This is a genomic window from Streptomyces sp. NPDC001822, from assembly GCF_042892135.1.
GTDB lineage: Bacteria > Actinomycetota > Actinomycetes > Streptomycetales > Streptomycetaceae > Streptomyces.
Map to the genome: position 1 here is coordinate 345010 of NZ_JBIATW010000005.1, position 111962 is coordinate 456971.

Annotated in this window: 102 protein-coding genes and 2 pseudogenes (1 of these 104 running past the window's edge); 53 read left to right on the plus strand and 51 right to left on the minus strand. The window is 71.9% G+C overall.

What is annotated here, in order from left to right; all coding sequences use genetic code 11:
* Together ACFYY2_RS14840 and ACFYY2_RS14845 are read right to left on the minus strand one after the other, a co-directional pair.
* A protein-coding gene (locus ACFYY2_RS14840; protein WP_388742078.1) for a beta-ketoacyl-[acyl-carrier-protein] synthase family protein crosses the window boundary here: on the minus strand, positions 1 to 577 show its 5' portion. 698 nt of this gene lie to the left of the window's left edge; 577 of the gene's 1275 nt are visible here — the first part of the coding sequence; it begins with the start codon at positions 575 to 577; the stop codon falls past the left edge of the window.
* Positions 574 to 807, minus strand: a complete 234-nt coding sequence (locus ACFYY2_RS14845; protein ID WP_388742080.1) for an acyl carrier protein — start codon at positions 805 to 807, stop codon at positions 574 to 576. The genes ACFYY2_RS14840 and ACFYY2_RS14845 overlap by 4 nt, the downstream gene beginning before the upstream one ends.
* Positions 808 to 1050: 243 nt before the next feature.
* Here ACFYY2_RS14845 and ACFYY2_RS14850 point away from each other — a divergent pair.
* From ACFYY2_RS14850 to ACFYY2_RS14865, 4 genes and pseudogenes are all read left to right on the plus strand, one after another.
* A pseudogene (locus ACFYY2_RS14850) lies at positions 1051 to 1293 on the plus strand (nitroreductase/quinone reductase family protein); the annotation flags it as partial.
* An 87-nt stretch (positions 1294 to 1380) separates the two neighbouring features.
* A complete protein-coding gene (locus ACFYY2_RS14855; protein ID WP_388742427.1) occupies positions 1381 to 2112 on the plus strand; it encodes a nitroreductase family protein in 732 nt (243 codons plus the stop codon).
* A gap of 239 nt (positions 2113 to 2351) precedes the next feature.
* A complete protein-coding gene (locus ACFYY2_RS14860; protein WP_388742083.1) occupies positions 2352 to 3899 on the plus strand; it encodes a peptidoglycan-binding protein in 1548 nt (515 codons plus the stop codon).
* Positions 3900 to 4263: 364 nt separating this feature from the next.
* Positions 4264 to 5097, plus strand: coding sequence for a DUF3626 domain-containing protein (locus tag ACFYY2_RS14865; RefSeq protein WP_388742085.1), 834 nt, complete (start codon positions 4264 to 4266; stop codon positions 5095 to 5097).
* Positions 5098 to 5169: 72 nt separating this feature from the next.
* Here ACFYY2_RS14865 and ACFYY2_RS14870 read toward each other — a convergent pair whose 3' ends face one another.
* The 6 genes from ACFYY2_RS14870 to ACFYY2_RS14895 form a co-directional block, all read right to left on the minus strand.
* Positions 5170 to 8922, minus strand: coding sequence for a S8 family serine peptidase (locus tag ACFYY2_RS14870; RefSeq protein ID WP_388742088.1), 3753 nt, complete (start codon positions 8920 to 8922; stop codon positions 5170 to 5172).
* Between the two features lie 106 nt (positions 8923 to 9028).
* Complete coding sequence (locus tag ACFYY2_RS14875) at positions 9029 to 10165, minus strand: XdhC family protein (protein WP_388742091.1); 1137 nt, start codon at positions 10163 to 10165, stop codon at positions 9029 to 9031.
* A 44-nt stretch (positions 10166 to 10209) separates the two neighbouring features.
* The gene (locus ACFYY2_RS14880) at positions 10210 to 11667 is read right to left on the minus strand and encodes an NCS2 family permease (protein ID WP_388742094.1); all 1458 of its coding nucleotides are present in this window, start codon (positions 11665 to 11667) and stop codon (positions 10210 to 10212) included.
* Positions 11668 to 11882: 215 nt separating this feature from the next.
* Entirely contained in the window at positions 11883 to 14300 is a 2418-nt protein-coding gene (locus ACFYY2_RS14885) for a xanthine dehydrogenase family protein molybdopterin-binding subunit (protein ID WP_388742096.1), read from the minus strand.
* A gap of 2 nt (positions 14301 to 14302) precedes the next feature.
* A complete protein-coding gene (locus tag ACFYY2_RS14890; RefSeq protein WP_388742099.1) occupies positions 14303 to 14899 on the minus strand; it encodes a (2Fe-2S)-binding protein in 597 nt (198 codons plus the stop codon).
* Positions 14900 to 14901: 2 nt separating this feature from the next.
* Positions 14902 to 15792 (minus strand): FAD binding domain-containing protein, encoded by an 891-nt coding sequence (locus ACFYY2_RS14895; protein ID WP_388742101.1) that lies wholly within the window; start codon positions 15790 to 15792, stop codon positions 14902 to 14904.
* A 272-nt stretch (positions 15793 to 16064) separates the two neighbouring features.
* Here ACFYY2_RS14895 and ACFYY2_RS14900 point away from each other — a divergent pair, with 272 nt between their 5' ends.
* Both ACFYY2_RS14900 and ACFYY2_RS14905 read left to right on the plus strand, forming a co-directional pair.
* Positions 16065 to 17786, plus strand: a complete 1722-nt coding sequence (locus ACFYY2_RS14900; protein ID WP_388742104.1) for a PucR family transcriptional regulator — start codon at positions 16065 to 16067, stop codon at positions 17784 to 17786.
* A 192-nt stretch (positions 17787 to 17978) separates the two neighbouring features.
* Complete coding sequence (locus tag ACFYY2_RS14905) at positions 17979 to 18764, plus strand: hypothetical protein (protein WP_388742107.1); 786 nt, start codon at positions 17979 to 17981, stop codon at positions 18762 to 18764.
* A gap of 50 nt (positions 18765 to 18814) precedes the next feature.
* Here the strand turns inward: ACFYY2_RS14905 and ACFYY2_RS14910 are convergent, their stop codons facing one another.
* Positions 18815 to 19549: a GntR family transcriptional regulator gene (locus tag ACFYY2_RS14910; protein ID WP_388742110.1), complete on the minus strand. Its 735-nt coding sequence runs from the start codon at positions 19547 to 19549 to the stop codon at positions 18815 to 18817.
* Positions 19550 to 19691: 142 nt separating this feature from the next.
* Between ACFYY2_RS14910 and ACFYY2_RS14915 the strand changes: the two genes are divergently transcribed.
* Both ACFYY2_RS14915 and ACFYY2_RS14920 read left to right on the plus strand, forming a co-directional pair.
* Positions 19692 to 20540, plus strand: a complete 849-nt coding sequence (locus ACFYY2_RS14915) for a (2Fe-2S)-binding protein (protein WP_388742429.1) — start codon at positions 19692 to 19694, stop codon at positions 20538 to 20540.
* A gap of 204 nt (positions 20541 to 20744) precedes the next feature.
* The gene (locus ACFYY2_RS14920) at positions 20745 to 21830 is read left to right on the plus strand and encodes a DUF2637 domain-containing protein (RefSeq protein ID WP_388742114.1); all 1086 of its coding nucleotides are present in this window, start codon (positions 20745 to 20747) and stop codon (positions 21828 to 21830) included.
* Positions 21831 to 21833: 3 nt separating this feature from the next.
* Here ACFYY2_RS14920 and ACFYY2_RS14925 read toward each other — a convergent pair whose 3' ends face one another.
* Positions 21834 to 22244, minus strand: coding sequence for an ATP-binding protein (locus tag ACFYY2_RS14925; protein ID WP_388742116.1), 411 nt, complete (start codon positions 22242 to 22244; stop codon positions 21834 to 21836).
* A 252-nt stretch (positions 22245 to 22496) separates the two neighbouring features.
* Between ACFYY2_RS14925 and ACFYY2_RS14930 the strand changes: the two genes are divergently transcribed.
* Together ACFYY2_RS14930 and ACFYY2_RS14935 are read left to right on the plus strand one after the other, a co-directional pair.
* The gene (locus ACFYY2_RS14930) at positions 22497 to 22895 is read left to right on the plus strand and encodes a ribonuclease domain-containing protein (RefSeq protein WP_329041557.1); all 399 of its coding nucleotides are present in this window, start codon (positions 22497 to 22499) and stop codon (positions 22893 to 22895) included.
* 102 nt (positions 22896 to 22997) lie between these two features.
* Positions 22998 to 23387 (plus strand): barstar family protein, encoded by a 390-nt coding sequence (locus ACFYY2_RS14935; RefSeq protein WP_388742119.1) that lies wholly within the window; start codon positions 22998 to 23000, stop codon positions 23385 to 23387.
* A 45-nt stretch (positions 23388 to 23432) separates the two neighbouring features.
* Here the strand turns inward: ACFYY2_RS14935 and ACFYY2_RS14940 are convergent, their stop codons facing one another.
* From ACFYY2_RS14940 to ACFYY2_RS14950, 3 genes are all read right to left on the minus strand, one after another.
* Positions 23433 to 24005 carry a dihydrofolate reductase family protein gene (locus ACFYY2_RS14940; RefSeq protein WP_388742122.1) on the minus strand — a complete coding sequence of 191 codons (573 nt, stop codon included), beginning with the start codon at positions 24003 to 24005 and terminating at the stop codon, positions 23433 to 23435.
* A 176-nt stretch (positions 24006 to 24181) separates the two neighbouring features.
* Positions 24182 to 25924: a pyruvate dehydrogenase gene (locus ACFYY2_RS14945; RefSeq protein WP_388742124.1), complete on the minus strand. Its 1743-nt coding sequence runs from the start codon at positions 25922 to 25924 to the stop codon at positions 24182 to 24184.
* 60 nt (positions 25925 to 25984) lie between these two features.
* Complete coding sequence (locus ACFYY2_RS14950; RefSeq protein WP_388742127.1) at positions 25985 to 27415, minus strand: protein phosphatase 2C domain-containing protein; 1431 nt, start codon at positions 27413 to 27415, stop codon at positions 25985 to 25987.
* A gap of 309 nt (positions 27416 to 27724) precedes the next feature.
* On the opposite strand from ACFYY2_RS14950, the gene ACFYY2_RS14955 reads away from it, so the two are divergent.
* Positions 27725 to 28714, plus strand: a complete 990-nt coding sequence (locus ACFYY2_RS14955; protein ID WP_388742130.1) for a helix-turn-helix domain-containing protein — start codon at positions 27725 to 27727, stop codon at positions 28712 to 28714.
* Positions 28715 to 28834: 120 nt separating this feature from the next.
* Positions 28835 to 29317, plus strand: coding sequence for a DUF456 domain-containing protein (locus tag ACFYY2_RS14960; RefSeq protein ID WP_388742133.1), 483 nt, complete (start codon positions 28835 to 28837; stop codon positions 29315 to 29317).
* 69 nt (positions 29318 to 29386) lie between these two features.
* On the opposite strand, the gene rsgA is transcribed toward ACFYY2_RS14960, so the two are convergent.
* Entirely contained in the window at positions 29387 to 30541 is a 1155-nt protein-coding gene (rsgA, locus tag ACFYY2_RS14965) for a ribosome small subunit-dependent GTPase A (protein WP_388742138.1), read from the minus strand.
* A gap of 318 nt (positions 30542 to 30859) precedes the next feature.
* On the opposite strand from rsgA, the gene ACFYY2_RS14970 reads away from it, so the two are divergent.
* Positions 30860 to 31360 carry a DUF5949 family protein gene (locus ACFYY2_RS14970; RefSeq protein ID WP_388742140.1) on the plus strand — a complete coding sequence of 167 codons (501 nt, stop codon included), beginning with the start codon at positions 30860 to 30862 and terminating at the stop codon, positions 31358 to 31360.
* Positions 31361 to 31504: 144 nt separating this feature from the next.
* Here the strand turns inward: ACFYY2_RS14970 and ACFYY2_RS14975 are convergent, their stop codons facing one another.
* The 6 genes from ACFYY2_RS14975 to ACFYY2_RS15000 form a co-directional block, all read right to left on the minus strand.
* Positions 31505 to 31912: a rodlin gene (locus tag ACFYY2_RS14975; RefSeq protein ID WP_388742143.1), complete on the minus strand. Its 408-nt coding sequence runs from the start codon at positions 31910 to 31912 to the stop codon at positions 31505 to 31507.
* Positions 31913 to 32027: 115 nt separating this feature from the next.
* Positions 32028 to 32264, minus strand: a complete 237-nt coding sequence (locus ACFYY2_RS14980; RefSeq protein ID WP_388742146.1) for a hypothetical protein — start codon at positions 32262 to 32264, stop codon at positions 32028 to 32030.
* 265 nt (positions 32265 to 32529) lie between these two features.
* Positions 32530 to 32940: a rodlin gene (locus ACFYY2_RS14985; RefSeq protein ID WP_388742148.1), complete on the minus strand. Its 411-nt coding sequence runs from the start codon at positions 32938 to 32940 to the stop codon at positions 32530 to 32532.
* Positions 32941 to 33114: 174 nt separating this feature from the next.
* The gene (locus tag ACFYY2_RS14990) at positions 33115 to 33411 is read right to left on the minus strand and encodes a hypothetical protein (protein ID WP_388742150.1); all 297 of its coding nucleotides are present in this window, start codon (positions 33409 to 33411) and stop codon (positions 33115 to 33117) included.
* 174 nt (positions 33412 to 33585) lie between these two features.
* Positions 33586 to 33819 (minus strand): chaplin, encoded by a 234-nt coding sequence (locus ACFYY2_RS14995; protein WP_388742152.1) that lies wholly within the window; start codon positions 33817 to 33819, stop codon positions 33586 to 33588.
* Positions 33820 to 34041: 222 nt separating this feature from the next.
* Complete coding sequence (locus ACFYY2_RS15000; protein WP_388742154.1) at positions 34042 to 34446, minus strand: rodlin; 405 nt, start codon at positions 34444 to 34446, stop codon at positions 34042 to 34044.
* 276 nt (positions 34447 to 34722) lie between these two features.
* Here ACFYY2_RS15000 and ACFYY2_RS15005 point away from each other — a divergent pair, with 276 nt between their 5' ends.
* On the plus strand, positions 34723 to 35493 hold the full coding sequence (locus tag ACFYY2_RS15005; protein ID WP_388742156.1) for a chaplin: 771 nt from the start codon (positions 34723 to 34725) through the stop codon (positions 35491 to 35493).
* A 321-nt stretch (positions 35494 to 35814) separates the two neighbouring features.
* On the opposite strand, the gene ACFYY2_RS15010 is transcribed toward ACFYY2_RS15005, so the two are convergent.
* Together ACFYY2_RS15010 and ACFYY2_RS15015 are read right to left on the minus strand one after the other, a co-directional pair.
* Complete coding sequence (locus tag ACFYY2_RS15010) at positions 35815 to 37041, minus strand: acetyl-CoA C-acetyltransferase (RefSeq protein WP_388742159.1); 1227 nt, start codon at positions 37039 to 37041, stop codon at positions 35815 to 35817.
* 104 nt (positions 37042 to 37145) lie between these two features.
* Positions 37146 to 38045 carry a LysR family transcriptional regulator gene (locus tag ACFYY2_RS15015; RefSeq protein ID WP_388742431.1) on the minus strand — a complete coding sequence of 300 codons (900 nt, stop codon included), beginning with the start codon at positions 38043 to 38045 and terminating at the stop codon, positions 37146 to 37148.
* Positions 38046 to 38199: 154 nt separating this feature from the next.
* Between ACFYY2_RS15015 and ACFYY2_RS15020 the strand changes: the two genes are divergently transcribed.
* The 4 genes from ACFYY2_RS15020 (at position 38200) to ACFYY2_RS15035 (ending at position 42074) form a co-directional block, all read left to right on the plus strand.
* Positions 38200 to 39117: a CoA transferase subunit A gene (locus ACFYY2_RS15020; RefSeq protein WP_388742433.1), complete on the plus strand. Its 918-nt coding sequence runs from the start codon at positions 38200 to 38202 to the stop codon at positions 39115 to 39117.
* A 26-nt stretch (positions 39118 to 39143) separates the two neighbouring features.
* Positions 39144 to 39920: a CoA-transferase subunit beta gene (locus tag ACFYY2_RS15025; RefSeq protein WP_388742162.1), complete on the plus strand. Its 777-nt coding sequence runs from the start codon at positions 39144 to 39146 to the stop codon at positions 39918 to 39920.
* A 93-nt stretch (positions 39921 to 40013) separates the two neighbouring features.
* On the plus strand, positions 40014 to 41546 hold the full coding sequence (locus ACFYY2_RS15030) for a 3-hydroxyacyl-CoA dehydrogenase (RefSeq protein WP_388742164.1): 1533 nt from the start codon (positions 40014 to 40016) through the stop codon (positions 41544 to 41546).
* 132 nt (positions 41547 to 41678) lie between these two features.
* On the plus strand, positions 41679 to 42074 hold the full coding sequence (locus ACFYY2_RS15035; protein ID WP_388742166.1) for a VOC family protein: 396 nt from the start codon (positions 41679 to 41681) through the stop codon (positions 42072 to 42074).
* On the opposite strand, the gene ACFYY2_RS15040 is transcribed toward ACFYY2_RS15035, so the two are convergent.
* Positions 42011 to 42772: a helix-turn-helix domain-containing protein gene (locus tag ACFYY2_RS15040; protein WP_388742168.1), complete on the minus strand. Its 762-nt coding sequence runs from the start codon at positions 42770 to 42772 to the stop codon at positions 42011 to 42013. The two genes, ACFYY2_RS15035 and ACFYY2_RS15040, sit on opposite strands and share 64 nt — an antisense overlap.
* A 184-nt stretch (positions 42773 to 42956) precedes the next feature.
* Positions 42957 to 43562, minus strand: coding sequence for a hypothetical protein (locus tag ACFYY2_RS15045; protein WP_388742171.1), 606 nt, complete (start codon positions 43560 to 43562; stop codon positions 42957 to 42959).
* A 167-nt stretch (positions 43563 to 43729) separates the two neighbouring features.
* Between ACFYY2_RS15045 and ACFYY2_RS15050 the strand changes: the two genes are divergently transcribed.
* A complete protein-coding gene (locus ACFYY2_RS15050; RefSeq protein ID WP_388742174.1) occupies positions 43730 to 44959 on the plus strand; it encodes a helix-turn-helix domain-containing protein in 1230 nt (409 codons plus the stop codon).
* A gap of 143 nt (positions 44960 to 45102) precedes the next feature.
* On the opposite strand, the gene ACFYY2_RS15055 is transcribed toward ACFYY2_RS15050, so the two are convergent.
* Positions 45103 to 46233, minus strand: a complete 1131-nt coding sequence (locus ACFYY2_RS15055; RefSeq protein ID WP_388742177.1) for a YihY/virulence factor BrkB family protein — start codon at positions 46231 to 46233, stop codon at positions 45103 to 45105.
* A 17-nt stretch (positions 46234 to 46250) separates the two neighbouring features.
* Here ACFYY2_RS15055 and ACFYY2_RS15060 point away from each other — a divergent pair, with 17 nt between their 5' ends.
* The 14 genes from ACFYY2_RS15060 to ACFYY2_RS15125 all read left to right on the plus strand — a co-directional run bounded on the left by ACFYY2_RS15060 (position 46251) and on the right by ACFYY2_RS15125 (position 59642).
* Positions 46251 to 47888, plus strand: coding sequence for an acyl-CoA dehydrogenase family protein (locus ACFYY2_RS15060; RefSeq protein ID WP_388742180.1), 1638 nt, complete (start codon positions 46251 to 46253; stop codon positions 47886 to 47888).
* A 250-nt stretch (positions 47889 to 48138) separates the two neighbouring features.
* A complete protein-coding gene (locus ACFYY2_RS15065; protein WP_388742183.1) occupies positions 48139 to 49473 on the plus strand; it encodes a GAF domain-containing protein in 1335 nt (444 codons plus the stop codon).
* Between the two features lie 5 nt (positions 49474 to 49478).
* Positions 49479 to 50063, plus strand: a complete 585-nt coding sequence (locus tag ACFYY2_RS15070; RefSeq protein ID WP_388742186.1) for a GNAT family N-acetyltransferase — start codon at positions 49479 to 49481, stop codon at positions 50061 to 50063.
* 133 nt (positions 50064 to 50196) lie between these two features.
* The gene (locus ACFYY2_RS15075) at positions 50197 to 50280 is read left to right on the plus strand and encodes a putative leader peptide (RefSeq protein WP_349817346.1); all 84 of its coding nucleotides are present in this window, start codon (positions 50197 to 50199) and stop codon (positions 50278 to 50280) included.
* Positions 50281 to 50392: 112 nt separating this feature from the next.
* Positions 50393 to 52090 (plus strand): nitrite/sulfite reductase, encoded by a 1698-nt coding sequence (locus tag ACFYY2_RS15080; RefSeq protein ID WP_388742189.1) that lies wholly within the window; start codon positions 50393 to 50395, stop codon positions 52088 to 52090.
* Positions 52087 to 52266: a hypothetical protein gene (locus tag ACFYY2_RS15085; RefSeq protein ID WP_329041521.1), complete on the plus strand. Its 180-nt coding sequence runs from the start codon at positions 52087 to 52089 to the stop codon at positions 52264 to 52266. Before ACFYY2_RS15080 ends, ACFYY2_RS15085 begins: the two co-directional genes overlap by 4 nt.
* A complete protein-coding gene (locus ACFYY2_RS15090) occupies positions 52263 to 52979 on the plus strand; it encodes a phosphoadenylyl-sulfate reductase (RefSeq protein ID WP_388742191.1) in 717 nt (238 codons plus the stop codon). Before ACFYY2_RS15085 ends, ACFYY2_RS15090 begins: the two co-directional genes overlap by 4 nt.
* Positions 52979 to 53548, plus strand: a complete 570-nt coding sequence (gene cysC, locus ACFYY2_RS15095) for an adenylyl-sulfate kinase (RefSeq protein ID WP_388742194.1) — start codon at positions 52979 to 52981, stop codon at positions 53546 to 53548. The genes ACFYY2_RS15090 and cysC overlap by 1 nt, the downstream gene beginning before the upstream one ends.
* Positions 53545 to 54480, plus strand: coding sequence for a sulfate adenylyltransferase subunit CysD (cysD, locus tag ACFYY2_RS15100; protein ID WP_388742196.1), 936 nt, complete (start codon positions 53545 to 53547; stop codon positions 54478 to 54480). The genes cysC and cysD overlap by 4 nt, the downstream gene beginning before the upstream one ends.
* A gap of 2 nt (positions 54481 to 54482) precedes the next feature.
* On the plus strand, positions 54483 to 55823 hold the full coding sequence (locus tag ACFYY2_RS15105) for a sulfate adenylyltransferase subunit 1 (protein ID WP_388742199.1): 1341 nt from the start codon (positions 54483 to 54485) through the stop codon (positions 55821 to 55823).
* Between the two features lie 234 nt (positions 55824 to 56057).
* Positions 56058 to 57173, plus strand: a complete 1116-nt coding sequence (locus ACFYY2_RS15110) for an aliphatic sulfonate ABC transporter substrate-binding protein (protein WP_388742203.1) — start codon at positions 56058 to 56060, stop codon at positions 57171 to 57173.
* Between the two features lie 42 nt (positions 57174 to 57215).
* Entirely contained in the window at positions 57216 to 58007 is a 792-nt protein-coding gene (locus ACFYY2_RS15115; RefSeq protein ID WP_388742206.1) for an ABC transporter ATP-binding protein, read from the plus strand.
* Positions 57994 to 58872, plus strand: coding sequence for an ABC transporter permease (locus ACFYY2_RS15120; protein WP_388742209.1), 879 nt, complete (start codon positions 57994 to 57996; stop codon positions 58870 to 58872). Before ACFYY2_RS15115 ends, ACFYY2_RS15120 begins: the two co-directional genes overlap by 14 nt.
* 5 nt (positions 58873 to 58877) lie before the next feature.
* The gene (locus ACFYY2_RS15125) at positions 58878 to 59642 is read left to right on the plus strand and encodes a sirohydrochlorin chelatase (protein ID WP_388742211.1); all 765 of its coding nucleotides are present in this window, start codon (positions 58878 to 58880) and stop codon (positions 59640 to 59642) included.
* A gap of 115 nt (positions 59643 to 59757) precedes the next feature.
* Here the strand turns inward: ACFYY2_RS15125 and ACFYY2_RS15130 are convergent, their stop codons facing one another.
* The 5 genes from ACFYY2_RS15130 to ACFYY2_RS15150 all read right to left on the minus strand — a co-directional run bounded on the left by ACFYY2_RS15130 (position 59758) and on the right by ACFYY2_RS15150 (position 64544).
* Entirely contained in the window at positions 59758 to 60759 is a 1002-nt protein-coding gene (locus ACFYY2_RS15130) for a ketopantoate reductase family protein (RefSeq protein ID WP_388742214.1), read from the minus strand.
* 95 nt (positions 60760 to 60854) lie between these two features.
* A complete protein-coding gene (locus ACFYY2_RS15135; protein ID WP_388742217.1) occupies positions 60855 to 61769 on the minus strand; it encodes a S1 family peptidase in 915 nt (304 codons plus the stop codon).
* 549 nt (positions 61770 to 62318) lie between these two features.
* Entirely contained in the window at positions 62319 to 62702 is a 384-nt protein-coding gene (locus ACFYY2_RS15140; RefSeq protein WP_388742219.1) for a DUF4440 domain-containing protein, read from the minus strand.
* On the minus strand, positions 62695 to 63243 hold the full coding sequence (locus tag ACFYY2_RS15145; RefSeq protein WP_388742222.1) for a DUF1697 domain-containing protein: 549 nt from the start codon (positions 63241 to 63243) through the stop codon (positions 62695 to 62697). Before ACFYY2_RS15145 ends, ACFYY2_RS15140 begins: the two co-directional genes overlap by 8 nt.
* 98 nt (positions 63244 to 63341) lie before the next feature.
* Complete coding sequence (locus ACFYY2_RS15150; RefSeq protein WP_388742224.1) at positions 63342 to 64544, minus strand: S8 family peptidase; 1203 nt, start codon at positions 64542 to 64544, stop codon at positions 63342 to 63344.
* Positions 64545 to 65051: 507 nt separating this feature from the next.
* On the opposite strand from ACFYY2_RS15150, the gene ACFYY2_RS15155 reads away from it, so the two are divergent.
* A complete protein-coding gene (locus ACFYY2_RS15155; protein WP_388742227.1) occupies positions 65052 to 65453 on the plus strand; it encodes a hypothetical protein in 402 nt (133 codons plus the stop codon).
* A gap of 339 nt (positions 65454 to 65792) precedes the next feature.
* On the opposite strand, the pseudogene mgt reads toward ACFYY2_RS15155, so the two are convergent.
* From mgt to ACFYY2_RS15175, 4 genes and pseudogenes are all read right to left on the minus strand, one after another.
* Positions 65793 to 67074 (minus strand): annotated as a pseudogene (mgt, locus tag ACFYY2_RS15160) (macrolide-inactivating glycosyltransferase).
* Positions 67075 to 67182: 108 nt separating this feature from the next.
* Positions 67183 to 68478, minus strand: coding sequence for an ABC transporter substrate-binding protein (locus tag ACFYY2_RS15165; RefSeq protein ID WP_388742230.1), 1296 nt, complete (start codon positions 68476 to 68478; stop codon positions 67183 to 67185).
* On the minus strand, positions 68478 to 69317 hold the full coding sequence (locus ACFYY2_RS15170) for a carbohydrate ABC transporter permease (RefSeq protein WP_388742233.1): 840 nt from the start codon (positions 69315 to 69317) through the stop codon (positions 68478 to 68480). The genes ACFYY2_RS15165 and ACFYY2_RS15170 overlap by 1 nt, the downstream gene beginning before the upstream one ends.
* On the minus strand, positions 69314 to 70249 hold the full coding sequence (locus ACFYY2_RS15175; protein WP_388742235.1) for a carbohydrate ABC transporter permease: 936 nt from the start codon (positions 70247 to 70249) through the stop codon (positions 69314 to 69316). Before ACFYY2_RS15175 ends, ACFYY2_RS15170 begins: the two co-directional genes overlap by 4 nt.
* Positions 70250 to 70380: 131 nt before the next feature.
* Here ACFYY2_RS15175 and ACFYY2_RS15180 point away from each other — a divergent pair, with 131 nt between their 5' ends.
* Positions 70381 to 71247 (plus strand): phosphotransferase, encoded by an 867-nt coding sequence (locus ACFYY2_RS15180; RefSeq protein ID WP_388742238.1) that lies wholly within the window; start codon positions 70381 to 70383, stop codon positions 71245 to 71247.
* 10 nt (positions 71248 to 71257) lie between these two features.
* Here the strand turns inward: ACFYY2_RS15180 and ACFYY2_RS15185 are convergent, their stop codons facing one another.
* Both ACFYY2_RS15185 and ACFYY2_RS15190 read right to left on the minus strand, forming a co-directional pair.
* Positions 71258 to 71989, minus strand: coding sequence for a 3'-5' exonuclease (locus ACFYY2_RS15185; protein WP_388742240.1), 732 nt, complete (start codon positions 71987 to 71989; stop codon positions 71258 to 71260).
* A gap of 80 nt (positions 71990 to 72069) precedes the next feature.
* Positions 72070 to 73302, minus strand: a complete 1233-nt coding sequence (locus ACFYY2_RS15190; RefSeq protein ID WP_388742243.1) for an SAV2148 family HEPN domain-containing protein — start codon at positions 73300 to 73302, stop codon at positions 72070 to 72072.
* 380 nt (positions 73303 to 73682) lie between these two features.
* Between ACFYY2_RS15190 and glgX the strand changes: the two genes are divergently transcribed.
* Entirely contained in the window at positions 73683 to 75839 is a 2157-nt protein-coding gene (glgX, locus tag ACFYY2_RS15195) for a glycogen debranching protein GlgX (protein ID WP_388742245.1), read from the plus strand.
* A 97-nt stretch (positions 75840 to 75936) separates the two neighbouring features.
* On the plus strand, positions 75937 to 78342 hold the full coding sequence (gene treY, locus ACFYY2_RS15200) for a malto-oligosyltrehalose synthase (protein WP_388742247.1): 2406 nt from the start codon (positions 75937 to 75939) through the stop codon (positions 78340 to 78342).
* A 126-nt stretch (positions 78343 to 78468) separates the two neighbouring features.
* Here the strand turns inward: treY and ACFYY2_RS15205 are convergent, their stop codons facing one another.
* A complete protein-coding gene (locus ACFYY2_RS15205) occupies positions 78469 to 79035 on the minus strand; it encodes an FHA domain-containing protein (protein ID WP_388742250.1) in 567 nt (188 codons plus the stop codon).
* Positions 79036 to 79181: 146 nt separating this feature from the next.
* Positions 79182 to 80576: a GH1 family beta-glucosidase gene (locus tag ACFYY2_RS15210; RefSeq protein ID WP_388742252.1), complete on the minus strand. Its 1395-nt coding sequence runs from the start codon at positions 80574 to 80576 to the stop codon at positions 79182 to 79184.
* A 203-nt stretch (positions 80577 to 80779) separates the two neighbouring features.
* Between ACFYY2_RS15210 and treZ the strand changes: the two genes are divergently transcribed.
* Complete coding sequence (gene treZ / locus ACFYY2_RS15215) at positions 80780 to 82537, plus strand: malto-oligosyltrehalose trehalohydrolase (protein ID WP_388742254.1); 1758 nt, start codon at positions 80780 to 80782, stop codon at positions 82535 to 82537.
* A gap of 70 nt (positions 82538 to 82607) precedes the next feature.
* Here treZ and ACFYY2_RS15220 read toward each other — a convergent pair whose 3' ends face one another.
* Positions 82608 to 83738: a M24 family metallopeptidase gene (locus ACFYY2_RS15220; protein ID WP_388742257.1), complete on the minus strand. Its 1131-nt coding sequence runs from the start codon at positions 83736 to 83738 to the stop codon at positions 82608 to 82610.
* Positions 83739 to 83825: 87 nt separating this feature from the next.
* On the minus strand, positions 83826 to 84452 hold the full coding sequence (locus tag ACFYY2_RS15225; RefSeq protein ID WP_388742260.1) for a nucleoside/nucleotide kinase family protein: 627 nt from the start codon (positions 84450 to 84452) through the stop codon (positions 83826 to 83828).
* Between the two features lie 86 nt (positions 84453 to 84538).
* On the opposite strand from ACFYY2_RS15225, the gene ACFYY2_RS15230 reads away from it, so the two are divergent.
* Complete coding sequence (locus ACFYY2_RS15230; RefSeq protein WP_388742264.1) at positions 84539 to 84925, plus strand: VOC family protein; 387 nt, start codon at positions 84539 to 84541, stop codon at positions 84923 to 84925.
* Positions 84926 to 84968: 43 nt separating this feature from the next.
* On the opposite strand, the gene ACFYY2_RS15235 is transcribed toward ACFYY2_RS15230, so the two are convergent.
* The 5 genes from ACFYY2_RS15235 to ACFYY2_RS15255 all read right to left on the minus strand — a co-directional run bounded on the left by ACFYY2_RS15235 (position 84969) and on the right by ACFYY2_RS15255 (position 90014).
* Positions 84969 to 85898: a LysR family transcriptional regulator gene (locus ACFYY2_RS15235; RefSeq protein WP_388742266.1), complete on the minus strand. Its 930-nt coding sequence runs from the start codon at positions 85896 to 85898 to the stop codon at positions 84969 to 84971.
* Between the two features lie 29 nt (positions 85899 to 85927).
* Positions 85928 to 87121 (minus strand): glycine C-acetyltransferase, encoded by a 1194-nt coding sequence (locus ACFYY2_RS15240; RefSeq protein WP_388742268.1) that lies wholly within the window; start codon positions 87119 to 87121, stop codon positions 85928 to 85930.
* A 44-nt stretch (positions 87122 to 87165) separates the two neighbouring features.
* A complete protein-coding gene (gene tdh, locus ACFYY2_RS15245; RefSeq protein WP_388742271.1) occupies positions 87166 to 88194 on the minus strand; it encodes an L-threonine 3-dehydrogenase in 1029 nt (342 codons plus the stop codon).
* Positions 88195 to 88492: 298 nt separating this feature from the next.
* A complete protein-coding gene (locus ACFYY2_RS15250; protein ID WP_388742273.1) occupies positions 88493 to 88948 on the minus strand; it encodes a MarR family winged helix-turn-helix transcriptional regulator in 456 nt (151 codons plus the stop codon).
* Between the two features lie 229 nt (positions 88949 to 89177).
* Positions 89178 to 90014, minus strand: coding sequence for an alpha/beta fold hydrolase (locus tag ACFYY2_RS15255; protein WP_388742275.1), 837 nt, complete (start codon positions 90012 to 90014; stop codon positions 89178 to 89180).
* Positions 90015 to 90210: 196 nt separating this feature from the next.
* Between ACFYY2_RS15255 and ACFYY2_RS15260 the strand changes: the two genes are divergently transcribed.
* From ACFYY2_RS15260 to ACFYY2_RS15285, 6 genes are all read left to right on the plus strand, one after another.
* Positions 90211 to 92622 (plus strand): GTPase-associated protein 1-related protein, encoded by a 2412-nt coding sequence (locus ACFYY2_RS15260; protein WP_388742278.1) that lies wholly within the window; start codon positions 90211 to 90213, stop codon positions 92620 to 92622.
* A 114-nt stretch (positions 92623 to 92736) separates the two neighbouring features.
* The gene (locus ACFYY2_RS15265) at positions 92737 to 95022 is read left to right on the plus strand and encodes a DUF6571 family protein (RefSeq protein ID WP_388742280.1); all 2286 of its coding nucleotides are present in this window, start codon (positions 92737 to 92739) and stop codon (positions 95020 to 95022) included.
* Positions 95023 to 95024: 2 nt separating this feature from the next.
* Complete coding sequence (locus tag ACFYY2_RS15270) at positions 95025 to 95591, plus strand: hypothetical protein (protein WP_388742282.1); 567 nt, start codon at positions 95025 to 95027, stop codon at positions 95589 to 95591.
* Positions 95592 to 95712: 121 nt separating this feature from the next.
* Positions 95713 to 96189 carry a hypothetical protein gene (locus ACFYY2_RS15275; protein WP_388742285.1) on the plus strand — a complete coding sequence of 159 codons (477 nt, stop codon included), beginning with the start codon at positions 95713 to 95715 and terminating at the stop codon, positions 96187 to 96189.
* A gap of 208 nt (positions 96190 to 96397) precedes the next feature.
* On the plus strand, positions 96398 to 96946 hold the full coding sequence (locus ACFYY2_RS15280; RefSeq protein WP_388742288.1) for a TetR/AcrR family transcriptional regulator: 549 nt from the start codon (positions 96398 to 96400) through the stop codon (positions 96944 to 96946).
* Between the two features lie 40 nt (positions 96947 to 96986).
* Positions 96987 to 99176 carry an MMPL family transporter gene (locus ACFYY2_RS15285; protein WP_388742291.1) on the plus strand — a complete coding sequence of 730 codons (2190 nt, stop codon included), beginning with the start codon at positions 96987 to 96989 and terminating at the stop codon, positions 99174 to 99176.
* A gap of 140 nt (positions 99177 to 99316) precedes the next feature.
* Here ACFYY2_RS15285 and msrB read toward each other — a convergent pair whose 3' ends face one another.
* From msrB to ACFYY2_RS15305, 4 genes are all read right to left on the minus strand, one after another.
* A complete protein-coding gene (msrB, locus tag ACFYY2_RS15290; protein WP_388742294.1) occupies positions 99317 to 99724 on the minus strand; it encodes a peptide-methionine (R)-S-oxide reductase MsrB in 408 nt (135 codons plus the stop codon).
* Positions 99725 to 99733: 9 nt separating this feature from the next.
* On the minus strand, positions 99734 to 101128 hold the full coding sequence (murC, locus tag ACFYY2_RS15295) for a UDP-N-acetylmuramate--L-alanine ligase (protein WP_388742297.1): 1395 nt from the start codon (positions 101126 to 101128) through the stop codon (positions 99734 to 99736).
* 49 nt (positions 101129 to 101177) lie between these two features.
* Positions 101178 to 101630 (minus strand): indole-3-glycerol phosphate synthase, encoded by a 453-nt coding sequence (locus ACFYY2_RS15300; protein ID WP_388742300.1) that lies wholly within the window; start codon positions 101628 to 101630, stop codon positions 101178 to 101180.
* 152 nt (positions 101631 to 101782) lie between these two features.
* On the minus strand, positions 101783 to 102559 hold the full coding sequence (locus ACFYY2_RS15305) for a pyrimidine reductase family protein (protein WP_388742302.1): 777 nt from the start codon (positions 102557 to 102559) through the stop codon (positions 101783 to 101785).
* A 59-nt stretch (positions 102560 to 102618) separates the two neighbouring features.
* On the opposite strand from ACFYY2_RS15305, the gene zapE reads away from it, so the two are divergent.
* From zapE to ACFYY2_RS15325, 4 genes are all read left to right on the plus strand, one after another.
* A complete protein-coding gene (gene zapE, locus ACFYY2_RS15310; RefSeq protein WP_388742305.1) occupies positions 102619 to 103710 on the plus strand; it encodes a cell division protein ZapE in 1092 nt (363 codons plus the stop codon).
* Positions 103711 to 103792: 82 nt separating this feature from the next.
* Positions 103793 to 104218 carry an OsmC family protein gene (locus ACFYY2_RS15315; protein WP_388742308.1) on the plus strand — a complete coding sequence of 142 codons (426 nt, stop codon included), beginning with the start codon at positions 103793 to 103795 and terminating at the stop codon, positions 104216 to 104218.
* 135 nt (positions 104219 to 104353) lie between these two features.
* On the plus strand, positions 104354 to 105730 hold the full coding sequence (locus tag ACFYY2_RS15320) for an alkaline phosphatase PhoX (protein ID WP_388742311.1): 1377 nt from the start codon (positions 104354 to 104356) through the stop codon (positions 105728 to 105730).
* Positions 105731 to 105819: 89 nt separating this feature from the next.
* A complete protein-coding gene (locus ACFYY2_RS15325; protein ID WP_388742436.1) occupies positions 105820 to 106752 on the plus strand; it encodes a polysaccharide deacetylase family protein in 933 nt (310 codons plus the stop codon).
* Between the two features lie 30 nt (positions 106753 to 106782).
* On the opposite strand, the gene ACFYY2_RS15330 is transcribed toward ACFYY2_RS15325, so the two are convergent.
* Complete coding sequence (locus tag ACFYY2_RS15330) at positions 106783 to 106962, minus strand: hypothetical protein (protein WP_388742313.1); 180 nt, start codon at positions 106960 to 106962, stop codon at positions 106783 to 106785.
* Positions 106963 to 107039: 77 nt separating this feature from the next.
* Positions 107040 to 107717 carry an AIM24 family protein gene (locus ACFYY2_RS15335; RefSeq protein ID WP_388742316.1) on the minus strand — a complete coding sequence of 226 codons (678 nt, stop codon included), beginning with the start codon at positions 107715 to 107717 and terminating at the stop codon, positions 107040 to 107042.
* On the opposite strand from ACFYY2_RS15335, the gene ACFYY2_RS15340 reads away from it, so the two are divergent.
* The 4 genes from ACFYY2_RS15340 (at position 107716) to ACFYY2_RS15355 (ending at position 111960) form a co-directional block, all read left to right on the plus strand.
* A complete protein-coding gene (locus ACFYY2_RS15340; RefSeq protein ID WP_388742318.1) occupies positions 107716 to 108561 on the plus strand; it encodes an aminoacyl-tRNA hydrolase in 846 nt (281 codons plus the stop codon). The two genes, ACFYY2_RS15335 and ACFYY2_RS15340, sit on opposite strands and share 2 nt — an antisense overlap.
* Before the next feature lie 174 nt (positions 108562 to 108735).
* Positions 108736 to 109488, plus strand: a complete 753-nt coding sequence (locus ACFYY2_RS15345; RefSeq protein WP_388742439.1) for a DUF4142 domain-containing protein — start codon at positions 108736 to 108738, stop codon at positions 109486 to 109488.
* Positions 109489 to 109621: 133 nt separating this feature from the next.
* Positions 109622 to 110914, plus strand: a complete 1293-nt coding sequence (locus ACFYY2_RS15350) for a DUF692 domain-containing protein (RefSeq protein ID WP_388742321.1) — start codon at positions 109622 to 109624, stop codon at positions 110912 to 110914.
* A gap of 5 nt (positions 110915 to 110919) precedes the next feature.
* Positions 110920 to 111960, plus strand: coding sequence for a TIGR04222 domain-containing membrane protein (locus tag ACFYY2_RS15355; protein ID WP_388742324.1), 1041 nt, complete (start codon positions 110920 to 110922; stop codon positions 111958 to 111960).
* Positions 111961 to 111962: the final 2 nt, after the last annotated feature.

The window sequence follows — 111962 nt, forward strand, 5'->3', positions numbered from 1 at the left end:
GCATCTGGTGGGCGGTGCCGATGGCCACCGTCCCCGACGAGCAGGCCGTGGAGACGGCCTGGCTCGGCCCGTGCACGCCGAGGTCCATGGCGACGCTGCTCGCGGCGCCGTTGACGACACTGAGCGGCGCGAGCTTCGGCGAGACCCGCCGTGCGCCACGCTCGGTGAGGAGGGTGTGCTGCTCGTCGTAGAACGGCAGTCCGCCGTGGGCGGAGCCGATGACGACGGCGACCCTGCCGCTGTCCCAGGCCGTGGGGTCGAGGCCCGCGTCGGCGACCGCCTCGCGGGCCGCGATGACGGCGAGCTGCGAGAACCTGTCCATCAGCCGCTGCGACGCGACGCCCAGGACCGCCTTCGTGTCGAGGTCCGCCACGGTGTACATGAAGTCACAGGGGAGTCCGGCGAGTTCGGGCAGATGCGGGACCGACGGCGCGAGCGCGGTGTCGCACACCCCGCGCCAGGCCGCGTCGGCTCCCACTCCGGCGGCGGTGACCAGGCCGACGCCGGTGACCGCGGCGCTGAACGGCTCGATCCCTGGCCGGGCGGGACGCCGCGCGAACGGCACCCGCCCCGTCACGCGCCGGCCTTGCCGGTGACGGCCTCGACCAGATGTCCGACCGTGTCGCGCGAGGAGAGGACGACGTCCTCCAGGTCGATGTCCATCCGGTCCTCGATGAGCAGCCTGAGCTCCTCCAGGGCAAGGGAGTCCAGGCGCAGCTGACGGAGCGGCACTTCCGGCCGGATGTCCAGCGGATCGGTTCCGAACCTGGTGACGAGCAAGGCGCTGATCTCTTCCGAGGTGCTCATGGGGACGCTCCTCCGCTCTCGGTACGCGGTGACGCCGGCCGCGTGGTGGGTGAGATGGCCATCGGGGGACGCCGGCTGCTCGGGAGGGACCCTTTATACGCCTTCGCGGCCGGATTTCCGCCCCCCGTTCCCCCGTGAGGAGGGGGGACGAGCAGGTGTACGATTCCGGCGCGCGGCGGGGACGGGTGACACGATGGGCACGGACGTACGGACACGACGACGGCGCAGGAGGACGGCGACGCCATGACACAGCGGCGGCACGACGGAGAAGTACAGGTCAGCCCGGCCAACTGGGTCGCGAAGCAGGCCGAGTTGTACGAGTCGTCGGGCGGGGCGAAGGGCACCACCCAGCTCGGCGTGCCCTGCCTGCTCCTGGACTACGTCGGCAGGCGCAGCGGCGCCCTGCGGCGCACGGTGCTGATGTACGGGCGTGACGGAGAGGACCGATCCCGGTGGTACGGCTGCGACGGCGCTGACCCGCCCCCGCCCCCGACCGCCGGTCTCGCGAACTCGGGGAATGCGGACCCCAACAGGCCTCCCGGCCAAGGCACTTGCGTCGTACACTCCGCGATCATGACCTTCGAAACGGTGTACGCCGACGCGCCATCCCCCGACGGACCCGCCCTCTTCACGACGATGTCCACGATGCGCGCCATGCGCCGCCTCCGGCCGGACCCCGTTCCGGACGAGACGCTCGACCGGCTCATACAGGCCGCCGTGTGGGCCCCGAGCGGCGGCAACATACAGGCGTACGAGTACGTCGTCGTCACGGACCGCGCGGTGATGGCCGATCTCGCCCCGCTGTGGAAGCGGTGCGTGGACGCCTATCTCGCGACGACCGGCAAGCACGCGCCGGAGGGCATGGACGGCGCGGCGTACGGGCGCATGGTGGCGGCGATCGAGTACCAGCGCGACCACTTCGCCGAGACCCCCGCCCTGATCATCCCCTGCTACAAGTTCCCCGAGCCGAGGTTCGACGAGGAGGGCCTCGCGGCGTACGCCGAGTCCCTCGGCCCCGCGGGCCTGGATCACATGGCCGCCACACAGGAGCGGTTCCAGGCGCTCGCGGAGGGCTCCTGCGTCTACCCGGGCGTCCAGAACGTCCTGCTCGCGGCGCGGGCGCTGGGACTCGCGGCCAACGTGACCATCTGGCACCTGATGCTGGAACAGGAGTGGAAGAAGGCGCTCGGCATCCCCTCGGACACGCACACCTTCGCCGCCATCCCGGTGGGGTGGCCACTGGGCAACTTCGGGCCGGTTCGCCGCCGCCCGGTGGCGGACGTCGTCCACCGCAACCGCTGGTAGCCGCAGGCCCCCGGGCCGTCACCCTCCCGTCGAGTGACGGCCCGCGAGCGGCAGGGCCCGAGAGAGGGCCCCGCACACCTCCCGGGACTCGGCAACTCCATTGGAGTGAAGGGGTTTTGGACACGCGATCAACGCGTTGTCATGCCCGGACCACATGCATAGCCTGTGCGGGCTCGACGGCCCCGGCCCACCCCACCCCGGTCCGGCTGCCGCCCCTCCCCCACGAACCAGGAGCAGGTATGCCCCGACGTACCGCCGGCCACACCCGTGGACGCGCAGCCGTACTGGCCTCCTTCACGGCCACCGTCCTCCTCGCCACCGGCCACCCGGCGACCGCCGCCCCCGCGGGCACCTCCGTGAACGCGGCCCTGACGCGGGCAGCCGAGGCGTACGGCGTACCGCGCGACCTGCTCGCGGCCGTCGGCTACGGCGAGACCCACCTGGACGGGCACGCCGGACGCCCCAGCCAGGACAACGGCTACGGGGTGATGCACCTCGTCAGCAATCCGGACAGCCACTCCCTGGAGAAGGCGGCCGCCCTGACGGGCGAGTCCACAGCCGACCTGCGCCGGAACACCGGGACCAACATCCTGGGCGGCGCGGCGGTGCTGCGGGACCACGCCGACGCTCTGGGCCTGGACACGTCGGAACGGGCCGACATCAACGCCTGGTACCCGGCGGTCGCCCGCTACAGCGGCGCCGAGGGCTCCATCGCCGCCCTCTACGCGGACACCGTCTACACCTTCCTCGCCGAGGGCCTGCGGACCACCGTGCCCGGTGGCGAGCGGGTCTCGGTCACCTCCCGCCCGGTCGCCCCCGAGAAGGGCCCGCTGGCCAAGGCCGACGTCACGGCCCAGAGCCCCGACTACCCCCCGGGCCTGTGGGTGGCAGCCAATTCCGCCAACTACGCGACGGGCCGTACGGCGACCATCGACAAGGTGGTCATCCACGTCGCCCAGGGTTCGTACGCCGGGACGATCAGCTGGTTCCAGAACGCGACGTCCAAGGTCAGCTCCCACTACGTCGTCCGCTCCTCGGACGGACAGGTCACCCAGATGGTGCGCGACAAGGACACCGCGTATCACGCGAAGACCGCCAACCCCTCGGCGCTCGGCATCGAGCACGAGGGCTTCATCGACGACGCGTCGTGGTTCACCGACCCGATGTACCGCTCCTCGGCCGCCCTGACCGCATACCTCTGCGACCGGTACGGCATCCCCAAGGACCGGTCCCACGTCATCGGGCACAGCGAGGCCCCGGGGAACGACCACACCGACCCGGGCGCCCACTGGAACTGGACCTACTACATGCAGCTGGTCGGCGGGTCCGGCAGCAGCAGCGGGAGCGACGGTCTGACCTTCGGCTCCTACACGACGCAGTCGGCCGGATCGGCCGGCGCCCAGGTCAAGGCCGTACAGACGCTGCTCAACAAGCAGGGCTACGAGGCGGGAACCGTCGACGGCGCCTTCGGGGCCGCCACCACGAGCGCCGTCCGGGCCTTCCAGACCGCGCGCGGACTCTCCCCCGACGGTGTGGTCGGCGCGAAGACCTGGACCGCACTGCTCTCCGCCGGTACCACCGAGACCCTGGTCAAGGGCGGTTCGGGAGACGCCGTGAAGCGGGTGCAGCGGGCACTGACGGCTGCGCTGGGCAGGACGGTGGCCGTCGACGGGGCCTTCGGCACCGCGACGGACACCGCCGTACGTGCCTACCAGAGCGCACGCGGTCTCACGGCCGACGGCAGCGTGGGCCCCGACACCTGGGCGGCTCTGCAGTCCGGGCGCTGATCCTCCGCCGGCCCGGTGCCCGTCCGCCCCTGTGCTCCGGTGCGCACCCGGACGGCCCGGGTGCGCCTTCCGCCGGTGCCCGCCCTCGGGAATTCTGGGACCGGCCGGCACCGGGCCGGCGGGAACGAGGGGGCGGTCGCACATGGCTCGTACGCAGTCCGCATGCGGAGCAATCACCCAGAAGGGCACGCGCTGCCGACGGCTGGCGATGAAGGACGCGTCCCGGTGCGACCGGCACCGGGGCGACTGGTCGACGTACACCGTGGCACGGCGGAAGGCGAAGGCACGGGCGGCCCGTCGGAGCGGATGACGAGGCGGGAGGGCCTGCGCGCGGGCGGAGCCGGAGCTCGGGCAGACTGTGCCGATGAGCGTCGACGATCGCCCTGCGCGGGCCCGCGCCCTCGACCATGTGACGTCGCTGTCGAGGGGGGAACCGCTCGACCCGTCGCTGCGGGTGACGCTGAACTTCCACCCGGACCGCGTCAGCGGTGGCCGCTCGATCCTGGACGGGCTCGCACACGACGGCGTGTACGTGTCCCAGTTCGTGACGGGCACGAGCAACGGCGGACTCACCGCCCGACCCGGCGGTGACCGCTGGCGCTGGGAGAGCCGGATCTTCCGCGGCGCCTACGACGGCGCGCACGCTCACGAGCGCCCGGTCTACGGTGCGCTGAACTTCCGGCGTCATTCCTTCGGCGCGGCCCCACGGTTCGGTTCCTCTCACTTCAGGCTGACCGCCCCGGCCTTGACGCGGTCCACCTACTGCTACCCGGACAGTGCCGCCGAGCCGACCGACTTCGGCGTGGCATCGACCGGAAGCAGACTCGTCTCACTCGCCGAATCGGACGACCGGGACGCCCTCGACGACTACGTCGAGGCGCATGTGCACGGCCCGGTCCGGCTGGACGGTCACGTGGAGGCCGTGGTGCTCGATCCGTGCTTCAAGGGCACGGAGGTGGAGAAGGCCGCGTCCCGGCTACCCTGCGCGGTGGAGTGGCACGGCGGATTCCGGCTGTCCGTAGAGGAGTTGGGGCGTCATCCGGGATACCGGGGCCAGGAGTACGTCGACCTGGGTGCCTTGCTCGCGGTCGACGGCATTCTCGACGCGCGGATCATCGGCGAGGCAGCCCGCCGGAGTGCGCACGACCCGCAGGACCTGAAGAAGGTGTGGCACCTGCTGGCTCGTTTCGGCCGCTGAGCCCGCACAGCGGCCAGAGGGTGGCGCGACCCGTGCCGGGACGCGCCACCCTCGGTCAGTCCGCCGGGCCGGTCACTTCAGGCCGAAGGCCTTGATGATCTCCTGGTCGACGCTCAGGCCGCCGGGGCCTGTCGCACGGACCCTGAGCGACACCGACGACGCGCCCTTCGCGGGCGTCCGCAGTTCTGCGGTCCACTGACCCGTCGAACTCCTGCGCAGCTGGACGGCGTTCCACTTCCCGCCCTCGTCGTAGCTGACGGACAGCGTGGCCCCGGTCGCCTTCACCGCGCCGTCCAGCCACGCCTGGGTGCCGGACTCCAGTCCGATCCCGACCCTCTTGCCGGCCCTGACGTCGCCCGCGAGGTCGGTGTCCACGTCGTAGTCGAGCTGGAGCAGCGGGATGTCGGCGCGTTCGGTGCCCTCGGGCAGGGAGCCGGAGAGGAAGTTCCACTCCGTGTGCGTCCGGGTCGACGTCTTCCACGTGGCCTCGTCCCGGGCCGAGTCGATGACGAGCCGGTAGGGAAGCCTCTCGGCCGGCAGGTCCCAGGCGTTGCCCGCCCTGCCCGCACCCTTCTTGATCAGCTTCTCGCCCTGGTAGAAGGCGTACGACGTGGTGTCGTACTCGTCCGCCGGCATCGAGCCGGAGTGGCCCTCGCCCGAGTCGGTCCAGGGCGTGATGTTGAACTGCACGTCGTTGTAAGCGGTGCGGAACGGCCCCCAGTAGGCGGTGCCGAGCCGGGGGCCGACCACCGGGGCGAACCACTCGTCGCGGTAGGTGCGGCCCGCCGTGTAGTCGAGCTCGGCGCTGCGCACCTCGTGGGCGGTGTCGCTCGCGTCGGCGTTCAGGACCGAGTGGTTCTCGTACCAGAAGGAAGCGCCCGGCAGCGGGTTGACGAACTCGGTGCGGGTGCCCGGGAACTTCTCGTACTCCTCGAAGCCGAGGCCCGGTCCGTAGTCCGGTATGTCGTAGCGGTAGCCGCCGCCGAGGGCCGCCCTGTGGCCGTAGAAGGTGTTCTCGACCGTGGCCAGCCGGCGGGCCGAGGGGGCGAAGGTCAGCGACCGGTCGGGGATCGTGCCGTCGTGCCGGTCGACCAGGTCGTACACGTAGTCCGCGAACTTCTTCTGGTCCAGGGTGACCTGCCTGCCCCGCCGTGCCGCCTCGATCAGCGTGGCGCCCGCGAGCCGCCGCACCGAGGCGACCGGGATGGTGGTCTGCTCGCCGTAGGGGGTGTAGGACTCCATCGCGACCCCGCGGCCGTCGTTGACGACGAAGAGCGCCTTCGCGCCCGCGGCCAGGGCGTTCGCCAGGCGCTCGGCGGGCGGTACGGCGTCGCTGCGCGTGATCACGACTGCCCTGCCCCTGACGCTGCGGCCCATGTAGTCCGCCGCGGCGCCGTCACCGGCGAAGACGGCCGTCAGTCTCGTCTCGCCGTCCTCGGCGACGGCCGAGCCGCCTTGCACGGTGACGGGGACGTCGTGGCCGTCGGCCGTCAGGTCGATCAGTTCCTCGCCCTGGCGCCAGCGGGTCAGGAAGCTGAAGCCGCCCTGGGTGACCTTCTTCGTGGGGGCCGCCCACAGCTGGTCGTAGGTCAGCGGGATCTGGTAGGCGTCACGCTGGACCACGCCCTCCGGAGAGGTGCGGGCCATGTCGTAGCGCAGCTGCCGGGTCTCGGTCTCCTTCGGAGTGCGCACACTGACTTTGCGGGCCTTCGAGGCGTCGAGGGTGACCGTGGTGGCCTTGTTCAGGATCGTCTCGGGGGCCGCGAGGAACGCCACGGCCTTGGAGTCGGCCCGGTCACCGTCGACGTCCGCCGAGGTCCAGGCGGTGTAATTGCCCGGGGGCAGCCGCAGCGTGGTCTCGCCGGAGACCTGGACCAGGCCGAGCTGTGTGTCGCCGAGCGCGGCGAAGACCACGGTGCCGTCCATCGGCGCGCCGGCGCGGTCGCGCAGCCGGAGGGTCAGGTCGTAGAGCTCCTGTTCCTTGTTCACGGCGAATCCGGTGTGGGCCACCGTCGCGCCGGATGCGTCCTTGGCCACGACCTGGCCCGAGAACCGGGTGCCGTTCGCGACCTTCGACGGGTCGATCGAGAGGACGGCCTCGGCGGTGGATCCGGCCGGGACGGTCAGCTCCCGCGCCGACACGGTGTACGCCTCGGCGTCCGTGCCGGTGGACAGGTCGAGCGTGACGTCCTTGTCGCCCGTGTTGCGGTAGGTGATGGTGCGCTCGACCACCGGGTCGGACGCGCTGTGCGGCCAGGCGTAGGCGGCGACCTCGACGGAGCCGGTGGCCTCGATCGTGGTGTCGACGGCGGCCTTCACGTCCAGTCGGCCGGTGCCCTGCTCGTACGGCGTGTAGCCGGGCAGCTCCTTCGACGAGCTCATCAGCGCGTCCTTGAGGCGCTGTCCGGACCACTCGGGGTGACGCTGCTTCAGGATGGCCGCCGCGCCGGCCACATGCGGGGTCGCCATCGACGTACCGGACATCTGCTGGTACATGCCCTCGATGCCGGGGACCGACTGCGAGGCGGCGGCGTTGATGTCGACGCCGGGGGCGGACAGGTCGGGCTTCAGGCCGTGCGACCGCACCAGCGGTCCCATCGAGGAGAAGGCCGCGCGCTCGTCGCTCTTGTCGACGGCGGCAACGGTGAGCGCCGCCGCGGCCGAGCCGGGCGAACCGATCGTGCCCGCGCCGTAGGAGTTTCCGGCGGCGATCACGAAGAGCGGGCCCCCGTCGGCCGACAGCGCGTCCACCGCCTGCGACATCGGATCGGTGCCGTCGTCGGGGATGCTGGAGCCGAGGCTCATGGAGACGACATCGGCTCCTTCGGCCTTCGCCCACTCCATCGCCTCGATGATGCCGGAGTCCGCGCCGGACCCCTCGTCGCTGAGGACCTTGCCGACGATCAGGTCGGCCCCGGGCGCGACGCCCCTGTTGACCCCGTCCGACGCCGCGCCCGATCCGGCGATGGTGGACGCGACGTGGGTGCCGTGGCCGTTGCGGTCCTCGACCTCCTGGCCGGGGACGAAGCTCCTGGACTCCCGGACGCGGTCCTTCACGTCGGGGTGGTCCGCGTCGATGCCGGTGTCCAGCACGGCGACGGTGGTGCCCTTGCCGTCGAAGCCGGCTGCCCACGCCTGGGGGGCGTTCACCTGGGGCACGCTGTCCTTGAGCGTGGCCTCGGCCTTGCCGTCGAGCCAGAGCTTCTCCATCCCGCTGTCCAGCGAACGGCTCTTCTGCGTACGGGAGATGTCGCTCCAGAAGGCCCGGGCCTGGTCCTTGTCGGCCTTCAGGGCCGCGCCGCCGATGGAGTCGAGCCGGCGGACCGCACTGCTGCCGTCCGGGGCCGCGGGCAGCGAACGGGCCCTGCTCGCCGGGTAGGTGGCGATCAGCGGGATGCCGGCGGAGTGCTGGTCGTCGTACCCCATGGCGACAAGGGCCGAGATGTTGAACAGCCTGCGGTCCAGCTTCCCTGCCGCGAGGAGGGAGCTCGCCTCGTCGGGGACGACGTAGAGGTCCTTACCGGCCTGCTGGAGGTGCACACCGCCCTGCGCGCCGTCGGGGCGGTCCACGGTGACGGTGTCCTGGTCGCCGGGGCCGTCCGCGTAGTGGACGACGTCACCGGTGATCAGGGTGACGTCGTGGTCATGGACCTCGGAACCCTGGCGGGCCCCGGCGGCCGGCGTCCGGGGAGCGGCGGTGGCGGAGCCCGCCACCGGGAGCAGGGCGCCGCTCACGAGCGCGACCGAGGTGGCCACGAGCAGAGCCCTGCGTCCCGCGCGAGCGGGTCTCGCCCGGCCCGAAACGGAGGAGAGAGAAAATGTCATGGCCCTGATCTACCGGTAAACCCGGGGCCGCGGGTGGCTTCACCCCTGGCGTGAAACCGCCGTGGCGGCAACCCGCCCCGCCGTCTTCCGTCGCGTGCGTACGGGATCAGGCCACCCGGACGAGCGTCCTGTCCTCGTGGTGGATCGGGGTGTGCGCGCCCTTCAGGGGCAGTCCGCTGCCGCCGCGCCGCTCCGCGACGATCTCGGCGGCGATGGAGAGCGCGGTCTCCTCCGGCGTGCGCGCTCCGAGGTCGAGCCCGATCGGCGAGTGCAGCGAGGCCAGTTGGCGATCGGTGACGCCCGCCCCGCGCAGCCGTTCGTTGCGTTCCAGGTGGGTGCGTCGCGAACCCATCGCGCCGACGTAGGCGACCGGGAGCCGCAACGCCAGTTCCAGCAGAGGGATGTCGAACTTGGCGTCGTGCGTGAGCACGCAGAGCACCGTCCGCGCGTCCACGCGGGTGGCGGCGAGGTAGCGGTGCGGCCAGTCGACGACGATCTCGTCGGCGTCCGGGAAGCGTGCCGCCGTGGCGAAGACGGGCCGGGCGTCGCACACGGTGACGTGGTAGCCGAGGAAACGGCCGGCCCGCACCAGGGCGGCGGCGAAATCGATGGCCCCGAAGACGATCATCCGGGGCGGGGGGACGCTCGATTCGACGAGGAGGGTCAGGGGGCTGCCGCAGCGTGAGCCCTCGGCGCCGACGGAGATGCGGCCGGTACGGCCGGCGTCGAGCATCGCGCGGGCTTCCGCGGCGGCGGTGAGGTCCAGGTCGGGGTGGCCTCCCAGGCTGCCCTCGTGGGTGCCGTCGGGGTGGACGAGCAGGGGCCGGCCGAGCAGGCCGTCGGGCCCTTCGGTGACCCGCGCGACCGCGGCCGCCCGGCCCTTCGCGGCTGCGGCGAGGGCGGCGGCGAACACCGGGCGCGCGGGGTCGTCCGCGCGCACCGGTGTCACCAGGATGTCGATGACGCCACCGCAGGTCAGGCCGACCGCGAAGGCGTCGTCGTCGCTGTAGCCGAAGCTCTCGCGCACGGTGGTGCCGTCCGCGAGGGCCCGTCGGCACAGCTCGTACACCGCGCCCTCCACGCATCCTCCGGAGACCGATCCGACGGCCGTGCCGTCACCGTCCACGGCGAGGGCGGCTCCCGGCTGCCGGGGCGCGCTGCCGCCGACGGCCACGACGGTGGCCACGGCGAAGGCGCGTCCCTGCCCGACCCACCGGTGGAGCTCTTCGGCGATGTCCAGCATGGCGTGACTCCTTCTGGGTGCTGAGGTGCGGAGGGCGCGGGACGTCAGCTGACGCCCAGCCAGCTCTCGATGGGGTGCAGGGCGAAGTAGACGACGAAGACGAGGGTCAGGACCCACATGAAGGCGCCGACCTCGCGCGCCCTGCCCTGGGCGAGCTTGATGGCCGAGTACGAGATGACGCCCGCGGCGACACCCGTGGTGATGGTGTAGGTGAACGGCATCAGGACGACCGTGAGGAAGACCGGGACGGCGACCGAGCGGTCCGCCCAGTCCACGTGCCGGGCGTTCTGCATCATCATGGCGCCGATGACGACGAGGGCGGCCGAGGCGACCTCGGCCGGCACGATCGCCGTCAGCGGGGTGAAGAACAGGCAGGCGGCGAAGAAGAGCCCGGTGACGACGGACGCGAGCCCGGTGCGCGCGCCCTCCCCGACCCCGGTCGCCGACTCGACGAACACGGTCTGGCCGGAGCCGCCGGCGACGCCGCCGATCGCACCGCCCGCGCCGTCGATGAACAGCGCTTTGGACAGGCCCGGCATGCGGCCCTTGTCGTCCGCGAGCTTCGCCTCCGTGCCGACACCGATGATGGTGGCCATCGCGTCGAAGAAGCCGGCCAGGACCAGGGTGAACACGATCATGCCGACCGTCATCACACCGACGTCGCCCCAGCCGCCGAACTCGACGTTCCCGAAGAGCGAGAAGTCCGGCGAGGAGACCGCGCTGCCGCTCAGCTCGGGAGGGCCGCTGCTCCACGCCTTCGGGTCGATGTCGCCCACGGCGTTGACGACGATCGCCGCCAGGGTGCCCACGACGATGCCGATCAGGATGGCGCCGGGGACGTTGCGCGCCTGCAGCATGAAGATCAGCAGCAGCGTCACGGCGAAGACGAGGACCGGCCAGCCGGCGAGTTCACCGGCGGGGCCGAGGGACAGCGGGGTCGCGGTGCCCTGGTGGACGAACCCGGCCTTGAAGAGGCCGATGAGGGCGATGAAGAGGCCGATCCCGATCGTGATGCCGTGCTTCAGCGCGAGGGGGATGGCGTTCATGATCATCTCTCGGAGGCCGGTGACGACCAGGAGGCAGATCACCACCCCGTAGATCACGCACATGCCCATGGCCTGCGGCCAGGTCATGACCGGCGCGACCTGCGAGGCGAGGACACCCGAGACGCTCAGACCGGCGGCGAGCGCGAGGGGCACCTTGCCGACGAAGCCCATCAGCAGGGTGGTGGCCGCCGCGGCGAAGGCGGTCGCGGTGATCAGCCCCGGCTGGCCGAGGAGTTGGCCGTCGGCGTCCTTGCCACCGAGGATGAGGGGGTTGAGCAGGAGGATGTACGCCATGGCCATGAAGGTCGTGACGCCCCCGCGCACTTCGCGTGCGACGGTCGATCCGCGTTCGGATATGTGGAAGTACCGGTCGAGCCAGGACCGTCCGGCGGGGACACGCGAGCCGGGGCCCGCGCCCTCCGCGCTCGTCCTGGGTTCCACTGACTGCTGGGTCATGATGCCTGACTCCCAAGGTTCACAGGGGCACCCGCGTGGAGCTGTCGTGACTGCGGGATTTGGGATGACTGCGAGGCGCACGACCCGGGGGACGGCCCGAGGCGAACTCTTCGTGCAGACGGATCGGTTGTGCGGTGTCTCCGGACGGTGCGCGGGCGCGGAGAGGTAAGACGTTCGCCGCGTGCACGCACCGCCCGAGAAGAATTGATGAGCCGTCAGGTACCGGTGATGTGCTCGGGGCGCACCGGAGTCCTGTTGAGCTCCAGGCCCGTCGCGTTCCGGATCGCCGCGAGGACGGCCGGGGTGGACGACAGGGTGGGGGCCTCGCCGATGCCGCGCAGCCCGTACGGGGCGTGTTCGTCGGCGAGTTCGAGCACGTCGACCGGGATGGTCGGGGTGTCGAGGATGGTGGGGATCAGGTAGTCCGTGAAGGACGGGTTGCGCACCTTCGCCGTCTTCGGATCGACGATGATCTCCTCCATGACCGCGACGCCCAGCCCTTGGGTGGTGCCGCCCTGGATCTGGCCCTCGACCGACAGCGGGTTGAGTGCCTTGCCGACGTCCTGGGCGCAGGCCAGTTCGATGACCTTGACCAGGCCGAGTTCGGTGTCGACCTCGACGACCGCGCGGTGGGCGGCGAAGGAGTACTGGACGTGGCCGTTTCCCTGCCCGGTGCGCAGGTCGAAGGCCTCGGTGGGCCGGTGGCGCCACTCCAGCTCGACGTCGACGGACTCCTCCTCCAGCACGTCGGCCAGGGAGGCGAGCACCTCGCCGCCGTCGGTGACCACCTTGCCGCCCTCCAGGAGGAGTTCGGCGGTGGCCCAGGCCGGGTGGTACGTGCCGAACTTGCGGCGCCCCATCTCCAGGACCTGCTCCCGCACCGCCTCGCAGGAGTTCTTGACGGCGCCGCCGGTGACGTACGTCTGGCGGGACGCGGACGTGGAGCCGGCGGAGCCGACCCGGGTGTCCGCCGGGTGGATGGTGACCTGGTTGACCCCCAGCTCGGTGCGGGCGATCTGGGCGTGGACGGTGACACCGCCCTGCCCGACCTCGGCCATCGCGGTGTGCACGGTGGCGACCGGCTCGCCGTTGATGACCTCCATGCGGACCCGGGCCGTCGAGTAGTCGTCGAAGCCCTCGGAGAAGCCGACGTTCTTCAGGCCGACGGCGTAGCCGACGCCCCGCACGACGCCCTCGCCGTGGGTCGTGTTGGACAGCCCCCCGGGCAGCGCGCGTACGTCGACCGAGCTGCCCTCCGCGTCGGCCGAGAGCCACTGCTGCTCGGGCGGCATGGGCCTGGCCTTGACGCGGCGCAGCAGTTCGGCGACCGGGGCCGGCGAGTCGACGGGCTGGCCGGTGGGGAGCAGGGTGCCCTGCTCCATGGCGTTCAGCTGCCGGAGTTCGACCGGGTCCATGTCCAGGGCGGCGGCGAGCTTGTCCATCTGCGCCTCGTAGGCGAAGCACGCCTGGACCGCGCCGAAGCCGCGCATGGCGCCGCAGGGCGGGTTGTTGGAGTAGAGCGCGATCGCCTCGATGTCGACGTCGTCGACGACGTACGGGCCGACCGCGAGCGAGGAGGCGTTGCCGACGACGGCCGGGGAGGCGGAGGCGTAGGCACCGCCGTCCAGCACGATCCGGCACTTCATGTGGGTGAGCTTGCCGTCCTTGGTGGCGCCGTGCTCGTAGTGGAGCTTCGCCGGGTGCCGGTGGACGTGTCCGAAGAAGGACTCGAAGCGGTTGTAGACCATCTTGACGGGCTTGCCGGTGCGCAGCGCCAGCAGGCAGGCGTGGATCTGCATCGACAGGTCCTCGCGCCCGCCGAACGCACCGCCGACGCCGGAGAGCGTCATGCGCACCTTGTCCTCGGGCAGGCCGAGCACGGGGGCGATCTGACGGAGGTCGGAGTGCAGCCACTGGGTGGCGACGTACAGCTCGACACCTCCGTCCTCGGAGGGCACCGCGAGGCCCGACTCCGGGCCGAGGAAGGCCTGGTCCTGCATGCCGAAGACGTAGTCACCGGTGACGATCACGTCGGCCCGCGCGGCGGCCGCGTCGGCGTCGCCGCGGACGATGGGCTGGCGGTGGACGATGTTGGGGTGCGGCACGTGCCCGATGTGGTGGTCGTCGCGGCCTTCGTGGATCAGCACCGCACCGGGCGCCGTCGCGGAGGCCTCGTCCGTGACGAGGGGCAATCCCGCGTAGTCGATCCGGATCTTGGCCGCGGCCCGGCGCGCGGTCTCCGGGTGGTCGGCGGCGACGAGCGCCACCGGCTCGCCGTGGTGGCGGACCTTGCCGTGGGCGAGCACGGGGGTGTCCTGGATCTCCAGCCCGTAGTTCTTCATCTCGGCGGGCAGGTCGTCGTAGGTCAGCACGGCGTGGACGCCGGGCGTGGCCAGGGCCTCGCCGATGTCGATGGAGCGGATCTCGGCGTGGGCGACGGTGGAGCGGAGCGTGTGGCCCCACAGCATGTCCTCGTGCCACATGTCCGAGGAGTAGGCGAACTCGCCGGTGACCTTGAGCGTCCCGTCGGGGCGCAGGGTGGACTCGCCGATGCCTCCCCGGGTCTGGGAGCCCTGGGTGATCTTGGTGGGGGTGCCGGCCGGTACGGACGCGGCTCGTGGGTGCAGCGCCATGGCTATCGGACCGTCTCTTCCTGACGGGCGGCCGCGAGGCGGACCGCGTCGAGGATCTTCTCGTAGCCGGTGCACCGGCAGAGGTTGCCGGAGAGCGCCTCGCGGATGTCCTGGTCGGACGGCGAGGGGTGCGTCTCCAGCAGTTCGTCGGCCGCGACCAGCAGCCCGGGGGTGCAGAAGCCGCACTGGACGGCTCCCGCGTCGATGAACGCCTGCTGGACGGGCGAGAGGTCGGCCGCCTCGGCGCTCTGCGCGTCGGCCGGCTTGGCCTGCCAGCGCTGAGCCGCGTCGATCGACGTACCGCAGGCGCCCGAGGCGCATCCGGTCCCGGGGTGCGCGTCGTCGCGGTGCCTGGCGTAGTCGGCCAGCCCTTCGACGGTGACGATCTCGCGGCCTTCCGCCTGGCCGGCCGCGACGAGACAGGAACAGACGGGCACACCGTCGAGGCGGACCGTGCAGGATCCGCATTCGCCCTGTTCACAGGCGTTCTTGGAGCCGGGCAGGCCCATGCGCTCACGCAGGACGTACAGGAGGGACTCGCCCTCCCAGACGTCGTCGGCTTCCTGCTTCCGGCCGTTGACCGTGAAATTCACTCGCATGATCAGGCAGCTCCTTCGAGGGTGCGTCCCGCTCCGCGGTACTGCTCCCAGGTCCAGCCCAGCGTGCGGCGGGCCATGATGCCGACGGCGTGCCGGCGGTAGGCGGCGGTGCCCCGTACGTCGTCGATGGGGTTGCAGGCCCCCGCGGCGAGCTGGGCGAACTGCTTGGCGACGGACGGGGTGATGATCTTTCCGCTCTCCCAGAACCCGCCCTCCTCCAGCGCCGCGTTGAGGAAGTCCTCGGCCTCCTTCGCCCGGACCGGGGTCGGGGCGGCGGAGCCGATGCCGGTCCGCACCGTGCGGCTCTCCGGGTGGAGCGCGAGACCGAAGGCGCACACGGCGATGACCATCGCGTTGCGCGTGCCGACCTTCGAGTACTGCTGCGGGCCGTCGGCCTTCCTGATGTGCACGGCCCTGATCAGTTCGTCGGGGGCGAGGGCGTTGCGCTTCACGCCGGTGTAGAACTCGTCGATCGGGATCATCCGCGTCCCGCGTACCGACGCGGCCTCGACCTCGGCTCCCGCCGCGAGCAGCGCGGGGTGGGCGTCCCCCGCGGGGGAGGCGGTGCCCAGGTTGCCGCCGACTCCGCCGCGGTTGCGGATCTGCGGCGAGGCGACGGTGTGCGAGGCGAGGGCGAGTCCGGGCAGCTCGGTCCTCAGGTTCTCCATGACGGCGCTGTACGGCACGGAGGCGCCGAGGCGTACGGCGTCCGGGCCCACCTGCCACTCGGACAGCTCACCGATGCGGTTCAGGTCCATGAGGTGTCCGGGCCGGCGGTGGTCGAAGTTGATCTCGACCATGACGTCGGTGCCACCCGCGATGGGCACAGCCGTCGGGTGCTCGGCCTTGGCGGCGAGCGCCTCCTCCCAGCTGGCGGGGCGAAGGAAGTCCATGAGTGGCTCTCTTCTTCTCAATCGGGTCGTTCGGCTGGGGCGGGGTGCGGCCGGCCCATTGCTGGTCGTTCCTGTGTTGTTTGACGCGGTGTGTGGCCCAGTACACAAGCCTTGCTCCACTCGGTGCAGTCACCGAAACCATGAAGGAATTGGCTGGCCCCCATCCCCGTCTTGTAGATTCGAACGAATGGCGGGTACCGGTGACCTCACCGCAATTCACAGGTAACCCCTGACCTCCCCCGCACCAACGAAGAGATCGGCGGCGATCGACGATGCGGCTGCGCGCACTGCTGGACACCGAGGCGCTGGGCCTGCGGCTGCTCGGCGGCGAGGACGAGCTGGACCGGTCGGTCCGCGGCGTCATGACGACCGACCTGCGCGACCCCAGCCGCTACCTCTCCGGCGGGGAGCTGGTCCTCACCGGGCTCGCCTGGCGGCGCGACGCCGCCGACTCCGAACCGTTCGTCCGGATCCTGGCGGCCGCGGGCGTCGCGGGTCTGGCCGCCGGCGAGGCCGAGCTCGGGGACATCCCCGACGACCTGGTCGAGGCGTGCCTGAGGCACCGGCTGCCGCTGTTCGCCGTGCACGAGACGGTCGCATTCGCGACGATCACCGAGCACGTGGTCCGCCAGGTATCGGGCGAACGGGCGGGCGACCTCGCCGCGGTCGTCGACCGGCACCGCAGGCTGATGACCTCGGGCCCGGCGGGCGGCGGCCCCGAGGTGGTCCTCGATCTGCTCACCTCCGACCTGGACCTGCGCGCCTGGGTGCTCTCCCCCACGGGCCGGAGGATCGCCGGGGCAGGCGATCCTCCGGCCCCGCACGTCGGCGCGGAACTGGCCGGACACCACCTCGCCGCCACCCGTTCCGGCCGCCGGGGACCGCACCGGGCCGAGGTCGACGGCACGACGTATTCGCTGTTCCCGATCCGGAACACCGGCCGGGGGTCCGCCCCGCTCCCCTCCGGAGACGTGCGGGAGTCCGTCCTCTCGGACTGGCTGCTGGCCGTCGAGGCGGACGCGGGCGACTGGCCGGCCGCGCGCCTGGACCTGCTCCAGGGCGTGACGCAGCTGATCGCGGTCGAGCGGGACCGCCGGGACGCAGCGCGAGCGGTACGCAGGAGGCTCGCCCAGGAGGTCCTGGAGCTGGTCCAGGCGGGCGCGGCCCCGGCCGAGATCGCGGCCCGGCTCAGGGTCGCCGCCCCCGTCCTGCTGCCCGGTGTCGGCACCGCGCCGCACTGGCAGGTCGTGGTCGCCCGGGTCGAGTGGGCGGGCGGGGACACGGACCTCCCGGGCGGCCGGGCCGCCCAGGCGCTGCTCGAGGAGATCCTGGTCGACCCCGGGGTGACCGGCCCCGACTCGGCGGACCGGATCGCCGTGGCGCACACCGGCGAGGAGGCCGTCGCACTGGTGCCGCTGACGACGCCTCCCGCGCCTGCCGCCACCGGGGACGGCACGGAGGACCAGCAAGCCGGGGACGAGCCGGAGCCGCGGGACGCCGCCCTGCACGCCGACACGCTGCTCCACACCGTCCGCGCGCCGCTCTCCGCGGGACTGGCCGACGACGGACGCCTGACACTGGGTGTCAGCGCCGCCGTGCACTCCGCGGAAGGGCTGCGCGGGGCGCTCGAGGAGGCGCGGCACGCCCGCCGCGTCGCGGCGGCTCGGCCGGGCCCCGTCTGCGCGGCCGGGCACCACGAGCTCGCCTCGCACGTCCTCCTGCTGCCCTTCGTGCCGGACGACGTCCGCCGGGCGTTCACCGCGCGGCTGCTGGACCCCCTGCGCGACTACGACCGGCGCCACCGCGCGGAACTCATGGAGACGCTGGAGGCCTTCCTGGACTGCGACGGTTCCTGGACCCGCTGCGCGGCCCGGCTGCACCTCCACGTCAACACGCTGCGCTATCGCGTCGGACGTATCGAGCAGTTGACGGGACGTGATCTTTCGCGCCTCGAGGACAAGCTCGACTTCTTCCTCGCCCTGCGCATGAGCTGACGTCCCGGCCCCGCTCGCGGCCCGGCCGGGCTCCGGATGATTGTGAAATCTTTCACCTGACATTGATCCCACCCCTTGGCCCGGCGTGCCATTCCGTGCTGAGATGCGCGCAGACCCTGGCCGGCGGGCGTTCGCCGCCGGCCTCCACAGCTCGACGGCGCGCTCGGGGAGGGCAACGTGGCGCATACCGCCATGTCTGGTTCCGGAACGACTGCAGATGACGATCCGCCGCTCCAGACCGCGGTATGGCGGTTGCGCTCACGAGCCTGCTGGACGGACGCGGCCGCGCTGCTCGAACCCCACGCGGCGACGGACCACGCCGCAGCGCTCCAGCGGACCTCGCTGCTGACCGAGCGGTGCCTGTACACCGGCGCCGGGTGGACCGACGCCGAGGACGCCCTCCGCGCGGCGGAGGCGCTGGCCCGGGGCGACTCGGAGCGCGGGGCCGCCGCCTGCGAGCGCGGCTACCTCGCCTACGCCTCGACCCTGCTCGGAGCGCGCGACCGGGCCGACGAGGCCAGCGTGGCGCTCAGCAGGGCCGCCGCACTGCTCTCCCCCGCGGCGCCGGGCCGGCCCCTGCTGGACTTCCGCAGGGGCCTGATCGCGCAGAACATCGCCGATTCCCCTCAGGCCGCCCGCGCCGCGTACCGCAGGGCCCACGCGGGGGCGGCCGCCCGCGGTGACGAACTCCTGCTCTCCTTCACCTGGCGCCACCTGGCCTCGCTCGCCCTGCGCGAAGGCGAACTCGCCGAGGCGCGGCACGGGTTCGCCGAGTCACTGCGGATACGGGAGGAGCTGGGCTATCTCGTCGGCACGGCCCCGGCGCTCATCTCGCTCGCCGACGCCGAGACCGAACCCGAGGCCGCGGCCCGGCTGCGGGCCGAGGCGGGGCGGCTGTTCCGGCTGCTGGGCGGCGTACCGACCTGGCTGGCCTCCCGGCTGGAGCCGCCGGCCCCGGAGACGGCCGAGGCGAACTGAGGCGCCGGCCGGGGCGTGACGGCCGGGCATCCGTCGGAGTGCCCGGGGTCTCACACGTCGGCGCCGCCGAAGTGCTCGCGCACGAGGGTCCGCACCACCGTGAGGTCCCGGGCGATCAGGGCGTCCAGCAGCGCGGTGTGCTCCGAGGCGTCGGCGCGCAGTTCCGCCGGGCGGCCGGCCAGGGGCCACTGGGACCTGCGGTGCAGGTCGTCGGCGACCTGCACCAGCTGCTGGTTGCCGGACAGCGCGAGCACCGCGCGGTGGAAGGCGCGGTCGCTCTCGGCGTATCCCGCGCGGTCGCCGACGGCCGCCGCGGCGACCGTGGCGTCGGCGAGCGGGCGGAGGGCGTACCACCCGGCGGCCGGGACCGTGCGGGCGAGCCGCAGCACGACGGGGACCTCGATCAGGGCGCGCACCTCGGCGAGCTCGGCCAGTTCGCGGGGACCCCGTTCGCTGACCCGGAAGCCGCGGTTCGGCACGACCTCGACGGCGCCCTCGACCGCCAGCCGCTGCATCGCCTCGCGCACGGGCGTCGCGGACACGCCGAAGCGCGCGCCGAGCGCGGGGGCGGAGTAGACCTCCCCCGGGGTCAGCTCGCCGTCGACGAGCGCGGAGCGCAGGGCGTCCAGGATCTGACCGCGCACGGAGTGCCGGTGCACGGTGCGGGACGCGGGGCGCTCGCCGTGGGTGTGCTCGCCGCGTGCCTGTTCGGGCACGCGGGCGTCCGGTGGGGTGCCCGCGGAGGCATACGGGCCCACGCCGTCCCACGCTCTGCCCTGCTCCACCGGGACCTCCTCGGACCGAGGGGCCGACTCGCGCGTGCCGGGCCCCGTGTGCACGATAGGCGGATTGGGCGCTGGTTCCCCCATCGGTCAATTCGGGTAAGGTAAGGCTTACCTGTAAATGATCGTGATTCGGTGGTCCCGCATGACCGTGCCCGTCCTGCTCGCCACGACCGCCCCGTCCCCGACGGCGGCGGCCTACGCCCGTCTGGCCGAGGTCTTCCCGGGACTGCGGGCCGAGGTGCTCGCCGACGACGCCCCGATGCCCTCCGGGGCCGGCTGGGTCGGTGCGGCGGACCTGGCCGGGGGCGGAGCGGCACTGGACGTCTTCCTCGCCTGGGACGAGGCGCAGGTGCTCCGGGACTACGGCACCCGGGCCCGTCCCGACGTGGTGGCGAGCTTCGGGCTCCACCGCTACGCGTGGCCCGCCTGCCTGCTGGTGACGGTGCCGTGGTTCCTGCACCGACGCGTGCCCCGCATCCCCGCGGCCGATGTGTCCTTCCACCGGGGGCTGGGCCATCTCGCCCTGCGTGTGCGAGAGTTCGCCTGTCTGCCCGGCGACCCCGCCGCAGCCCTGCCCGGCGCCCGGGTCGTCCCGGACGAGGCGGCGCTGCGGGCCGAGGTCCGCGACTCGGTCGCCGAACACATCGGCCCCGTCCTGGACGGGTTCGGGCCCCGCATGCGGCGCGGCAAACGCGCCCTGTGGGGCATGGCGACCGACGAGATCGTCGAGGGCCTCTGGTACATCGCGCACCTGCTCGGGGAGGAGGACCGGGCGATGGCCGAGCTGGAGGAACTGCTGCCGGGCACGACCAAGCCGTACGTGGGCACGGCGGGCTTCCGCGCCCTGACCGGGCCCGGCGGCGAGTCCCTCCCCACCCGGGACCGGGCGAGCTGCTGCCTCTTCTACACCCTCCGGCCCGAGGACACCTGTGTGACCTGCCCCCGCACCTGCGACGACGAGCGCGTCCGCAGGCTGGCCGCCGCCGTGTGAGCCGCACGTCGGCTCACACCACCCGGCCGGGCGACCGGAATTCGAACACAACACGACGCTCTCCTGCGCGCGTTCGAGAAGATTCCGTCCAACGATGAGGCCCGCCTACCCAATGGCGTTCACTTGCCCCGAATCCCGCTGAGCGGCCCGGAATTTCCGTCACGATGGCGCCCGAAACGCCCTACGTGACGCAAGGGACCGCGCATGAGACTGACCGACATATCGCTTGACTGGCTGCTTCCGGGCGCCGTGCTGCTCGTGGGGGTCATGGCGGCGGTGACGGTGGTCGCGCGCGGCAAGCGCGCCGCTGAGAAGGCCGCGGCCGACGACAGCTGGGAACGCAGCGAGGAGCGCCGCCGGCGCAAGGAGGCTCTCTACGCCACCGCCTCGTACGTCCTGCTGTTCTGCTGTGCCGCGGTCGCCGCCGCCCTCTCCTTCCACGGGCTCGTCGGCTTCGGCCGGCAAAACCTCAGCCTCTCCGGGGGCTGGGAGTACCTCGTGCCCTTCGGCCTCGACGGGGCCGCGATGTTCTGTTCGGTACTCGCGGTGCGTGAGGCGAGCCACGGTGACGCGGCTCTGGGCTCACGGCTGCTGGTGTGGACGTTCGCCGGTGCTGCCGCCTGGTTCAACTGGGTGCACGCGCCGCGCGGCATGGACCACGCGGGCGCCCCGCACTTCTTCGCGGGCATGTCGCTCTCGGCCGCGGTGCTGTTCGACCGCGCCCTGAAGCAGACACGCCGTGCGGCACTCCGCGAGCAGGGCCTGGTGCCCCGCCCGCTGCCGCAGATCCGGATCGTACGGTGGCTGCGCGCCCCCAGGGAGACGTTCGGCGCCTGGTCGCTGATGCTCCTCGAGGGCGTCCGGACCCTGGACGAGGCGGTGGACGAGGTGCGGGAGGACCGCCGGGAGAGGGAACAGGACCGGCACCGCAGGAAGGACCAGGCCAAGCTGGACCGGGCCCACATCAAGGCCCTGAACCGGCAGAACCGGGTATGGGGGCGCGGCGGACGGCCGGGCCGCCAGGTGGACGTCCAGGCCATCGCCCCGGCGTCGGGGGGCGGCCCACCGGCCGTCGCGGAGCCCGCCATAGCAGAGCCGGGACAACTGCCCCTGCGCCCCCGTCCATCCCTGCAAGCCGTGAACGGCCCGAAATCCAGGAGTACTTCGGCACAGACCACGAGCGGTGAACCCGCGACCGTCGACCTCACCGCCGAGGACGACACCCAGGCCCTGCCCCGGCTCGATTCGCTGGAGCAGAAACTCAAGGACCTGGAGCAGCAGTTCGGCTGAGCATCAGGCCATGCCACCGCTCAGCTCGAACCAGACCACCTTGCCCAGCGCCTGAGTCGTGACTCCCCAGGAGTCCGCCAGGCTCTGGACGAGGAGCAGTCCCCTGCCGTGCGTACCGTCGTCGGCGTTCGGTACGTACGGCGCGGGCTCCTGCTCCGCCGTGAAGTCACGCACCTCCACGCGCAGTCGCGCGGGGACGGACGTCACCGTCACCACTGCCCCGTTCCGCGTGTGGATCAGCGCGTTCGTCACCAGCTCGGAGAGCAGCAGTTCAGCGACCTCGGTGTCCTCCGGCCGCCGCCGGTAGCGCAGGAAGTCCCGCAGCGCCCCGCGTATCTCCCCCACGGCCGACAGATCGGCGTGCCCGAGTCTGCGGTGCAGCCGTGCCGGCGGACTCTCCCGTCGCTTCGTCATGTCCCCCGCACGCACGATGAATCGGCCCCTCTCTGATCCGCTTCGCTCCGTCATGTCTCGAACGCTCGCCCCCGATGCATGCCCCATCGGCGAGCGGTCAAGCTATTCCGGGCGTCAACAGATGAACACACGGCCGCACACGGGGCCCGCCGCCGTCGCACGCACCGGTGTTCGTACCCACCGTTAACATTCGGAAAATTCACATGAGTTGGCGTTGACGGATGGGTGTCTACGCGCGTCATCATGGTGGGCATGCGAATCCCCCCACGGATCACCACGCTCGGCGGCGTCGCCGCCCTCCTGTCCGTCCTCTTCGTCTCGGGACCCGTGACGGCGTCGGCCGCGACCGTCCCCTCGACCACCGCGGTGGGCAGTGTCTGCTACTCCGCGCTGCCGTCCGAGGCACATGACACGCTCGGCCTGATCGAGGACGGCGGCCCGTTCCCGTACGAGGAGGACGGCACGGTCTTCCAGAACCGGGAGGCCGTCCTGCCGGATCAGGGCACCGGCTACTACCACGAGTACACGGTCGTCACGCCCGGCTCCCCCACGCGCGGGGCCCGCCGGATCGTGACGGGCGAGGAAGCCCAGGAGGACTACTACACCGCGGACCACTACGAGTCGTTCGACCTCGTCGACCACGACTGCTGATCCGCACCCCCGGTCCGGTCCGCGCCGCAGTCCCCCACCTGCGGCGCGGGCCTCCGGACCGGCACCCGGCGCCTCCGGGAGCCACGCTTGTACGCTCCTGGCATGACCGTGACCTATGTGATCGAAGGCTCCCGGATCACCGGCCTCGACGACTTCTGGGACCGGATCGGCGAAGCCGTGAACGGCCCCGGCGGCTATTTCGGCCGAGGGCTGGACGCCTTCGCGGACTGTCTGCGCGGCGGTTTCGGCACCCCGGACGACGGCGATTTCGTCATCGAATGGCGCGACCACGCCGCCTCCGCACGCGCACTCGGGCATGCGGAGACGGCTCGCAGGCTGCACGAGCGGCTGCCTCGGGTGCATCCCTCGAACCGGGCGGGCGTGGAACGGGAGATCGCCCAGGCCCGGGCCGGACGCGGTCCGACACTGTTCGGCCGGCTCGTCGGCATCATCGGTGAGACGGCAGGACCGGAATCCCTGCGCCTTCGCTGAGGGACGAGGACCGACGGCCCCGCTCCGCCGTCGGGTGAGGGCCGGTCAGTGGATGACGTCGAAGACGTTCTTCTGGAGACCGTTGGCGTAGACCTCGTGCTCGACGAGCTTCAGCTTCTGCGTGTCCTTCTCCGTGTCGCTGAACAGTCTCTTGCCCGCGCCGAGCAGGAGGGGGAAGACGAGCAGGTGGTAGCGGTCGATGAGCCCCGCGTCCGAGAGGCTCCGGTTCAGCGCGGCGCTTCCGTGGACGATGAGCGGACCGCCCTCGGTCTCCTTCAGGGCGGCGACGTCGTCGAGGGAGCGCAGGATCGTGGTGTCGCCCCAGTCCGCGACCAGGTCGTCCTCGGTGAGCGTGGTGGACACGACGTACTTCGGCATCACCTTGTAGTCGGCGAAGTCCTCCATGTCCGGCCAGACGGGGCTGAACGCCTCGTAGCTGACGCGGCCCAGCAGCATCGCCCCGGCCTCCTTCTGCTCGCGTCCCTTGAGCGCGTATGCCTCGGGAAGGAAGTCCACGTCCTTGAAGGTCCACCCGGAGTTGCGGTAGCCGGGTTCGCCGCCCGGTGCCTCGACGACGCCGTCGAGGGAGACGAAGGCGGTGCTGATCAGAGTGCGCATCTGGTGTCCTCGGTGTCTCGTGTCCGGTGCTCCGCGAATCAGGGCGGCACGAGCCGTGGACAACTCCCGGCAGTGCCCCGCCCGTCGCTTCTCAGACCGCGCGCGCCCCGGAAACTCATCGGCGGCCCGCCCGCCCGCGGAGGGGCGCCGCCCCCGCCAGGAGACGGGGTCGGCGCTCAGGGACGTGGCACGTTGCGGATGTTGGAGCGGGCCATCTGGAGCATCCGGCCGACGCCGCCGTCGAGCACGATCTTGCTGGCCGAGAGCGCGAAGCCGGTGACCATGTCCGCGCTGATCTTGGGCGGGATGGACAGGGCGTTCGGATCGGTGACCACGTCGACGAGCGCCGGCCCCTTGTGCCTGAAGGCCTCCTTCAGCGCGCCCTCCAGCTGCTTGGGCTTCTCCACGCGCACTCCGTAGGCCCCGGCGGCCCTCGCGACGGCCGCGAAGTCGGGGTTGGTGTTGGTCGTGCCGAACGATGGCAGGCCCGCCACCAGCATCTCCAGCTCGACCATGCCGAGCGCGGAGTTGTTGAACAGGACCACCTTCACCGGCAGGTTGTACTGGACGAGCGTGAGGAAGTCACCCATCAGCATGGTGAATCCGCCGTCGCCGGACATGGACACGACCTGCCGGTTCCGGTCGGTGAACTGCGCCCCGATGGCCTGCGGCAGCGCGTTCGCCATCGAGCCGTGACTGAACGAACCGATCACCCGGCGCTTGCCGTTGGGCGTGAGGTAGCGCGCCGCCCAGACGTTGCACATGCCGGTGTCGACCGTGAACACGGCGTCGTCGTCCGCGATCTCGTCGAGGACCGACGCCACGTACTCGGGGTGGATCGGCACGTGCTTCTCGACCTTGCGGGTGTACGCCTTGACCACGCCCTCGAGCGCGTCGGCGTGCTTCTTCAGCATCCGGTCGAGGAACTTGCGGTTCGTCTTGGTCTTCACCCGGGGGGTCAGGCAGCGCAGCGTCTCGCGCACGTCGCCCCACACCGCCAGGTCGAGCTTCGACCGCCGGCCCAGGTGCTCGGGGCGCACGTCCACCTGGACGATCTTCACGTCGGTCGGGAGGAACGCGTTGTACGGGAAGTCCGTGCCCAGCAGGATCAGCAGATCGCACTCGTGCGTGGCCTCGTAGGCGGCGCCGTAGCCGAGCAGCCCGCTCATGCCGACGTCGTACGGATTGTCGTACTGGATCCACTCCTTGCCACGCAGTGCGTGGCCGACCGGAGCCTTCACCCGTTCGGCCAGTTCCATGACCTCCGCGTGCGCTCCCGCCGTTCCGCTCCCGCAGAACAGCGTCACCCGCTTGGCCTCGTCGATCATCCGGCAGAGCTTGTCGATCTCCTCGTCCCCGGGCCGCACGGACGGCCGGGAGGTGACCAGGGCGTGCTCGACGGACTTGTCGGGGGCCGGCTGCGAGGCGATGTCACCGGGCATGGAGACGACGCTGACCCCACCGCGGCCGATGGCGTGCTGGATGGCGGTCTGGAGCAGGCGCGGCATCTGCTGCGGGTTGGAGATCATCTCGTTGTAGTGGCTGCACTCCTGGAAGAGCAGCTCGGGATGGGTCTCCTGGAAGTAGCCGAGGCCGATCTCGCTCGACGGGATGTGCGAGGCGAGCGCGAGCACCGGCGCCATGGAGCGGTGGGCGTCGTACAGGCCGTTGATCAGGTGGAGGTTGCCGGGTCCGCAGGAACCCGCGCAGGCGGCGAGGGTTCCGGTGACCTGTGCCTCGGCTCCCGCGGCGAACGCGGCGGTCTCCTCGTGCCTGACCTGGATCCACTCGATGGCGGCATTGCGGCGGACGGCGTCGACCACGGGGTTGAGGCTGTCGCCGACGACGCCGTACAGCCGCTTGACCCCCGCCCGGACCAGGATGTCGACGAACTGTTCCGACACGTTCTGCTTGGCCATGGGTGCGCACCTTCTCTGCCTCAGGCTGTCCGTCACTCCATGAACCCACGCCGCGCGCCGTTACGCCTCCCAGACCGCCGCGCACGTCCGGTCGTCCGCGTACCCCTTGGTCCGGAGCTGTATGTCGGCGAGATAGGCGGGCAGTCCCGGCGGGGCGTCCGACGCCCAGCGCCGCGCGAGTTCCCCGGCGAGCGCGGGTTCCCCGCGCATCGGCTCGGCCATGCCGCTTCCGCAGAGCAGCAGCGTGTCGCCCGGACGGGCGACGGAGGCGCGGAAGTGGAAGGGCTCGGCGGGCTGCGGCGGCGGGCTCTCCTCGTAGGGCGACGGGGGCGTGGTGATCTGCAGGTCCATCGTGAGCCGGTCCCCGCCGGGGCTCTCCTCCTCGGTGCCCGCCGGCGCGGGGAGCACGGGGTCGAGGTCCTGCCAGGCGCCGTCGCGGAGTCTGAAGAGGCCTCCGCGGCCCGTACCGAAGAAGACCCGGGTGCGGCAGTCCGGGTCGGCGGACAGCAGCAGGCAGCCCAGCCCGGCGCTGTAGGCGGACGGGTCGAGGCCGAGTTCCGCGGCGCGGGCACGCAGTTTGCCGTACGTACGGTCGGTGAGGCGGTGCAGACCGGACTTGAGGTCGCCCCGGCGCCCCGCTCTTATGTCGTCGGAGAGCCGGGCGTGGCTGCGGGCGACGGCGCCGCCGATCCAGCGGCAGGCGTCGGCCGCGGCGAGATGCGCCCCGTCGGCGCCCCGGGCGCCTCCGGCCACCGCGACGAGGACGAGCGCCGCGTCACCGGCCCCGAAGCGCGCGGTGAACAGGGCGTCGCGCCGGGGTTCCCCGCGGAAGCGGGCGGAATCCCCGCGCACGGACGCGGCACGCAGTGTGTACGTCCCGTACCGCGCGCCGTCCAGCACGGTGTCGGGCACGACGCCGTCGAGGTCGTCGGGACCGGAGAGGGGCAGGGCCGCGGGTTCGGGGTCGTAGGTCGGCGGCCGGTCGCCTACGTGGCCCACGACGGGGCGCACCGGCGGTTCCGGGACCTCGGCCGCAGCGGGCTGTGCGGGAGGCGGCGGCGGGGCGGCGAAGGTACGCGGTCGCCGCCGTCCGGCCGGAGCCTCCCAGGGCGCACGCTCGACGGCGTCCGCGGGCGGACGCTGCGGCGCGGGGGGCACGGGAGGCGTCCCGGGCGGGGGCGTCGCCGTCGCGGGCGGCGGCCCGGGAGCCGGGGCGGGGGGCTCCGGCGTGCGGTCCGGCCGGGGTGCGGCGTGCCGCGGCGCGCGCCTCTCCGGAGACCGGCCCGCCTCCGGCAGGCGCGGATCGGGCAGCGGGACCACGGTGGCCGGGTGGTCCGCGCCCCCCGGACCGACGGCGTCCGACGCGGAGTCGAAGCGGTCGTCGAGGCTGTCGGCCGCGCTGCCCGGCCCGATGTCCCGGGCGGTGTCGTCGTACAGCTTCCGCCACCAGTCGTCCTCGTCGGCGGCGGGCTTCTCCCCCTGCTGGCTCATGCCCATAGTGTCCACCGCACGGGCCGTACGAAAACGGGGCATCCGGAAAAACGGCCCGGAAGTGGCACGGGTCCGGGGCCCGCCGGGCGTCCCCACCCCCCACGGGAAGGTCGCCCGGCGGGCCGGTTCGAGGGTTCGGTCCAGCGGCGGTGGACCGGCTGGTACCGAAGAGGCGCCACACTGCCAGAGGTGCAGGTGCGAAGGGGCATGATGGGCCCGGCGGGTTTACGCCGTGGCCGGTTCCCGCCACCGCGCGAACCGGCCGACGGGCGCGGCGACATACGACGACCAATCCGGGGAGGGCCGAGGATGCTGGCAGCGATAGGTCTGGACGAGAGACAGGAAGCGGCCTACCGGGCCCTGGTGGCGGCCGGGGCCGCGGAGGTGCCCGACCTCGCGCGGCGGCTGTCCCTGCCGGAGGCGGACACCGAACGTGCGCTGCGCCGGCTGGAGCAGCAGGGACTCGTCGCCCAGTCGTCGTCGCGGGCGGACCGCTGGGTCGCCGCACCCCCCGGTGTCGCACTGGGCGCGCTGCTGACACAGCAGCGGCACGAGCTGGAGCAGGCGGAGCTCGCGTCGGTGCTGCTCGCCGAGGAGTACCGGGCCGAGGCGGCCGAAGAACCCGCGGTGCACGATCTGGTGGAGGTGGTGACGGGGGCGAGCGCCGTCGCCCACCGGTTCCATCAACTCCAGCTGGGCGCCCAGTCCGAGGTGTGCGCACTGGTCACCGGGAAGCCGATCGCGGTCACGGGCATGGAGAACGAGTCGGAGGAACGGGCGTCCGAGCGGGGCGTGGCGTACCGCGTCGTCGTCGAGCGCGACGTGCTGCACCTGCCGTCCGGGATCGTGGAGCTGACCGCGGCGCTGAGCCGCGACGAGCAGTGCCGGGTCGTCGACCGGGTGCCGACGAAACTGGTGGTCGCCGACGCCTCGCTGGCCATGGTTCCCCTCACGGGCCGGGGCGCCGAGCCCGCGGCCCTGGTGATACACGCCAGTGGACTGATGGAGTCCCTGATGGGTCTCTTCGAAGCCGTGTGGCGGGACGCGATGCCGCTGCGGCTCGGCTCCGACGGGGTCCATGAGGAGAACGGCCCGGGTGCGGATCCCACGGATCTGGAGATCCTCTCGCTGCTGCTGGCCGGTCTGACCGACGCCAGCGTGGCGAAGCAGCTGGATCTGGGCCTGCGCACGGTCCAGCGCCGGGTGAAGGGGCTCATGGAGCTCACCGGGGTCACGACGCGGCTGCAGCTGGGCTGGCACGCCTACGAGCGCGGCTGGGTGGCCCGGGCCCCCCGCTGACAGGTGCGCTTGCCCGCCGTGGGGCTCCGCCCGCGCCCGGGGCGGTGGGCGAGCCGTACCCCTCGGGCGGCGGCCGAGGCCTGACGGGCGGGACCCGGCGGTGTCCGGCACGCTGGTCGAATGAGTGTGTGGCAGCTCGTCGCCGTGGGGGCGGTGATGCTGCTCGGCCTGGTCGGCGTGCTGGTGCCGGGCGTGCCCGGGCAGGCGATCGTGTGGGCCGCTGTTCTGTGGTGGGCGCTGACGGACCCGACCCCGGTCGCCTGGGGCGTGCTCATCGGGTCGACGTGCGTGCTGCTGCTGAACCAGGCACTGAAGGCGGTCCTGCCCTCCCGGCGCCCGCGTGAGTCCGGGGCACCGAGCGGGACGCTGATGGCCGGGGGGATCGCGGCCATCGCGGGTTTCTTCGTGATTCCGGTGGTGGGCGGGATCGTGGGATACGTGGCGGCGGTCTACGGCGTCGAACGCGTACGGCTCGGCAGCGGGGCCGCGGGCCGGGCCTCGCTCAAATCCGTGATGCGCGCGACGGGGTACTCCGTGCTGGTGGAGCTCTACTGCTGTCTCGTGGTGGCCGGGGCGTGGCTGGGAGCGCTCGTCTGGGGCTGAGGCGGGTGCCGGGTGAGGCCGGGTGCCGGGGCGGCGCGGGACGCCGGCCCGGCACCCGGACCGGTACCGCTACCGGATCCGGCCCCGCTTCATCTCCATCGCGGCCCGGCCCTCGGCGCCCCTGCGCTTCCACTCCCGCAGGGTCTCGCTCCGCAGCCGGGCGTCGGTCTTGGCCGCGATGCGGTGGTTCTCACGGAGCAGCTTGCGGTAGCTGTCCAGGCGACGTTCCGCGAGGGAGCCGTCCTCGATCGCTCCGAGCACCGCGCAGCCGGGTTCCGCCTCGTGGCGGCAGTCCTGGAAGCGGCACCGCTCCGCGAGGTCCTCGATCTCGGAGAAGACCTGGCCGACGCCGCTCTCCGCGTCCCAGAGGCCCACCCCGCGCAGCCCGGGGGTGTCGATCAGGGCGCCACCGCCGGGCAGCACGAGGAGATTGCGGGTCGTGGTGGTGTGCCGGCCCTTGCCGTCGACGTCGCGGGCCGCGCGCACGTCCATCACGTCCTCCCCGAGAAGCGTGTTGGCGAGGGTCGACTTGCCGGCGCCGGAGGTGCCGAGCAGCACACTGGTACCGGACCCGACGATCGCACCGAACACGTCGACGCCCTCGCCCGTCGCGGAGCTGACGGGCAGCACCTGCACCCCGGGGGCGATGCGTTCGATGTCCTCGACGAGGTGGCCGAGCGTGGCGGGGTCCGGCACGAGATCCGCCTTGGTGAGCAGCACGAGGGGATGTGCCTCGTGGTCCCCGGCACCCGCCCCGTCACCGAGCAGAGCGGCACCCGCCGTGCTGGACATGGCGAGCGCGAGGAAGCGCTCCAGCCGGCCGAGATCCAGTTCGACGGCGAGCGAGACGCAGATGACGATGTGATCGATGTTGGTGGCGAGGACCTGCCCCTCGGAACGCTGCGAGGACGTCGAGCGCACGAAGGCCGTGCGGCGGGGCAGAAGCGTGCGGACGAACTGCGGGTCGCCGTCCGGGTCGACGGCCACCCAGTCGCCCGTGCAGACGATCCGCATGGGGTCGCGGGGCACCACGAAGGCGGTGTCCGCCCTGAGGGTGCCGTCGGGCGTGACCACGTCGCACTGTCCGCGGTCCACCCGCACGACACGCCCCGGCAGGAGACCCTGCGCGGCGAACGGCGCGAAGGCGGCGGCCCAGTCGTCGTCCCAGCCGTACGCAGTCAGCGCGTGCGACGGGGAGGAAACCTGGGAATGGGAGAAAGACAAGGGAAACCCTTCACAAGGGCGGCCCCGGCACCGCGCGCTCGGGCGCGGGAGTAGCGGAGAGAGTTCAGCCGGTGGCCGCAGGGGTGGGAACGATGCTCTTCGGGTTGTGGGCAGTGCCCACCGCAACGACGGTCATCAATGTCCTCACCTCCTGTTTCCTGGAACTGCGCACAGCCTAGCCCCGCGCCTCGGGAGACCGTCAACAGGTTTTCCGTCCGTCCCGCCGGCCGGCCCCGGACCGACCGGCTCGACGCGGCGGTCCCCGATCGGGTGATACGCGTGCACACGTACCGGTATCGGACCGTTAGGGTGCCGGACATGAGCTCATCGAACTCCGTCACCACCCCTTACTCACCTGCCCAGTTGGGGACCCAGATCCTCATCGCCTGGAGCGGTTCGAACCCCGCGACGGGCCGCGAGACCGCCTTCCTGCTGACCTACTCGCTGGGCGACGGCCCGGAGGGGCCCGAAGTCGGCGAGAGGGCGATGCACACCGCCCTGGAGCGCAGCGGGCTGCAGGTGGGGGGAGAGACCCTGGACGCCTCGGAGCTGCCGAACCTTCCGGTGAAGCTGCTCATCCAGGCCGGCCAGGTCGTCCTGACCCTGCCGCACTTCAAGGCGCAGTACACCGTGCCGGCCGAGTGGCTGGCGGTGGCACGGTCGGCCGGTGTGGTCCACGGGATGTTCGCCACGCGCCCGTGGCCGGCGGCGGTTCCGGGACAGCCGGTCGGCGAGGACGTGCTCCGCTCCTTCGTGGCCGACCCGGACGTCGTGGGGACGTCCGCCCACTGCCTCCTGCCGGTACGCAGCCTGGGCTGATCTGCCCCCGCACACCGCCCGTGCCGCACGGCGATGCCCACCACCCCCCGTCGAGTGGTGGGCATCGCCGTGTACGCGTGCCGCACAGCGAAATGCGGGCGGCCCCGCGGGCGTACGCCCCGGACCGCCCGCATCTCAGCGGCTTCAGCTGTTGCCGGCGCCGTTGCCCGAGAGGACCGGGATGTCGTTCAGGATGTGCGACAGCGGCTCGTCGCCCTTGGCCTGGGTGGAGTTGTCGGCGCACTGCTGGTTCTGCGGGTTGGACAGGACGTTGATGTCCTGGACCGCGATCGGAATGGCACCGATCAGCGAACCGATGTTGGCCTTGACCGGCAGAGCGATGCAAGGCTTGTTCAGCGAGCCCTGGACCAGGCTGAGCTGCGGGCTCTGGTCACCCTTGGTCGCGCTGTTGCCGAACTTGGACTCGGCGCCGTTGCCGTTCACCGTCGTGGTGCCGTGGTCGTCGCCGATCGCCATGGCCGAGGGGGCCGCGGCGGCGGAGAGACCGATCAGGGACACAGCCACAGCGGCGCCGGCCATCATCTTCTTCATTGCGCTTCACCTTTCGGAGCGTCCCGTTGTGGAACGTCCTGACTAACTCCAACCGGATTGTTTGGTTCCGCTACACCACTCGAACGGGTTGGACCGGTTTCCACGTCGACGTGCGCTACCTGCCGCCGCTCGGCCCGGCGCGGCGCGCGGCGGGGACGAAGGCGCCTTCACCGCGCCGTCCCGGCCCGAGAGGGGCCTGGGGCCAGGAGGCAGCGTCGGCGGGGGTCCGCCCGGACACGCCCCGCGACGCCGCGTTCCATTCGGCGAGCAGACGGTCGTAGATGGGGGTGGGGCTCTCCGGCCGGCGACCGGGGTCGGAGCCGGGGGAATGATGACTGTCGTACAGGTCCATGGGGCGCACCTACCCGGCCGCGCGGAGCACTTTGGCGGCCGCTGCGGCAGACGGCCCAATATCCGCACTATCGGGCTACCCGAACTGCGGACCGGGGACTCCCCGTCCACAACAGACGTGTGGGCCAGGACATCCGGGGCTCCCGACCGAGCAGTCGGTCGCGCCGCGGACGCACTGGCCCCACGCACCCTCACGGACTATGACGAGGCGGGAAGCAGCGGACCCGGGCCTGAACGTGCACCGGGACCACTGATATGACGCAGCGTCAGTTGTTGCCCGCGCCGTTGCCCGAGAGGACCGGGATGTCGTTGAGGATGTGCGACAGCGCCTCGTCACCCTTGGCCTGGGTGGAGTTCTCGGTGCACTGCTGGTTCTGCGGGGAGGACAGGACGTTGACGTCCTGGACCGAGATCGGGACGAGCCCGAGGAGCGAGCCGACGTTGGCCTTCGCCGGGAGCGCGATGCAGGGCTTGTTGAACGAGCCCTGGATGAGGCCGATCTGCGGGCTCATGTCGCCGTGCGTGCTGCTGTTGCCGTAGTACTGGTCGGCGCCGTTGCCGTTGACCGACGTCGTGCCGTTGTCGTTGCCGATCGCCATGGCCGAGGGGGCGGCGGCGGCGGAAACACCGGCGACGGAGGCGGCGACCGCCGCGGTCGCCAGGATCTTCTTCATCATGAACGTGCCCTTCTGGTTAATCTGTTGCCCGCCTGTCCGGAGCATTCTGAACAACTCCGCCCGGTGGGGTTCGGTTGCGCCATTTCACTCGAACGATTTCCCGGGTCCCATTCCCATGGAATTCGAGGGAGAACCGGCCTGCGGGACCGAGCGGGAACCGGCGCCGAATTCCGGTCAGCCGCCGAGCGGAAGCCCGCCGAGGAGCGGCGCGGCGGCGTCCGCCACACCCGTCACGGTGTCCGCGGAGGACTCCACGTCCTCACGGGCGGACGCGCCGGTCTCCCCGACCATGTCGACGACGGGGTTCACCACCCGGTCGGGGATCCGGGGCACGGTTGACGTCAGCTCGTTCACGCCTGTGGTGAGGCTGATCCGGGGGGCCGTGGGGGTGGCCGCGGCGGAGGCGGGCGCGGCCGCTCCGAGGGTGGCCACGGAACCCGCGACGAGGGCGACGGTCTTCGCGTACTTCACTTCTCAGATCCCTTCTCGGGCGGCATTCGCCGCCTCTGGACGGCACAACGATCAAGCCGTACGGGGGGAAACTGCGCACCCGTGGATTTCACCCGGCTCAACGGGGAAAGCCCCGGACCTTTGTGCGCGGTCCGGGGCCTTCTCATGACGAGCCGTCGGCTCGGTCGGCAAAGCTCAGTCGTTGATGCAGACGTTGCCGAACGCCGGGTTGAGCAGGCCCACGACGTTGATGGTGTTGCCGCAGACGTTCACCGGGATGTGGACCGGGACCTGCACGATGTTGCCCGACAGGACGCCCGGGGAACCGACGGCAGCAGCCTCGGCGCCGGAGTCGGCCATGGCCGGGGCAGCGGCGCCGAGCGCCATGAGGGTTCCGGCGGCAACGGCGGCGGCCTTGGTGTACTTCACTTTACTTCCCTTTCTGCAGCGGAGTCCTGAGCGGACACGTCTTTCGTGCCGCACGAGCGCTTGTCCCAACGCACTCGTGACTCCGGAGCTGTTATCCGTAACGATCGGCGGGCGGCATCGAAACGCTATGTGCGAAGTTTCTCGGAAAACCGCCCGAATGCTGCAGGCCCGGGCCGCACGATGGAGGAGTGTCGGCGACCCGGACCGGTTCTTGCGGCCCGGTCAGCTGTTGCCGGCACCGTTGCCGGAGAGAACCGGAATGTCCGACAGGATGTGCGACAGCGGCTCGTCACCCTTGGCCTGGGTGGAGTTGTCCGTGCACTGCTGGTTCTGCGGGTTGGACAGGACGTTGACGTCCTGGACCGCGACGGCGGCGAGGACGCCGACGAGCGCACCGGCGTTGGCCTTGACCGGCAGGGCGATGCAGGGCTTGTTCAGCGAGCCCTGGACGAGGCTGAGCTGCGGGCTCTGGTCACCCTTGGTCTCGCTGTTGCCGAACTCCGACTCGGCGCCGTTGCCGTTGACCGACGTCGTGCCCGTGTCGTCACCGATCGCCATGGCGCTGGTCGCCGAGAGACCGAGGATGGAGGCGGCGACGGCACCCGTAGCCAGGACCTTCTTGATCACGATGAACCCTTCTCGTACCGAGTGCCCCGAGACGGAGCGCACTGATCAACTCGGAGCCGGGCGTTTGGTTCCCCCCATCGGCCCCCATTCACCCGAATGCCAGAAGTCCGACGCTGGAGCGAACATTCGTACGTGACCCTTTCGGGTGGTTACACAATTTGCACCGCTCTCCAAGTTTCCTCCGGAACCGTCGTGTCGTTATGGAGTCGTCCGCGTCGATGGAATGACTTCCATCAGGGTCACCGCCCGCGCGAATTTCCCGGAGAAGGGCATGTAATGCGACAGGTTCTGAATAAAAGCATGATCGTCATGGCGGCGGCGTCGGGCCTCCTGACCGCCGCGGGCGGTTATGCGCACGCCGACGCGTCGGCGGACGGTGTCGCCGCCAATTCGCCCGGTGTCGGCTCGGGCAACGCCGTACAGGTTCCGGTGCACGTCCCGGTCAACCTCTGCGGCAACACCGTCAATGTGATCGCTCTGCTGAACCCTGCCTTCGGCAACAGCTGTGCGAACGTCAGCTCGGGCGGCGCGCACGGCGGCGGGTCCGGGTCGAGCGCCGAGGGCGCCGCTGTCGGTTCCCCCGGCGTCGCGTCCGGCAACCTCGGCCAGATCCCCGTCGAGATCCCGGTGAACGCCTGCGGCAACAGCATCGACATCGTCGGTGCGCTCAACCCGGCCTTCGGTAACTCCTGCGCCAACCACAGTGGTCACGACCACCCGCCGGTCGGCGAGCCCCCGACGGAGGAGCCCCCCACCGAGGAGCCGCCGACCGAGGAGCCCCCCACCGAGGAGCCCCCTACGGAGGAGCCCCCGACCGAGGAGCCCCCCACCGAGGAGCCGCCCACGTCGGTGCCGCCGACCTCCAAGCCGCCGGTGGACCAGCCCCCGGTGGACCAGCCGCCGGCCGGTAACCCCGGTCCGAACACGCCCGGCACGCAGCTGGCGCAGACCGGCGCCGGTGACATCGGTCTGGCCGCCGGTGCGAGCGCGGCGCTGCTGCTGGGTGGCACGGTGCTCATGCGCCGCACCCGCGGTTCGCGTAACTAGCGGAGCGAGTGGGAAGGGCCGGCCCGGCAGCGTGACGCTGCCGGGCCGGCCCTTCCGTGCGTGGGGGTGAAGCTTCAAGCGCGGAAGGGCCCTTGGGCGCGGACGCATCGACCATGGACGGCCCCGCCGTCTCAAAACCGATCACTGCCGTTCCGGTTGATCCATCGGGAATCGCGCAGCGCACCAGGCCAGTGCCCTGACCGCAAGGGGTTCACCTGGCGTCCTGGCACGGCCACGCGCCGGCGCCCGCCCGGGGTTCCGGGCGGGCGCCGACTCCCACGGGCACCGGAGGAGTAGTGGCATTCGTGGGAGGGACGGGGATCAGGCGGTGATGCGCTCGAAGACGGCGGCGAGGCCCTGACCGCCGCCGATGCACATGGTCTCCAGTCCGTAGCGCGCCCCGCTGCGGTGCATCTCGTGGCTGAGCGTGGCGAGGATGCGGGCGCCCGTGGCGCCGACCGGGTGGCCGAGCGAGACGCCGGATCCGTTGACGTTGATCCGCTGCTCGTGGTCCTTCTCGCCGAGCCCCAGCTCCCGGGTGCAGGCCAGGACCTGGGCGGCGAAGGCCTCGTTGATCTCGATCAGGTCGAGGTCGGCGAGGGTGAGTCCGGCGCGGCCGAGGGCCGCGTGGGTGGCGGGGACGGGGCCGATGCCCATCGTCGCGGCGGGGACACCGGCGCGGGCGAAGGAGACGAGACGGACGAGCGGGGTGAGCCCGAGCCGTTCAGCGGTGGCGGCGCTGGTCACGAGACAGGCGGCGGCCGCGTCGTTCTGGCCGCTGGCGTTGCCCGCGGTGACGGTCGCCTCCGGGTCGGACTTGCCCATGATGGGGCGCAGCGCGGCGAGTTGCTCGGCGGTCGTGTCGGGGCGGGGGTGCTCGTCGGCGGTCACGACGCTCTCGCCCCTGCCGGCGCGCACGGTGACGGGGACGGTCTCCGCGTCGTAACGCCCCTCCTGTACGGCGCGGGCGGCCCGTGCCTGCGAGCGCAGCGCGAGGGCGTCCTGGTCGGCCCGGCTGATGGAGTAGGCGCGGCGCAGGTTCTCCGCGGTCTCGATCATGCCGCCGGGCACGGGGTGGTTGACGCCCCCGGCGGTGACGCGGCCCCGGGCGAGCGAGTCGTGGAGCTGGAGGCCGGGGCCCTTGATGCCCCAGCGTCCGTCGTGCGTGTAGTACGGGGCGGCGCTCATGACGTCGACGCCGCCCGCGACGACGACCTCGCTGAAACCGGCCCGGATCTGCATGGCCGCGTCGAGGACGGCCTGGAGGCCCGATCCGCAGCGCCGGTCGATCTGGGCGCCGGTGACCGTCTCGGGAAGCCCGGCGTCGAGGGCGGCGACCCGGCCGATGGCCGGGGCGTCGGACGAGGGGTAGGCGTGTCCGAGGATCACCTCGTCGATCCGCTCGGGGTCGACCCCTGTACGGGCGACGACCTCGGCGATGACGCGTGCGGCGAGCGCGGCCGGCGTCTGCCGGGCGAAGGCGCCGCCGAATCGGCCGATGGGCGTACGCAGCGGCTCGCAGATGACGACATCGGTCGGGTCGGGCACGGCGGAACACCTTTCGGCGGGTTCGGGTGTGTGGGGTGACCTTCGCACCGGACCACTGAGCCGGTCCAATATCGAGTTGGCCGGTGTTCAGGACGCGGCGCGTCTCAATCGGCGCCGGGCGTCGGCAGGGCCTCCTCCGCGACCGCGAGCACCGCCCGCAGGGCCGGCGACGGATTGTCCGCGCGCCAGGCCAGCGCGGCCTGGCGCCGGATGGGAGGACCGGCGAGGGGGCGGTAGACAAGCCCGTTCTGCTGGATGTGCTGGACGGAGGAGACGGTGAGTGTCACACCGACCCCGGCGGCGACGAGTGCCAGGATCGTGTACGAGTCCGGGGCCTCCTGCACCACCCGGGGGTTGAAGCCGGTGGCCTCGCACGCCTGGACCATGGCGTCGCGCACGGTGGAGCCCGCGTTGGCGGGGAAGGAGACGAAGGGTTCGTCGGCGAGGATCCCGATCGGGATGCTCTCCAGAGCGGCCAGCCGGTGGTCCGACGGCAACGCGCAGAGCAGTTCCTCCTCCTCGATCACCCGGAAGGACACTCCCGGCTGGGTGACCGGGAGACGGACGAACCCGAGGTCGAGGGAGCCGTCGGCGACCCGGGAAAGGGCGACGTTGGCATAGGTCTGGCCCTTCATGACGAGTTCGAGCGCGGGATGGGCGGCCCGCACGGCCCGGGTGAGCAGGGGCAGCGTCTCGTGGCTGGAGGCGCCCGCGAAGCCGATCGTGACGCGCCCGTACTCCCCGCGCCCGGCGGCCCGCGCGGCGCGCACGGCGGTGTCGAGGCCGGCGAGCACGGTGCGGACGGGTTCGAGGAACGACTCCCCCGCGCTGGTCAGCCGCACCGACCGGGTGTTGCGTTCGAAGAGCGCGACACCGAGTTCCTTCTCAAGCCGGCGGATCTGCTGGCTGAGCGGTGGCTGGGCCATCTGGAGGCGCTTGGCGGCCCGGCCGAAGTGCAGTTCCTCGGCCACGGCGGTGAAGGCGGTCAGATGGCGCAGCTCCACGGGGTCATCCATTCATCAATCAGCGGTCTTGATCCGACCTTAATTTGATATTGGACAGCAATCAATGGGTGCTGAAACGGTGTGCGAGACCAACACGCACTCGCCGAGGAGCACCGTGGAGCGGACGGATACGGCCGACGGGCCCAGCAAAGTCATGTCGATGAGGGAGGCCATCGGCGCCTTCGTGCACGACGGGGCGACCGTCTGCCTGGAGGGCTTCACCCATCTCGTTCCCACCGCCGCAGGGCACGAGATCATCCGCCAGGGCCGCAAGGATCTCACCGTCGTGCGGATGACGGCGGACATCGTGGTGGACCAGATGATCGCCGCCGGCTGCGTGTCGCGACTGGTGTCGTCCTTCGTGGGCAACTCGTCGGCGGGTTCGCTCGGCGAGCTACGGCGCAGGATCGAGCACGCGGATCCGGCGCCTCTGGTCTTCGAGGAGTACAGCCACTACGGGATGATCTGCCGCTACCTCGCCGGTTCGCAGCGGCTGCCCTTCTATCCCCTGCGCAGTTACGGCGGCAGCGACCTGCCCGCGGTCAACAGCGATCTTCGCAAGGTGACGTCACCGTACCCGGGCCCGGACGGCGAGCCGGAACAGATCTACGTCGTGCCGCCGGTGAACCCCGATGTGACGATCATCCACGCCCAGCGGGCCGACCGCCGGGGCAACACCCAGATCTGGGGGCTGACGGGCATTCAGGCGGAGGCGGTGTACGCGGCGGACAGGGCGGTCGTCGTGGTCGAGGAGGTCGTCGACGACGACGTGGTCCGCTCGGACCCCAACCGCACGCTCGTCCCGGCCCACGCCGTGGACGCCGTCGTCGTCTGCCCGCGCGGAGCGCACCCGTCCTTCGCGCAGGGCTACTACGACCGCGACAACGCCTTCTACCGGGCCTGGTCGCACATCAGCAAGGACCCGGAGCGGCTGCGGAAGTGGCTGGCGGAGTGGGTGTACGGGACGGCGGACCACGCCGAGTACACCGCGCGGCAGGGCGAGGACTTCTGGGCCGGCCTGGCGGTCGGCGAGGCGCTGAGCGAACCGGTGAACTACGGGCGGCGTCTGTGAACGCGCCCTTCGACGAGGAGTCGGCCATGACCAGCACAGTGACGGACACCCCCACCTCCTCGGAGCTGCTCTCCGTCGTCGCCTCGCGCGAACTCGCCTCCCGGCGCACGGTGTTCGCGGGCATCGGGCTGCCCACACTCGCCACCGAACTCGCCCATCTGACCGTGGCACCCCGGATCGAGGTGGTGTACGAGTCCGGGGTCTGCGGGGCGCACCCCTCGCATCTGCCCGAGACCATCGCGGACGCCGTGCTCATCTCGGGCGCGGAGGCCGTCCTGTCGATGCCCGCTCTCTTCGGCTATGTGCTCCAGGGCGGCCACATCGACGTGGGTTTCCTCGGCGCCGCGCAGATCGACCGGTGGGGCAACCTCAACACCTCCGTCATCGGCGACTGGGAGAGGCCCGACGTGCGGCTCCCGGGGTCCGGGGGCGGCATCGAGGTGATGGCCAACTCCCGCGAGGTGTTCGTGGTGATGCGCCGCCACGACCCCCGGTCCTTCACGGCAGAGCTGGACTTCTGCACCACCCCGGGTCCGGACCGGGCGCTCGCCGAGGGCATCCGCCCCCTGGGTGCCGGGGTCACCCGGGTCATCACCGAACTGGGCATACTGGCCCGCTCTGGTGCCGGGGAGGAGCTGCGGCTCGTCGCCGTGCACCCGGGGGTGACGGTCGAGCGGGTCCGCGCGGCGACGGGCTGGGACCTGGCGGTGGCCGACTCGGTGGAGACCGTGCCCCCACCGACCGGGGAGGAGCTGCGGATCCTGCGCGAGGACGTCGACCCGGACCGCGTCTACCTCCGCTGACGGCCGCCGTTCTCCCGGCCGCCCGCACCCGGCGGGCGGCCGACGTCTACCTTCGCTGTTGTCGACCGCACCTGCCGAGAGGACGTCACCGCCATGCGTATCAGGATCGTCGGAGCCGGAGCCATGGGGCGCGGCATCGCCCAGTGGGCCGTCACGGGCGGGCACACCGTCGAGCTCTGCGACGTACGGCCCGAAGCGGTGACGGCCGCCGTGGACTTCGTACGGTCCATGCTGGACCGGGCCGTGGAGAAGGGCCGGATGCCGGCCGGGGACTCCGAGGCGGCCCTGGCCCGGCTCGTCCCGCTGGACGATCCGTGGGCGCCCGGCCCCGAGGTCGGCCTGGTCGTCGAGGCCGTGCGGGAGGACATCGGCACCAAGGCGGAGGTCTTCGGGAAGCTGGAGGCGGCTCTGCCCGCCTCCGCGGTCTTCGCCACCAACACCTCCTCCCTCTCGGTGACGCGCATCGCGTCGTCGCTGCGGGACCCGGGGCGGCTGGCGGGGCTGCACTTCTTCAATCCCGTCCCGTTGATGAAGATCGTCGAGGTGGTGCCGGGTGCCGCCACCCGGCCGGAGATCCCCCGGGCCCTCACCGCGCTGGTCGAGAGCTGCGGGCACCGTGCGGTCACCGTCGCCGACGCGCCCGGCTTCCTGGTCAACCACGCCGGCCGGGGCCTCGTGACGGAGGCGCTGGCACTGCTGGAGGAGTCGGTCGCCGATCCGGCGGGCATCGACCGCGTCGCCCGGGACGTGCTGGGGCTGCGCATGGGCCCGTTCGAACTCATGGACCTGACCGGACTCGACGTCACGGCGGCGGTCATCGACTCGATCTGGCAGGGCTTCCGTCACGAGGACCGGCTCCGCCCCTCCTCCCTCACCCCCAACCGTGTGACGGCCGGGCTGCACGGCCGCAAGACCGGCCGGGGGTGGTTCTCCTACGCGCCCGACGCGCCCGCCCCGGCCCCGGAACCGCCGTCGACGGGGGACGCGGACCGGCCGGTGTTCGTGGCCGGCGAGGACGGCGAGGCGCTGCGGGACGCGCTGAGAGCGGCGGGAGCCACGGTCGAGAGCGGCTTCGCGCCCTCGGCGGAAGCGGTCGTCCTCGTGCCGGTGTGGGGCACCACGGTGGCATCGGCCGTGGCGTCGCTGGGGCTGCCCGCCGAGCGCACCTTCGGGGCGGATCCGCTGCCGCCGGCCGGGCGTCGCCGAGTGCTCGCGGTGACCCCCGCCGCCGATCCGGCCGCGGCACGTGACGCGCGGGCGGTCATGGCCCGGGCGGCGGACGGCGGCGAGCCCTTCGCGGTGTCCGTCGTGCGGGACACCGCGGGTTCGGTGGCGCAGCGGCTGCTCGCCTCGGTGGTGTCGGTCTCGACGTCGATCGCCGAACGCTCGCTGGCCACCCCTGCCGACATCGACCTCGCCGTCACGACGGGGCTCGGCTACCCGGTGGGGCCGCTGGCCTGGGGCGACCGGATCGGGGCCGGGCGCATGCTGGAACTCCAGCGGGCCCTGCACGCCACGACGGGCGACCCGCGGTACCGGCCGACGCGCTGGCTCACCGAGCGCGCCCAGCTCGGCCTGCCCCTGACGGACCCGGGCACGTCACCCGACGCCTGCGTGCAGGACTGAACCACCGGGGCGCCGGGACCCGCGCCTCCGGGTGACCGCGTCGCGCGGCGCCGGTCCGGGGTCAATGACCGCCGCGGGGCCGTGACCGTTTCGTACAAGACCCGGTCACGGCCCCGCGCCTACGGTCGTTTCATGACTCCACGACTCGACGCGATCTCCGTCACCACCGCCGACCTGGCCGCCTCACTGGCGTTCTACCGACGGCTCGGCCTCGACGTGCCCGCCGGGGCCGAATCGGCCCCGCACGTCGAAGTCGCCCTCCCGGGCGGGCAGCGCCTGCTCTGGGACACCGAGGACGTCGTCCGCTCCTTCGATCCCGGCTGGAAGGGGTCCCAGGGCGGCGAACGCCTCGGGCTCGCCTTCCTCTGCGACAGTCCCTCAGAGGTCGACTCCGTCTACGCCGATCTGACCGGCGCCGGGTACCGGGGGCACCTCCGGCCCTGGGACGCGGTCTGGGGGCAGCGCTACGCCGTCGTCCTGGACCCCGACGGCTGTGCGGTCTCGCTGTTCGCCGCGAACCCGTCCTGACCCGTGGCGGCAAGGTAGCCGCCGAGCGTCGTGCCGGCCAGGTCCCGCATCTCCCGGGCGAGATGCGCCTGGTCGGCGCAGCCCGCCGCGCAGGCGGCCTCGGCGTACGGCGTTCCGGCGCGCACGAGGGTGAGGGCGCGCTGCAGCCTCAGCACCCGGGCGAGCGTCTTGGGGCCGTAGCCGAAGGCGGCCAGGGAGCGCCGGTGCAGCTGGCGGGCCCCGAGGCCGACGGCCTCGGCCGTGGCGGCGACGGACCGTCCCTGCCGCAGCTGTGAGGCGACGGCGGCGGTGAGCGGATCCGCCGGTCCGGCGCCGGCAGCCCTGCCGAAGGCGATGGCCTCCAGTGCGCCGGTGGGGTCGGCGGCCTCGGCGGTCCGCTCGGTGAGGCGCCGCACCTGTCCGCCGGGCCAGAGCGCGTCCAGGGCGACCCGTCGGTCGCGCAGCTCGTGCGCGGGGACGCCGAGCAGGGCGGGTGCCGTGCCGGGGGCGAAACGGATGCCCGCGCAGGTGCCGGAGAGCGCCTCGCCGGGCGTGAACGCATGGGTGTCGGGGCCTGCTACCAGCAGTCGGCCGCCGGTCCAGAGCAGGTCCATGCAGCCGTCGGGCAGAACGGGCCGTGCGGGGTCCCGCCGCCCGCTCCAGGTCCACAGGACCGCGCCGTCGAAGCGGGCCGGCCGCTCCTCGTACCGTGCGCCCATATCTGCCAGGCTACGGGGCAGCCCTTGGAGACCATCTCATCTGGCGAGTCTGCGGTGGCAGATGAGGGTGCAGGCGATGCTGGTGAAGGCCAGGAAGCGGTCGCCGCCGGCGGAGCAGGTGGGCACGACAGCGGCGCGCCCGGGTTCCGGCCGCGCCGCTGTCGAACTGTGGTCAGCCCCCGGGTCAGTGGAGCTTGTTGACGGCGGTCTTCGTGGTGGTGCGGAAGGCGGTCAGCGGGGCGTCCTCGAGGTCGCCCATCTGGCCCCAGCGGACGAGGGTGACGGTGCGGCCGTCGCGGCCGACGGAGAACAGGTGGATGTCGGAGATGCCGATCTGCGGGTCGGCGGTGTCCAGGCTGTAGACCCAGGCGCCCTCCTCGACGGCGAGCTTGCCGTGGGAGGCGCTGACGGCCTGCAGGCCCGGGTTCTGCTGCTCCAGCAGGGCGCCGCAGCCGGCGAGGGCCCCGCGGAGGGTGTCGACCAGCTTCACGGCGTCGGCCTCGGTACGGGCGACGGTGGTGACCTGGACGCCGTTGGTGTCGAGCTCGGTGCTGAACTCGCGGTAGCGGGTGTTCTGCGCCGGGATCTTGTACGGGGCGCAGAGGACGCCGCCGTTCTCCGGGACGCCGGTGAAGACCTGGGTGGCGGTCCACGGCGTCGACGACGGCGGCATCTGGGAGGCGGCGAGGAAGGCGGGCTGGGCAGCGGCCTGCGCCGGGGCTGTGGCGAGGGCCGCGAGGCCCAGTGCGGCAGCGGCTGCGGTGGCGAGCGCGGTGCGGAGCTTGTTCATGGTGGTGGATCCCCCGTCGGGTCGTTCGTTCGGTCAGTGCTCAACCAGCGTGGGGCCGGCGCCCGCCGGCTGCAAGGATCACGCGCCCACCAGCCGTCCCGGAACCATTCCACCCCCGCTGACGTGCAAGGCCGTGAAGGATGGGACGCAGGGTCGAGGGGGATGGAATGCCGAAGGACGCCGCCGTCGAGGAGTTCGGGGGGCTCGTGCGCGCGCTGAAGGCGCGGGACGGGAGGAGTTACGAGGCGCTGGGCCGGCGGCTGAGCGTCAGTGCGTCCACCCTCCACCGCTACTGCTCGGGCGCGACCGTCCCGGAGGAGTTCGCCGTGGTCGACCGCCTCGCCCTGCTGTGCGGGGCGGACGAGGAGGAACGGTGGGCCCTGGAGGCGGCCTGGACGGAGGCGGACCGCGCCCGCCGCCGAGCGGCCACGCCCGCGCCCACGCCTGTGCCGGCCGTGTCGGCCGCGCCGGAATCGAACCCGGAACCGTCCGCGCCGGACCCGGGCCCCCGCCCCGCCCCGGACCCGACCGCACCGGACCCGACCGCCCCGGACCCGACCGCCCCGGACCCGACCGCGCCGGAGGCGCCCCGCGCCCGCGCCCGTCGTGGCGCCCCCGCTCCCCTCCTCGTCGCCGCCGCCGTCGCCCTCGTCGTGCTCGCCCTCGCCGCCACCCTGCTCGGCCACCCCACCCGTACGGCTTCCGCCCCCGCTCCCGCTTCCACCGCTCCGGGGCGGACCGCGGCCCCCCTCCCCTTCACCTGGAGCATCGGTTCCCAGCTCTGGGAGGGCGGTTGCGGGCACACCTACCTCGTGGACCGGGCCCCCCGCGCGGTCGCGCCGCCGCCGGTCGCGGCCGACTCCGGGGCGTGGGCCGGGACGCACGGTGCCGTGCACGGCGGGGAGGCGCTGGTGCGGATCACGGTCCAGGGCCGGTCACCGTCCGACGCCGTCGTCCTCCATGCCCTGCACGTGCGCGTGGTCGACCGCGCCGCGCCGCTGCCGTGGAACGCGTACCGGATGGACAACGGCTGTGGCGGCGCCGTCACCCCGCGCCACTTCGCCGTGGACCTCGACCGGCCGCGCCCGCTCGCGAGGTCCGTCGACGGCCTTGACGCCTCCGGCGCCGAGGTCCGGAAGATCCCGGCCGTCTCCTTCCCGTACAAGGTCACCTCCTCCGACCCCGAGGATCTGCTGGTCTCCGCGAAGACGGCGGGATGCGACTGCCGCTGGTACCTGGAGCTGGAGTGGAGCGCCGGGGGCCGTACGGGGACGGTGCGGATCACGGACGGCGGGAAGCCGTTCCGCACGAGCGGGACCAGGGGGAGGCCGGCGTACGCGCACGACTCCGCCGAAGGGCGCTGGATCACGGACTCGGACTCCGGACAGACCGGTTGACCGATGAGCAACTTCGACCGGCACAGGCCGAGCAAGCGCTCAGAGACCATCTCGTCTGGCGAGTCTGCGGTAGCAGATGAGGGTGCAGGCGATGGCGGTGAAGGCCAGGAAGTGGTTACGCGGATGCGCCCGTACCCGCAGGGCTACGGGGCGTCCTTGTCCCGGGTCCCGTGCAGCCGCGACTTCACGTCGTCCGGGGGGAGGAAGCGCGACCAGCGTTCCGGGAACTCCGACGGCATGCACACGTCCTCGTCCTCGTCGTCCGCGTACGCGTCCCAGTTGGCCGCCTGCGTGCGGGCGACGAGCTCCGCTGCCTGGGCGGCCTTGATCCGGTCGCTGGTGGCGCGGGCCGCGGCGGTGGCGAGCGAGGGCCACACATGGTCGATCGCGGCGTTGACGGCGGCGCCGACGAGTACCGCGAATGCGGAGATACCTATCCAGAGCAGGACGGCGATGGGCGCGGCCAGTGAACCGTAGATGGTGGGGCCTTCGACCGTGCTGGTGAGGTAGATCCGCAGCAGGAAGCTCCCCAGCACCCACATCCCGAGGGCGACGAGTGCTCCCGGAACGTCCTCTATCCACGGCGAACGCACGGGTACGGACACGTGGTAGAGCGTCGTGAGGAACGCGATGGACAGCAGTATCACCAGCGGCCAGTACATGACCGCGAGGACCTCGGTCCCCCAGGGGACGGACTCCACCACCCGGTCGGGGCCCACCACCAGCAGGGGCAGCACCACCGCGCCGAGCAGCAGCGCCACCACGTAGAGCAGGAAGGCGAGCAGCCGGGTCTTGACGATGCCGCGGTGGCCGTCCAGGCCGTACATCACGGTGATGGTGTCGATGAAGACGTTCACCGCGCGTGATCCCGACCAGAGGGCGATCGCGAAGCCGATGGAGATCACGTCGGGGCGCGCGCCGTTCGTGACGTCGGATATGAGCGGCTTGGCGATCTCGTTCACGCCGCGCTCGGACAGCACGGTCTGCACGGCGCCCAGGATGTTCCGCTCGATGGAGGCGACCGTGGTGGTGTCCGTCCAGTCGTCGACGTAACCGAGCAGGCCGATCAGTCCGAGCAGCAGCGGGGGCAAGGACAGCAGGGTGAAGAACGCCGCCTCCGCCGCGAGGCCGAGGATGCGGTACTCGATGCACGAATTGACCGTGTCCTTGAGCAACTGCCATGCCATCTGCCGCTTCGAGACGTTGCGGTAGAGGACTCGGGCCCGGTGGAGCCGCCCCGGTGGCCGCTCGGGTGTTTCATTTGCTGCCTGCACGTCCTTACCGTATCGGCATGGCAGCAAGCACCCACACAGTGACCAACCAGGTTCCGCCGCTGGCCGGCTATGACGTCTTCTCGGCCGACCTCGCACTGGGGGAGGCCGTCGAGCGGCATCTGGACCCCGGGGTCCTCGACGAGGCGCGCCGCGAACTCGGCGAGCTCGGCCGCTCCGCCGGTTCCGTCCAGGCGCAGACGTGGGGTGCGCGGGCGAACGAGAACCCGCCGAAGCTGCGGACGCACGACCGCTACGGGAACCGCGTCGACGAGGTGGAGTTCCATCCGTCCTGGCACCGGCTGCTGGGGCACGCCGTCTCCGCCGGGCTGACGGACGCCTGGGGCAGACCGGGCGGCCACGTGCGGCGCGCGGCCGGGTTCCTGGTCTGGACGCAGGCCGAGGCGGGCCACGGCTGCCCGCTGTCGATGACGCACGCGGCGGTTCCGGCACTGCGGACCGATCCGGCACTCGCCGCCGAGTGGGAGCCGCTGCTCACCTCGCACGTGTACGAGGAGGGGCTGCGGCCGGCGTCGCAGAAGGCCGGTGCGCTGTTCGGGATGGGGATGACGGAGAAGCAGGGCGGCACCGACGTGCGGTCCAACACCACGCGGGCCGAGCCGCTGGCGGGCGACGGGGAGTACCTGCTCACCGGGCACAAGTGGTTCTGTTCGGCCCCGATGTCCGACGGTTTCCTGGTGCTGGCGCAGGCGCCCGGCGGTCTGAGCTGCTTCCTGGTGCCGCGGGTCCTGCCGGACGGCGTGCGCAACGTGTTCGCGATCCAGCGGCTGAAGGACAAGCTGGGCAACAGGTCCAACGCCTCCGGTGAGGTCGAGTTCGACGGGACGTGGGCCCGCCGGGTCGGCGAGGAGGGCCGCGGGGTCCGCACCATCATCGAGATGGTGGCGGCGACGAGGCTGGACTGCGTGGTGGGCTCGGCGGCGCTGATGCGCCAGGCGGTGGCGCAGGCCACGCACCACAGCGCCCATCGCGAGGCGTTCGGCGGGCCGCTGATCGACAAGCCGCTGATGCGCAACGTCCTGGCCGACCTGGCGATCGAGTCCGAGGCGGCCACGACGCTCGCCCTGCGCCTGGCCGCCGCGTACGACGCCGGCACGGACGAGGAGCGGGCGTTCCTGCGGATCGCGGTGCCGACCGCCAAGTACTGGGTGACGAAGCGGTGCCCCGCGGTGGTCGGCGAGGCCCTGGAATGCCTCGGCGGCAATGGTTACGTCGAGGAGTCCGGCATGCCCCGGCTGCTGCGCGAGGCTCCGCTCAACTCGATCTGGGAGGGCTCGGGCAATGTGCAGGCCCTCGACGTGCTGCGGGCGCTGCGGCGGGAGCCCGGGGCGCTGGACGCCTTCCTCCGGGAGGTCGGGAAGGCGCGCGGCGCGGACCACAGGCTGGACGCGGCGATCAAGGACCTGCTGACGGGTCTGGCCGACCTGGAGGGTGCCGAGGCGGGGGCCAGGCGGCTGGCGGAGCGGATGGCCCTCGTCCTCCAGGGGTCCCTGCTGCTGCGCTGGGCACCGCCGGAGGTCGCCGACGCGTTCTGTGCCTCACGGCTGGGCCGGGACTGGGGGGCGGCCTTCGGGACGCTGCCGCACAGCCTCGGCCTGGCCTCGGTCGTGGAGCGGGCGCGGCCCGGAACCGGCTGAGGACAAACGACGGGGGTGGTGCTGCGCCGACACGGCACCACCCCCACGCTTGTGCACACCGCACGGCGGGTCGAGGACGCGTCGGACGGCGTTCCGCCATGGTCGTACGCCCGGCGTCCGGTTACCAGGGTTGCAAGGGGTTGCAACATTGCGCGGAGTGCGGGGTGACGGTGCCCGCGGCACGGCAGGATGGGTCCTCCGGGTTCCTCTCCACCTCCGGGCGGGGCCCACGTTGTGCTGGGGGACGCACATGGACACAAGGCCCGTCGCACCGCCGCGGCCGGGGGACGCCGCGTATCCCGCGCTCACCGAACGGTCGGTGCACCTCGCGCGGGAGGCCCGGCTGGCGGGTGCACGCACGGTGGTGGCACCGCGCGCGGAGATCGACGCGTCCTGGGACCGGGTGATGCGCAGCGGGATCGATCCCGAGCAGTCGCCGGAGAGCAGGCTCCTGGAGGCGGAGGAGATCGAGCACCGGCGCACCGGTTCGGCGCTCGGCGAGGTCATGCCGCTGCTGCGCGGGGGCCTGGCCGCCATCGCGGACGCGGCGCACCAGATCATGGTGGTCACCGACACCGAGGGCCGGGTCCTGTGGCGCCAGGGTCACCCGGCGGTGATGCGCCGCGCCAAGGACATCTGCCTGGAGGAGGGGGCGGCCTGGTCGGAGTCGGCGACGGGGACGAACGCGATCGGCACCGCCCTCGCCGTCCGCACCCCCGTGCAGGTCCACTCCGCCGAGCACTTCATCCGTGCCCTGCACGGCTGGACGTGCGCCGCCGCTCCGGTGCGGGACCCGAGGGACGGGCGGCTGATGGGCATCGTCGACGTCAGCGGCCCCGCGTCCACCTTCCATCCGGCGACGCTGGCCCTGGTCGGCTCCGTGGCGGCGCTCGCGGAGGGCGAACTGCGCGGCAGGCATCTGGTCGCGATCGAGCGGCTGCGGTCCGTGGCCGCCCCGATCCTGTGCCGGCTGGGCGGGCGTGCCCTGGTCGTGGACACCCACGGCCGGCTGGCCGCCGTCAGCGGCATGCCGCCCGTGGACCGGCTGCCGCTGCCGAAGTCGTTGCGCCCGGGGCCGGTGTGGCTGGCGGCGCTCGGGATGTGCTGGGTGGAGCCGCTGCCGGGCGGCTGGCTGGTCCAGGTCGCGGAGGGCGCCCAGGACGGCCCGCCGCGCCGGGTGGTGCTGGACCTGAGCCGGGAGCGGGCGCTCACGGTCCACGTGACGGGTCCTGTGGACACGTGGACGCGCCGTCTCTCGCCCCGTCACGCCGAGCTGCTGTACGCCCTCGCCCTGCGGCGCGAGGGGCGCACCGCCGCGGAGCTGGCCGAGGACGTGTTCGGGGACGCGACCCGGACGGTGACGGTGCGCGCCGAGATATCGCGGATGCGGCGGCACCTCGCGGAGGTGCTGTGCCACCGTCCGTACCGCTTCGGCGAGGGGGTGGAGGTGGAGGTGGTGCACCCGGAGGTGCCGGCCGACCTGCTGCCCCGCTCGACGGCTCCGGTGGTGGTCGCGGCGCGTGCCTCGGCAGGGCGGCCCGGAACCGCCGGGTTTGGGGGCGGGGCCCCGGCCGTGGTTCCCTGACGGCCATGAGCGACTCCGCAGCCCCGTTCCGCGACGTCACCGTCTGGTATCTGGAACAGACCTCGCCCGCCGAACTGAAGCCGTCGGCCGCCCCTGCGGCCGGGGTGACGGTCACGCGTTCCGAGACGCCGCTGCCGGAGTTCAGCCGCTTCCTCTATACGGCGGTGGGGGGCGACATCCGGTGGACGGACCGGCTCGGCCTCTCGTACGCGCGGTGGCTGGAGATCCTGGAGCGCCCGGGGGCGGAGACCTGGGTGGCGTACGAGAACGGGACCCCCGCGGGGTTCATCGAGCTCGACGCACAGGAGGACGGCGCGGTGGAGATCGCCTACTTCGGGCTGATACCGGCCTTCCGGGGACGCCGGATCGGCGGGCACCTGCTGTCGTACGGCGTGGCGCGCGCGTGGGACCTGGCGGAGCGGCATCCGGGGCGGAAGCCCACCGAGCGGGTGTGGCTGCACACGTGCTCGGACGACGGCCCGCACGCGATGGACAACTACCTCGCGCGCGGGTTCCGGCTGGCCGAGACGCGGATCGTGCGGGAGGCCGACGCGGCGAACCCCGACCCGTGGCCCGGCGCGTACGCCTGACCGCGCGTCCGGAAAAGCACTTTGTGGACATGACGACGTGACCGCCACCACGTCGTCTCGCATGTCGGGACCATCTCGTCCACATAATGGATCGTGGTGGACTGGCCCGAGATCCGCGTGACACGCTTCCGTCATGTCCGGAACTGGAATTGCCTTGGTGAGTCGGCGGCACGTCGATCTCGGCCGCATGTCCAGCGCCATCTGTCCGGTCCGCTGAGAGTCTCCAGCACCTCGATCTCCTGCTTCCGCTCCATCCCTGCGCACCGCCGCGCCTCACGCGGGTGTGCAGTTCAGAGCCGCCCTCCTGCAGTCCCGAAGGACGTATAGCCATGGCCGCCACCCCTGAGAAGCCTGCTGCCGCCACGCCCCGCCGCAAGGCCGGACGTCACCGTGGTGAAGGTCAGTGGGCCATGGGTCACTTCACGCCGCTCAACGGGAACGAGCAGTTCAAGAAGGACGACGACAGTCTCAACGTGCGGACACGTATCGAGACGATCTACTCCAAGCGTGGTTTCGACTCCATCGACCCGAACGACCTGCGCGGGCGTATGCGCTGGTGGGGTCTCTACACGCAGCGGCGCCCCGGCATCGACGGCGGCAAGACCGCCGTGCTGGAGCCGGAGGAGCTCGACGACCGCTACTTCATGCTCCGGGTGCGCATCGACGGCGGCAGGCTGACGACCACTCAACTGCGGGTCATCGGTGAGATCTCCGAGGAGTACGCCCGCGGCACCGCCGACATCACCGACCGGCAGAACGTCCAGCTGCACTGGATCCGCATCGAGGACGTCCCGGCCATCTGGGCGAAGCTGGAGGCCGTGGGCCTCTCGACCACGGAGGCGTGCGGCGACTGCCCCCGCGTGATCATCGGTTCGCCGGTGGCCGGCATCGCGGCGGACGAGATCATCGACGGCACGCCCGCGGTCGACGAGATCCACGAGCGCTACATCGGCAGCAAGGAATTCTCCAACCTGCCCCGCAAGTTCAAGACCGCGATCTCCGGATCGCCGGTCCAGGACGTGGTGCACGAGATCAACGACATCGCGTTCGTCGGCGTCGACCACCCCGAGCACGGCCCCGGTTTCGACCTGTGGGTCGGCGGCGGCCTCTCCACCAACCCGCGCTTCGCCGAGCGCCTGGGCGCCTGGGTGCCGCTCGACGAGGTCCCGGACGTCTGGGCCGGTGTCGTCGGCATCTTCCGCGACTACGGTTACCGCCGCCTGCGCACGCGTGCCCGTCTGAAGTTCCTGATGGCCGACTGGGGTCCGGAGAAGTTCCGCGGGATCCTGGAGGACGAGTACCTCAAGCGCCCGCTGCTGGACGGGCCGGCCCCGGAGCAGCCCTCGTCCCGCTGGCGTGACCACATCGGTGTGCACGCCCAGCAGGACGGCCGCTTCTACGTCGGCTTCGCACCGCGCGTCGGCCGGGTCGACGGCTCCACCCTGGCGAAGATCGCCGATCTGGCCGAGGCGCACGGCTCGGGCCGGGTGCGCACCACGGTCGAGCAGAAGATGATCGTCCTGGACGTCGAGCAGGACCAGGTCGCCTCCCTGACCGCCGGGCTGGAGGCACTGGACTTCCAGGTGAACGCCTCCCCCTTCCGCCGCGGCACGATGGCCTGCACGGGCATCGAGTTCTGCAAGCTGGCGATCGTCGAGACGAAGGCGCGGGGCGCCTCGCTCATCGACGAACTGGAGCGCCGCATGCCGGACTTCGAGGAGCCGCTCACCATCAACATCAACGGCTGCCCGAACGCCTGCGCCCGCATCCAGACCGCGGACATCGGCCTCAAGGGCCAGCTCATGCTCGACGGTGACGGCAATCAGGTCGAGGGCTACCAGGTGCACCTCGGCGGGGCACTCGGGCTGGAGGCCGGATTCGGCCGCAAGGTCCGCGGTCTGAAGGTCACCGCGGCCGAACTGCCCGACTACGTCGAGCGGGTACTCGGCAACTACCAGGAGGAGCGCGAGGAGGGCGAGCGCTTCGCGACCTGGGCGGCACGTGCCGGTGCGGAGTCGCTGTCATGAGCGAGCGAGCGGCTCCGTTCTACTGCCCGTACTGCGGGGACGAGGACCTGCGCCCCCACGAGGCGGGGCACGGGGCCTGGGAATGTGCTTCCTGCAATCGCGCGTTCCAGCTGAAGTTCCTGGGCCTGCTGGCCCAGGGGCTGCGGCGCGACGACGTTGAAGGGGACGGGACATGACGGACACTCTGCGAACCGGCCGGCTCACCGACGAGGCCCTGCGGGACCTGGCCGTACAGGCGGGGCGCGATCTAGAGGACGCCTCCGCGAGCGACATCCTGACGTGGGCCGCCGACACCTTCGGCACGGCCTTCTGCGTCACCTCCTCCATGGAGGACGCGGTCGTCGCCCACCTGGCCTCCCGGGTCATGCCGGGCGTGGACGTCGTCTTCCTGGACACCGGTTACCACTTCGAGGAGACCATCGGCACCCGGGACGCGGTCGGCGCCGTGATGGACGTCAACCTCATCACGCTGACCCCACGTCAGACAGTGGCCCAGCAGGACGCCGAGTACGGTCCGCGGCTGCACGACCGGGACCCGGACCTCTGCTGCGCCCTCCGCAAGGTGAAGCCGCTGGAGGACGGGCTCACCGCGTACACGGCCTGGGCGACCGGACTGCGCCGCGACGAGTCCCCCACCCGCGCCGGCACTCCGGTCGTGGGGTGGGACGAGAAGCGCCGCAAGGTCAAGGTCTCGCCCATCGCCCGCTGGACGCAGGACGACGTGGACGCGTACGTGGCCGAACACGGCGTGCTGACCAACCCGTTGCTGGACGACGGCTACGCCTCCGTCGGCTGCGCACCCTGCACCCGCAGGGTGCTGGAGGGCGAGGACGCCCGGGCCGGCCGCTGGGCCGGGCGGGGCAAGACCGAATGCGGGCTGCACGGCTGATGACGACTGATCAGGAGATATCGATGAGCGTGACGGAGACGGGAGCCACCGTCTGGCTCACCGGCCTGCCGAGCGCCGGCAAGACGACCCTCGCGTACGAACTGGCCGGCCGTCTGCGCGCGGACGGGCACCGGGTCGAGGTGCTCGACGGCGACGAGATCCGGGAGTTCCTCTCCGCGGGCCTCGGCTTCTCCCGCGAGGACCGGCACACCAACGTGCAGCGCATCGGCTTCGTCGCGGAACTGCTGGCCGCCAACGGCGTGAAGGCCCTCGTCCCCGTCATCGCCCCCTACGCCGACAGCCGTGACGCGGTGCGCAAGCGTCATCAGCGGGAGGGCACGGCCTACTTGGAGGTGCACGTCGCCACACCGGTCGAGGTGTGCTCCGAGCGCGATGTGAAGGGGCTGTACGCCAAGCAGGCGGCGGGCGAGCTCACCGGTCTCACCGGGGTCGACGACCCCTACGAGGCCCCCGAGTCCCCGGACCTGCGGATCGAGTCGCACCAGCAGACCGTGCAGGAGTCCGCAGCGGCGCTCCGCGCGCTGCTCACCGAGAGGGGCCTGGCGTGAGCACCGTCGCCACCGTGCCGGAAGGCACCGTCAACCCGTACGCGCTCAGCCACCTGGACTCCCTGGAGTCGGAGGCGGTGCACATCTTCCGTGAGGTGGCGGGTGAGTTCGAGCGGCCGGTGATCCTCTTCTCCGGCGGCAAGGACTCGATCCTGATGCTCCACCTGGCGCTGAAGGCGTTCGCCCCGGCGCCGATCCCGTTCACGCTGCTCCACGTGGACACCGGGCACAACTTCCCCGAGGTCCTCGACTACCGCGACCGCACCGTCAAGAAGCACGGACTGCGCCTGCACGTCGCGTCCGTCCAGGAGTACATCGACGCCGGCAAGCTCCGCGAGCGGCCCGACGGCACGCGCAACCCGCTGCAGACGGTCCCGCTCACCGAGGCCATCCAGCGGCACCGCTTCGACGCGGTGTTCGGCGGCGGCCGCCGCGACGAGGAGAAGGCCCGGGCCAAGGAGCGGGTCTTCTCGCTGCGCGACGAGTTCTCCCAGTGGGACCCGCGCCGCCAGCGCCCCGAGCTGTGGCAGCTCTACAACGGCCGCCACGCCCCCGGGGAGCACGTCCGGGTCTTCCCGATCTCGAACTGGACCGAGCTCGACGTCTGGCAGTACATCGAGCGTGAGGGCATCGAGCTCCCGGAGATCTACTTCGCCCACGAGCGCGAGGTCTTCAGGCGTTCCGGCATGTGGCTGACGGCGGGCGACTGGGGCGGGCCCAAGGACCACGAGCAGGTGGAGACCCGCCAGGTGCGCTACCGCACCGTCGGTGACATGTCCTGCACGGGCGCCGTCGACTCCGACGCCACCACCCTGGACGCCGTGATCACCGAGATCGCCGCGTCCCGGCTCACCGAGCGGGGCGCGACCCGCGCCGACGACAAGATGTCCGAGGCCGCGATGGAAGACCGCAAGCGCGAGGGGTACTTCTAGACATGAGCATCACCACCACAGAGCATGTGTCGGCCACCACCCTGCTGCGCTTCGCCACGGCCGGTTCGGTCGACGACGGCAAGTCCACCCTCGTCGGTCGCCTGCTGCACGACTCCAAGTCGGTCCTCACCGACCAGCTGGAAGCCGTGGCGCTCGCCTCGTCCAACCGCGGCCAGGAGGCGCCCGACCTGGCACTGCTCACCGACGGCCTGCGCGCCGAGCGCGAGCAGGGCATCACCATCGACGTGGCCTACCGCTACTTCGCAACCCCGCGGCGCCGCTTCATCCTGGCCGACACCCCGGGGCACGTGCAGTACACCCGCAACATGGTGACGGGCGCGTCCACCGCCGAGCTGGCCGTCGTCCTGGTCGACGCCCGCAACGGCGTGGTCGAGCAGACCCGCCGTCATGCCGCGGTCGCCGCCCTGCTCCGCGTCCCGCACGTCGTCCTCGCCGTGAACAAGATGGACCTCGTGGACTACGCGGAACCCGTGTTCGCGTCGATAGCCGAGGAGTTCACCGCCTACGCCGCCTCCCTGGGCGTCCCGGAGATCACCGCGATCCCGATCTCGGCGCTGGCCGGTGACAACGTCGTGGAGCCGTCCGCCCACATGGACTGGTACGGCGGCCCGACGGTGCTGGAGCACCTGGAGACGGTCCCCGTCAGCCACGACCTCACCGCGTGCCACGCACGTTTCCCCGTGCAGTACGTGATCCGCCCGCAGACCCCGGAGCACCGCGACTACCGGGGATACGCGGGTCAGATCGCGGCCGGAGTGTTCCGGGTCGGGGAGCGCGTCTCCGTCCTGCCGTCCGGACGCACGACGACGATCGAGGGGATCGACGCACTCGGGGAGAGCGTCGAAGCCGCCTGGGCCCCGCAGTCGGTGACGATCCGGCTGGCCGACGACATCGACGTGTCGCGGGGCGACCTGATCGCCCCGGTGGACGACTCCCCCGCCGTCACCCAGGACGTCGAGGCGACCGTCTGCCACGTGGCCGACCGCCCGCTCACCGTGGGCCGGCGGGTGCTGCTCAAGCACACCACGCGCACGGTCAAGGCGATCGTGAAGGACATCCCCTCGCGCCTGACGCTGGACGACCTGTCCCAGCACCCGGCGCCCGGAGAGCTCGTGGCCAACGACATCGGCCGGGTCGTGATCCGTACCGCCGAGCCCCTCGCGCTCGACGCCTACGCGGACTCGCGGCGCACCGGCTCCTTCCTGCTGATCGACCCCGCCGACGGCACCACGCTGTCGGCCGGCATGGCGGGCGCGTCGTTCGCCGCCGTCACGGAGACGGACGCGGACCCGACCGCCCAGGACCCGGAGTGGGACTTCTGATGATCAACGACGTCTTCTCGACCTTCGCGAAGGAGGGCGGCCGCGTCGGCAGCGGCGCCCTCGGCAGCGGCCAGGGCGGGGTCGGGCGATGTGCGTGATGACGTACGCGCACTGCTCGCGCGCCCGCTCGTACCACCCGCACCGCCAGTTCAGACGAAGACCTGCCGACCGCCCGGCCGCGCCACCCGGTTTCCGGGGGATGTGAGAACCGGGCCAACGAGAGGAAACCCTCCCGTGCCTGCCACCCGTACCACGATCCGCCGCAGCCTCGCCGCTGCCGCCGCTTTGCCGCTGCTCGCCGTGGCGCTCACCGCCTGCGGCTACGGTTCCGAGGCGAAGGACGACGACGCCGACAAGTCGAACGTCTCCGCCGACGGGAAGAAGCTCTCCACGGACACCGTGAAGATCGGGTACTTCCCGAACCTCACGCACGCCACCGCCCTGGTCGGTATCCAGGAGGGGCTCATCGCCAAGGAACTGGGCGGCACCACGGTCAAGCCCTCGACGTTCAACGCCGGGCCCTCCGAGATCGAGGCGCTCAACGCGGGTGCGATCGACATCGGCTTCATCGGCCCCTCCCCCTCGATCAACGGCTTCGCCAAGTCCAAGGGCCAGAGCCTGCGGATCATCGGCGGCTCGGCCTCCGGCGGCGTGAAGCTCGTCGTGGACCCGAAGAAGATCAAGACCCTGGACGACCTCAAGGGCAAGAAGATCGCCACCCCGCAGCTCGGCAACACCCAGGACGTGGCGTTCCTCAACTGGATCTCCGAGAAGGGGTGGAAGGTCGACGCCCAGAGCGGCAAGGGCGACGTCTCCGTGGTCCGCTCGGACAACAAGGTGACTCCGGACGCCTTCAAGTCGGGTTCCCTCGACGGCGCCTGGGTTCCTGAGCCGACCGCCTCCAAGCTGGTCGCCGAGGGCGGCAAGGTCCTGCTCGACGAGTCCTCGCTGTGGCCGGACGACAAGTTCGTCATCACGAACATCATCGTGTCGCAGAAGTTCCTCTCCGCGCACCCGGACGTCGTGGACGCGGTGCTGCGCGGCACGGTGAACACCAACAAGTGGATCAACGCCAACCCCGACAAGGCGAAGGCCTCGGCCAACTCCGCGCTGGAGAAGCTGAGCGGCAAGGCGCTGCCCGCCGAGGTCCTGGACCCGGCCTGGAAGTCCATCCAGATCACCAACGACCCGCTGGCCGCCACGCTCCAGGCCCAGGCGGACCACGCGGTCTCGGCCGGTCTGCTGGAGAAGCCCGACCTCAAGGGCATCTACGACCTCAAGCCGCTGAACAGGATCCTCAAGGCCGAGGGACAGCCCGAGGTCGCCGACGCCGGTCTCGGCGCCGAGTAGTCCCGCACCAGGATCCCCGAAGACTCCCAGGAGGTGACGACCATGGCGACCACCACGCTCACCAAGGCCGAGGACCGCACGGCGGTCGAGCACGCCGCTCGCATCACGAACGTCTCCAAGTCCTTCGCCGGACCCACGGGACGGCAGCTCGTCCTGGACGACATCACGCTCGACGTCGCTCCGGGCGAGTTCGTCACCCTCCTGGGAGCCTCCGGGTGCGGTAAGTCCACCCTGCTCAACCTGGTGGCGGGACTCGACCGCCCGACCGCGGGGTCCATCGAGACCCCCGGCGGGCGGCCGGCCCTGATGTTCCAGGAGCACGCCCTCTTCCCGTGGCTGACCGCGGGCAAGAACATCGAACTGGCCCTGCGGCTGCGCGGGGTGCCCAAGTCCGACCGCCGCCCCGAGGCGGAACGGCTGCTGGAGCTCGTACGCCTCGGCGGGGCGTACGGGAAGCGGGTGCACGAGCTCTCGGGCGGGATGCGGCAGCGGGTCGCGATGGCCCGTGCGCTCGCCCAGGACAGTCAACTGCTGCTGATGGACGAGCCGTTCGCGGCGCTGGATGCCATCACCCGGGACGTGCTGCACGACGAACTGACCCGGATCTGGCGCGAGACGAACGCGTCGGTCCTCTTCGTCACCCACAACGTGCGTGAGGCCGTGCGCCTCGCGCAGCGCGTCATCCTGCTCTCGTCGCGGCCCGGCCGGATCGCACGCGAGTGGACGGTGGACATCGAGCAGCCGCGCCGTATCGAGGACACCGCCGTCGCGGAGCTGTCCGTCGAGATCACCGAAGAACTGCGTGGGGAGATCCGCCGTCATGGCCAGCACTGAAACGAAGGCCGACGACCTGGCGGGCCTGGAAGCGGGCCTGGACGCGCTCGACGCCGTACAGCTGCGCAGGACACCGGCCCGCGAGATCCTGCTCGACAAGGTCCTGCCGCCGGTCATCGCGGTGGTCCTCGTGGTCCTGGTCTGGCAGGTGCTCGTCTGGGCGAAGGTGACCGACGACTACAAGCTCCCGCCGCCGGCCGCGGTATGGGACAGCCTCGCCGGCATGTGGGCGCAGGGCACTCTGCTGGAGGTCATCTGGACCAGCGTGTCGCGTGGTCTGCTGGGCTTCGTGATGGCCGTGGCGATCGGCACACCGCTGGGGCTGCTCGTGGCCCGGGTGCGGGTGGTCCGGGCGGCGATCGGTCCGATCCTGTCCGGACTGCAGTCCCTGCCGTCGGTGGCGTGGGTGGCTCCGGCCATCATCTGGCTGGGCCTGGACGACAGGACGATGTACGCGGTGATCCTGCTCGGCGCCGTCCCGTCCGTGGCGAACGGCCTGGTCTCGGGTGTCGACCAGGTACCGCCGCTGTTCCTGCGCGCGGGCCGCACGATCGGGGCGACGGGCCTGCGGGGGACGATCCACATCGTCCTGCCGGCGGCACTGCCCGGCTATCTGGCGGGCCTCAAGCAGGGCTGGGCGTTCTCCTGGCGTTCGCTCATGGCCGCCGAGATCATCGCATCCTCGCCCGATCTCGGCCTGGGGCTCGGCCAGTTGCTGGAGAACGGCCGGAACAACTTCGACATGCCGGGGATCTTCCTGGCCATCCTCCTCATCCTGTTCGTGGGCATCGCGATCGACCTGTTGATCTTCAGCCCGCTGGAGCGGCGCGTCCTGCGCAGCCGCGGTCTCCTGGTCAAGAGCTGAGCGCGATGCCTTCACCCGTACTCCTCGTCGTCGCCCACGGCAGCCGTGACCCGCGGCACGCGGCGACCGTGCACGCGCTCACCGCGCGCGTGCGGTCGCTGCGGCCCGGCCTGCGCGTGGAGACGGGCTTCCTGGAGTTCAACGCCCCTTCCGTGCCGCGGGTCCTGGAGCGCCTGGCCTCGGAGGGGGCGGGCGAGGTCGTCGCGCTCCCCCTGCTGCTGACGCGCGCCTTCCACGCGAAGACGGACATCCCCTCCGTGCTGCACGAGGCGCGGACCCGGCTCCCCGGGCTGCGGGTCACCCAGGCGGGCGTCCTCGGCCCGTCGCCCCTGCTGAACGCGGCGCTGGAGCAGCGGCTCGACGAAGCGGGGCTCTCGCCCGCCGACAGGTCCACGACCGGGCTCGTCCTGGCGTCGGCGGGCTCCACCGATCCGGAGGCGAACGCGGTGATCGCTGAAATCGCGCGGGAGCTGCGGCACACCGGTTGGTGCGCCGTGCGGCCCGCGTTCGCCTCCGCCGTGACCGCCGGGGGCTCCTCCCGTACCGCCGACGTGGTGCGCTCGCTGCGGGCCGACGGGATCGCCCGGGTGGCGGTCGCCCCGTACGTGATCGCCCCCGGCCGCCTCCCTGACCGGATCGCCGCGGGCGCGGTGGAGGCGGGGGCCGATGTGCTGGCCGGTGTGCTGGGCCCGTCCCCCGCGCTCGCCAGGCTGCTGCTGACCCGGTACGACGAGGCGCGTGCCGTGATGCCGGGGGCCTTGAGCGCCTGAGACGGCGTCAGGCGGACGCTGCGGATCGCGTCCGCCGAGCGCCCGGACGCGCCGGAGATCTCACGCGTGGTGGGTGAGACGGTTGCGAAGGGGCACGGCACCGGGCGCCCTGGGATCAGGACTCCGCGTCGGCCAGTGCGGTGAGCTCCGCGACGCTCATGGACCCCGCCGCTCGCCGCTCGCGGGCGAAGGTGTTCGCGGTGCGCCGCAGGACGTCGTTGACGGGCGTCGGGACACCGTGCAGTCGGCCGAGGAGGGAGATCTCGCCGTTGAGGTAGTCGGCCTCGATGGTGCCCGTGCCCCGGGCGAGGCTCTGCCAGGACGACCCGCCGCCCCGCTCTGAGCCGTCGACCGGGTCGAAGCGGATCCTGCCTCCGCGTGCCGCCTCCTGCTCCTCGCTCCCGGTGGCCTCGATGCCCGCGGCCCGGAAGACCGCCTGTCCTTCCGCCCGCGCCCGGCCGGCCAGGGCGCGTCCCTCGGGGCCGCCGAGCACCCCGGTGACCGCCTCGACCGCGTTGGCGAGGTTGGACAGCAGCTTGGCGTACTTCCAGCGCATCACGTCAGGGACGACGGGTACCTCCAGCCCGGCCCTCTCCCAGTCCGCGGCGATCGCTCGCACGATGTCGTCGGTGCCGGACGGGTAACGGCCGAGGTGCAGGATGCCGGTGAGCGGAGCCCCGGCGGCGACGACCCTGCCGGGCTCGACGAAGGTCGCGGGGAGGTAGACGCAACAGCCGTAGACGCGGCGGAAGCGGCGCAGGGCCAGCCGCTCGCCCTCGACACCGTTCTGTGCGCAGATCAGGGGGAGCCGTTCCGCCGCGGTCCCGCCACCCTCCACCGGGGCCGCGCTCCAGGCGTCGAGGGCGTCGGTGGCGTCCTGTGTCTTCACCGTGAGGACGAGGACGTCGTCGCCCGCCAGGCGCAGCCCGGCCGGCCCGTCGACGACGGGGGGACGGTGCGTGCGTGTCCCCTCGGGCGTGGTGAGGCGGAGCCCGCCCTCGCGCAGAGCGGCGTACTGCTTCCCCCGCGCGACGAGCACCACCTCGTGGCCCGCCTCCGCCAGCCGCCCGCCGACGGCGCCGCCCACGGCGCCCGCTCCCACGATGATGTAGCGCATGCGGGCGAGCCTGGCACAGCGCCGGTCCTCCCGGGAAGCGGGGACGGCAACGGGCCGCGCTCGGGGAGCGCGGCCCGTCGGAGCAGGGGTGGTGCCTAGAAGACGCTGACGCCGTAGGCGTTCAGCGCCTCGACGACCGGCTGGAAGAAGGTGGTTCCGCCCGAGCTGCAGTTGCCGCTGCCGCCCGAGGTGAGGCCCAGTGCCGTGGATCCGGCGAAGAGCGGGCCGCCGCTGTCGCCGGGCTCGGCACAGACGTTGGTCTGGATCAGGCCGGAGACGATGTCGCCGCCTCCGTAGTTGACCGTCGCGTTCAGCCCGGTGACGGAACCGCCGTGGACGCCGGTGGTGGATCCGCTGCGCCTGACGGACTGTCCGACGCTGGGGTTGGCGGCGGAGGTGATGTCCTGGTAACTGCCGTTGTAGAGGTAGACCCGGCCGTCGGCGTTGGCCGAGTTGGAGTGCCGGATCAGGCCGTAGTCGTTGCCCGGGAAGCTGGTGCCGGCCCGGGTGCCGAGCAGGGTGGTCTGGCCCGAGTTGGTGTACCAGGTGCTGCCTATCTCGGTGCAGTGCCCGGCGGTCAGCGCGTAGTAGGTACTGCCGCTGCGGACGTTGAAGCCCAGCGAGCAGCGTCCGCCGCCGGCGTAGATGGCCTGTCCGCCCGCGATGAGCTTGTTGAACGTGCCGTCGGTGTGCTTGACGTCGGCCTTGGCGCCCGAGTCCGTGACCGACTTCTTGATCGTCGCGATCTCGGCGGCGGTGACCGTGCTGTCGACGGTCACGACGAGCTTGCCGGTGCTCGCGTCGGTGTACCAGGCGGTGCCGGCGATGTCGGCACCGCGCACGGCCGAACTGGCCGAGCTGAGTTCCGCCTTCGTCACGGTGTCCGATGCGGCCTGGGCCACGGCGGTGGGGGCCGCGAGTGCCACGGCGGTGACCAGACCTGAGGTCGCGGCGATGAGGCGAGCGCGTCTGGAGAGCGAACCGAGGGGGGCGAAACGCTTGAAGGTCACAGGATCCTCCGTCTTTGGGGGGTGACCGGCCGGCTGGGTGGGCCGGCCGAGTTTGTGCGGTTCTCCGCGACCAGGTGGGTCTGGTCGTGAACCTGCCAACCGCACGCCCCGAATCCTTGACTCCGGTCGGTCCGGTGGCAAGACCCCCTTCCGGACCGTGGCGGAGAACGGACCGTGAACCCCGCACCCCGCACACGTGCCCTCCGAACATCGGCGTCCGCTCACCGAACGGAGCGCGCCTGCGAATTGCAGCAAAGCGCGAAGTGGGGAGCGGACGTCGGTTCCCGTCCGCGCGCATCGCGTTCACACACGCCGCGACGGCCCGGCAGCCGGGCGCACGGATGCCTCGGCAGCCCGGACCGGAGCCGTCGGCACCCTGTCCGTTCAGGCTCTTTACCAGCGTTTTGCCCGGGCGCCCCGGTTGGCCGAAACCCGTCTTTCCGGCGAGAACCGGCTGCGCCGGGCGGGCGGATCGGACCGGGGGCGCACTCTTGCGAGCCGGGCACGGCCTGTGCTGAGGGGCGGCCGGGCGACCACGGGAGCGGGCCCTCAGGCCTCGGCGAACGGATCGTCGATGAACGGCGTCGCCTGATGGAAGTAGAGACGCCAGCCCTGTGCGGTCAGCCGCCACAGCGAGCTGCGGTGCGAGCGCAGGCCCCTGGACTCGGTGTCGAAGGTGAGGTGGACCAGATCGGACGCCAGCCGGTCGCCCCTCATACGGGACGCGGTGAGGGGACCGGGACGGGGTGCGCCGGGGTCCGTGAGCATGGCGATGATCGAGTCCCGCTCCCACAGCCGCCCGCTGGTGCCGATCTCCCGGAAGTCGGGGTGCAGCAGCGCGGCCAGCTGGTCGGCGGAGGTCCGCACCACCGGATCGAGGAGCCGCAGCTCACCCTCGATGGCGGCGGCCACGGCCGGCTCGGGCTCAGTCACGCGTCATCTCCACCAGTCTGACCACGGTGTTCCAGTTGCGGCTCGTCGCCACGAGACCGCGGTTGAACGCGGGGCGCCCCAGCGCGACGGCCAGCTTGGACCGGCCGAGTCCGTCGGGTGCATAGAGGTAGAGGGCCCGGTCCCCCAGCCGGAACTCCTCGGGACGGAATGCCGCGGCGTCGAGCGGGGCGAAGCGCGAGTCGTCGACCGACCGGTCGAAGTAGGTGACGTGCAGCTGCTTGGGTTCCAGCTCGGCGGCGGGGAAGGGGCAGCCGTCCGCCACGTCCGCGAGATAGGCGCCCGTACGCACGAGAACGTCGACCGGAAACCCGAACCGTTCCTCGATGGCCCGCTCGATCCCCGCGGCCAGGGTGTTCTCGTCGCCCGCCGCACTGCGGAACACGGCGTTCCCGCTCTGCAGGTACGTCGCGACGTCCTCGTGGCCCAGTTCTCCGAGCAGTGTGCGGAGTTCCGCCATGGGGACCCGCCGGTGGCCGCTGACGTTGACCCCGCGCAGCAGCGCCGCGTACATCGTGCTCATGTCCCCAGCCTAGGGCTTGCGGTCCTCGTCGGGCCGGATGGCCTGCCGACGGCCGCCGCGCCCCGTGGGGGAGGGCACGGCGGCCGTCGCGCCTCGCGCTACTCGACGATCTTCAGGAGCTTGTTGGCCGTGCCCTCGGTCGCGTTGCCGATGGCGTCCGGGGTGGCGCCCCCGGTGAGCGCCGTGGCGACCGCTTCGGGTGTGGCGTCCGGGTGCCCGCCCAGGTACACGGCGGCCGCGCCGACGACGTGGGGGGTCGCCATGGACGTGCCGGAGATGGTGTTGGTGGCGTCGTCGCTTTCGTTCCAGGCGGACGTGATGTCCGAGCCGGGGGCGTAGATGTCCACGACGGAGCCGAAGTTGGAGAACGACGACTGCTCGTCGTCCTTCGTGGACGAGGCGACCGTGATGGCCTCGGGGACACGGGAGGGCGAGCCCTCCCCCGCGTCGCTCGACTCGTTGCCGGCGGCCACCGCGAAGGTGACACCGGAGGCGATCGCCTTCTGCACAGCCGCGTCGAGTGCCGGGTCGGCGCCTCCGCCCAGGCTCATGTTGGCGACGGACGGACCCTTGTGGTTCGCGGTGACCCAGTCGATACCGGCGACGACCTGCTCGGTCGTGCCCGAGCCGGCGTCGTCCAGCACCCTGACGGCCACGATCTTGGCCTTCTTGGCGACTCCGTACGCGGAACCGGCGATGGTCCCGGCCACGTGCGTGCCGTGCCCGTTGCCGTCGTCGGCGTCGTCGTCGTTGTCCACGGCGTCGAAGCCCGAGGTGGCCCGTCCCCCGAAGTCGGTGTGGGTGACGCGGACACCGGTGTCGATGACGTAGGCGGTGACGCCGTCGCCCGCGGCGTCGGGATAGGTGTAGGCGCCGTCCCCGGCGGTCTCGGCCTGGTCGATCCGGTCCAGGCCCCAGGACGGCGGGTCGTCCTGCGTGGCGTCGATGTGGAACTTCTTGTTCTGGACGACCTTGGCCACGGCCGGGTCGGCGGCGAGCCGCTCGGCCTCGGCGTCCGAAAGGCCGCTGGCGGAGAATCCGTTGATGGCGGAGCTGTAGGTGCGCTTCAGCTTGCCGCCGTACTCCTGGGCGAGTTCGGCCTTGTCGGCCTTCTTGTCCAGCATCACGATGTAGCTGCCGGAGACGGCCGAGGCCGCGTCGGCGCCGTAGACGGTGCCCGTCGCGGGGGCCGGAGCGGCACCGGCGAGCTGGGTGGTGAAGAGGGTGACACCGGCGGCGGCCGCCACGGCGGTTATCGACGCGGTGAGCTTGAGCGAGCGAGCGCGCTTGTGAGTTGCCATGAAGAGGGGTCTCCTCGTCATTCTTTGTGGGGGGATTGACCCTCGGCCGGAAGATCTCCGGGGGTTGGGTCGAAACACTGCTCGATTGACGCGAGCAGATCAAGATTTTCATGGAGCCGTCACGCAGTCGGCGAACTTTCACCACAGAACGCCCGCACCCCCGTCACTCATCATCCGGCGACACGACCGAGCGTCATCAGAAGACCTCAGACACGGAAGAAGCGCCACCTTTCACCCCAACCCACGCACCACCGGCCTTCCGAGTGGCCGCGACCCGCACCGATCGGCCCTGCACGTCAAGTGAATTGACGCATCATCAGCGCATAAGTACTCTTGCTTGGTCAAGTAGATTCTTGATGCGTCAAGCTGCTCCGGGTGCGACTCGGCCGTCAGGCCGAAAGGCGATGAGATCGACCGCCGCCACCCTCCGAGCACACCTGCCAGAGGACCCGCGCTCGCCACGGACTGCCGTGGAGCTGCGGTCCCCTGAAACATCGAAGGAAGAAAATGACTGAGCGTCGCCCCGGCAAGCTGTTCAAGTTCGGCACCGCCATGGTCCTCTCCGTGGGGGCGCTGACGGCCGTCGCGGCTTCACCCGCCGCTGCCGACGGATCGCCGACCACGCAGGGCTGCACCAAGTACTACAGCTACGGCAAGACGCAGGTCCAGGTGGACAACTGCCCGGGCAGCGGCAGGGCCAGTTGGGCATGGATCAGCCGCCCCTACGACGGTGCGGTCGACGCGGCCAAGATCCAGATCCACCTGGCGAACAACACCTATCCCCAGCTGACGACGGCTGCCGGGGCCTCTGCCAGCGCGGACTACGACAGCGACGTCGCCAGCATCTCGATCTGCGAGCGGAGCAAGTCGACGTCGTCCTGGAGCTGCTCGGGTTCCTACGGCGTCTAGTGGTCCAGCGGCTGGATGCGCCGCCCGCGCTCTGCGGACAGTGACGGGTGGCAAGGGGCCTGCACCAGCTCTCTGACACCCGTTGTGCCGTCAGATAAACCGGCTCCGGCGTCCCTTGGCGCACTCGCTGCCCCCACGCATCGCCCGCCGGCCGCAGCCGGCGGGCGATGCGTGTCACCCCCCGCGGGCTCCCCGCTCTCCCGGTGCCCGCAGGGGCCGGGCCTCGAAAGCGTCCCCGGGGTGGCATACCCGTAGGCGATCTCTCCGACGGCGTGGCCTACGTCCGCCGGTCGGGTCCATGGTCGGCGCCCGCGGAGGGACTCGGTACGGGACGTGGCCCTACCGGGCCGGGAGCTCCGCCTCGACGAGATCGGCCGCCCGCCGCGTGCCCCCCTCGCCCCGCATCCGCTCCCCGATCCGCGCGAGCCGCGCCGCCACCTCGGGGTCGCCCACCAGGTCGAGGACGGCGGCTCGCAGGGCCACCGCGTCGGCCTCCTCCTTCGGCAGATGCCTGGCGACCCCCAGGGACTGGAGCATGTCCGCGTTGCCGAACTGGTCGACCGCCTGCGGGACCGCCACCATCGGAGTCCCGGTGGCGAGCCCTTCCTGACTGCCGCCCGCGCCCGCGTGGGTGATGAAGGCGTCCGCCTGCCTCAGCACGGACAACTGGGGTACCCAGGGGTGCACTTCGACGTTCGGCGGTACGTGTCCGAGTTCGGCCGGGTCGACGTGGGCGCCGATCTGCAGCACGACGTGCCAGCCCGGCAGATCGCCGAAGGCCTCGACGCACGCGCGGTAGAACGCCGGCTCGCCCGTGAACGACGACCCGAGCGAGACGAGCAGGACCTTCTCCGCGCCGGTCGGCCGCTTCCACTCCCCCTGCTCGGCCCGGTCGCCCTGGCAGGCACCGACGAAGGTGAACCTGCCGTGGTCCACGCGGTCGGCGTTCGGCTGGAGCACCTCCGGGATCAGCACCAGGCCACGACGGGGCCTCGCCACGAAATCGTCGGACGAGAGGTGACCCAGGCCGTTCCCGGCGAGCCAGTCCGCGAAGCGCGCGTAGTAGGCGCGGCCCCGCTCGGTCTGCCTCAGCCCGGCGGTCGCCGGCTCCCCCACCTCCTCGGCGTACCCCTCCCAGGGAACCAGGTTGGGCCAGAGCTGGACGGCGGGCACACCCCACCGGTGGGCGAGCACCCGGGCCGGATACGCGGTGATGTCGTGCAGGACGAGGTCGGGCTCGTCGCCCTCGAACGCCTCGGCCAGCTGCGGCAGGGCCTGGACGGCGTCCTCGAGGAACCGCTCGTAGTAGTCGATGAGTTCGCTGCCCCAGTCCTCGGGCGCGGTGGGCAGCACGGAGGTGTAGATCACCGGCTCGGCCCCGGTCGCGGCGATCACGTCGGCGAAGGAGGCGGGGATCGCGTAGCTGACCCGGTGCCCGCGCGCGACGAGCTCCCGGATCACTTCGAGACTCGGGTTCACGTGCCCGTGGGCGGCGATGGAGAACATGGCGACATGGGCACGCGGAGTCGGTGTCATGCCGTCGAACATAAGCGAGACGATACGTCTCGTCCAGTCGATTTCGGGTACGCCGCCGAGCGGCCGCGCCAGCTCGCCGGAACAGCGGACGCCTGCGGCAGACGGGCACGACCGCACCTCGTGCGGGTCGCCGGTGGCCGTGGCCCCGGGACGACCGCTACCAGCGCTGCTCCGGGGGGCCGGGGCCACCGGATCAGCGCTGGTAGCGGTCGAGCACCCGGTTGCCGTCCTCGACCAGGCGCTTCCTCAGTTCTTCGGTGCCGATGGCACCGCTGTAGTACTCCTGCAGCGCCGGGGTGGCCACCTTGTCCTTCCATTCGGGGTAGCCGCGCACCGACTGCGCGGGGGCCGGGCGCAGTGCGCGGGCGAGGGCCGTCCCCGTCGCCCAGCCGTTCTCCGTCACGTGCAGGGCCGGGTCCGCCAGCGCCTCGGTGCCGGTCGGAAGCATCCAGTCGCCCTTGGCCAGGCGCACCATGTTCGCGGGGCGCAGCATGAAGTCGATGAACCGCACGGCCTCCTTCTTGTGCGGGCTCTCCTCCGCGACGGACAGGGTCTGCGGGCTGACGCCCTGGGCGATGCCTCCGCTGCCCGCCGGCATGGGGAGAACCGTCCACTCGAAGCCCTCGGGCGCCTGTTCGACGACCTGCTGGCGATAGGAGAAGCCCAGCGGGACCATGGCGTACCGGCCGCCGAAGAAGCCGGGTAGCGTGTCCGAGCCCCCCATGCCCAGCGCCGTCCGCGCCGCGCTGCCGTCGGACCCGACCTGGTCGCGGACCGTGCGCGGCATGACCTCGTCCCCCTCGCCGAAGCGGATCTCCGCCCTGCCGTCCGCGCCCCGGTGGAAGAGCTGCCCGCCGGCCGACAGACCGAGGTTGAGGGTCACGGACACCGGTTCCTTGAGCGGCCAGGCGACGCCGTACCGCCCCTTGCCGGTCAGCTCGGCGGTCACCTTCCGGAACTCGGCCCAGGTCCACGGTTTCTCGGGGGTCGGGATCCGTACGCCGGAGGAGTCGAGGATCTTCCTGTTCGCGATCAGGACCTTGGGTTCCTGGAGGAACGGGACTCCGTGGACGCCGTCGCCGAAGGTGGTGGTCGCCCAGGACTGCTCGGGGATGTCGTCGGTCAGCCTGCCGGGCAGGAGGGTGCGCAGGTCGGCGAGGTAGCCGCCGTACGCGAAGTCCGCGAGGTCGTCCGACGCGTCGTGGATGATGTCCGGCGCCTCGCCGCCCTCGAAGGAGGTGAGCAGCTGGTCGTGGACGTTGTCCCAGCTGCCCTGGACGTAGTCGACCTGGATGTCCGGGTGGCCGGCGTTCCACTCCCGGACGAGCTGCTTGTTGGCCTCCACCGACTCCTTCTGCCAGGCGAGCGACTGGAAGCTGAGCCGGACGGTGCCGTCGGCGTCCTTGTCGCCCCCGCCGTCGCCGGAACAGCCCGAGAGCAGGAGCGCGAACGCGGTGGTGAGCACCGCGGCCGTCGCGGGGAGCCGCATCACTGCCTCACCGCCCCGGCCGCCAGACCGCCCGTGATCCGCTTCTGGATGACGGCGAAGAGGACGAGGGAAGGCAGGGTGGCCAGGAACGCGGCGGCGGCGAGCGGGCCGAGGTCGGCCACCCCTTCCGCGCCGAGGAAATGGGTGAGTACGACCGGCAAGGTCTGCTTCTCCGGGGTCTTGAGGAGGACGAGGGCGAAGAAGAACTCGTTCCACGCGGTGATGAAGGCGAACAGCGCCGTGGCGACGATCCCCGGGGCCAGCAGCGGCGCGGTGACGGAGAGGAGGGTGCGCGCCTTCCCGGCCCCGTCGACCGCCGCCGCCTCCTCGAGTTCGGGGGGCACGGCACGGACGTATCCGGCGAGCATCCACAGGGCGAAGGGCAGCGACCAGACGACGTACACCAGGATCAGACCCCACAGCGAGTTGATCAGGTGCAGGTTCTTGAGGACGAGGAAGAGCGGGATGATCACCAGGACGAAGGGGAACGCCTGGCTGATCACGACCCACCCGGTCGCGGCCGTGGCCACGCGTCCCCGGTGACGTGCCATCACGTAGGCCATGGGGGTGGCGATGAGCACCGCGATCAGTGCCGCACAGAGCGCCGCGGTGAGCGAGTTGGCCGCCGCCCTGAGCAGCGGCTGCTCGTCGAAGGCCTGCCGGAAGTTGTCCAGGGTCGGGTCCCGGGGGATCCAGGTCGGGTGGAGCGACCCCAGCTCGCGCGCCGGTTTGAAGGCGGTGGAGATCAGCCAGAGGAAGGGGAAGGCCAGGAAGACGAGGTAGCACAGCAGCGCGGCGTACTGTCCGGCGCGCGCGGTTCTGCCCGTACGCAGGCTCATGCGTCCTCGCCTCCCCTGAGCCGGCCGGCGAGATGGATCGCGAGGATCACCGAGATGACGGCGACCATCACGCACCCCATGGCGGCGGCGTAGCCGAACTGTCCGTAGCGGAACGCCTCTTCGTAGGCGAAGAGCATCGGCAGCCTGGTCCGGCCGCCGGGACCGCCGCTGGTCAGGACGTAGACCAGGGCGAAGGAGTTGAAGTTCCAGATGAAGTTGAGGGCGCTGATGGCGAGCGCCACCGGCCTGAGGGCGGGCCAGGTGACGGTGCGGAAGCGGCGCCAGGCTCCGGCCCCGTCCAGGGCGGCCGCCTCGTGGAGTTCGTGCGGGGTGTTCTGGAGTCCCGCGAGGAGCGCGACCGTGGTCTGGGGCATGCCGGCCCAGACGCCGACGACGATCACGGCGGGCAGGGCCGTGGCCAGGCCGGTCAGCCAGTCCCGGCCGTCCCCGAGCCCGAGGTCGCGGATCGTCTCGTTCAGGATGCCCGCGTCGGGGTTGTAGACGAGGCGCCACATGATGCCGACGACCACCTCGGGCATCGCCCAGGGAATGATCGCCAGCGCCCGGGCCAGCCAGCGCATCCGGAGGTTCGCGTCGAGGAGCAGTGCGAGGCCGAGGGCGAGGACGAACTGCGGCACCGTGACGCCGACGGCCCACAGCAGCCCGATCCGGAAGGACTCCCAGAACAGGCCGTCGTGCAGCAGGTCCTGGAAGTTGAGTACGCCGACGAACTGCGTGGAGCGGGTACGCCCCGACTGCGCGTCGGTGAAGGCCAGGGCGATGCCGTACAGCAGGGGGCCGACGCTGAGGATCAGGATCGGGATCAGCGCGGGCAGCACCAGGAACCAGGTCGCCGTGTCCCGCCCCCGGCGGCGCACGTGCGGCCCCTTCCGGGGGACCTTGCGCCCGGACCGCGTTGTTGCGGTCGCCATTGCCATGAATTCGACCCCTTTACCCGATTGGATCGGTTTCATACCCGAATGGCTGCCGGGGCGGCCTCCGTCATCGTGCTGACGGGCCGCCCGTTCGTCAAGGTGGCCTGCGGGGATGAGAAAATCCGGCCATGGACGAGATGCGCGCACGCGAGGTTCTGACCGCCGCCGGACTGCCGGGCGGCGCCGGGCTCCTCGCGCTGGGCGAGAACGCGGTGTTCGCGGACGGGGACCTTGTGGTCAAGGTCGGCCGGGACGCGACGCACCACCCGGAGCTGCGGGAGCGGGCAGCCCGCGAGGTGGCCGTGGCCCGCTGGCTGGCCGATTCGGGCGTGCCCGCCGTGCGGGCCGTCGAACCGGACGCCCGGCTGGTGGAGGGGCACCCGGTGACGCTCTGGCACCGGCTCCCGGATGCCGTGCGCCCGCCGCTGCCACGCGATCTGGCGCCGCTGCTCACGCAGGTGCACGCCCTTCCCGCGCCAGAGGACTTCACGCTCCCGCGCCGGGAACTGCTGGGCGGGGTCGAGCGCTGGCTGCGACTGGCGGGCGACGCGATCGACCCCGCCGACGCGGACTACCTGCGGGGCCGGCGCGACGGTTTCGCGAAAGCCGCTGCCGCCCTGGCCCCCCACCTGGCGCCGGGCCCGATTCACGGCGACGCCCTCCCCCGGAACGTCCACATCGGCCCCGACGGGCCGGTCCTGGTCGACCTGGAGACCTTCTCGGCCGATCTGCGCGAGCACGATCTGGTGGTCCTCGCGCTCTCCCGGGACCGGTACGGCCTGCCCGCCGACGCCTACGACGACTTCACCGAGGCCTACGGCTGGGACGTGCGCACCTGGGAGGGATGCGCGGTGCTGCGCGGCGCCCGCGAGACGGCGAGCTGCGCCTGGGTCTCCCAGCACGCCGCGGTGAACCCGAAGGCGCTGGCGGAGTTCCGCCGCAGGGTGGCGTCGCTGCGCGAGGACGACCCCGAGGTGCGCTGGTACCCCTTCTGAGCGGGCGGCGTCAGGAGGCGGTCACCGCGGCCGGCTCCCGCAGCGGCCATCGGCCGTCGATCACCGCGTCGGCGGTGCCCTTGCGGCGCAGGAACTTCTGGAAGTCGGCGGCCCAGTCCGCATACCACTCGATCTGACGCTCATGCAGTTCGGTGGTCCGCAGGGCGGCGACCGAGCGGTGCCGCTCCGCTATCGCGTAGGCCACGCGCACCGCCGCCAGCGCGTCGGCGGCCGCGTCGTGCGCCCCGCCGTGCACCACCCCGTATTCCACGCAGACGGCCTCCAGGGTGCGCTTGCCCTTGCGGTACCGGTCGACGGCGCGGTCGATGGTGTACGGGTCGATGACGGGTCCGACCTCCCGGCCGCCCAGCCGGTCGCCCAGGGACGGCAGGCCGTGGCGCCGCAGCTCGGCGGAGAGCAGGCTCAGGTCGAACGCGGCGTTGTAGGCGACCACGGGCACACCCTCGCGCCAGTACTCCACGAGCGTCCCGGCGATCTCGTCCGCCACCTCGCGGACCGGGCGGCCCTCCGCCGCCGCCCGCTCGCTGCTGATGCCGTGGATGGCCGAGGCCTGCTCGGGAATCCGTATGCCGGGGTCCGCCAGCCAGGTGCCGCTGCGGACCGGCTCGCCGTGCCCGCTGTCCACCGCGACGACCGCGGCGGTGACGATCCTGGCCTCCGACGGGTCCGTGCCGGTCGTCTCCAGGTCGAAACCGACCAGGCGCTCCTGGTGCCAGCTCATCCCCTGCCTCCTCATGTGGTGCGTTCCCCCGAGTGATGACCAACCCTCGCACGCGCCACTGACAACGGGAGGAGGGGGCGTCAGGAGACGGGCCTGGAGTCCGTCCAGACCGACTCGAACTCCTCGCGGTAGGTCTCGAAGAGTCCGTGCTCGCTGTCCTGCCCCGCCCGGACCACCGCACGCCCGCCGCCGCGCAGCACCAGCACGGGCGCCTCCATGCCGCGTGCGCGCCGGAGATAGGGCTGGACGACCCCGACGGCGTCGGGCCCGTCGCCGTCCACCAGGTAGGCCGTGAAGCGCGGTGTCTCGTCGAAGACGTGGATCTGGAAGGCGTCGGGGTCGCGCAGCCTGGAGCGGACCCGGCGCATGTGCAGGATGTTCATCTCCACCGAGCGGCTCAGCTCGGCCTTCTTGAGGCCCAGTTCGCGCTCCCTGCGCTTGACCGCGCTGCTCGCCGGGTTGATGAAGAGCAGCCTGACCCGGCAGCCGGACTCGGCGAGGCGGACCAGCCTGCGTCCGGAGAAGTTCTGCGTGAGGAGGTTGAGCCCGATGCCGATCGCGTCCAGCCGGCGGGCGCCCCCGAAGAGGTCCTCGGCGGGCAGCTGGCGCTGCAGCCGCACCCGGTCGGGGTGGACGGACACCACGTCGGCGTAGCGGTCGCCGACCAGCTCCTCGACCGCGTCGACGGGCAGCCGGTCGGCGGACGGGACCGCCGCCCCGCTGCCGAGGATCTCCAGGAGCCGGGCGGAGGCCCGCTCGGCCTGCGCGAGGACCGCCTCGTTGAGCGCGCGGTTGCGGGAGACGACGTTGCGCGCCACCTCCAGCTCGTCCAGTGCGAGCTCCACCTCGCGCCGGTCGTCGAAGTAGGGCTCGAAGCAGGGCCAGTGCTGGACCATCAGCTCGCGCAGCTGCGGCAGCGTCAGGAAGCTGAGGACGTTGTCGTCGGCCGGGTCGAGCAGATAGCCCTTGCGGCGGGAGACCTCGCGGACCGCGACGGCGCGCTGCACCCACTCCTGCCCCGCCGGCCCCGCGGCGGCGACCACCCAGTCCTCGCCGTGCACCGGTTCGTAGATCGGCCGGATCACCGCGGAGACCACGGCGCGCAGCCGCTGTTCCACCAGATTCAGCCAGATGTACGCACGCCCCGCCCGCTGGGCGCGGGTGCGCACCTCGTTCCAGGCGTCCGCGCCCCAGTCCAGCTCGGCGCCGATCTCCATGGGCTGTGCGAGGGAGACCGCCCCCGGCTGGGCATCGGTCGATTCCCCCTCGTGACCTGCGTCACCTGGGGGCAGCTCGAATCCTCCCGAGCTCACCCGCGTACCGCCTTCCACTCCCCCACCAACGATCAAGGAAGGGTACTCCGCAAGCGGGAGCCGGTGCAGCAGGATGCACATGCTCCTCACTCAACTCCTTTGTGCGTCCGGCCTGTTCCTTGCGACGAGATCGGGTGGAGTGAGATGGTTCATAGTGATTGCGCACCCTCTCGCATGCCGCATACCGGACGGAGGAGCTGTCGGGCGGACCGTGACCCCTGTCCGGGCGACACGGAGGTGTCCCAGGTTGACCGGCCCGGCGGGGTCGCGTCGACGGGACCCGGCCGCACCGGCCGACGTACTAGGTACAGGACCGTCTTTCGGGGAGTATCGGGGCGAAAACCCCCAGCACCCGGATCAGAAGTGGAAGAGTCCTATCTATGCAGGTCTGGCCGGGACACGCCTATCCCCTCGGCGCCACCTACGACGGCGCCGGAACCAACTTCGCGGTCTTCTCGGAGGCCGCCGACCGGATCGAGTTGTGCCTGCTGCACGACGACGGTTCGGAAACGGCGGTGGAGCTCCGCGAGACCGACGCCTTCGTCCGCCACGCCTATCTGCCCGGGGTGATGCCGGGGCAGCGTTACGGCTTCCGGGTGCACGGCCCGTACGAGCCGCAGCACGGGCGGCGCTGCAACTCGGCGAAGCTGCTCCTCGACCCGTACGCACGTGCGATCTCCGGGAAGATCGAGTGGGGCGAGGCGGTCTACGGCTATCCGTTCGGGAAGCCGGACGAGCGCAACGACCTCGACTCGGCGCCGCACACGATGAGCTCGGTCGTGGTCAACCCCTACTTCGACTGGGGCGACGACCGCCGCCCCCGTACGGACTACCACCGCACGGTGATCTACGAGGCCCACGTGAAGGGCCTGACCATGCTGCACCCGGGCCTTCCCCAGGAACTGCGCGGCACGTACGCGGGGCTCGCGCACCCGGAGATCATCGCCCACCTGACCGAGCTGGGCGTGACGGCGATCGAACTGATGCCGGTCCACCAGTTCGTCCAGGACCACCGGCTGGCGGACGCGGGCCTCGCCAACTACTGGGGTTACAACACCATCGGCTTCTTCGCCCCGCACAACGCCTACGCCTCGTGGGGCGACCGGGGCGAGCAGGTGCTGGAGTTCAAGCAGGCGGTCAAGGCACTGCACCAAGCGGGCATCGAGGTGATCCTCGACGTGGTCTACAACCACACGGCGGAGGGCAACCACCTCGGCCCGACGCTCTCCTTCCGGGGGCTCGACAACGCCTCGTACTACCGCCTGGCCGATGACCAGAAGTACTACATGGACACCACGGGCACGGGGAACTCCCTGCTGATGCGGTCCCCGCACGTGCTCCAGCTGATCATGGACTCGCTGCGGTACTGGGTGACCGAGATGCATGTGGACGGGTTCCGCTTCGACCTGGCGGCCACGCTCGCGCGCCAGTTCCACGAGGTGGACCGGCTGTCGTCGTTCTTCGACCTGGTGCAGCAGGATCCGGTGGTCAGCCAGGTGAAGCTGATCGCCGAGCCCTGGGACGTGGGCGAGGGCGGCTACCAGGTCGGCAACTTCCCGCCGTTGTGGACCGAGTGGAACGGCAAGTACCGGGACACCGTCCGCGACCTGTGGCGGGGCGAGCCGCGCACGCTCGCAGAGTTCGCGGGCCGCCTCACGGGCTCGTCGGACCTCTACCAGGACGACGGGAGGCGCCCCCTCGCCTCGATCAACTTCGCCACCTGCCACGACGGCTTCACGCTGCACGACCTCGTCTCGTACAACGACAAGCGCAACGAGGCCAACGGCGAGGGCAACCGCGACGGCGAGAGCCACAACCGCTCGTGGAACTGCGGCGCGGAGGGCGAGACCGAGGACAAGGAGGTGCTGGAGCTGCGCAGTCGTCAGATGCGCAACTTCGTCGCCACGCTGATGCTGTCCCAGGGCGTGCCCATGCTGAGCCACGGCGACGAGTTCGCGCGGACCCAGCGGGGCAACAACAACGGCTACTGCCAGGACAACGAGCTCTCCTGGGTCCACTGGCCCGACCCGGCCGCCGCGAGGCGCGCCGAGGACGACGACGGAGCCGGTGCCGGCACGGACACCAGCCTGCTGGAGTTCACCCGGGCGATGGTCTGGCTGCGGCGCGACCACCCGGTCTTCCGGCGCAGGCGCTTCTTCCACGGCCGGCCTGTGGAGGGCACGCACGACGAGCTGTCCGACATCGCGTGGTTCACCCCCAGGGGTGAGGAGATGACCCAGCGGGACTGGCAGGCGGCCCACGCCAAGGCGATGACGGTCTTCCTGAACGGCCACGCGATCTCCGAGCCGGGGCCACGCGGCGAGCGGATCTCCGACGACTCGTTCCTCCTGATGTTCAACGCGGGGGCCGAGACCCTGGAGTTCGCCGTGCCGATGAACCACGGCAAGCAGTGGCAGGTCGTCGTGGACACGGCGGTGCCGGACGGGGTGCCGCCGGGCGCGGGTCCCAAGGTGTCGGCGGGCGAGCGGGTGACTCTCGTCGGCCGGAGTCTGAGCGTGCTGAAGCGCCCCGCGTAGGCCGATGGGGTGCCGGGGCGGGGCGGCGGGCCGCCGGTCGGCGGCGGGTGGCCGAGAAGGTGGGGATTGCGCCGCCCCTCTGGGTACGTACGACTCCATGACGCCCACCGCCACGTACCGGCTGCAGCTCCAACCGGACTTCCCGTTCGCCGCCGCCGCGGACGCCGTGCCGTATCTCGCCGAGCTCGGCGTCTCCCATCTGCACCTGTCGCCCGTCCTGGAGGCCGTGCCCGGCTCAGGACACGGCTACGACGTCGTCGACCACGGCAGGGTGCGGGCCGAGCTCGGGGGTGAGGAGGGGCTGCGGGAACTGGCCGCCACGGCGAGGGCCCACGGCCTCGGGCTGGTCCTGGACATCGTGCCGAACCACATGGCCGCCGCGCCCCGCCACAACCTCCCGTTGTGGGAGGTGCTGCGCGAGGGCCCGGACTCCCCCTACGCCCGCTGGTTCGACATCGACTGGGAGGCCGGCGGCGGGAAGGTACTGCTGCCGGTGCTCGCGGGGCGGGTCGGCGAGGAGAGCGCCGGCTTCGAGCGGGGCGCCCGGGACGACGGCACGCCCGTGCTCCGCTACGCCGATCTGGAGTTCCCGCTGCGCGAGGGCACTGCGGACCTCCCGCTGCCCGGACTGCTGGCCGCCCAGCACTACCGTCTCGCCTGGTGGCGGCTGGCCAGGACCGAGCTGAACTACCGGCGGTTCTTCACCATCTCCGACCTGATCGGGGTCCGGGTGGAGCATCCCGAGGTGTTCGCCGCAACCCACGGCAAGATCCTCGAACTGGTCCGCGACGGGGTGGTCGACGGGCTGCGCGTCGACCATCCGGACGGGCTGGCCGACCCCGGGGAGTACCTCCGGCAGCTGGGCGAGGCCACCGGCGGACGCTGGACGGTGGTGGAGAAGATCCTCACGGGTGCCGAGGCGCTTCCCCCCGCCTGGGCGGTCGCGGGGACCACCGGGTACGACGCACTGCACCGGATCGACGGCCTGTTCACCGACCCGATGGGCGCGGCGGATCTGCTCGGCCGCTACCGGGACTTCGCGGGCCCCCAGGGCGACCGGGGCGGTTACTGGACCGCCACGGTCCGCAGGGCCGCGTACCGCGTCGTCACGCACGAACTGGCCGCCGAGACGGAATGGCTGACGCGTCTCGCCGTCCAGGTCTGCGCCGGGGATCCCGCCACGCGCGACCACGCCCCGTGGGCGCTGCACACGGCGGTCCGCGAGCTGCTGGTACGGGTGCCCGTCTACCGGCCGTACGTCACGGCCGGCGGGCCGCTCACGGAGATCGCGGAGTCGACGCTGCCGGCCGAGGCGTTGCGGGACGCGAGGGCCGCGTTCTCCGTCCCCCAGGAGGCCGACGCGGTCGACGTGGTGCGGGACCTGGCGCTGGGGCGCCTCGGCGACGGGCCGGAGCAGGCGGCGTTCTGCGCGCGGTTCGCACAGACGGCCTCCGCCCTGCACGCCAAGTCCGTGGAGGACACGGCGTTCTACCGGTACGTCCCGCTGATCTCGGCGACGGAGGTGGGCGGTGACCCCGGCCGGCCGGCGGTGAGCCCCGAGGAGTTCCACGCTTTCGGCACCCGGCTCAGCCGCGACTGGCCCGGCACCGGCACGGTGCTGACCACCCACGACACCAAACGCAGTGGGGACGTGCGGGCCAGGATCGCCGTCCTGTCGGAGTGCCCGGAGAGGTGGTCCTCCCTGGTGGAGCAGTTGTCCAGGGCGACGCCCGTGCCGGCGCCCGACCCCCAGCTGGCCTGGCAGGCGTGGCAGTCGGCGTACGGCTGCGCGGGCCTGCCGGCGGGTGAGATGGCGGGGAGGCTGGAGCCGGCGCTGCTGAAGTCCGTGCGGGAGGCGGGTCTGTTCACGAGCTGGACCGAGCCCGATCCGGCGTACGAGCGGGCGGTGACCGACTTCGTCGCGGCGGGGCCGGGCAGCGACGCCGGCGAGGCGCGGGTGCTGATGACCCGGTTCGCGCAGGAGCTCGCGCCCTTCGTACGGGCCAACGTCCTCGGCGCGGCGCTGGTGCACCTGACGATGCCGGGCGTCCCCGACCTGTACCAGGGCACGGAGCGGGAGTACATCGCGCTGGTCGACCCGGACAACCGCCGGCCGTTCAGCAGGCCCGCGGGAGGCGGGGACGAGAAGGCGGCACTCACCGCGGCGGCGCTGCGGCTGCGCCGGGAGCGCCCCGGGCTCTTCGGCGAGTCCGGCACCTACGCCCCGGTGTCCGCCCTGGGCCCGGCGGCCGCGCACTGCCTGGCGTTCTGCCGGTCCGGTGAGGTGGTCACGGCGGTGACGCGTCTGTCGCTGCGGCTCGCCGAGGAGGGCGGGTGGCGGGACACGGTGCTGACGCTGCCCGGCGAGGGCCCGTGGACCGACCTCCTGTCGCAGGGCGGGGAGTTCACCGGCCCCGAGGTCCCGGTGGCGGAACTCTTCACGGAGCGTCCGGTGGCGCTTCTCGTGCGGACGGGCGGTACGGGCGCGACCGGGCGCGGCTGAGCCGGCCGGAGCGCATCCCCCGGGGCGGCGTCGTGGAGCCCCGTGGCCGGCACGGTGTCACCCCGGGCGTCTTACGGCGTGTCGCGGCCGGGGTGCGGGGACTCCGCCGGGCCTCGGGCCGCGTGGTCAGGCCGGGGGGACCGGGAGCGAGGCGGTGAGCCGGAAGGTCATCCGGCCAAAGCTCACCTGGTCCCCGTCGCGCACCGCCACGGATCCGACGACCCGCTGCCCGTTGACGCAGGTGCCGTTCGTCGAGCCCAGGTCGCGGAGGATCCACCGGCTGCCGTGCGCGGTCAGTTCGGCGTGCAGCCGTGACACAGTCTCGTGGCTGAGCCGGAGCCCGTTGCCCGGGTCACGGCCGATGAGCAGGGGGTGCGGGCCGGGCATCGGAAGCATCAGCTTGGGCAGCCGCTCCGACTGCCAGGCCCTGCGGACCCGTGCGGGGAAGGCCGAGACGCCGCTCACGGCACGGAAGAGCCCGCGGGTCCAGCGTCCGCCGGACTCGAGGTCGGAGGTGAGCGCCGCCAGGTCCTCGGGACGCCTGGCGACGAGGGCGAGTTCCATGCGCCGCAGGAAGGTGTCGTGGGAGAGCTTGCCCTGGGCGGCGCCGTCCCTGAGCACACCGAGGACACGGTCGCGCTGGGCGTCGGACAACCGCGCGGGATACGTGTGGGACTCGAAGGAGGACGTCACACTGCCGATTGTCGGGCCGACAGGCCGGAGGTGTCCAGAAGAACCCGGGTATCGGTACGCCTGACCTGCACCGGAGCCCGCGAATCCCCTCGTCCGCACGTGAGTTGCCCCGACGGCCGCCGCCCGGGCGCGGACCGGTCACCGCGTCACGCAGGAGCGTGTCCACCTGGTGTGAGCGTCGTCTCCTGCGTGTTCCCGGTGCGCTGCGCGCTGATCACGTCGCGGTACCAGCCGTACGACTCCTTGGGGGTGCGCCGCAGCGTCTCGTAGTCGATGTGGACGAGGCCGAACCGCTTGCTGGCCCCTTCGGTCCACTCGACGTTGTCGGTCAGGGACCAGGTGAAGTAGCCGCGCACGTCGACACCCGCGTCGATGGCGGTCCGCAGAGCCCCCAGGTGTCCTTCCAGGAAGGCGATGCGGCGGCCGTCGGCGACGGGCTCGTCGACGGCGCAGCCGTTCTCCGTGATGTAGACGGGCGGCAGCCGGTCGCCGAAGCGGTCACGCAGTTGGCCGAGCGTCTCGGCGAGTCCCTCGGGGACGACGGGCCAGCCGAAGTCGGTGGTGTCGTACCCCTCGATCTCCCTGATGCCGAACGGCAGCCCCTCGGGCATGGAGTACCCCGAGAAGGAGGCCGGCGCCTCGGCCCGCGGGGCGCCCACCAGGGTCGGGTTGTAGTAGTTGACGCCGTACCAGTCGAGGGGTGCCGAGATGACCTTGAGGTCGTCCTCGACCGGGCCGGGCATCAGGGCGGCGAAGCCCTCGTCGGGGTAGCGGCCGGTGAGGACCGGGTCGGCGAACAGCCAGTTGGTCAGGGTGTCGTAGAGCTCGGCGCCCATGCGGTCCTCCTCGGAGTCGCCGGCCGTCCAGACGGGCGAGTGGGAGAGCGCGATGCCGATGTTGTCCGCGCCCGCGGCGCGCAGCGCCCGCACGGCGAGTCCGTGCGCGAGGAGTTGGTGGTGGGCGGCGGGCAGGGCGTCGAAGAGGAGGGTGCGGCCGGGGGCGTGCTCTCCGAGCGCGTAGCCCAGCATGGTCACTTCGGCCGGTTCGTTGATGGTGATCCACATGGGCACCCGGTCGGCGAGGCGCTCGGCGACGATCCCCGCGTACTCCGCGAAGCGGTAGGCGGTGTCCCGGTTCAGCCAGCCGCCCGCCTCGTCGAGCGGGAGCGGGGTGTCCCAGTGGTAGAGGGTCGGGGCGGGGGTGATGCCGTGGGCGCAGAGTTCGTCGACGAGCCGGTCGTAGAAGTCGAGCCCGGCGGGATTGAGCGAACCGCTCCCGCCGGGGACCACACGGGGCCAGCTGATGGAGAAGCGGAAGGCGTCCGCGCCGAGTCCGGCGAGCAGGGCGACGTCCTCGCGGTAGTGCTCGTGGAAGCCGGTGCCCCGGGTGGTGTCGGTGCCGTCCTTGATGCGGCCGGGCTGCGCGGCGAATGCGTCCCAGCCGGAGGGCCCCTTCCCGTCGGCGTCGAAGGCCCCCTCCGTCTGGAAAGCGGAGGCGGAGGCACCCCACAGGAATCCGGGTGGGAACGTCGGCACGGTCATCTCGGCCTCCAGCAGCCGTAAGGGGGACCTTGTCGTACTGCCCGGGCTCGCCGCGAATGAGCGGAACCCGGCAGGGCAATGATCAGGACCAGACCCTAATCGTCAGGTGCGGGCTCGCTCCAGTGTCCCGGGGCCGTGCGCGCGAATTCCGCCGATCATGGGGCCTCCGGCGAGGCATCCGGTTCATGGACGAGGAGTGGTGAATGCGGTTCGAGGTGTGGGCTCCCGAGGCCGGGGCCGTGGCGCTGTGCACGGCGGGCGGACGCGGCCCGATGGGGCGCGACCCCCTGCGGCCCGGCTGGTGGACCGCCGAGGCGGAGGCCGGGGACGGCGACCGGTACGGCTTCTCGCTGGACGGCGGCCCCGTGCTCCCCGATCCCCGTTCGCGGCGGCAGCCGGACGGGCCGGACGGCGAGAGCGCGGTCGTCGACCAGGACGCCCACGTCTGGCGGACCACGTGGGCGGGGCGGGGCCTGCCCGGCGCCGTCCTGTACGAGCTCCACGTCGGCACCTTCACGGACGCGGGCACCTTCGACGCGGCCGCCGCGCGGCTCGGCCATCTCGTGGACCTCGGCATCACCCATGTGTCCGTGATGCCCGTCTGCCCCTTCCCGGGAACCCACGGGTGGGGGTACGAGGGAGTGTCGCTGTGGGCCGTGCACGAGCCGTACGGAGGCCCGAGCGCACTGAAGCGCTTTGTCGACACGGCGCACGGACTGGGTCTGGCGGTCGTCCTGGACGTCGTCCACAACCACCTGGGCCCCTCGGGCAACTACCTGCCGGCCTTCGGCCCGTACTTCACGGACACGCACCACACGCCCTGGGGCTCGGCCGTCAACCTGGACGCCCCGGGGTCGGACGAGGTCCGGGCGTACCTGCTGGGCAGTGCGCTCGCCTGGCTGCGGGACTACCGGCTGGACGGCCTGCGCCTGGACGCCGTGCACGCCCTGGCCGACGGCCGGGCGCTCACCTTCCTGGAGGAGTTGTCCGCGGCCGTCGACGCGCTCGCGTCGGAACTCGGCCGGCCGCTCGCGCTGATCGCGGAGTCCGACCTCTGCGACCCGCGGACGACGACACCCCGCGGCGAGGGCGGCATCGGCCTGCACGCCCAGTGGAACGACGACTTCCACCACGCACTGCACACCGCTCTCACCGGTGAGTCCCAGGGCTACTACGCCGATTTCGCCGCGGCCCCCCTGGCCGCCCTGGCCAAGACTCTGACCAGCGCGTTCTTCCACAACGGCACGTATTCCAGCTTCCGGGGCCGCACGCACGGCCGCCGCGTCGACGTCACCCGGTCCCCCGCCCACCGCTTCGTCGGTTACGCGCAGACGCACGACCAGATCGGCAACCGCGCCCTCGGCGACCGGCTCGCCGCCACCCTCCCGACCGGGCTCCAGGCCTGTGCGGCGGCCCTGGTGCTCACCGGGCCGTTCGTCCCGATGCTCTTCATGGGTGAGGAGTGGGGCGCCCTGACGCCGTGGCAGTTCTTCACCGACCACACCGATCCGGACCTCGCGCGCGCCGTGCGCGACGGCAGGCGGAGCGAGTTCGCGGAGCACGGCTGGGCGGAGGGGGAGATCCCGGACCCGCAGGACCCGGACACCCGGGGCCGGTCCTGCCTGGACTGGAGCGAGGCGGAGCGGGAACCGCACGCCCGGCTCCTGGCCTGGCACCGCGAGCTGATCGCCCTCCGCCACTCCCTGCCCGACCTCTCCGACCCCGATCTCGCCTCGGTGAGAACGGCGTTCGACGAGGAGGCGCGCTGGCTGGTCTGCCGGAGGGGAGACCTGCGGATCGCGGTCAACCTGTCGGGCAAGCCCGCCGCGATTCCACTGGGCGCCGGCCGGCGCCGGGGTGGTGGCCGGGTGCTGGCCTCGTGGGTGCCGACCGGGACTCCGGGACCGGACGGGGTGCTGCACCTGGCGCCGGAATCCTGTGCGGTGCTGTCCGACGACTGACCAACTCCTGTGCCCTGGATGGCACTTCAGCCCATATGGCCTGAACCTGACGCGTCGCGCGACAGCCGGGCTACTCCACGATCGCCATCTCGCGCGAGGTGGTGTTCAGCCGCCTGCCTCCGTCCTCGGTGACGGTCACGATGTCCTCGATGCGGACGCCGAACCGGCCGGGGAGATAGATGCCCGGCTCGACGGAGAAGCACATCCCGGGCACGAGCGGCTGCTCCTCGCCCTCGATCATGTAGGGCGGTTCGTGGGTGGTCACGCCGATGCCGTGGCCGGTGCGGTGGATGAATCGCTCGCCGTAGCCGGCCTCGGTGATGACGGCGCGGGCGGCCCTGTCGATCTCCTGGCAGGCGACGCCCGGACCGACCGCGCGGCAGCCCGCCTCCTGCGCCTCCCGCACGACGTCGTGGACGCGCTGCTCCTCGGCGGTCGGTTCGCCGACGTGGACCGTGCGGGAGGTGTCGGAGCCGTAGCCGTGCTTCAGCCCGCCGAAGTCCAGGACGACCATGTCACCCGCCACGACGGTCCGGTCGCCGGCCTCGTGGTGGGGGTTCGCACCGTTGGGCCCGGAGCCGACCACGGTGAAGTCGACCTGCGTGTGGCCGTGCCGCTTCAGCAGGGCCGCGAGGTCGGCGGCCACGTCGCTCTCCCGGCGCCCGGAGAACCGGACCTTCAGGATCTCCTCGTACGTGGCGTCGGCGGCCGCCCCGGCCGCGGCGAGCCGTTCCAGCTCGGCCGCGTCCTTGACGGCGCGGAGCATCGGCAGGGCTTCGGTGAGGGAGGCGTAGGAGGCGTCGGGGAGGTCCTTCCCCAGGGCCAGCAGGTGGAGCGCCCAGGCGTTGTCGCTGATCCCGAACCGGCCCTTGCGGTCGAGCAGCGCCGCTGTCAGGGCGTACGGATCGGCGGCGTCGGTCCACTCCCTCAGGGTCAGCGCCGGCGCACCCGGGGCACGCTCCGCGTCCGCCGCCTCCAGCGCCGGGACGACGAGGACGGGGTCGTGTCCGGCCCGCAGCACCAGCATCGTGATGCGCTCGGTCTCGGACGGCAGCCGGTAGCCGGTCAGGTGGACCATGTCGGGACCGGGGGCCACGAGGACGCCCGCGAGGCCGGCGGCGTCGGCGGACGCCGCCGCGCGGTCCATCCGGGCGCGGTAGTCCTCGGCGGTGAAGGGCGCGGGCTGGTCGGGGCTGGACATGGGACCTCCTGGCGGGCGATGCGGCACACAGCATCCTGCCCGTCCGCCCCGGCGCACGCGAGTGTGGGCGGGAGTGCGTACGCGGCTTCAGTGACGTCGCACGACCAGGTCGGCGCGGTCGCGGTACCGCTCGACCAGCCGCGCGTTGAGCTCGTCGGAGCCGGCGACCCACCGCTCGGCGTGCGCCCGGGACTTGCCGAAGCGCACGTGCCGCTCCACGAGGCCGCTCACCCGCTCCCGCGGGTCGGCGTCGAGGAACCACACCTCGTCGAGCAGACCGCGCACGGCGGCCCAGGGACCCTCGTCCAGGAGCAGGTAGTTCCCCTCGGTCACGACGAGCGGGATGTCCTTGCCGACGCGCACCGAGCCGGCGACCGGCTCCTCCAGTGTCCGGTCGAAGGCGGGCGCGTAGACCGGTCCGGGCTCGTCCGGATTCCTCAGCCGCCCGAGGAGCGCCGCGTAACCCGCGGCGTCGAAGGTGTCGGGGGCACCCTTGCGGGCGGCCCGTCCCAGCCGTCCCAGTTCCGCCCCGGCCAGGTGGAAGCCGTCCATCGGCACGAGCACGGCGCGGCCCGGGAGCGCGTCGACGATCCGGGCCGCCAGGGTGGACTTCCCCGCCCCGGGCGGGCCGGCGATGCCGAGGATGCGGCGGCCGCCCGGGGCGGCGAGCCCGCGGGCCCGGGCCACCAGGGCGGCGAGGTCGTTCGTGTCCATGGCGCGCATTGTCCACGGGCGGACCGGGAGCGCGTTAGTGTTACGTATAACTACCCCCTCCCGCCATTCCGAGGACGAGGATCCCCATGTCCCACATCGCCCTGGTCACCCTGGTCGTCCGCGACTACGACGAAGCGCTGTCCTTCTACACGGGCGCCCTCGGCTTCGAGCTGGTGGAGGACACGGACCGGGGCGGCGGCACTCGCTGGGTGGTCGTGCGGCCGCGCGGCACGACGGGCACGGGGCTGCTGCTGGCGAAGGCCGGGGACGACGCCCAGCTGGCGGCGGTCGGGGCCCAGACCGGCGGCCGGGTCGGCTTCTTCCTGCACACGGAGGACTTCGCCGGTGACCACAGCCGGATGCTGGCGGCCGGGGTCCGCTTCCTGGAGGAACCCCGCCACGAGACGTACGGCTCCGTCGCGGTGTTCGAGGACCTCTACGGCAATCGGTGGGACCTGCTGCAGCCCGCGTGAACCCCGCTCCGCCGGACGGCGGAGCGGACGAGGGCGCCGGTCCTCACGCGGCCCTGGCCCCGGAGACACCACCCGGCCGGGCCGCCGCGAGCAGTGCGTCGAGGACCGGTTTGATCAGCGGATGGCCCTCGGCCCCCTGCCGCACCGCGGCGAAGACCCTGCGGGTCGGGACGACGCCGTCGACCGGCCGGATCACCGCCTCGGCCGGCTCGCTGCCGCGCAGCGCCGAACGGGGCACCAGCGCCACTCCGGCGCCCGCCCCGGCCAGCGCGACCACCGCCTGGAAGTCGTCCGACGAGTGTTCGAGACGGGGTGCGAACCCGGCGAGCTCGCAGGCCAGGACCACCACGTCGTGGCAGGGATTGCCGGGGTAGGGACCGATCCAGGCGTCCTTGGCGAGGTCCGCGACCGCCACGTGTTCCCGGCGGGCGAGCGGGTGGGCGGCCGGAAGCACCGCGTCGAAGGGCTCCGAGTACAGGGGCACCCGGGTCAGCCGCCGGTCGTCCTCGCCGGGCGCGCCGCGGTATTCGACGGCGACCGCCACATCGACCTGCCGGTCCAGCACCATCGGCACACTGGCGTCGCCCTCGGCGTCCTGCACCCGCACCCGGATGCCGGGTGCGGTGCGCGACAGCTCAGCGATCGCGGGGGCGAGGACGAGGCCGATGCCCGTCGCGAACGCGGCGACCGTGACGGTGCCCGCCACGCCCGCGCCGTAGTCGGCGAGTTCCGCCTCGGCCCGCTCCAGCTGTGCGAGCACCGCGTTGGCGTGGGTGAGCAGGATCTCCCCCGCCGCGGTCAGCCGGGCACCGCGCGCGCCGCGCTCGACGAGCCGGTGGCCGGTCTCCTGCTCCAGGGCCGCGAGCTGCTGGGACACCGCGGAGGGCGTGAGGTAGAGCGCGGCGGCCGCGGCGGTCACCGTACGGTGGTCGGCCACGGCACGGAGGATGCGCAGCCGCCGTGCATCGATCATGCCCCCATTGTCCCTGGTCGCGGGAGTCGCTACGCCTCCAGCGCCTTCCGCGCGTCGACGAACGCGTCCACGGCGCGGTTGACGTCGTCGGTGGAGTGGGCGGCCGAGAGCTGGACGCGGATGCGGGCGGCCCCCTGCGGCACGACGGGGTAGGAGAACCCGATCACGTACACACCGCGCTCGAGGAGCAGCTCCGCCATCCTGCCTGCCTTCGCCGCGTCCCCGATCATCACGGGGGCGATGGCGTGGTCTCCGGGCAGGATGTCGAAGCCCTCCTCGGTCATCCGGGAGCGGAAGAGCGCGGTGTTGGCGTTGAGCCGCTCGCGCAGGTCGCCCGCGGACTCCAGCAGGTCGATGACCTTGAGGGAGGAGGCGGCGATGACCGGGGCGAGCGAGTTGGAGAAGAGGTACGGCCGCGAGCGCTGGCGCAGCAGGGCCACGATCTCGGCGCGCGCCGCGACGTAGCCGCCGGACGCACCGCCCAGGGCCTTGCCGAGCGTGCCGGTGATGATGTCGACACGGTCCATGACGCCGTGCAGCTCGGGGGTGCCGCGGCCGCCGGGCCCGACGAATCCGACGGCGTGCGAGTCGTCGACCATGACCATGGCGCCGTAGCGGTCCGCGAGGTCGCAGATCTCGGCGAGCGGGGCGACGTATCCGTCCATGGAGAAGACGCCGTCGGTGACGACGAGGCGGCGCCGCGCCCCGGAGGCCTCCTTGAGCTGCTGCTCCAGGTCGGCCATGTCGCGGTTGGCGTAGCGGTAGCGCTTGGCCTTGGACAGGCGGATGCCGTCGATGATGGAGGCGTGGTTGAGGGCGTCGGAGATGACCGCGTCCTCGGGGCCGAGGAGCGTCTCGAAGACACCGCCGTTGGCGTCGAAGCAGGAGGAGTAGAGGATCGTGTCCTCCTGGCCGAGGAAGGCCGAGAGCCGCTGCTCCAGCTCCTTGTGGACCTCCTGGGTGCCGCAGATGAAGCGCACGGACGCGAGGCCGTAGCCCCAGCGGTCCAGGGCCTCGTGGGCCGCGGAGACGACCTCGGGGTGGTCGGCGAGGCCCAGGTAGTTGTTGGCGCAGAAGTTGAGGACCTCACCGGCGCGGCCACCGGAGGTGACCGCGACGGTGGCGGACTGCGGGGTGCCGATGACCCGCTCGGGCTTCTGGAGCCCGGCGTCGCGGATCTCGTCGAGGGTCGTGCGCAGGTCGTCGCGTACGGAGTCGAACATTGAGGATGTCTCCCAGGTGATTACGGGGGTGCGTACGAGGAGCTTCAGGCGGCCCAGTCGAGCAGTACCTTGCCACCGAGACCGCTCGCGGCGTCGTCGAAAGCGGCTTCGAAGTCGCGGTACCCGTAGCGTCCGGTGATCACCGGGGCGAGATCGAGCCCGCCCTCCAGGAGTACGGACATGGCGTACCAGGTCTCGTACATCTCGCGGCCGTAGATTCCCTTGATCGTGAGCATCGAGGTCACGACGCGGGACCAGTCGACGGGGAACTCGGCCGCGGGCAGGCCGAGCATCGCGATCCGTCCGCCGTGCGTCATGTTCGCGATCATGTCCCGCATGGCCTCGGGGCGTCCGGACATCTCGAGGCCGATGTCGAAGCCCTCGCGCAGGCTGAGGTGGCGCTGGCCGTCGGCGATGGTCTCGGTGCCGACGTTCAGGGCGAGGTCCACCCCGACCTTCCTGGCGATCTCCAGCCGGGCCTCGCTGACGTCGGTGATGACGACGTTGCGGGCACCCGCGTGGCGGGCGACGGCGGCGGCCATGATGCCGATCGGGCCGGCACCGGTGATCAGCACGTCCTCCCCGACGAGCGGGAAGGACAGCGCCGTGTGCACGGCGTTGCCGAACGGGTCGAAGATCGCGGCGATGTCGAGGTCGACCTTGTCCCGGTGCACCCAGACGTTGGAGGCGGGCAGCGCGAGGTACTCGGCGAAGGCTCCGTCCCGGCCGACGCCGAGCCCCAGGGTGGAGCGGCACAGGTGCCGGCGGCCGGCGAGGCAGTTGCGGCACTTGCCGCACACCAGGTGGCCTTCGCCGCTGACCAGGTCGCCGACCTTGATGTCGACGACGTCCGCGCCGATCCCGGCGACCTCGCCGACGAACTCGTGCCCGAGGATCAGCGGGGTGCGCACGGCCTGCTGGGCCCAGCCGTCGTAGTCGCGGATATGCAGGTCGGTGCCGCAGATCCCGGTGCGGAGGACCTTGATCAGCACGTCTCCGGGCCCGGTCTCGGGCTCCGGCACGTCCATCAGCCAGAGTCCGGGTTCGGCCTTGTGCTTCACGAGTGCCTTCACGGGTGCGGCTCCCTGTCCTGGTGCGTGACGAGTTCCCGGACGTGGACATGCCGAATGCGGTCTGCGGCCCGGGGGCGGGGGATACGACGGACGGGACAGAACGGAGCGCCTGCCACCGGACTCTCTGCCGTCACCAAGAAATGTGCCGTACCCGGCGCCTCAGGTCCATCGAGGATTTCTTAAACGCGGCCGTAGATCAGCTTCAGGCCCCGGCCGGGCGGGCCCGTACGGGCCCGCCCGGGCCGAGGACGCCGGTACCGCGCATCACCGGTGGTCAGGGGCGGTACGGGCCCTGTTCTCAAGGGCGGGGCCAGGGCCGGCCGTCAAGGTTCTCGATGTCACTGTTGAGGCGTTTGAGGTACGCGGCGAACCCCGCGACCTCGTCCGGCGTCCAGTCGGCCATCACCCGTTCGAGACCCTGGATGTTCTCGGTGCGCTCGGCCTCCAGACTTCGTTCACCCGCATCGGTGATGCGGAACTTGCGGGCGATGCCACCGTCGGGGTCCGGGATGCGCTCGACGAGACCGCCTCGCAGCATCGCGGCGGTCTGCCGGTTCAGGGTGGACGCGTCGAGGCCGAACGCCTCGCTGAGCTGCCCGATGGACATCGGGCCCTCCATACGGATCCGGCTGAGCAGCGTGTAGGCGCTGCGGTCGAGGTATCCGCCGCCCCGCCGTGACCGGGGTGCGCTCAGCTGAAGGTGCCGCCCCAGCAGCATGGTCTCGAACTCGATCAAGTGCGTGGGCTTGTCCATGGTCCTTCTCTCGACCGCCTTGACGACGCTTGGGGGGCTCTCAACTGCAGATATACCACCCTGTCGGAGCCTTCCCGGACGTGCGCCCGAGCCGCCCTCGCCGCCCGGAGCCGGACCGTCGGCACATCGGACCGGCGGCACGTCGGACCGTCGGCACATCGGACCGGCGGGCGTCGGACCGGCGGAGAGCGAGTACTGCCGACCCACCGGCCACACCGTCCCCCACCCCTCAGGACAGCGGCACGAACGCCCTGATGGCCTCGCTCAGCCGCTGCGGCTGGTCCTCGGGGATGAGGGTGAAGCTGTCGGCGATCTCCACCAGTTCGCCCCGGGGCAGCATCTCCGCCAGTCTCCGGCCGTGCGCGGGGGGCATGACCCTGTCCTCGGACGCCCAGACGACGAGCGCGGGGCGGTCGAACGTGCGCAGCGCGTCCGCCCACCGCAGGAGTTCGTCCCCGGGCGGCACCCCGAGTACGTACGCCCTGAGGTCCCGCCGGATCGCGGCGGAGGTCCACAGGGGACGGAACCACCCGTCCATCACCTCGTGCGGTACCGGCCGCTTGCTCATCCGGCCCCACGTCACGGGCAGTCTGCGCATCGGCTTCAGCTTCAGCAGGGCGAAGGCGAGCCGCAGGCCGCCGGGCACCTTAGCCGCGGCGAGCAGATTGCGGCCGGGGAGGCCCGGCGGGTAGTTGTCGAACGCCTCGCAGGAGGTGATCACGAGCCTGCCGATCCGCCCGTCCCGGCCGTCCGCGACGAGGGCCTGTGCCCCGCCCCAGTCGTTCATCACCAGGGTGACGTCGTGCAGGTCGAGGGCCTCCAGGAATTCGGCCACCAGGTGGGCGACGCCGGGAACCGTCAGATCGGCGTCGGGGCGCATGGGCCTGCGGTGGGCACCGAGCGGCAGCGTGGGCACGACGCACCTGTAGTGCGGGCGCAGTGCGGCGACCACATGCCGCCACAGCGACCCGTCCATGGCGACCCCGTGCAGCAGGACCACCACGGGCCCGTCGCCGCCCGTGTCCTCGTACTCCACCACTCCCGCGGAAAGCACTGCCTCGGTCATACGTCCAACCTAGGGCGTCGTCGTGCCGCGCGCGGCCCAACGGGGCGTCAGGCCTTGATAGCGTCGCCCGCACGACTACGGAAGGCTCCCCGCCGGGGTCGTCGCTCCGCCGGGCCGGGCCGCCCCAACAGGGCGGCGAGCGGTGGCCGGTGCGTGGCACGGGGACGCACGTGGCAGGGACGATGAGGGCCTACGCATGAGCCTCCCGCAGTTGCACTACACCTCCGTCGCGGCCGGCGACGGGGAGACCGGTGGCCGGTTCACCGCCACCGATCCCGCGATACCGGGGCCGGTCCGCGCCGAAGCCGCTCCGCTTCTGTCCTACGAAGCTCCGGCAGGCGCTCCCGACCGGCTCTCCGATGCCCAACTGCGTTCGCTTCCGGTGGCGTTCGGCTACGTCGCGCTCTCCGACGGCAGTCATCTGATCAGCAGGGCGGTCGCCACGGGACCGGCCGGCTTCCATGCCCACGCCGTGCACCTGACACCCGGCACTCCGATACCCGGCCGGGTGCTCCCCGTCGCCGCGTGGGGCGCGTCCGGCTGGCTCTCCGCGGCACCGGACCGCACCCCGCCCGATCCGCTGACCGCGCTGTCCACCTCCCACGGCCCCTCCCAAGGGCTGTCCAGGGAGGGCCTCGGTGACTTCGCGGTGTCCCGCAGCCCGTGGCTCGCGGCCGTCCTCGCAGACCTGCGCCGGGCGAGCGAGGACCTGTCGGCGCCCCGGGTCGTCCTCGTGGAGCGGCAGAGCGCCGATGTGGCCAGATGGGTCGCGCTGGCCACCGCCGCACTCCCCCGGGAGCACGCCGAACGGCTGAGTTTCACCACGTACACCCGCCGCCCCGGGCGCACCGCGCACCATGTCGTCGGTGTCCTGCCGGAGGACGCGCCCGACATCAGCGACCCCCGCTTCCGTGTGCACGCCGCTTCCGGACCGCGGCCGGCCGCTGTGGTGGACGACGCCTGGGCGGGGACCGCCGCCCGGATCTGGCGCAGCAGGGCCCCCGAGCTGTTCCGCGACGCGGCGGAGCTGCCGGGTGAGCCGTTCGCCGCGGGCCCGCTCGCGGTGACGGCGCTCGGCGCGGGCATCTCGCTCGGCTCCAACGAACGTGCGGCGGCGGCCGACTGGGCTGCCGAGCGGCCGTACGCGCTGGACGAGAAGCGCACCCGGCAGCTGACCGACGCGCTGACCGCGCCCGCCGACGACCGCTCGGCCGCGGAGTGCGCCGCGGCGCTCCGGTTGCTGACGGCGCTGGACGGCCGCTGCCCCGCCTCCGTCACCGCGCCGCTGGCGGCCCTCCTGGTGACCGAGGCGGTACGGGGCGACGACGTGACCCTGGAGCCTCCCGCGCGTTCGGTGTTCGAGGGGCCGGACGGGGAACGCGCGCTCGCCGCCCTGGTGGACGAGCTGGGCGGCGAACTCCTGGCCGAGCTCTCCGCGCCGTCCCGCGGTGTCGCGCGGACCGTGCAGGTGCTGCGGCTCGTACGGCTGCTGGGCCTCGACTCCACGGGGCTCATCCCCGAGGCCGTTCGCCGCCTGGCCCGCGCCCTGCTGGACGAGGACGGGGCCGAGGACTGTCCCGCCCTGCTGGAGCTGCTGGACGAGCAGTTCGACGTACGTACGGCGCTGCTGGGCGAGCTGGACCGGCTCGCACCCGACCACCCGGCGGCCACCGAAGACCTGCTGTCCCGGGTCGCGCTGCCCTTCACCGGGACGCAGGCGCTGCCGCACCTGCGCATGTGCGCCGAGGCACCCGGCGCCAGGACGAGGGGCACCGGGCGGGTGGCCTCGCTGCACACCGTGCTGCGCGCCGCGGGCATGTCCCCCTTCGCCGAGCCCCTGGTGCTGCGGACCGCGGTGGGCCTGGTCTGGGGCGAGGACACCCCCACGGCGGAGGAGGCCAGGTCGCTGCTGGACGAGACGACGTCCGACGCCCACCGGACGGCCGGCACCTGGGCGCGCCTGGTCGACGCCGCCCTCGCGGCCCCCTCCGGTGACGTGAACGCCGCCGAACTGGCCCACGACCTGCTGCGCGGCTTCCCCCAGCAGATCGACGCCCGGGTGCGCGCCTGCCTGATGCTCCTGGACTTCGCCCGGGACGTCCGCTCCGGGTCGGCCGAAGCCGGCTGGGCCGACCGGGCCAGGGCGCTGCGCAGCCGCGCCGAACCGGTGGCGCCCTCGGCCCTCGCGCACGCCTACGGAGCCCTGGCCGAGCGGCTGCTGGCCCCGGACCGGCCCGAGGCCGAGCTGTACGCCTTCGTGCACAGCGGGGACGAGGACCTGATCGCGGCCTACGGCACGGCCGCCCGCGGCGACGAGGTCCGGGCGCTGCTGGCGGCCGACCCCGCGTACGTGGCCGACTGCTTCGCCGTGTGGAACGCCCATCCGCACGCGGGCGCCCCCTGGACCCGTGTGCGTACCGGCCTGCTCGACGAGGTACTGCGCCCGGCGGTCCGCGCCCTGTCCGCGGAGGGACTGTCGGCGGCGGAGCGGGCGGTGGAACGCGACGGGAGCAGCCGCACCCTGGATGCCTTCCGCACCTGGAACCGTCCGCCGCGCTCCCTGGGGCGGCTCGGCAAACGCATCGCGGGCCGGGTGCGCCGGGGCTGATCCTCGGGTGCCCGTTCGCACGTGCATACCTCCGCCAACGGCGCCGGGCTAGGCTGTCGCGCAGCGTTGGGCGGGTCCGTCCGGCCACGGGCCGGCCGACGGGGGGAGACAGTCATGGAGTTCGAGGATGTCGTGAGCGCACCTCTGGGCAAGCTCGGGGATGCCGCCGCCAGCTGGGCGGAGATGGTCACCAAGCTGGAGTCCCTGGCCGACGACGCCCGCACCGGAATGAAGGCGAAGGCGGGCAAAGCCGACTGGGAAGGCGTCAACGCGAGCGTCACCAAACCCTTCATCGCGAAGACGGCAGAGGAGTTCGAGGACGCGGCGGCCGAGGCCAGGGGCATCGGCCTCCTGCTCGCGGACGCACACACCTCGTTCAGGACGGCGAAGGACGAGCTCGTCAGGATCCGTGACGAGGAGGCCGGGAAGGCCGGGATCGTGATCAGCGCGGCCGGGCACGTGTCACCCCGGTACGACCTGGAGGACGACCCCGGGGCGCGGCACGATCCCGACTACCCGGCGGCCCTGCACAAGCAGAAGGCCGCCGTCGTCGCCTGGCAGAAGCGGATCGACCGGCTCGTCGAGGACTTCTCCGATGCCGACGACTCCCTGAGACGCGCCCTCATGGCCAATGTGTCGGGCGACAAGGATTTCGGCGCCCCGAAGTTCACCAGCCTCGACACCGAGCAGGTCGACCGCGCCGCGGGCCTGCTGAAGACGGTCACGGGCGAGGGTGGCACCGCCCGCAACGCAAAGGCCCTCGAACAACTCGCCGATCTCATCGACGACAACCGTGACGATCCCGAGTTCGCGACGGGGTTCTACCGGAGGATCGGCGCGGAGGGGACGCTCGAGGCCTACACCAGGATGTCGCTGGACGCGACATCGCTCGGCCCTCTCGGCCAGGACCGGGCGGCCCTGGTCCGCGGCATGCAGAACGACATGGGCGCGATGCTCGGTCTTGCGACCCAGACCTCGACACCGAACCATCTCGACGCGACGTGGACTACGCAGCTCCTGAAGGCCGGACGCAAGGAGGTCGACGTGTCGGGCTTCGCGGGCGTCGGCACCAAGGTCTACGGCTACCAGGCGCTCGGCGCTCTGCTTCGCGAGGGGACGTACGACAAGGACTTCCTCACGGCTGTCGGCCGGGACATGGTCGCGATGGACAAGAAGAACCCGAACATCTGGTCGACCAACCTGCCCTACGACCAGAAAATGGCGATCAACCTCGACACGGAGGGCGGAAAGGGCTTCAACCCCCTCACCGGTCTCATGGAGGCGATGAGCAGGAACCCCGACGCCTCCACCGCCTTCTTCCACGAGGGGATCCGCGAGGATTCCAACAAGGACGGCATCGTCACGCTGTCGGACGCCGAGATCAAGGGCAAGGACGCCCAAGGCGTGGTCGACTACATGCTCGACAAGAAGCCCACGGCCGACTGGTACGACACGGCGGTCGGCGGGGAGGCCGCCCCGGGCCAGACCGCCATGGGCAATGCGCTGGAAGCAGCGGTCACCGGGCGGACCCCGGGCGACGACGACGCACCACCCGTCTCCCACAGCAAGGCCATGGCCGAAGTGATGGAGCAGGTCGTGGAGAAGACCGGCACGAACCCCGAACTCGTCGCCGCCAAGGCCGGCGATCCTGCGGCACCCCTCAGCGGACTGTCCCGGCAGTTCGGCAACATGGCGGCGGAGTACATGCCGGACCTGCAGGCCACGGCGGAGAACGGAGCGGGCCAGATCAGACCGTTCGGGCACGCGGCGGAATTCGACAAGGGGCAGATGGCCGGATTCCTGGGCGCGGTGGCCCAGGACCCACAGGCCTACGGCGCGATCACCCACGCACAGCAGGCGTATACGACGGCGCTGGTCAGTGACGTCTTCCGCCATCCCGACAGCCACCCGGACACGGGAGAGGCCGTCCGGAACGCCGTCCACCCCGGAGGTGAGATCGCGGGAATGATGACCGAGGCGAGGGCGTACGCGATTCACGAAGCCAAGGCTCACGAGAATACGGAGTACAGCGAGGGGGTGGCGGACAACGCCAAGTGGACCAACCGCATCCTCACCGCCGCCGGAGCCAAATACGTCGAGATGATTCCGGTAGGGGGTGACGTCGTGGGCTGGATTCAGGAAGACGTCACCGAATCCGTCGTGAAGAGCGCGGAGAAGGACGTCTCGGACGAAGGCCGGCGTGAGTCACTGACCGGCTACGCCGAAGCGGAACTCGCCGCGAAGAATGCCGCTGTGGCCGCCGTCGAAACGGGCGCGAAAGCGGCTGGTCTCACACCTGACCAGTACAACGACTACAAGGGATCGGCCTCGACGGAAACCGCCGGAGCCCATTCCACCGGGCGCGACCTGGTCGACAGTTCTCACCCCAAGGGGAAGTAGCCATGTGGCGATTCACGAAGACCGCGACGGCAACCTCGGCGTCAGCGCTGCTGATCGCGTCTCTCACCGGATGTTCCGAGACGACCGAGGCGGTTCCCGAACTTCCCGCGCGAATCTGTTGGGATGCCTTCGCCGCACAAGGTGTGTCACCCCTCCTGCCGGCAGGGAAGAAGGCCACGTTCGGCGCCGCCGCCATGCGCCCGTTCGCCCTTCAGGAGGATGGGGACCTCGCCTCGTGCACCCTGGACATCGACGGTGTGACGAAATTCCAGGCCTCGGCCACTCGCCTCGGCCACGAGACCGACATCGACTGGAGTCCCTGGGAGAAGGCTGATCCCGAACCGCTCGACATCGGCGAGAAGGGCATTCTCTGGCACAACGGAGCCGCCTCGTACATCGTCTGCGAACCCTCCGCCGGTCCGTCCTCTCCGGGCAGGTACATCGATCTGCACCTCAGCACGTACCGTTCACAGGGCGACCACGAGCAGGAGAAGCAGGCCCGCCGCATCCTCCCCGCCCTCCTGAAGCAGTTCACAGCCTTCGCGGAGAAGGAACTGAAGTGCCGCTGACGGGGCCGTGGCCCTGAGTGAAACCGGTGCGGTTCGGCCGGTCCCCCCGGGGCGGGTACCGTTGGAGGTTCTGATCTCGTGTGCCTCCTGGCGGGCTGCGTGACACCCCAGGAGGAGCAGGATGACGACGAACCGCGGACGCAAGGACGTGATCCGGGACCGGATGGCCGCGACCGGCGAGTCGTACAACGTCGCCGCGCGCAATCTGAAGGCGATGAAGGACATGGGCGCCACGCGTGACGCGGTGCTGGTCCAGCGCTGGCAGCCCGCCGATTCCCTGGACGTGCCCTGCCCCTGCGGGGGCACGTGCGAGCCGGGCGAGACCTGTGACCGCTGCCATGCCCGGCACCTGCACGTGAAGCGCTACCCGGGCAGTCTGACCGAGGTCGAGGTGTGGGCGGACCGGTACGAGTGCATGGGCTGCTCGTCGTCGTACACGCTGACCGTCCGCCTCGCGGGGCGCCCGTGGGGGGTCGCGGAGACCGTGGTGCGGGGCGGGGCGGCCGAGGAGGTCCTGCGGGCCCGGGTGTTCCCGGGGGTCGCACATCCGCTGCTGCGTGCCGAGGCGGCCGCGGAGTCCGGCTCCGACGAGGAATAGGACCGCTCCCCGTCCAAAGCCGCCCGCGCCCGGACCGAAATACACACCGAAGTCACAGAAGGCCCTCCAGCTCGCACGGCTGCTGGAGGGCCTTCGTCCGTCCTGCCGGCCCCCCTTACCGGTGCGGATCGCCCGGAAGTGGCGTGGCTCACTGCGAGAACCTGACCGATCGGCCGACTCTGACCGATCGGTCAGCTACGGTGTCCGCATGCCACGTCAGCCCTCCCCGATGCGCCGTCAGATTCTGGACTCGGCGGTGCGCCTGTTCGCCGAGCACGGGTTCAAGGGAACCTCGCTGCACGACATCGCGGTCGAGGCGCGCTGCTCCAAGGCGTCCCTGCTCTATCACTTCGCGGGCAAGGACGCGATCCTCACGGAGGTGCTGACCCCTCCGGCGGAGAGCCTCACGGCCATGAGGGACGACCTGGCGCCGCTGGAGGGCGACCGGGCCGTGCGAGCGGCCGTGGCCGTCTATGTGGGACTGGCGATGCGCTTCCGCCAGGAGATAAAGATCATCTTCGCCGAGCTGCCCGACATGCTCGGCCACCCGGTCCTGGCCGTCATCCCCGAGGCGGTCGACCAGCTCGCGGACGCACTGGCCGGCCGGTCCCGGGAACCGTCGGCACGCGTATCGGCGCAGATGGTGATCGGCGGCGTGGCGGTCACGGTCGCCGCCGACGTGGATGTCGCGCCGGACGCGATGCGCGCCGCACTGGTGCAGGGAGCGCTGAGAACCCTCGGGCATCCCGTCAGCTGACAGAAGTCGTCCAGTTCGAAGAGAAAGACGCCTCTATCGCATGGCTATCCTGCTCTACCGGCTCGGCCGGCTGTCCTTCCGCCGCAGGGGGCGCGTCCTCGCGCTCTGGCTCCTGCTGCTCGCCCTCCTCGGAGGAGGAGCGGCGGCCTTCAGCGGGCCCACGACCAGCAAGTTCTCGATTCCGGGCACGGAGTCCCAGAAGGCCCTGGACGCCCTGTCCCGGGAGTTCCCGCAGGCGGGCGGTGCCACCGGGACCATAGTCGTCGCCGCGCCCGAGGGCGGGAAGCTGACGCCGGAGGCGGTTGCTCCCGTGACCCGCGAGGCCGCCAAGGTCCCCGGCGTCCTCGCCGCCGTCGACCCCTTCGTGTCCAAGGCCGTCTCGCGGGACGGCCGCTACGCGCTGATCCAGGTGCAGTTCGACACGGGGGTCGACGGAATCACCGACGCCCAGCGCGAGGCGTTCTCGGAGGCGGGCGCGTCCGCCTCCGGCCTGCGTGTGGAGCACGGCGGCGAGATCGTGCGGGGCGTACCGGAGGTCGGATCGACCGAGGTCATCGGAGTCGGGGTAGCCGCGCTCGTGCTGGTCCTGACCTTCGGGTCCCTGGTGGCCGCGGGCATGACGCTCCTGAACGCGCTGGTCGGGGTGGCGGCCGGCATGGCGGGCCTCTTCGCCCTCAGCAGCACCGTGGAGCTGACCAGCACCGCGCCGATCCTGGCGCTGATGCTGGGCCTGGCCGTCGGCATCGACTACGCCCTGTTCATCACCTCCCGTTACCGCACCTACGTCGCGGGCGGCATGGACGGCGAGGAGGCGGCCGGCCGGGCGGCCGGGACAGCGGGTTCCGCCGTGGTCTTCGCGGGTGCCACCGTCGTCATCGCGCTCGCGGGCCTCGCTGTCGCCGGGGTGCCGTTCCTGACGGTGATGGGCCTCGCGGCGGCGGCCACGGTCGCCCTCGCGGTGCTGGTGTCCCTGACGCTCCTCCCGGCCGTCCTCGGCTTCGCGGGAGTACGGGTGCTGCCCCGCAAGCAGAGGAACCGGGACAGGACCTCGGCCGCCGCCTCCGACGGGGCGCACGGCGGTCCCGGTGACCCCAGCGGCTTCGGATTCCGCTGGGGTCGCGTCGTGGCGCGGCTGCGTGTCCCCCTGCTGCTCGTCGGTGTGATCGGGCTGGGTGCGCTCGCCCTGCCCGTGCAGGACATGCGCCTCGCGCTGCCCGATGCGAGCACCGAGGCGGAGGGCTCCCCCAACCGGGAGGCGTACGACCTGACGACCCGGGGGTTCGGGGAGGGCTTCAACGGACGGCTGATCGCCGTAGTCGCCGGTGACACCCCGGAGGCGACCGCCGCCGCTGCCGCGCGGACGGCCGGGCTGATCACGAAGACCGACGGGGTGCTCGCCGTCGCCCCGCCGCAGACGAACGAGCGGGGCACCACCGCGCTGCTGGCCGTGATTCCCGAGACGGGTCCCACCGATGCCGCGACGGAGGACACGGTCAACGCGATCCGTGACCGGGTGGAGGACGTGCGGGGCGCTTCGGTGGCGCTGACGGGTGCCACGGCGGTCGGCATCGACGTCTCCGAGAAGCTCGCGCACGCCCTGCCGGTCTACCTGCTGCTCGTGGTCGGGCTGTCGGTGCTGCTGCTCATGCTGGTCTTCCGGTCGGTCCTGGTTCCCGTCAAGGCGGCGCTGGGCTTCCTGCTGACCATCGGCGCCACGTTCGGCATCACCGTCGCCATCTTCCAGCAGGGCACTCTGGCGGACCTGGTCGGCCTCGACACCCCCGGGCCGCTGGTCAGCTTCCTGCCGATCCTGCTGATCGGCATCCTGTTCGGGCTGGCCATGGACTACGAGGTCTTCCTCGTCTCGCGGATGCGGGAGGACTTCGTCCACGGCAGCGACGCCCGCGAGTCGGTCGTCAGCGGCGTCGGCCACAACGCGCGGGTGGTGTCGGCGGCGGCGATCATCATGACCGCCGTCTTCGGCGGCTTCGTGCTGATGCACGACCCGATCATCAAGTCGATCGGCTTCGCCCTGGCGGTCGGCGTGCTCGTCGACGCCTTCGTGGTGCGCATGACACTCGTGCCGGCGGTCATGCACCTGCTGGGGCGCACCGCCTGGTGGCTGCCCCGCCCGGTGGACCGCATCCTGCCGGACCTCGACATCGAGGGTGAGCGGCTGCAGCAGGAGATTCCGGTGCAGCGGCAGGCGGTGGAGCTCACGAAGGTGTGAGCCGGGACCGGCCGGGGAGGGGCACACACGGCCCGCTCCCGTGACCGGAACATCACGCCGCCCGCCGGGAGCGCGTCTCCCGGCGGGCGGCGTCGTGCAGTGCCCCGGCCGGCCTCCGCCGCCGGGGCGTCCCGTGTGCCTCAGGCCTCGTCGGGCGCGAGCGTCAGCGAGATGGAGTTGATGCAGTACCGCTGGTCCGTCGGCGTCGGGTAGCCCTCGCCCTCGAAGACGTGCCCGAGGTGTGAACCACAGCGGGCACAGCGCACCTCGGTGCGGGACATGCCGAGACTGTCGTCCCGGAGCAGTTCGACGGCCTCGGTGTCCTTCGGGTCGTAGAAGGACGGCCAGCCGCAGTGCGACTCGAATTTGGTGTCGGAGCGGAACAGCTCCGCACCGCAGGCACGGCAGGAGTAGAGACCTGCCGTCTTGGTGTCGGTGTATTCACCCACGAAGGCGGGTTCGGTGCCGGCCTTGCGCAGCACCGCGTACTCGGCGGGGGTCAGCTCTTCCCGCCACTGCTCGTCAGGCTTCTCGACGTCGTACGGCACGGTGGCTCCTCAGCTCGACAGGTGGTCCAGGATCCGCGGGCCGAGGTCGGTGACATCGCCCGCTCCCATGGTGAGAACCAGATCGCCCGGCCTCGCCATTCCCGCGACCGCGGCGGGGACCGCCGCCTTGTCGTGGACGGCCGTGACATCGGCTCCCGCGGCCTTCGCGGCGTCGATGATCAACTCGCTCGTGACACCCGGGAGCGGGTCCTCCCTGGCCGGGTAGATGTCGAGGACGAGTGAGGCGTCGGCGAGGGCGAGGGCCTGGCCCATCTCGGCGCCGAGCTCCTTGGTGCGGGAGAAGAGGTGGGGCTGGAAGACCACGAGGAGGCGGGCGTCCGAGGCCGCGCCGCGCATGGCCTCCAGGTCCGCGGTCATCTCCGTGGGGTGGTGGGCGTAGGAGTCGATGACCTGGACGCCCGCGGCCTCGCCCTTGAGCTGGAGCCGGCGCTTGACGCCGGTGTACTTGCCGATGGCGGAGGCCAGGTTGTGGGCGGGGATGCCGAGCGCGACACCGGCGGCGAGTGCGGCGACCGCGTTGAGGGCGTAGTGGCGGCCCGGCACGGAGACGGTGAAGGTGAGGTACTTGCCGTTGAGCACGACCGTGACCTCGCTGGTCAGGCCGCGTGGGGTGATCTTGTGGACCCGTACGTCGGCCGTCTCGGACTCGCCGTAGGTGACCACGTCCAGGGAGGACCTGCCGCGGATCCGCTCGGTCAGCTCGACGGCCCCGGCCTGGTCGGCCGCGACGACCAGGGTGCCGCCGGGGACGATCTTGCCGACGAAGGTCTCGAACGACTCGTAGATCTCGTCCATCGACGCGTAGTTCGCGTGGTGGTCCAGCTCGACGTTGAGGACGATCGCGACCTGGGGGTCGTACTTCTGGAAGCTGCGGTCGCTCTCGTCGGCCTCGGCGACGAAGATGTCGCCGCCGCCGTGCGTGGCGTTGGTGCCGGGGCCCTCCAGGTCGCCGCCGATGGCGTACGACGGGTCCAGGGCCAGTTCGGAGAGGGCGACGGCGAGCATGGACGTGGTGGTCGTCTTGCCGTGCGTGCCGGCGACCGCGATGGCGCGCAGCCCGTCCATCAGGGAGGCGAGCGCGTCGGAGCGGTGCACGACGGGGATGCCCAGCTCGTCGGCGCGGACCAGCTCGGGGTTGTCGGCGCGGATGGCGCTGGAGACGACCACCGAGGTCGCGTCGTCGGCCAGGTGGCCTGCCGCGTGACCGATGTGGACGGTCGCACCCAGTGTCCGCAGCGCCTCGGCGGTGGCGGAGTCCTTGGCGTCGCTGCCCGCCACCTTCGCTCCGCGCTGGGCGAGGATCTTCGCGATGCCCGACATTCCGGCTCCGCCGATGCCGATGAAGTGCGGCCGTTCCAGGGCGGCAGGAATACCGGGTGCCATGCGTGAGTCTCCCGAGGTGTGACTGACTGGGTAGGGGTCCGCCCCCAGCCTATTCGCTGTGCGCGAAGAGCTTGAGCACCGGTACGCCGACCTTGTGACGGGCCCGGGAGGCCCAGTCGCGGTGGAAGAACTCCTCGACGTAGTGGGGGGCCGTGAGGACGATGACCTCGTCGGCGCCCGAGTCGTCGACGACGGTCTTCAGCTTGTCCAGGGGGTGGTCCTCGACCACTTGGCCGACGGCCTCCGAGCCGGCCTCGCGCAGTTCCCTGAGCGAGTACTCCAGCGCCATCTCCGCGGGCTCGCGGGCCGCCTTGCCCTCCGGCTGCTCGCCCTCCCGGACGGCCTCCCGCAGCTCGCCGATCGCGACGTCGTCGATCGCTCTCAGCAGCACGTCGGCCTGGTCGCTGCGGGGCTGCATCAGGACCACGAACGAGATCCGCTCCTCGCCGTGGAGGGTGGTGACGAACTCCACGTCCTCGGGAGTGAGGGGCTTCTCGATCATCAAAACGCTTCGGAACACGACAGGCGCCCTTCCGCTTCATCCGGTCGGCCGCCGGGGCGGCCGCTTCTGCTGAAACCATCCTTCCCCGCAATTGCACGGGGTAGCAGGACTTAGTGTGCCCACCCGGAGTTAACCGGAACGGGAAATTCCGCTCAATGTCGGATCTTCCCGTACCGGGTGAAGAGGAACCCCGATTCCTCCAGCAGCGAGACGAGGGAGAAACGTTCCGGCACGACGACACCCGGCCCGCCTGCGATGCGCTGCGCGTCCCCGGCCGTGAGCAGCGGTGACAGGGTCAGGCAGAGCTCGTCCAGCACACCGGCCGCTACGAACTGCCCGAGCAGCCGCGGTCCGCCCTCGGTGAGGAGCCGGGTGTGCCCGCGGGCCGCCAGTTCCGCCACCGCGCGGGCCGGCTCGACGGCGGCGCCGTCCCCGGCGAACAGGACCTCGGCCCCCGCCTCCCTCGCCGCCCGCACCCGGTCTCCGGGTGCGGCCGTCCCGGTGATCACGAAGGTCGGGACCAGGGGCGAGACGAAGAGAGGGAGGGTGAAGTCCAGGTCGAGGCCCGCGCTGACGACGGCGACTGCCGGAGCCGGGCCCTGTCCCGCCGCGGCGCGACGGGCGGCGAAGGCCTCGCGGGCCCGGGCGGGACGGTAGCCCTCCAGGCGCACCGTCTCCGCACCGACGACCACGGCGTCGGCGAGCCCCCGCAGGGTTCCGAAGATCCGCATGTCGGCGGCGCACGAGATGCCCTGGGACCGGCCGTCGTGCTGGGCGGCCCCGTCGAGGGTGGACACCATGTTGGCCCGGAGCCAGGGGCCGTCGCCCTCCGGGTAGGCGTAGGCGCCGGCCAGTTCGTCGAGCGTCCACTCGCGGTCGGCGGCAGCGGCTGGGGTGGTCGGGTCCGTCACAGGGAGCAGGCGTCGCATGTCCGGCAGTCTGGCACGGCGCCGGAGGCCTTCCGGGAGAGGCCTTAAGGTGGAGAGTTGTGTCGTCCTCCACAGCCGTGCCGGGGCAGAGCCCCATAGCCGAAACGGCCCCGCAGTCCCTGTGCGCCCTCGAACCGCGCGTCCCCGCCGACCGGCTGGTCGCGGAGATGGTGCCCCCGCCGCGCTTCGACTCGGTGCGCTTCGATACGTACGTGCCGGACCCGAACCAGCCGAGCCAGACCGAGGCGGTCGGCGTGCTCAGCTCCTTCGCGGCCGGGCTCGGCGGTGCGCACGCGACGGGTTCGGGCAAGCGCAAGTGGTTCGGGAAGAAGCAGGCGGCACCCGGCGGACCGCGCGGCGTCTACCTCGACGGCGGGTACGGCGTCGGCAAGACGCACCTGCTGGCCTCGCTCTGGCACGCCACTCCGGCCGACCCCTCGCTCAAGGCGTTCGGCACCTTCGTCGAGCTGACGAACCTGGTCGGCGCGCTCGGCTTCCAGCAGACCGTGCAGACGCTGGGCGGACACCGGCTCCTGTGCATCGACGAATTCGAACTGGATGACCCGGGCGACACGGTCCTGGTGTCGTCCCTGCTCAGCAGGCTCGTCGAGCAGGGCGTCGCGCTGGCCGCCACGTCGAACACGCTCCCCGGCAAGCTGGGCGAGGGCCGCTTCGCCGCGGTCGACTTCCTCCGCGAGATCCAGGGGCTGTCCGCGCACTTCCGGCCCCTGCGGATCGACGGCGAGGACTACCGCCACCGCGGACTGCCCGAGGCACCGCCGCCGTACTCCGACGATGCCGTGACCCGGGCCGCGTACGCCACTCCGGGTGCCTCGCTGGACGACTTCCCGGCCCTGCTCGGCCATCTGGCCCGGGTGCATCCGAGCCGCTACGGCGCACTCACGGACGGGATCGCGGCGGTCTGCCTCACCGACGTCGGCGCGGTGCCCGACCAGTCCACCGCGCTGCGTCTGGTGGTGCTCGCCGACCGGCTGTACGACCGTGAGATCCCGGTGCTCGCCTCCGGCCTGCCCTTCGACCGGCTGTTCAGTGAGGAGATGCTGAACGGCGGGTACCGGAAGAAGTACTTCCGCGCCATCTCGCGGCTGACGGCGCTGGCACGTGACGCAAAGGGTCTTGTGGCGCAGTAGGTTCGGGGGCGACGGGTGTGAGGCCGCCTCAGGGCGTGTCCCGCACCCGCGCGACCGCGCACACCGTTCGAAGGGATTCAGCATGGCTACCACGCGTCAGGCGCACACGGTCTGGGAAGGCAACCTGCTCGAGGGCAAGGGTGTCGTCACCCTCGACTCCTCCGGCGTCGGGGAGTTCGCGGTCTCGTGGCCGTCCCGTGCGGAGAAGGCGAACGGCAAGACCAGCCCGGAGGAGCTCATCGCCGCCGCGCACTCCAGCTGCTTCTCGATGGCCCTGTCCCACGGCCTGACCACGGCGGGCACGCCGCCGACCCGGCTGAACACGCAGGCCGAGGTCACGCTGCAGCCCGGCACCGGCATCACCGGTATCCACCTCACCGTGGAGGGCGAGGTCCCCGGCATCGACGAGGCGGGCTTCGTGAAGGCCGCCGAGGACGCCAAGGCGAACTGCCCGGTCAGCCAGGCGCTCACGGGCACCACGATCACGCTCACCGCGTCGCTGGCCTGACCTCACGCCTGTCCCAGGGGCCACTTACGCCCCTGGGACACAGGGGGCACCGTGGCACGCATGGTTCCCGTGCGCCCCGACGCGTGGTACACACATGCGGGTCACTTCACCTGTCCGCCAACAGGGAGTTGCCTCATGTCATCCGCACCTCGACGACTCGCGACACGACGACAGGTCCTGGCCGGCAGCGCCGCGACCGCGGCCTCCGTGGCCTTCACCGGGGCCTTCACCGAACTCTTCGCCGGCACCGCCGAAGCCCGGGGCCACAGCGGCTACGGCCCCCTCCTTCCTGACCCGAACGGGCTGCTGGATCTGCCGAAAGGTTTCCGCTATCGCGTCCTCTCCCGGGAGGGCGAGCCTCTCCGCTCCGGCGAGGGCCTGGTCCCCAGCAACCACGACGGCATGGCGGCCTTCGCCGGCCGCCACGGCCGGGTCCACCTCGTGCGCAACCACGAGAACCGGGTCACCGGCAGGATCGGCGTTCCCACGGTCGAGGGCCTCACCTACGACCCGATGGGCAAGGGCGGCTGTACGTCCATCGAGCTCGACGCGGACGGCCACGTACGCGGCGAGCGCGTCGCCATCGCCGGTACGGCCGTGAACTGCGCCGGTGGCCCCACTCCCTGGAACACCTGGCTGACCTGCGAGGAGACCGAGGACAAGGCAGGCACCAACGGCTACACGAAGGACCACGGCTTCATCTTCGAGGTGGACGGTGCCGATCCCCGCCGCACCGGGGCCGTCCCCCTGACCGCGATGGGCCGTTTCCAGCACGAGGCGATCGCCGTCGATCCGCGCAACGGCATCGTGTACGAGACCGAGGACGCGTTCGAGAAGCCGTTCGGGCTGTTCTACCGCTTCCTGCCGGACAAACCGCTCGGCGGGACCGGCTCACTGCGCGCCGGCGGCACGCTGGAGGCCATGCGGGTGCCCGGAGTGCCCGATCTCTCCGCGGTCCAGGAGACCGGTGCGACCTTCGAACGGATCGAGTGGGTGCCCGTACCCGACCCGCAGGCCACCGCCACTCCGATCCGGCACCAGGACTTCGGTCCCAAGGGCATCACCCACGCCCAGAAGCTGGAGGGCTGCTACTGGGGCGGGTCGTCGGTGTACTTCGTCTCCAGCTTCGCGCACAGCGCGGAGGGCTCGGCGGCCGACCACTTCGGCCAGGTGTGGCGGTACGAACCGAAGCGGCGCCGGCTCACTCTCGTCATCGTCTTCGGCCCGGACACCGACGTGCAGCTGCCGGGCGAGTCGCCCGACAACATCTGCCTGGCGGCGGGGGGCGGGCTGATGGTCTGCGAGGACGGCGGCGGCGCCCAGCACGTCCTCGGGGTGACGCGGCGCGGCGAGGTCTACGCGATGGCGCGCGGGCGCCAGAACATCGGGACGCCCGAGGAGCCGGAGTGGGGGGAGTTCGCCGGGGTCACGTTCTCGCCGGACGGCCGGACGATGTTCGTGAACTGCTACACGCCGGGGACGACGTTCGCCGTGACGGGGCCCTGGCGCTGATCACCTGCGTCCGGACCCGGCCGGAGCGCCTCTCAATAATCTGATTATCCATCAGTTAGCTTCTTCGGGTGATCAGATCCGTTCGCACGATGACCGTTTGCGCCCTACTGGGTGCGGCACTCGCCGGGTGCGGAAGCCCTGAGAGCACCCGCACCGGTACGGCGGCCGCTCCGGCGGCTGCTCCGTCACCGGTGCGGGAGTCCGGCAGGCCGACGGGCCGGGAACCCGGCAAGGAGCCCGCGACGGCGTCCCCCTCCCCGTCGCGGGCTCCGCAGCCGGCCACGAGCAGCGGGCCTCCCGTGCTCGCCCCCGGCCCCGGCGGTCTCACACCGGTCTTCGAGCGCCGGGGCACCGGGGGACCTCCCCGGACCGGAGGGGCGGGCGGGCCGGACAAGGTCGTGGCCCTCACCTTCGACGCGGACATGACGGCGGATCAGGGACCGCGTGCGGCGGCGGGCGAGCAGTTCGACAACCCGCGGCTCATCGCGTCGCTGCGCCGGCTGGCGGTGCCCTCGACCGTCTTCATGACGGGCAGATGGGCGCAGGAGTATCCGTCGCAGGCCCGCGCGATCGGCGGCGACCCGCTGTTCGAGATCGCCAACCACTCCTACAGCCACTACGCCTTCGCCTCGCCCTGCTACGGGCTGCCGGCCGTGGCGGAGAAGGACATGCGGCGGGACGTGGAGAAGGCGTTCACCACCATCCGGAGCACCGGTGCGCGCAACGTCGTGCCCTACTTCCGCTTCCCCGGCGGCTGCTACGACGACGTCTCGCTGAAGGCCCTGGCCCCCACCGGGGTGACCGCCGTGCAGTGGGACGTGGTGAGCGGGGACGCCTTCGCGACGGACGCGGACGCCGTGGCGGATCAGGTGCTGGCGGAGGTGAGGCCGGGATCGCTGGTGGTCATGCACTGCACCCGCAGCGCGGCGCCCGTCACCGACGCCGCCGTACGGCGGATCGTGCCGGAGCTGCGCGAGCGCGGCTACCGCTTCGTGAAGGTCTCGGAGCTGATGCGCGGCTGAGGCCGCCCCGTGCGGGAGGGCCCGCGCGGTTCACCCCGAGCAGGCGGAGCGTCCGGCCTCCTGCCAGGCACAGACCGGGCAGAGGGTGCTGCCCTTCGTCGACTCCGGGTAGTCGGTCGGCTTCCGGCACAGCACGCACTCGGCGTACGGCGGGCCCGCGTCCAAAGGTGCGGGGGCCGGTACGGGCGTCTCGCAGTACGCATCGTCCATGCCCACCAGGGTACTCAGTCGCGCGGCACAGGGGCCTGGCGGCCGGGGCGCGGGGAGCGGCGCACCGTCGGGCGGGATCAGTGGGCCGAGGCCTTCTCCGGCTTGAGCTCGCTGGGGCGGACGATCACGAAGCCCTCGCCCTGGAGCATCAGCTGGACCGCCTCGCCGGAGCCGCCGCGCACCATCGAGCCGAAGCTCTGCGAGCGGTGCAGGGAGGTGGAGAGCTGTGCGCTCCAGCCGACGACCGCGTCCGTGTCGACGTAGACCGGCTGCTGCGCGGTGACGGGAATGACGATGGGCGTGCCGTCGCAGATCAGGCCGAGCTTGCCGTACCCGCTGAAGACGCTGTTGAAGAGCCCGCCGCCGGTCATCCCGGCACCCTTCACGGTCTTGATCTCGTACGCGAGGGTCGCGTCGAAACAGAGGACGTTGCGGCCGTTGACGGTGAGGACGTCGCCCTGCTCCATGTCCACGATGAAGCAGTTCGCCGCCTCGTGGGCGAACCAGGCCTCGCCCTGGCCGGAGACCGCCATGAGCGGCAGGCCCTCACCGGTGACGGCGCGCTTGAGCATGCCGCCTATCCCCTGGCCCTTGCGTTCGAACCGGAGGTCGCCCCGGAAAGCGATCATCGACCCCTGACGCGCGTGCATCTCACCGCTGACGGCGTACTTGATCGATTTGGCGTTCTGCAGGGTCATGCCCGGGACGGTCGCCTGCTGTGCCATGTGGTCGCTGGAAAAGAGGTCGCTCTTCATGGCGTGCATCCTCACCCGGAGCCTTGCCTTCCGCCAAGAACGGGGCGTCGCGTGCGCCTGGCAGACTGGTGGCGTGAGCAGCGACAGCGTTTCCGAACCCTTCCCCGCGGAGGCCTCCGCCCCCGCCGACAGCCCGTTCCGCACGGAGCCGACGTCCCGCGACGAGGCCCCGCAGTTCGTCCTGCCGCTGGTGGTGCACATCGAGAAGACGGATCCCCCGGCGCGCAACGACGCCCTGGTGACCGCGGCCCGCGCCGTGCTCACGATCCTCTCCGACCCGCGGTCGCTCGCCGAGGGCGAGGCCGGGAGCGCGGGTGAGGGCGAGTGGGCGCGGGCCATGCGCGACTGGCAGGACGCACGGATCCGCAAGGTGGTCAGGCGGGCGCGCGGAGCGGAGTGGCGCAAGGCGTCCGCGCTGCCCGGGATCACGGTCACCGGCGAACGCGCCGAGGTGCGGGTCTTCCCGCCGGTGCCGCTGGACGGCTGGCCCAAGGAACTGGCCAAACTCCAGGTGTCGGGCACCGATCTGGACGACCCCGAGCCCCCGGCCGCTCCCGATCAGGCGGGTGCAGTGCTCTGGATGAATCCCGAGGTCGGCATGTCGGCGGGCAAGGCGATGGCACAGGCCGGGCACGGGGCGCAGCTCGCCTGGTGGGAGCTGTCGGAAACCGAGCGGAAGGCCTGGCGCGAGGCGGGGTTCCCGCTGTCGGTCGCGACACCGGACGCCGACCGCTGGCGCGCGCTCACGGGGAGCGGACTGCCGGTCGTGCGCGACGCCGGGTTCACCGAGATCGCTCCCGGCTCCTGCACGGTCGTCGCCGATCACCCGGCGCTGCGCCGCTGACCTGCGGGCCGGGCCGGTCCGTACCGGATCTTTCGCGGTCCTGTTGAACATCCGTGCGCCCGACTACGTATCTCCCCGTACTGCCGCAACGGCATTACCGCCAAGTAGGTTGATCGACGCTTCAGTTGGCGGTTGATTCGACGCTGTCACGCACCGGCCCGGGAGAACATCTTGTTGCGACGCATCAACGGAACGGCCCTCATCATCGCCGCGCTGGTCGCCACGCTCGGCGCGCTCGCCTTTCCCGTGTGGTCCTACGCGGACCGTTCGGGCACGGGCGAGGCCAATCTGAACGCGTCCAGCGTCGCGACCCAGTGGGGCCCGCTCTCGGCCACCGACCGGGACTTCCTGATCAAGGTGCGCCTCGCCGGGCTCTGGGAGCTGCCGGCGGGGCAGCAGGCCATCGAGCGCGCGCCGAGCGAGGGCGTGAAGCAGGCGGGGGACCACCTGGTGGTGGGGCACACGGACCTGGACCGGCGGGCCCGGGACGTGGCCTCCAAGCTCGGTGTGGAGCTCCCGAACCAGCCCTCGGAGCAGCAGCAGGGCTGGCTCGACGAACTCACGGCGGCGAGCGGACAGGAGTACGAGCAGAAGTTCGCCAACCTTCTGCGGGCCGCGCACGGCAAGGTGTTCGCCCTGGTCGCCCAGGTCAGGCACACGACGCGCAACTCCCTGATCCGGCAGCTGGCCTCCGACGCCAACCAGACGGTGCTCGACCACATCACCATGCTGGAGCGCACCGGTTTCGTCGACTTCGACGGCCTGGCGCGTGACGCCGCCGCCGCCGCGACGTCCAGCCCGTCGGGGCCGCCCGTGTCGTCGGGCGGTGGTGTCCCGCAGGTCCCGGTTCCCGTGACCCCGAGCGGCGACCAGTCGTTCACCTCGCGCCCGGTGCCGCCCACGATGGCTCCGCTGCCGCAGCCGTAGTCCGGCCCCCCGGCACCGGGTGCGCCGGGTGCCGGGGGGCGGAAACCTCAAATCCACCTCTGAACGTCCCTCCTTCCGGATTCGCGGGCGCCCCGCGGGGCCATCACCCCTGCACGGAACGGGGAGGGACACCATGAAGCTGGGAACGGGGATCGGCTGGCGCCCGGAGATCGCGGAGACGGTCGAGGCGCTGCCGGGGATCGACTGGGTCGAGACGGTCGCGGAGAACATCTGCACGGACCATCTCCCGCCCTCGCTCGTGCGCCTGCGGGAGCGGGGGGTGACGGTCGTCCCGCACGGAGTCTCGCTGGGTCTGGGCGGTGCGGACCGCCCGGACCCCGGCCGTCTCGCGGATCTGGCCGCCAAGGCCGAGCTGCTGGGTACGCCGCTGGTGACCGAGCACATCGCGTTCGTACGGGCCGGGGGGACCCTCACCGCGTCGCCGGCGCTGGAGGCGGGCCACCTGCTGCCCGTGGCCAGGACCTGGGACGCGCTGGAGGTGCTGTGCGAGAACGTGCGGATCGCGCAGGACTCGCTGCCCGTCCCGCTGGCCCTGGAGAACATCGCCGCGCTCGTCTCCTGGCCCGGCGACCAGCTGACCGAGGGCCAGTTCCTCGCGGAGCTGGTCGAGCGGACCGGCGTACGGCTGCTGATCGACGTCGCCAACCTGCACACCAACCATGTCAACCGCGGTGAGGACCCGGCGCGGGCTCTCGACGAACTGCCGGTGGAGGCCATCGCCTACGTCCATGTGGCGGGCGGCGTCGAGAGGGACGGCGTCTGGCACGACACCCACGCCCATCCCGTGACGCGGCCGGTCCTGGACGTGCTGGGCGAACTCCGCTCCCGCGTCGACCCGCCGGGTGTGCTGCTGGAGCGCGACGACGACTTCCCGCCGGGCGCGGAGCTGGCGGCCGAACTGACCGCGATCCGGGAGACGCTCACCGCTGCGGCCTCGGTGCCCCGCCGGGTCCGGCCGCGGCCCGCCCGGGTCGCCGGACCCGGTCCCCGTGCGGCCGGGGCCCGCGGCCGTACGGCTGTGGCACAGACCGCGCTGCTCTCGTCGCTGGTGGCCGGCACCCCGGTTCCGGACGGCTTCGACCACGGACGCCTCGCGGTGCAGAGCAGGGCGCTGGCCGCGAAGCGGGCCGACGTCGTGGCGAAGGTCGCCCCCGAGCTTCCCGGAATCCTCGGCGACGGCTACCGGCGGGCTTTCCTCGCGTACGCCCGGAACCGGCCGATGTCCGCCGGCTACCGCCGCGACGCGCTCGCGTTCGCCGAGCATCTGCTCGTCACGGGCCACCCGGCCGACGAGGCCGCCCGCCGACGGCTGACGCGGTGGTGGGAGGAGCGCGCCGCCTCCAGGCCGCCCCGCCGCGCGACCCGCCTGGTCCACGCCGCCCGTGCCGCACTCCTCGGAAGGTGACCGCCGTGAACGCACTCGCTCTTCTGCTGACCCTCGCCGTCGCCGTCGCCTCGGTCCTCCTGATCGTCACGACCCGCCGCGTCGGCATGCGCGGCAGCGACGGCGCCGCATACGTCCTCGACCTCTCCGAGGAGGCGTTCCTCAACGGTGGCCCGGCCAGGGTGGTGGACACGGCGCTGACCCGCATGCACGCGGACGGCCGGCTGTTCGTCGGCGGTCCGGGCATCGTCACGCCCGGGCGGAACGGCGCCGGCGACGCGGTGGAGCGCGCCGTGCTCCAGGAACTGGCCGCCGCCCCCAGCGGCGCCCTGCACACCTTGCGCGCGGCCGTGATGCGGCATCCCGCGGTGCAGGAGATCGGCGACGGACTGGCCGCACGGGGGCTGCTGGTCGCGCCGGGCGAGAGCCGGACCCGACGCCGCTGGGCGCTCGCCCTGGGGATCGGCTGCATCGTGGGGTTCCCGCTCAGCATCGCCCTGACCGTCGCTCAGTACGCCGCGCACGAGGGGTACGCGGACTTTCCGTTCCCCTTCGTCGTGAAGGTGCTGCCCGCGCTGCTGGCGGGGGCCGTGGTCGGTCTGGCCACCGCGGCGTCGGCCAGGGCGCGGCTCACCAGGGCGGGGCGCAGGGCCGCCGACAGCTTCCGCACGGCCAACGCCCATGTGACGGATCCGGCCCATCTGGTGGCCACGAGGGGTCTGGGCGCACTCACCGACCCCGAGCTGCGCGGGCAGTTGACGGCCGCCGCCCGGCAACGGCACTCGCTGCACTCCTCGTCGGTGTCCTCGGCCTCCGCGTCATCCGCCGCGGCGACGGCGTTCGTGCCCGTGGAGTGGTGCGCGAGTACGGGTTCCGGCAGCGGGTGCGGGGGCTCCACCGGTGGGGGCGGCGGCTCGGGGACCGGGTCCACGTGCAGTTCGGGGTCGGGCTGCGGCGGCGGATCGAGCTGCGGCGGCAGCGGGTCCAGTTGCGGCAGCGCGTCCAGCTGCGGTGGCGGGTCCAGTTGTGGTGGCGGCGGCGGGTCCAGTTGCGGCAGCAGCTCCTGACC

Bases quoted from the DNA above. Each gene is read 5' to 3' on its own strand.
- ACFYY2_RS14920 (WP_388742114.1), top strand. From the start codon at position 20,745: ATGAGACTGACCGACATATCGCTTGACTGGCTGCTTCCGGGCGCCGTG.
- ACFYY2_RS15070 (WP_388742186.1), top strand. From the start codon at position 49,479: ATGAGCGACTCCGCAGCCCCGTTCCGCGACGTCACCGTCTGGTATCTG.
- ACFYY2_RS15260 (WP_388742278.1), top strand. From the start codon at position 90,211: ATGAGCCTCCCGCAGTTGCACTACACCTCCGTCGCGGCCGGCGACGGG.
- ACFYY2_RS15050 (WP_388742174.1), top strand. From the start codon at position 43,730: ATGCCGAAGGACGCCGCCGTCGAGGAGTTCGGGGGGCTCGTGCGCGCG.
- ACFYY2_RS15240 (WP_388742268.1), bottom strand. From the start codon at position 87,121: ATGTTCGACTCCGTACGCGACGACCTGCGCACGACCCTCGACGAGATC.
- ACFYY2_RS15250 (WP_388742273.1), bottom strand. From the start codon at position 88,948: ATGGACAAGCCCACGCACTTGATCGAGTTCGAGACCATGCTGCTGGGG.
- ACFYY2_RS14870 (WP_388742088.1), bottom strand. From the start codon at position 8,922: ATGACATTTTCTCTCTCCTCCGTTTCGGGCCGGGCGAGACCCGCTCGC.
- ACFYY2_RS15235 (WP_388742266.1), bottom strand. From the start codon at position 85,898: ATGATCGATGCACGGCGGCTGCGCATCCTCCGTGCCGTGGCCGACCAC.
- ACFYY2_RS15170 (WP_388742233.1), bottom strand. From the start codon at position 69,317: ATGAGCCTGCGTACGGGCAGAACCGCGCGCGCCGGACAGTACGCCGCG.
- ACFYY2_RS15090 (WP_388742191.1), top strand. From the start codon at position 52,263: ATGACGGACACTCTGCGAACCGGCCGGCTCACCGACGAGGCCCTGCGG.
- ACFYY2_RS15035 (WP_388742166.1), top strand. From the start codon at position 41,679: ATGACTCCACGACTCGACGCGATCTCCGTCACCACCGCCGACCTGGCC.
- ACFYY2_RS15225 (WP_388742260.1), bottom strand. From the start codon at position 84,452: ATGGACACGAACGACCTCGCCGCCCTGGTGGCCCGGGCCCGCGGGCTC.
- ACFYY2_RS14900 (WP_388742104.1), top strand. From the start codon at position 16,065: ATGCGGCTGCGCGCACTGCTGGACACCGAGGCGCTGGGCCTGCGGCTG.
- ACFYY2_RS14855 (WP_388742427.1), top strand. From the start codon at position 1,381: ATGACCTTCGAAACGGTGTACGCCGACGCGCCATCCCCCGACGGACCC.
- treZ (WP_388742254.1), top strand. From the start codon at position 80,780: ATGCGGTTCGAGGTGTGGGCTCCCGAGGCCGGGGCCGTGGCGCTGTGC.
- ACFYY2_RS15335 (WP_388742316.1), bottom strand. From the start codon at position 107,717: ATGAAGAGCGACCTCTTTTCCAGCGACCACATGGCACAGCAGGCGACC.
- ACFYY2_RS14945 (WP_388742124.1), bottom strand. From the start codon at position 25,924: ATGGCCAAGCAGAACGTGTCGGAACAGTTCGTCGACATCCTGGTCCGG.
- ACFYY2_RS15065 (WP_388742183.1), top strand. From the start codon at position 48,139: ATGGACACAAGGCCCGTCGCACCGCCGCGGCCGGGGGACGCCGCGTAT.
- ACFYY2_RS15180 (WP_388742238.1), top strand. From the start codon at position 70,381: ATGGACGAGATGCGCGCACGCGAGGTTCTGACCGCCGCCGGACTGCCG.
- ACFYY2_RS15060 (WP_388742180.1), top strand. From the start codon at position 46,251: ATGGCAGCAAGCACCCACACAGTGACCAACCAGGTTCCGCCGCTGGCC.
- ACFYY2_RS14880 (WP_388742094.1), bottom strand. From the start codon at position 11,667: ATGACCCAGCAGTCAGTGGAACCCAGGACGAGCGCGGAGGGCGCGGGC.
- ACFYY2_RS14930 (WP_329041557.1), top strand. From the start codon at position 22,497: ATGCGAATCCCCCCACGGATCACCACGCTCGGCGGCGTCGCCGCCCTC.
- treY (WP_388742247.1), top strand. From the start codon at position 75,937: ATGACGCCCACCGCCACGTACCGGCTGCAGCTCCAACCGGACTTCCCG.
- ACFYY2_RS15210 (WP_388742252.1), bottom strand. From the start codon at position 80,576: ATGACCGTGCCGACGTTCCCACCCGGATTCCTGTGGGGTGCCTCCGCC.
- ACFYY2_RS14985 (WP_388742148.1), bottom strand. From the start codon at position 32,940: ATGATGAAGAAGATCCTGGCGACCGCGGCGGTCGCCGCCTCCGTCGCC.
- ACFYY2_RS14975 (WP_388742143.1), bottom strand. From the start codon at position 31,912: ATGAAGAAGATGATGGCCGGCGCCGCTGTGGCTGTGTCCCTGATCGGT.
- ACFYY2_RS15150 (WP_388742224.1), bottom strand. From the start codon at position 64,544: ATGGCAACTCACAAGCGCGCTCGCTCGCTCAAGCTCACCGCGTCGATA.
- ACFYY2_RS14895 (WP_388742101.1), bottom strand. From the start codon at position 15,792: ATGGACTTCCTTCGCCCCGCCAGCTGGGAGGAGGCGCTCGCCGCCAAG.
- ACFYY2_RS15005 (WP_388742156.1), top strand. From the start codon at position 34,723: ATGCGACAGGTTCTGAATAAAAGCATGATCGTCATGGCGGCGGCGTCG.
- ACFYY2_RS15120 (WP_388742209.1), top strand. From the start codon at position 57,994: ATGGCCAGCACTGAAACGAAGGCCGACGACCTGGCGGGCCTGGAAGCG.
- ACFYY2_RS15025 (WP_388742162.1), top strand. From the start codon at position 39,144: ATGACCAGCACAGTGACGGACACCCCCACCTCCTCGGAGCTGCTCTCC.
- ACFYY2_RS14960 (WP_388742133.1), top strand. From the start codon at position 28,835: ATGAGTGTGTGGCAGCTCGTCGCCGTGGGGGCGGTGATGCTGCTCGGC.
- ACFYY2_RS15075 (WP_349817346.1), top strand. From the start codon at position 50,197: ATGTCCGGAACTGGAATTGCCTTGGTGAGTCGGCGGCACGTCGATCTC.
- ACFYY2_RS15115 (WP_388742206.1), top strand. From the start codon at position 57,216: ATGGCGACCACCACGCTCACCAAGGCCGAGGACCGCACGGCGGTCGAG.
- ACFYY2_RS15315 (WP_388742308.1), top strand. From the start codon at position 103,793: ATGGCTACCACGCGTCAGGCGCACACGGTCTGGGAAGGCAACCTGCTC.
- ACFYY2_RS14955 (WP_388742130.1), top strand. From the start codon at position 27,725: ATGCTGGCAGCGATAGGTCTGGACGAGAGACAGGAAGCGGCCTACCGG.
- ACFYY2_RS14980 (WP_388742146.1), bottom strand. From the start codon at position 32,264: ATGGACCTGTACGACAGTCATCATTCCCCCGGCTCCGACCCCGGTCGC.
- ACFYY2_RS14885 (WP_388742096.1), bottom strand. From the start codon at position 14,300: ATGGCGCTGCACCCACGAGCCGCGTCCGTACCGGCCGGCACCCCCACC.
- ACFYY2_RS15125 (WP_388742211.1), top strand. From the start codon at position 58,878: ATGCCTTCACCCGTACTCCTCGTCGTCGCCCACGGCAGCCGTGACCCG.
- ACFYY2_RS14905 (WP_388742107.1), top strand. From the start codon at position 17,979: ATGTCTGGTTCCGGAACGACTGCAGATGACGATCCGCCGCTCCAGACC.
- ACFYY2_RS15105 (WP_388742199.1), top strand. From the start codon at position 54,483: ATGAGCATCACCACCACAGAGCATGTGTCGGCCACCACCCTGCTGCGC.
- ACFYY2_RS14890 (WP_388742099.1), bottom strand. From the start codon at position 14,899: ATGCGAGTGAATTTCACGGTCAACGGCCGGAAGCAGGAAGCCGACGAC.
- ACFYY2_RS15350 (WP_388742321.1), top strand. From the start codon at position 109,622: ATGAAGCTGGGAACGGGGATCGGCTGGCGCCCGGAGATCGCGGAGACG.
- ACFYY2_RS14860 (WP_388742083.1), top strand. From the start codon at position 2,352: ATGCCCCGACGTACCGCCGGCCACACCCGTGGACGCGCAGCCGTACTG.
- ACFYY2_RS14915 (WP_388742429.1), top strand. From the start codon at position 19,692: ATGACCGTGCCCGTCCTGCTCGCCACGACCGCCCCGTCCCCGACGGCG.
- ACFYY2_RS14875 (WP_388742091.1), bottom strand. From the start codon at position 10,165: ATGCTGGACATCGCCGAAGAGCTCCACCGGTGGGTCGGGCAGGGACGC.
- ACFYY2_RS15340 (WP_388742318.1), top strand. From the start codon at position 107,716: ATGGCGTGCATCCTCACCCGGAGCCTTGCCTTCCGCCAAGAACGGGGC.
- ACFYY2_RS15040 (WP_388742168.1), bottom strand. From the start codon at position 42,772: ATGGGCGCACGGTACGAGGAGCGGCCGGCCCGCTTCGACGGCGCGGTC.
- ACFYY2_RS15085 (WP_329041521.1), top strand. From the start codon at position 52,087: ATGAGCGAGCGAGCGGCTCCGTTCTACTGCCCGTACTGCGGGGACGAG.
- ACFYY2_RS14845 (WP_388742080.1), bottom strand. From the start codon at position 807: ATGAGCACCTCGGAAGAGATCAGCGCCTTGCTCGTCACCAGGTTCGGA.
- ACFYY2_RS15255 (WP_388742275.1), bottom strand. From the start codon at position 90,014: ATGACCGAGGCAGTGCTTTCCGCGGGAGTGGTGGAGTACGAGGACACG.
- ACFYY2_RS15130 (WP_388742214.1), bottom strand. From the start codon at position 60,759: ATGCGCTACATCATCGTGGGAGCGGGCGCCGTGGGCGGCGCCGTCGGC.
- ACFYY2_RS15265 (WP_388742280.1), top strand. From the start codon at position 92,737: ATGGAGTTCGAGGATGTCGTGAGCGCACCTCTGGGCAAGCTCGGGGAT.
- ACFYY2_RS14950 (WP_388742127.1), bottom strand. From the start codon at position 27,415: ATGAGCCAGCAGGGGGAGAAGCCCGCCGCCGACGAGGACGACTGGTGG.
- ACFYY2_RS14940 (WP_388742122.1), bottom strand. From the start codon at position 24,005: ATGCGCACTCTGATCAGCACCGCCTTCGTCTCCCTCGACGGCGTCGTC.
- ACFYY2_RS14970 (WP_388742140.1), top strand. From the start codon at position 30,860: ATGAGCTCATCGAACTCCGTCACCACCCCTTACTCACCTGCCCAGTTG.
- ACFYY2_RS15270 (WP_388742282.1), top strand. From the start codon at position 95,025: ATGTGGCGATTCACGAAGACCGCGACGGCAACCTCGGCGTCAGCGCTG.
- ACFYY2_RS14935 (WP_388742119.1), top strand. From the start codon at position 22,998: ATGACCGTGACCTATGTGATCGAAGGCTCCCGGATCACCGGCCTCGAC.
- ACFYY2_RS15220 (WP_388742257.1), bottom strand. From the start codon at position 83,738: ATGTCCAGCCCCGACCAGCCCGCGCCCTTCACCGCCGAGGACTACCGC.
- ACFYY2_RS15325 (WP_388742436.1), top strand. From the start codon at position 105,820: ATGACCGTTTGCGCCCTACTGGGTGCGGCACTCGCCGGGTGCGGAAGC.
- ACFYY2_RS15175 (WP_388742235.1), bottom strand. From the start codon at position 70,249: ATGGCGACCGCAACAACGCGGTCCGGGCGCAAGGTCCCCCGGAAGGGG.
- ACFYY2_RS15280 (WP_388742288.1), top strand. From the start codon at position 96,398: ATGCCACGTCAGCCCTCCCCGATGCGCCGTCAGATTCTGGACTCGGCG.
- ACFYY2_RS15145 (WP_388742222.1), bottom strand. From the start codon at position 63,243: ATGAGCACGATGTACGCGGCGCTGCTGCGCGGGGTCAACGTCAGCGGC.
- ACFYY2_RS15030 (WP_388742164.1), top strand. From the start codon at position 40,014: ATGCGTATCAGGATCGTCGGAGCCGGAGCCATGGGGCGCGGCATCGCC.
- ACFYY2_RS15185 (WP_388742240.1), bottom strand. From the start codon at position 71,989: ATGAGCTGGCACCAGGAGCGCCTGGTCGGTTTCGACCTGGAGACGACC.
- ACFYY2_RS15230 (WP_388742264.1), top strand. From the start codon at position 84,539: ATGTCCCACATCGCCCTGGTCACCCTGGTCGTCCGCGACTACGACGAA.
- ACFYY2_RS15020 (WP_388742433.1), top strand. From the start codon at position 38,200: ATGTCGATGAGGGAGGCCATCGGCGCCTTCGTGCACGACGGGGCGACC.
- ACFYY2_RS15305 (WP_388742302.1), bottom strand. From the start codon at position 102,559: ATGCGACGCCTGCTCCCTGTGACGGACCCGACCACCCCAGCCGCTGCC.
- ACFYY2_RS15275 (WP_388742285.1), top strand. From the start codon at position 95,713: ATGACGACGAACCGCGGACGCAAGGACGTGATCCGGGACCGGATGGCC.
- ACFYY2_RS15300 (WP_388742300.1), bottom strand. From the start codon at position 101,630: ATGATCGAGAAGCCCCTCACTCCCGAGGACGTGGAGTTCGTCACCACC.
- ACFYY2_RS15330 (WP_388742313.1), bottom strand. From the start codon at position 106,962: ATGGACGATGCGTACTGCGAGACGCCCGTACCGGCCCCCGCACCTTTG.
- ACFYY2_RS15080 (WP_388742189.1), top strand. From the start codon at position 50,393: ATGGCCGCCACCCCTGAGAAGCCTGCTGCCGCCACGCCCCGCCGCAAG.
- ACFYY2_RS14865 (WP_388742085.1), top strand. From the start codon at position 4,264: ATGAGCGTCGACGATCGCCCTGCGCGGGCCCGCGCCCTCGACCATGTG.
- ACFYY2_RS15165 (WP_388742230.1), bottom strand. From the start codon at position 68,478: ATGCGGCTCCCCGCGACGGCCGCGGTGCTCACCACCGCGTTCGCGCTC.
- ACFYY2_RS15320 (WP_388742311.1), top strand. From the start codon at position 104,354: ATGTCATCCGCACCTCGACGACTCGCGACACGACGACAGGTCCTGGCC.
- ACFYY2_RS15285 (WP_388742291.1), top strand. From the start codon at position 96,987: ATGGCTATCCTGCTCTACCGGCTCGGCCGGCTGTCCTTCCGCCGCAGG.
- ACFYY2_RS15155 (WP_388742227.1), top strand. From the start codon at position 65,052: ATGACTGAGCGTCGCCCCGGCAAGCTGTTCAAGTTCGGCACCGCCATG.
- cysC (WP_388742194.1), top strand. From the start codon at position 52,979: ATGACGACTGATCAGGAGATATCGATGAGCGTGACGGAGACGGGAGCC.
- murC (WP_388742297.1), bottom strand. From the start codon at position 101,128: ATGGCACCCGGTATTCCTGCCGCCCTGGAACGGCCGCACTTCATCGGC.
- ACFYY2_RS14925 (WP_388742116.1), bottom strand. From the start codon at position 22,244: ATGACGAAGCGACGGGAGAGTCCGCCGGCACGGCTGCACCGCAGACTC.
- ACFYY2_RS15045 (WP_388742171.1), bottom strand. From the start codon at position 43,562: ATGAACAAGCTCCGCACCGCGCTCGCCACCGCAGCCGCTGCCGCACTG.
- glgX (WP_388742245.1), top strand. From the start codon at position 73,683: ATGCAGGTCTGGCCGGGACACGCCTATCCCCTCGGCGCCACCTACGAC.